At 40.1% G+C, this 115343-nt stretch carries 118 protein-coding genes and 1 tRNA gene (1 of these 119 running past the window's edge); 98 read left to right on the top strand and 21 right to left on the bottom strand.

Annotated elements, in window-relative coordinates:
- The 10 genes from rsgA to rlmN all read left to right on the top strand — a co-directional run.
- On the top strand, positions 1 to 52 hold the final stretch of the coding sequence (gene rsgA / locus LS48_RS10705) for a ribosome small subunit-dependent GTPase A (protein ID WP_062622522.1). The gene continues 899 nt to the left of window position 1, outside the view; 52 of the gene's 951 nt are visible here — the last part of the coding sequence; the start codon falls outside the window, past its left edge; its stop codon occupies positions 50 to 52.
- Positions 53 to 108: 56 nt separating this feature from the next.
- Positions 109 to 561 (top strand): D-aminoacyl-tRNA deacylase, encoded by a 453-nt coding sequence (dtd, locus tag LS48_RS10700; RefSeq protein ID WP_062622521.1) that lies wholly within the window; start codon positions 109 to 111, stop codon positions 559 to 561.
- Positions 562 to 709: 148 nt separating this feature from the next.
- The gene (locus LS48_RS10695; protein WP_062622520.1) at positions 710 to 2611 is read left to right on the top strand and encodes a DUF3858 domain-containing protein; all 1902 of its coding nucleotides are present in this window, start codon (positions 710 to 712) and stop codon (positions 2609 to 2611) included.
- Between the two features lie 13 nt (positions 2612 to 2624).
- Positions 2625 to 4646 (top strand): DUF3858 domain-containing protein, encoded by a 2022-nt coding sequence (locus LS48_RS10690; RefSeq protein WP_076692461.1) that lies wholly within the window; start codon positions 2625 to 2627, stop codon positions 4644 to 4646.
- Complete coding sequence (locus tag LS48_RS10685) at positions 4646 to 4972, top strand: nucleotide pyrophosphohydrolase (protein WP_062622518.1); 327 nt, start codon at positions 4646 to 4648, stop codon at positions 4970 to 4972. Before LS48_RS10690 ends, LS48_RS10685 begins: the two co-directional genes overlap by 1 nt.
- Entirely contained in the window at positions 4973 to 5215 is a 243-nt protein-coding gene (locus tag LS48_RS10680; RefSeq protein WP_062622517.1) for a hypothetical protein, read from the top strand.
- On the top strand, positions 5212 to 6456 hold the full coding sequence (locus LS48_RS10675; RefSeq protein WP_062622516.1) for a 3-phosphoshikimate 1-carboxyvinyltransferase: 1245 nt from the start codon (positions 5212 to 5214) through the stop codon (positions 6454 to 6456). The genes LS48_RS10680 and LS48_RS10675 overlap by 4 nt, the downstream gene beginning before the upstream one ends.
- A gap of 169 nt (positions 6457 to 6625) precedes the next feature.
- Complete coding sequence (gene queA / locus LS48_RS10670) at positions 6626 to 7675, top strand: tRNA preQ1(34) S-adenosylmethionine ribosyltransferase-isomerase QueA (protein WP_062622624.1); 1050 nt, start codon at positions 6626 to 6628, stop codon at positions 7673 to 7675.
- A 130-nt stretch (positions 7676 to 7805) separates the two neighbouring features.
- Positions 7806 to 9464, top strand: a complete 1659-nt coding sequence (locus LS48_RS10665) for a T9SS type A sorting domain-containing protein (RefSeq protein WP_062622515.1) — start codon at positions 7806 to 7808, stop codon at positions 9462 to 9464.
- Positions 9465 to 9547: 83 nt separating this feature from the next.
- The gene (gene rlmN / locus LS48_RS10660; RefSeq protein ID WP_062622514.1) at positions 9548 to 10588 is read left to right on the top strand and encodes a dual-specificity RNA methyltransferase RlmN; all 1041 of its coding nucleotides are present in this window, start codon (positions 9548 to 9550) and stop codon (positions 10586 to 10588) included.
- A 48-nt stretch (positions 10589 to 10636) separates the two neighbouring features.
- Here the strand turns inward: rlmN and LS48_RS10655 are convergent, their stop codons facing one another.
- Complete coding sequence (locus LS48_RS10655; protein WP_062622513.1) at positions 10637 to 11443, bottom strand: T9SS-dependent choice-of-anchor J family protein; 807 nt, start codon at positions 11441 to 11443, stop codon at positions 10637 to 10639.
- 321 nt (positions 11444 to 11764) lie between these two features.
- On the opposite strand from LS48_RS10655, the gene LS48_RS10645 reads away from it, so the two are divergent.
- The 5 genes from LS48_RS10645 (at position 11765) to dnaG (ending at position 17458) form a co-directional block, all read left to right on the top strand.
- Positions 11765 to 12742 carry a polyprenyl synthetase family protein gene (locus LS48_RS10645; protein WP_062622511.1) on the top strand — a complete coding sequence of 326 codons (978 nt, stop codon included), beginning with the start codon at positions 11765 to 11767 and terminating at the stop codon, positions 12740 to 12742.
- A 146-nt stretch (positions 12743 to 12888) separates the two neighbouring features.
- Positions 12889 to 13455, top strand: a complete 567-nt coding sequence (locus LS48_RS10640; protein WP_062622510.1) for an RNA polymerase sigma factor — start codon at positions 12889 to 12891, stop codon at positions 13453 to 13455.
- The gene (locus tag LS48_RS10635; protein ID WP_062622509.1) at positions 13442 to 14236 is read left to right on the top strand and encodes a hypothetical protein; all 795 of its coding nucleotides are present in this window, start codon (positions 13442 to 13444) and stop codon (positions 14234 to 14236) included. The genes LS48_RS10640 and LS48_RS10635 overlap by 14 nt, the downstream gene beginning before the upstream one ends.
- 84 nt (positions 14237 to 14320) lie before the next feature.
- Positions 14321 to 15391: a hypothetical protein gene (locus tag LS48_RS10630; RefSeq protein WP_062622623.1), complete on the top strand. Its 1071-nt coding sequence runs from the start codon at positions 14321 to 14323 to the stop codon at positions 15389 to 15391.
- 108 nt (positions 15392 to 15499) lie between these two features.
- Positions 15500 to 17458: a DNA primase gene (dnaG, locus tag LS48_RS10625; RefSeq protein ID WP_062622622.1), complete on the top strand. Its 1959-nt coding sequence runs from the start codon at positions 15500 to 15502 to the stop codon at positions 17456 to 17458.
- A 1-nt stretch (position 17459) separates the two neighbouring features.
- On the opposite strand, the gene LS48_RS10620 is transcribed toward dnaG, so the two are convergent.
- Together LS48_RS10620 and nadE are read right to left on the bottom strand one after the other, a co-directional pair.
- The gene (locus LS48_RS10620) at positions 17460 to 18092 is read right to left on the bottom strand and encodes a response regulator (protein ID WP_062622508.1); all 633 of its coding nucleotides are present in this window, start codon (positions 18090 to 18092) and stop codon (positions 17460 to 17462) included.
- A gap of 164 nt (positions 18093 to 18256) precedes the next feature.
- Positions 18257 to 19045, bottom strand: a complete 789-nt coding sequence (nadE, locus tag LS48_RS10615) for an NAD(+) synthase (protein ID WP_062622507.1) — start codon at positions 19043 to 19045, stop codon at positions 18257 to 18259.
- A gap of 107 nt (positions 19046 to 19152) precedes the next feature.
- Between nadE and gldB the strand changes: the two genes are divergently transcribed.
- Complete coding sequence (gldB, locus tag LS48_RS10610) at positions 19153 to 20109, top strand: gliding motility lipoprotein GldB (RefSeq protein ID WP_062622621.1); 957 nt, start codon at positions 19153 to 19155, stop codon at positions 20107 to 20109.
- Positions 20109 to 20447 (top strand): gliding motility protein GldC, encoded by a 339-nt coding sequence (gene gldC / locus LS48_RS10605; RefSeq protein ID WP_062622506.1) that lies wholly within the window; start codon positions 20109 to 20111, stop codon positions 20445 to 20447. The genes gldB and gldC overlap by 1 nt, the downstream gene beginning before the upstream one ends.
- Before the next feature lie 22 nt (positions 20448 to 20469).
- Here gldC and yihA read toward each other — a convergent pair whose 3' ends face one another.
- Both yihA and LS48_RS10595 read right to left on the bottom strand, forming a co-directional pair.
- On the bottom strand, positions 20470 to 21075 hold the full coding sequence (yihA, locus tag LS48_RS10600) for a ribosome biogenesis GTP-binding protein YihA/YsxC (protein ID WP_062622505.1): 606 nt from the start codon (positions 21073 to 21075) through the stop codon (positions 20470 to 20472).
- Positions 21076 to 21187: 112 nt separating this feature from the next.
- Positions 21188 to 21952: an alpha/beta fold hydrolase gene (locus tag LS48_RS10595; protein WP_062622504.1), complete on the bottom strand. Its 765-nt coding sequence runs from the start codon at positions 21950 to 21952 to the stop codon at positions 21188 to 21190.
- A gap of 205 nt (positions 21953 to 22157) precedes the next feature.
- On the opposite strand from LS48_RS10595, the gene mraZ reads away from it, so the two are divergent.
- The 16 genes from mraZ to LS48_RS10515 all read left to right on the top strand — a co-directional run bounded on the left by mraZ (position 22158) and on the right by LS48_RS10515 (position 39480).
- Positions 22158 to 22631, top strand: coding sequence for a division/cell wall cluster transcriptional repressor MraZ (gene mraZ, locus LS48_RS10590; RefSeq protein ID WP_045079354.1), 474 nt, complete (start codon positions 22158 to 22160; stop codon positions 22629 to 22631).
- Positions 22618 to 23514, top strand: coding sequence for a 16S rRNA (cytosine(1402)-N(4))-methyltransferase RsmH (gene rsmH, locus LS48_RS10585; RefSeq protein WP_062622620.1), 897 nt, complete (start codon positions 22618 to 22620; stop codon positions 23512 to 23514). Before mraZ ends, rsmH begins: the two co-directional genes overlap by 14 nt.
- Before the next feature lie 70 nt (positions 23515 to 23584).
- On the top strand, positions 23585 to 23911 hold the full coding sequence (locus LS48_RS10580) for an FtsL-like putative cell division protein (RefSeq protein WP_062622503.1): 327 nt from the start codon (positions 23585 to 23587) through the stop codon (positions 23909 to 23911).
- Between the two features lie 136 nt (positions 23912 to 24047).
- Positions 24048 to 26048: a PASTA domain-containing penicillin-binding protein gene (locus LS48_RS10575; RefSeq protein WP_062622502.1), complete on the top strand. Its 2001-nt coding sequence runs from the start codon at positions 24048 to 24050 to the stop codon at positions 26046 to 26048.
- The gene (locus tag LS48_RS10570) at positions 26045 to 27508 is read left to right on the top strand and encodes a UDP-N-acetylmuramoyl-L-alanyl-D-glutamate--2,6-diaminopimelate ligase (protein ID WP_062622501.1); all 1464 of its coding nucleotides are present in this window, start codon (positions 26045 to 26047) and stop codon (positions 27506 to 27508) included. Before LS48_RS10575 ends, LS48_RS10570 begins: the two co-directional genes overlap by 4 nt.
- 3 nt (positions 27509 to 27511) lie before the next feature.
- Positions 27512 to 28753, top strand: coding sequence for a phospho-N-acetylmuramoyl-pentapeptide-transferase (gene mraY, locus LS48_RS10565; protein ID WP_062622500.1), 1242 nt, complete (start codon positions 27512 to 27514; stop codon positions 28751 to 28753).
- A gap of 95 nt (positions 28754 to 28848) precedes the next feature.
- On the top strand, positions 28849 to 30186 hold the full coding sequence (murD, locus tag LS48_RS10560; RefSeq protein ID WP_062622499.1) for a UDP-N-acetylmuramoyl-L-alanine--D-glutamate ligase: 1338 nt from the start codon (positions 28849 to 28851) through the stop codon (positions 30184 to 30186).
- Between the two features lie 55 nt (positions 30187 to 30241).
- Positions 30242 to 31432, top strand: coding sequence for an FtsW/RodA/SpoVE family cell cycle protein (locus LS48_RS10555; RefSeq protein WP_062622498.1), 1191 nt, complete (start codon positions 30242 to 30244; stop codon positions 31430 to 31432).
- Positions 31429 to 32523, top strand: a complete 1095-nt coding sequence (gene murG, locus LS48_RS10550) for an undecaprenyldiphospho-muramoylpentapeptide beta-N-acetylglucosaminyltransferase (protein WP_062622497.1) — start codon at positions 31429 to 31431, stop codon at positions 32521 to 32523. The genes LS48_RS10555 and murG overlap by 4 nt, the downstream gene beginning before the upstream one ends.
- 80 nt (positions 32524 to 32603) lie before the next feature.
- Complete coding sequence (gene murC, locus LS48_RS10545; protein WP_076692456.1) at positions 32604 to 33959, top strand: UDP-N-acetylmuramate--L-alanine ligase; 1356 nt, start codon at positions 32604 to 32606, stop codon at positions 33957 to 33959.
- Entirely contained in the window at positions 33949 to 34665 is a 717-nt protein-coding gene (locus LS48_RS10540) for a cell division protein FtsQ/DivIB (RefSeq protein WP_062622495.1), read from the top strand. The genes murC and LS48_RS10540 overlap by 11 nt, the downstream gene beginning before the upstream one ends.
- A 4-nt stretch (positions 34666 to 34669) precedes the next feature.
- Entirely contained in the window at positions 34670 to 36022 is a 1353-nt protein-coding gene (ftsA, locus tag LS48_RS10535; RefSeq protein ID WP_062622494.1) for a cell division protein FtsA, read from the top strand.
- A 63-nt stretch (positions 36023 to 36085) separates the two neighbouring features.
- On the top strand, positions 36086 to 38059 hold the full coding sequence (gene ftsZ / locus LS48_RS10530) for a cell division protein FtsZ (RefSeq protein ID WP_062622493.1): 1974 nt from the start codon (positions 36086 to 36088) through the stop codon (positions 38057 to 38059).
- Positions 38060 to 38206: 147 nt separating this feature from the next.
- A complete protein-coding gene (locus LS48_RS10525) occupies positions 38207 to 38656 on the top strand; it encodes a GatB/YqeY domain-containing protein (RefSeq protein WP_062622492.1) in 450 nt (149 codons plus the stop codon).
- A gap of 79 nt (positions 38657 to 38735) precedes the next feature.
- Positions 38736 to 38809 (top strand) — tRNA-Arg (locus LS48_RS10520).
- A 311-nt stretch (positions 38810 to 39120) separates the two neighbouring features.
- Positions 39121 to 39480: a SpoIIAA family protein gene (locus LS48_RS10515; RefSeq protein ID WP_045079222.1), complete on the top strand. Its 360-nt coding sequence runs from the start codon at positions 39121 to 39123 to the stop codon at positions 39478 to 39480.
- A 23-nt stretch (positions 39481 to 39503) separates the two neighbouring features.
- Here LS48_RS10515 and LS48_RS10510 read toward each other — a convergent pair whose 3' ends face one another.
- Positions 39504 to 39944: a DUF1569 domain-containing protein gene (locus LS48_RS10510; RefSeq protein WP_062622491.1), complete on the bottom strand. Its 441-nt coding sequence runs from the start codon at positions 39942 to 39944 to the stop codon at positions 39504 to 39506.
- Positions 39945 to 40070: 126 nt separating this feature from the next.
- Here LS48_RS10510 and radC point away from each other — a divergent pair, with 126 nt between their 5' ends.
- The 6 genes from radC to LS48_RS10480 all read left to right on the top strand — a co-directional run bounded on the left by radC (position 40071) and on the right by LS48_RS10480 (position 45551).
- On the top strand, positions 40071 to 40766 hold the full coding sequence (radC, locus tag LS48_RS10505) for a RadC family protein (protein WP_062622490.1): 696 nt from the start codon (positions 40071 to 40073) through the stop codon (positions 40764 to 40766).
- Positions 40767 to 40772: 6 nt separating this feature from the next.
- On the top strand, positions 40773 to 42068 hold the full coding sequence (locus LS48_RS10500; RefSeq protein ID WP_062622489.1) for a DUF7033 domain-containing protein: 1296 nt from the start codon (positions 40773 to 40775) through the stop codon (positions 42066 to 42068).
- The gene (locus tag LS48_RS10495) at positions 42058 to 42747 is read left to right on the top strand and encodes a YjjG family noncanonical pyrimidine nucleotidase (protein ID WP_062622488.1); all 690 of its coding nucleotides are present in this window, start codon (positions 42058 to 42060) and stop codon (positions 42745 to 42747) included. The genes LS48_RS10500 and LS48_RS10495 overlap by 11 nt, the downstream gene beginning before the upstream one ends.
- Positions 42748 to 42797: 50 nt before the next feature.
- The gene (locus LS48_RS10490) at positions 42798 to 43343 is read left to right on the top strand and encodes a hypothetical protein (RefSeq protein ID WP_045079227.1); all 546 of its coding nucleotides are present in this window, start codon (positions 42798 to 42800) and stop codon (positions 43341 to 43343) included.
- 4 nt (positions 43344 to 43347) lie between these two features.
- Entirely contained in the window at positions 43348 to 44763 is a 1416-nt protein-coding gene (locus LS48_RS10485) for a DUF5723 family protein (RefSeq protein ID WP_062622487.1), read from the top strand.
- A gap of 143 nt (positions 44764 to 44906) precedes the next feature.
- A complete protein-coding gene (locus LS48_RS10480; protein WP_131807720.1) occupies positions 44907 to 45551 on the top strand; it encodes a hypothetical protein in 645 nt (214 codons plus the stop codon).
- On the opposite strand, the gene LS48_RS10475 is transcribed toward LS48_RS10480, so the two are convergent.
- On the bottom strand, positions 45548 to 46825 hold the full coding sequence (locus tag LS48_RS10475; RefSeq protein WP_062622485.1) for a replication-associated recombination protein A: 1278 nt from the start codon (positions 46823 to 46825) through the stop codon (positions 45548 to 45550). The two genes, LS48_RS10480 and LS48_RS10475, sit on opposite strands and share 4 nt — an antisense overlap.
- A 91-nt stretch (positions 46826 to 46916) precedes the next feature.
- Here LS48_RS10475 and LS48_RS10470 point away from each other — a divergent pair, with 91 nt between their 5' ends.
- Complete coding sequence (locus LS48_RS10470; protein ID WP_062622484.1) at positions 46917 to 47699, top strand: rhomboid family intramembrane serine protease; 783 nt, start codon at positions 46917 to 46919, stop codon at positions 47697 to 47699.
- Between the two features lie 3 nt (positions 47700 to 47702).
- Here LS48_RS10470 and rlmB read toward each other — a convergent pair whose 3' ends face one another.
- From rlmB to LS48_RS10445, 5 genes are all read right to left on the bottom strand, one after another.
- Positions 47703 to 48443, bottom strand: a complete 741-nt coding sequence (gene rlmB, locus LS48_RS10465; protein WP_062622483.1) for a 23S rRNA (guanosine(2251)-2'-O)-methyltransferase RlmB — start codon at positions 48441 to 48443, stop codon at positions 47703 to 47705.
- Between the two features lie 131 nt (positions 48444 to 48574).
- A complete protein-coding gene (locus LS48_RS10460; protein WP_062622482.1) occupies positions 48575 to 49003 on the bottom strand; it encodes a hypothetical protein in 429 nt (142 codons plus the stop codon).
- Between the two features lie 21 nt (positions 49004 to 49024).
- Positions 49025 to 50473: a RagB/SusD family nutrient uptake outer membrane protein gene (locus LS48_RS10455; protein WP_062622481.1), complete on the bottom strand. Its 1449-nt coding sequence runs from the start codon at positions 50471 to 50473 to the stop codon at positions 49025 to 49027.
- Positions 50474 to 50493: 20 nt separating this feature from the next.
- Positions 50494 to 53562, bottom strand: coding sequence for a SusC/RagA family TonB-linked outer membrane protein (locus tag LS48_RS10450; protein ID WP_062622480.1), 3069 nt, complete (start codon positions 53560 to 53562; stop codon positions 50494 to 50496).
- 120 nt (positions 53563 to 53682) lie between these two features.
- On the bottom strand, positions 53683 to 55380 hold the full coding sequence (locus tag LS48_RS10445; RefSeq protein WP_062622479.1) for a POTRA domain-containing protein: 1698 nt from the start codon (positions 55378 to 55380) through the stop codon (positions 53683 to 53685).
- A gap of 186 nt (positions 55381 to 55566) precedes the next feature.
- On the opposite strand from LS48_RS10445, the gene rpsL reads away from it, so the two are divergent.
- From rpsL to LS48_RS10250, 40 genes are all read left to right on the top strand, one after another.
- Positions 55567 to 55941, top strand: a complete 375-nt coding sequence (rpsL, locus tag LS48_RS10440; RefSeq protein ID WP_014782632.1) for a 30S ribosomal protein S12 — start codon at positions 55567 to 55569, stop codon at positions 55939 to 55941.
- 61 nt (positions 55942 to 56002) lie between these two features.
- Positions 56003 to 56479, top strand: a complete 477-nt coding sequence (gene rpsG / locus LS48_RS10435; RefSeq protein WP_062622478.1) for a 30S ribosomal protein S7 — start codon at positions 56003 to 56005, stop codon at positions 56477 to 56479.
- Positions 56480 to 56482: 3 nt separating this feature from the next.
- Positions 56483 to 58615, top strand: coding sequence for an elongation factor G (fusA, locus tag LS48_RS10430; protein ID WP_062622477.1), 2133 nt, complete (start codon positions 56483 to 56485; stop codon positions 58613 to 58615).
- An 11-nt stretch (positions 58616 to 58626) separates the two neighbouring features.
- On the top strand, positions 58627 to 58932 hold the full coding sequence (gene rpsJ / locus LS48_RS10425; RefSeq protein ID WP_010181931.1) for a 30S ribosomal protein S10: 306 nt from the start codon (positions 58627 to 58629) through the stop codon (positions 58930 to 58932).
- Positions 58933 to 59097: 165 nt separating this feature from the next.
- The gene (gene rplC, locus LS48_RS10420) at positions 59098 to 59709 is read left to right on the top strand and encodes a 50S ribosomal protein L3 (RefSeq protein WP_062622476.1); all 612 of its coding nucleotides are present in this window, start codon (positions 59098 to 59100) and stop codon (positions 59707 to 59709) included.
- Positions 59709 to 60338, top strand: coding sequence for a 50S ribosomal protein L4 (gene rplD / locus LS48_RS10415; RefSeq protein ID WP_062622475.1), 630 nt, complete (start codon positions 59709 to 59711; stop codon positions 60336 to 60338). Before rplC ends, rplD begins: the two co-directional genes overlap by 1 nt.
- 7 nt (positions 60339 to 60345) lie before the next feature.
- A complete protein-coding gene (rplW, locus tag LS48_RS10410) occupies positions 60346 to 60636 on the top strand; it encodes a 50S ribosomal protein L23 (protein ID WP_045079239.1) in 291 nt (96 codons plus the stop codon).
- Between the two features lie 26 nt (positions 60637 to 60662).
- Positions 60663 to 61487 carry a 50S ribosomal protein L2 gene (rplB, locus tag LS48_RS10405; RefSeq protein WP_062622474.1) on the top strand — a complete coding sequence of 275 codons (825 nt, stop codon included), beginning with the start codon at positions 60663 to 60665 and terminating at the stop codon, positions 61485 to 61487.
- Between the two features lie 3 nt (positions 61488 to 61490).
- Positions 61491 to 61769, top strand: a complete 279-nt coding sequence (gene rpsS, locus LS48_RS10400; RefSeq protein WP_062622473.1) for a 30S ribosomal protein S19 — start codon at positions 61491 to 61493, stop codon at positions 61767 to 61769.
- Between the two features lie 6 nt (positions 61770 to 61775).
- The gene (gene rplV, locus LS48_RS10395; RefSeq protein ID WP_062622472.1) at positions 61776 to 62186 is read left to right on the top strand and encodes a 50S ribosomal protein L22; all 411 of its coding nucleotides are present in this window, start codon (positions 61776 to 61778) and stop codon (positions 62184 to 62186) included.
- Between the two features lie 4 nt (positions 62187 to 62190).
- Positions 62191 to 62919, top strand: coding sequence for a 30S ribosomal protein S3 (gene rpsC / locus LS48_RS10390; protein WP_062622471.1), 729 nt, complete (start codon positions 62191 to 62193; stop codon positions 62917 to 62919).
- Between the two features lie 18 nt (positions 62920 to 62937).
- Positions 62938 to 63357 carry a 50S ribosomal protein L16 gene (rplP, locus tag LS48_RS10385; protein WP_062622470.1) on the top strand — a complete coding sequence of 140 codons (420 nt, stop codon included), beginning with the start codon at positions 62938 to 62940 and terminating at the stop codon, positions 63355 to 63357.
- 11 nt (positions 63358 to 63368) lie between these two features.
- The gene (gene rpmC, locus LS48_RS10380; protein ID WP_045079245.1) at positions 63369 to 63560 is read left to right on the top strand and encodes a 50S ribosomal protein L29; all 192 of its coding nucleotides are present in this window, start codon (positions 63369 to 63371) and stop codon (positions 63558 to 63560) included.
- 15 nt (positions 63561 to 63575) lie between these two features.
- Positions 63576 to 63839, top strand: a complete 264-nt coding sequence (rpsQ, locus tag LS48_RS10375) for a 30S ribosomal protein S17 (protein ID WP_045079246.1) — start codon at positions 63576 to 63578, stop codon at positions 63837 to 63839.
- 2 nt (positions 63840 to 63841) lie between these two features.
- Positions 63842 to 64210 (top strand): 50S ribosomal protein L14, encoded by a 369-nt coding sequence (gene rplN / locus LS48_RS10370; protein ID WP_045079247.1) that lies wholly within the window; start codon positions 63842 to 63844, stop codon positions 64208 to 64210.
- A 13-nt stretch (positions 64211 to 64223) separates the two neighbouring features.
- Entirely contained in the window at positions 64224 to 64538 is a 315-nt protein-coding gene (gene rplX / locus LS48_RS10365; protein ID WP_062622619.1) for a 50S ribosomal protein L24, read from the top strand.
- A gap of 2 nt (positions 64539 to 64540) precedes the next feature.
- On the top strand, positions 64541 to 65092 hold the full coding sequence (gene rplE, locus LS48_RS10360; protein ID WP_062622469.1) for a 50S ribosomal protein L5: 552 nt from the start codon (positions 64541 to 64543) through the stop codon (positions 65090 to 65092).
- A 3-nt stretch (positions 65093 to 65095) separates the two neighbouring features.
- Positions 65096 to 65365, top strand: coding sequence for a 30S ribosomal protein S14 (gene rpsN, locus LS48_RS10355; RefSeq protein WP_062622468.1), 270 nt, complete (start codon positions 65096 to 65098; stop codon positions 65363 to 65365).
- Between the two features lie 86 nt (positions 65366 to 65451).
- The gene (gene rpsH, locus LS48_RS10350) at positions 65452 to 65850 is read left to right on the top strand and encodes a 30S ribosomal protein S8 (protein ID WP_062622467.1); all 399 of its coding nucleotides are present in this window, start codon (positions 65452 to 65454) and stop codon (positions 65848 to 65850) included.
- A 15-nt stretch (positions 65851 to 65865) separates the two neighbouring features.
- Complete coding sequence (gene rplF / locus LS48_RS10345) at positions 65866 to 66411, top strand: 50S ribosomal protein L6 (protein WP_062622466.1); 546 nt, start codon at positions 65866 to 65868, stop codon at positions 66409 to 66411.
- Positions 66412 to 66422: 11 nt separating this feature from the next.
- Complete coding sequence (gene rplR / locus LS48_RS10340; RefSeq protein WP_045079252.1) at positions 66423 to 66779, top strand: 50S ribosomal protein L18; 357 nt, start codon at positions 66423 to 66425, stop codon at positions 66777 to 66779.
- A gap of 8 nt (positions 66780 to 66787) precedes the next feature.
- Positions 66788 to 67312 carry a 30S ribosomal protein S5 gene (rpsE, locus tag LS48_RS10335; protein WP_045079253.1) on the top strand — a complete coding sequence of 175 codons (525 nt, stop codon included), beginning with the start codon at positions 66788 to 66790 and terminating at the stop codon, positions 67310 to 67312.
- 11 nt (positions 67313 to 67323) lie between these two features.
- Positions 67324 to 67503: a 50S ribosomal protein L30 gene (gene rpmD / locus LS48_RS10330; protein WP_062622465.1), complete on the top strand. Its 180-nt coding sequence runs from the start codon at positions 67324 to 67326 to the stop codon at positions 67501 to 67503.
- 14 nt (positions 67504 to 67517) lie between these two features.
- On the top strand, positions 67518 to 67970 hold the full coding sequence (rplO, locus tag LS48_RS10325; protein ID WP_062622464.1) for a 50S ribosomal protein L15: 453 nt from the start codon (positions 67518 to 67520) through the stop codon (positions 67968 to 67970).
- Between the two features lie 12 nt (positions 67971 to 67982).
- Positions 67983 to 69326, top strand: coding sequence for a preprotein translocase subunit SecY (gene secY, locus LS48_RS10320; RefSeq protein ID WP_045079256.1), 1344 nt, complete (start codon positions 67983 to 67985; stop codon positions 69324 to 69326).
- A 2-nt stretch (positions 69327 to 69328) separates the two neighbouring features.
- A complete protein-coding gene (infA, locus tag LS48_RS10315) occupies positions 69329 to 69544 on the top strand; it encodes a translation initiation factor IF-1 (protein ID WP_026452613.1) in 216 nt (71 codons plus the stop codon).
- Between the two features lie 47 nt (positions 69545 to 69591).
- The gene (gene ykgO, locus LS48_RS14920; protein WP_009779203.1) at positions 69592 to 69708 is read left to right on the top strand and encodes a type B 50S ribosomal protein L36; all 117 of its coding nucleotides are present in this window, start codon (positions 69592 to 69594) and stop codon (positions 69706 to 69708) included.
- A 3-nt stretch (positions 69709 to 69711) separates the two neighbouring features.
- Entirely contained in the window at positions 69712 to 70086 is a 375-nt protein-coding gene (gene rpsM, locus LS48_RS10310; RefSeq protein ID WP_045079257.1) for a 30S ribosomal protein S13, read from the top strand.
- A gap of 11 nt (positions 70087 to 70097) precedes the next feature.
- Complete coding sequence (gene rpsK / locus LS48_RS10305; RefSeq protein ID WP_045079258.1) at positions 70098 to 70499, top strand: 30S ribosomal protein S11; 402 nt, start codon at positions 70098 to 70100, stop codon at positions 70497 to 70499.
- Between the two features lie 187 nt (positions 70500 to 70686).
- Positions 70687 to 71292, top strand: coding sequence for a 30S ribosomal protein S4 (rpsD, locus tag LS48_RS10300; protein ID WP_062622463.1), 606 nt, complete (start codon positions 70687 to 70689; stop codon positions 71290 to 71292).
- A 95-nt stretch (positions 71293 to 71387) separates the two neighbouring features.
- Positions 71388 to 72380 carry a DNA-directed RNA polymerase subunit alpha gene (locus LS48_RS10295; protein WP_045079359.1) on the top strand — a complete coding sequence of 331 codons (993 nt, stop codon included), beginning with the start codon at positions 71388 to 71390 and terminating at the stop codon, positions 72378 to 72380.
- 141 nt (positions 72381 to 72521) lie between these two features.
- A complete protein-coding gene (gene rplQ / locus LS48_RS10290) occupies positions 72522 to 73022 on the top strand; it encodes a 50S ribosomal protein L17 (protein WP_062622462.1) in 501 nt (166 codons plus the stop codon).
- Positions 73023 to 73188: 166 nt separating this feature from the next.
- Positions 73189 to 74310 (top strand): glutamine-hydrolyzing carbamoyl-phosphate synthase small subunit, encoded by a 1122-nt coding sequence (gene carA / locus LS48_RS10285; protein WP_062622461.1) that lies wholly within the window; start codon positions 73189 to 73191, stop codon positions 74308 to 74310.
- Positions 74311 to 74391: 81 nt separating this feature from the next.
- On the top strand, positions 74392 to 75678 hold the full coding sequence (gene eno, locus LS48_RS10280; RefSeq protein WP_062622460.1) for a phosphopyruvate hydratase: 1287 nt from the start codon (positions 74392 to 74394) through the stop codon (positions 75676 to 75678).
- 181 nt (positions 75679 to 75859) lie between these two features.
- Complete coding sequence (locus LS48_RS10275; protein ID WP_062622459.1) at positions 75860 to 77146, top strand: citrate synthase; 1287 nt, start codon at positions 75860 to 75862, stop codon at positions 77144 to 77146.
- Between the two features lie 63 nt (positions 77147 to 77209).
- Entirely contained in the window at positions 77210 to 78124 is a 915-nt protein-coding gene (locus LS48_RS10270) for a dimethylarginine dimethylaminohydrolase family protein (protein WP_062622458.1), read from the top strand.
- Positions 78125 to 78300: 176 nt separating this feature from the next.
- Positions 78301 to 80481: a S9 family peptidase gene (locus LS48_RS10265; RefSeq protein ID WP_062622457.1), complete on the top strand. Its 2181-nt coding sequence runs from the start codon at positions 78301 to 78303 to the stop codon at positions 80479 to 80481.
- Positions 80482 to 80509: 28 nt separating this feature from the next.
- Positions 80510 to 81913, top strand: coding sequence for a peptide MFS transporter (locus LS48_RS10260; protein WP_062622456.1), 1404 nt, complete (start codon positions 80510 to 80512; stop codon positions 81911 to 81913).
- 34 nt (positions 81914 to 81947) lie between these two features.
- Positions 81948 to 83738, top strand: a complete 1791-nt coding sequence (locus LS48_RS10255; RefSeq protein ID WP_062622455.1) for a peptide MFS transporter — start codon at positions 81948 to 81950, stop codon at positions 83736 to 83738.
- A gap of 84 nt (positions 83739 to 83822) precedes the next feature.
- Positions 83823 to 84356, top strand: a complete 534-nt coding sequence (locus LS48_RS10250; protein ID WP_062622618.1) for a thioredoxin family protein — start codon at positions 83823 to 83825, stop codon at positions 84354 to 84356.
- Positions 84357 to 84383: 27 nt separating this feature from the next.
- On the opposite strand, the gene LS48_RS10245 is transcribed toward LS48_RS10250, so the two are convergent.
- From LS48_RS10245 to LS48_RS10230, 4 genes are all read right to left on the bottom strand, one after another.
- A complete protein-coding gene (locus LS48_RS10245) occupies positions 84384 to 86408 on the bottom strand; it encodes a ComEC/Rec2 family competence protein (protein ID WP_062622454.1) in 2025 nt (674 codons plus the stop codon).
- 99 nt (positions 86409 to 86507) lie between these two features.
- Positions 86508 to 87098 carry a C40 family peptidase gene (locus LS48_RS10240; RefSeq protein ID WP_076692455.1) on the bottom strand — a complete coding sequence of 197 codons (591 nt, stop codon included), beginning with the start codon at positions 87096 to 87098 and terminating at the stop codon, positions 86508 to 86510.
- A 44-nt stretch (positions 87099 to 87142) separates the two neighbouring features.
- The gene (gene lpxB / locus LS48_RS10235) at positions 87143 to 88261 is read right to left on the bottom strand and encodes a lipid-A-disaccharide synthase (RefSeq protein ID WP_062622453.1); all 1119 of its coding nucleotides are present in this window, start codon (positions 88259 to 88261) and stop codon (positions 87143 to 87145) included.
- Between the two features lie 81 nt (positions 88262 to 88342).
- Positions 88343 to 89320 (bottom strand): D-alanine--D-alanine ligase, encoded by a 978-nt coding sequence (locus tag LS48_RS10230; protein ID WP_062622452.1) that lies wholly within the window; start codon positions 89318 to 89320, stop codon positions 88343 to 88345.
- 110 nt (positions 89321 to 89430) lie between these two features.
- On the opposite strand from LS48_RS10230, the gene LS48_RS10225 reads away from it, so the two are divergent.
- Entirely contained in the window at positions 89431 to 90063 is a 633-nt protein-coding gene (locus LS48_RS10225; RefSeq protein ID WP_062622451.1) for a PASTA domain-containing protein, read from the top strand.
- Positions 90050 to 91096 (top strand): RluA family pseudouridine synthase, encoded by a 1047-nt coding sequence (locus tag LS48_RS10220; protein WP_062622450.1) that lies wholly within the window; start codon positions 90050 to 90052, stop codon positions 91094 to 91096. The genes LS48_RS10225 and LS48_RS10220 overlap by 14 nt, the downstream gene beginning before the upstream one ends.
- Before the next feature lie 64 nt (positions 91097 to 91160).
- On the opposite strand, the gene LS48_RS10215 is transcribed toward LS48_RS10220, so the two are convergent.
- Positions 91161 to 92912, bottom strand: a complete 1752-nt coding sequence (locus LS48_RS10215) for a T9SS type A sorting domain-containing protein (protein WP_062622449.1) — start codon at positions 92910 to 92912, stop codon at positions 91161 to 91163.
- 794 nt (positions 92913 to 93706) lie between these two features.
- Between LS48_RS10215 and LS48_RS10210 the strand changes: the two genes are divergently transcribed.
- The 5 genes from LS48_RS10210 to LS48_RS10190 all read left to right on the top strand — a co-directional run bounded on the left by LS48_RS10210 (position 93707) and on the right by LS48_RS10190 (position 101530).
- Entirely contained in the window at positions 93707 to 95848 is a 2142-nt protein-coding gene (locus tag LS48_RS10210; protein ID WP_062622448.1) for a S46 family peptidase, read from the top strand.
- Positions 95849 to 95936: 88 nt separating this feature from the next.
- On the top strand, positions 95937 to 96827 hold the full coding sequence (locus LS48_RS10205) for a DUF808 domain-containing protein (protein WP_062622447.1): 891 nt from the start codon (positions 95937 to 95939) through the stop codon (positions 96825 to 96827).
- 111 nt (positions 96828 to 96938) lie between these two features.
- Entirely contained in the window at positions 96939 to 98336 is a 1398-nt protein-coding gene (locus LS48_RS10200; RefSeq protein WP_062622446.1) for a T9SS type A sorting domain-containing protein, read from the top strand.
- A gap of 155 nt (positions 98337 to 98491) precedes the next feature.
- A complete protein-coding gene (locus tag LS48_RS10195) occupies positions 98492 to 99031 on the top strand; it encodes a hypothetical protein (protein ID WP_062622445.1) in 540 nt (179 codons plus the stop codon).
- Positions 99032 to 99127: 96 nt separating this feature from the next.
- Entirely contained in the window at positions 99128 to 101530 is a 2403-nt protein-coding gene (locus LS48_RS10190) for a TonB-dependent receptor (RefSeq protein WP_062622616.1), read from the top strand.
- Positions 101531 to 102199: 669 nt separating this feature from the next.
- On the opposite strand, the gene LS48_RS10185 is transcribed toward LS48_RS10190, so the two are convergent.
- Positions 102200 to 102508 carry an STAS domain-containing protein gene (locus LS48_RS10185; protein WP_062622444.1) on the bottom strand — a complete coding sequence of 103 codons (309 nt, stop codon included), beginning with the start codon at positions 102506 to 102508 and terminating at the stop codon, positions 102200 to 102202.
- Between the two features lie 231 nt (positions 102509 to 102739).
- On the opposite strand from LS48_RS10185, the gene LS48_RS10180 reads away from it, so the two are divergent.
- The 5 genes from LS48_RS10180 to LS48_RS10160 all read left to right on the top strand — a co-directional run bounded on the left by LS48_RS10180 (position 102740) and on the right by LS48_RS10160 (position 106895).
- On the top strand, positions 102740 to 104377 hold the full coding sequence (locus tag LS48_RS10180) for an ABC-F family ATP-binding cassette domain-containing protein (protein WP_062622443.1): 1638 nt from the start codon (positions 102740 to 102742) through the stop codon (positions 104375 to 104377).
- Between the two features lie 72 nt (positions 104378 to 104449).
- Positions 104450 to 105160, top strand: coding sequence for a flavodoxin family protein (locus tag LS48_RS10175; RefSeq protein ID WP_062622442.1), 711 nt, complete (start codon positions 104450 to 104452; stop codon positions 105158 to 105160).
- A 15-nt stretch (positions 105161 to 105175) separates the two neighbouring features.
- Entirely contained in the window at positions 105176 to 105928 is a 753-nt protein-coding gene (locus tag LS48_RS10170) for a DJ-1/PfpI family protein (protein WP_062622441.1), read from the top strand.
- A gap of 80 nt (positions 105929 to 106008) precedes the next feature.
- Positions 106009 to 106488, top strand: a complete 480-nt coding sequence (locus tag LS48_RS10165) for a DUF4251 domain-containing protein (RefSeq protein ID WP_062622440.1) — start codon at positions 106009 to 106011, stop codon at positions 106486 to 106488.
- Positions 106489 to 106517: 29 nt separating this feature from the next.
- Positions 106518 to 106895: a PH domain-containing protein gene (locus LS48_RS10160; protein ID WP_062622439.1), complete on the top strand. Its 378-nt coding sequence runs from the start codon at positions 106518 to 106520 to the stop codon at positions 106893 to 106895.
- Here LS48_RS10160 and LS48_RS10155 read toward each other — a convergent pair.
- Both LS48_RS10155 and LS48_RS10150 read right to left on the bottom strand, forming a co-directional pair.
- Positions 106890 to 107273, bottom strand: coding sequence for a DUF3037 domain-containing protein (locus tag LS48_RS10155; protein ID WP_062622438.1), 384 nt, complete (start codon positions 107271 to 107273; stop codon positions 106890 to 106892). The two genes, LS48_RS10160 and LS48_RS10155, sit on opposite strands and share 6 nt — an antisense overlap.
- Positions 107251 to 108048: a HipA family kinase gene (locus tag LS48_RS10150; protein WP_062622615.1), complete on the bottom strand. Its 798-nt coding sequence runs from the start codon at positions 108046 to 108048 to the stop codon at positions 107251 to 107253. Before LS48_RS10150 ends, LS48_RS10155 begins: the two co-directional genes overlap by 23 nt.
- 144 nt (positions 108049 to 108192) lie before the next feature.
- Here LS48_RS10150 and LS48_RS10145 point away from each other — a divergent pair, with 144 nt between their 5' ends.
- Complete coding sequence (locus LS48_RS10145; RefSeq protein WP_062622437.1) at positions 108193 to 109671, top strand: potassium/proton antiporter; 1479 nt, start codon at positions 108193 to 108195, stop codon at positions 109669 to 109671.
- Here LS48_RS10145 and LS48_RS10140 read toward each other — a convergent pair.
- Positions 109660 to 110517, bottom strand: a complete 858-nt coding sequence (locus tag LS48_RS10140) for a hypothetical protein (protein WP_062622436.1) — start codon at positions 110515 to 110517, stop codon at positions 109660 to 109662. The two genes, LS48_RS10145 and LS48_RS10140, sit on opposite strands and share 12 nt — an antisense overlap.
- Positions 110518 to 110646: 129 nt before the next feature.
- On the opposite strand from LS48_RS10140, the gene LS48_RS10135 reads away from it, so the two are divergent.
- The 5 genes from LS48_RS10135 to LS48_RS10115 form a co-directional block, all read left to right on the top strand.
- Positions 110647 to 111888 (top strand): alpha/beta hydrolase, encoded by a 1242-nt coding sequence (locus LS48_RS10135; RefSeq protein WP_062622435.1) that lies wholly within the window; start codon positions 110647 to 110649, stop codon positions 111886 to 111888.
- A gap of 21 nt (positions 111889 to 111909) precedes the next feature.
- Positions 111910 to 112449 (top strand): DUF3124 domain-containing protein, encoded by a 540-nt coding sequence (locus LS48_RS10130; RefSeq protein ID WP_062622434.1) that lies wholly within the window; start codon positions 111910 to 111912, stop codon positions 112447 to 112449.
- 60 nt (positions 112450 to 112509) lie between these two features.
- Positions 112510 to 113271, top strand: coding sequence for a peroxide stress protein YaaA (gene yaaA, locus LS48_RS10125; protein WP_062622433.1), 762 nt, complete (start codon positions 112510 to 112512; stop codon positions 113269 to 113271).
- A gap of 48 nt (positions 113272 to 113319) precedes the next feature.
- A complete protein-coding gene (locus tag LS48_RS10120) occupies positions 113320 to 113979 on the top strand; it encodes a uracil-DNA glycosylase family protein (protein ID WP_062622432.1) in 660 nt (219 codons plus the stop codon).
- A 303-nt stretch (positions 113980 to 114282) separates the two neighbouring features.
- On the top strand, positions 114283 to 115343 hold a 1061-nt coding region (locus LS48_RS10115), incomplete at its 3' end, for an HYR domain-containing protein (protein ID WP_117590226.1).

Below are 115343 nucleotides of genomic sequence, written 5' to 3'. Positions count from 1 at the left end.
TTTGGAAGGGGAAGAGGATCACTTCAGAAAAGATATATATAACGAAAAATAAAAATTTCAAATCCCAAATTCCACTCAATAACCTTTAACTCCTAACAAATAACAGAGATGCGCGCACTGATCCAAAGAGTAAAAAAAGCATCCGTGACTATTGAAGGAAAAATTTTTTCTGAAATAGAGCAGGGACTTCTCATTCTATTGGGAATCGAAGCTGCGGACACCCAAGAGGACATTGACTGGTTAGCGGGAAAAATTGCCCGTTTGCGGATTTTTTCAGATGAAAACGAAGCGATGAATCTGTCGGTGCAGGATATAAATGGCGACTGTTTGGTGGTGAGCCAATTTACACTTCACGCAAATACAAAAAAGGGGAACCGGCCTTCATTCATAAATGCCGCCAAACCTGAAATTGCCATCCCGCTCTACGAAAAATTTGTGCTTCAGCTTGAAAATGAAACAAATAGGAATGTAAGGACGGGACGGTTCGGGGATATGATGGAGGTTGCCCTAATCAATGACGGGCCGGTAACAATCTGGATCGATTCAAAAAAAAGAGAATAATCTCTTTAACTTTTTTTTAACCTTTCAGATTTTTTATATATTGCCGAAAAAAATTTGAATTCCGGTAATATCCAGCAATTTCCTCTAAGTCATTGAAAATTAAAAAATTGGATGTTCCGTCTTCCTTTTTTCAAATTATTCTATTCAGATGAAAAAGATCTTATGCTTTGCATTTCTTATATGCACGGCCCATATTTATTCACAAAAGGATTATTCCATAGCATCTATTCCAAAAGAACTAACTGAATATTCCAATAGTGTATTGATTGATGAATTGGTTGAAATTGACGTGACCGACATCAATAAAATGAAGGAAAAAACGCACCGTGTTATTGCAATATTGAACAAACTTGGCGATGGCGATGCACGGCTTTATGAATATTATGATTCAAATTCACGTGTCAAGAATGTGGAGGTTAGAATTTACAATGCTTTTGGAAAAGAAATTGAACACTTTAAAAAGAAAGATTTCATGGATGTGAGTCGAACGGGCAGCAGTATGTATGCAGATTCACGTGTTCTTTATTTAAATTATACACCTACATCATATCCATACATTGTTGTTTTTGATAGTGAAACTGAAACGGGTGATACTGCATTTTTAAGTCCTTGGTTTCCTTTAAATGGACATGCTGAAAGCGCTCAAAAAAGCGTATTAAAGATTAAATATAATCCCGCAAATAAACCCAAGTATAAACCTCAAAATCTAAATGGTTTTGATATTACAATATCTGATACTCCGGAAGAACTTATCTTTTCGGCATCAAATTTAAAAGCCATAAGGTATGAAGAGCATGGTCCCTTAATGAGTAAGATATTTCCAAATGTTTATGTGGCTCTCAATAATTTTAAATTGAAAGAATCCCTGGGTTCGGGCAAGGATTGGCAACAGTTTGGAAGTTGGATGAACAAGAGTTTACTTTCAGATGTTAGTGATTTGCCTGAGGGTACTTTAGCACGTATAAAAAGTCTTGTTGCCAATGAAACGACAAATGAAGGTAAGGCTCGAAAAATATATCAGTTTGTGCAAGACAAAGTACGTTACATTAGTATTCAAATAGGGATCGGCGGGTGGAAACCTATGCTGGCTTCCGATGTGGACAAACTCAGTTATGGTGATTGTAAGGCATTGACGAATTACACAAAAACGCTTCTTGATGCTGTTGGCGTACCTTCTTACTATACCGTTGTATATGGTGATAAAATGAAGTGGGATATTATGGAAGATTTTTCTTCTTTGCAAGGTAACCATGTAATTTTAGGAATACCAGATAATGATGAGATAACTTGGTTGGAATGTACCAGCCAAGATACGCCTTATGGATACATTGGTAAATTTACCAACGATAGGGATGTATTGATAATAACACCCGAGGGAGGCAAAATAGCACATACCAAAGTTTATGAAACTGAAGAAAACACCCAAGAAAATATAGCCAAGGTTAAGGTAGATGCCAATGGAAATGTAACCGCAACTTTAAAAAGTATTTCTAAGGGTCTTCAATATGATGATAAATACCTGCTTCCAAAAGAAAAACAAGAAGACATAGATCAACATTACAAGAAGAAGTGGAATTATATAAATGGTTTTTCGTTAACAGATATAAAGCTTGATAATAACAAGGAAGAAGTAATATTTACTGAAGAACTGACCCTCAATATCCCAAACTACGCAAACCCAGTAAGTAACGATTATCTGTTTTGCGCAAATATTTTTAATCAGAACCAATACATTCCGCCGCGGATAGACACCCGCAAACAAAATCTTTATATAGGGAATGGGTATGTTGATATTGACACGGTTACTGTTGAAGTGCCTGAAAATTTTGAAATTGATGGACTTCCCGATGAAACAATTTTGGAAACCAAATTCGGAAAATATCAAATTAATTTCAATATAACCTCAGATGACACATTGGTCTATACTCGTAAAATGATCCTAAATAAAGGCGAATATCCACCTTCGGAGTATGAAAATTTCCGTGATTTTTTGCGATCCATTGCCCGATTGGACAAAACTAAAATTCTATTAAAACAAAATGTACAATAAATCCTTAACCCACATGAAATCGTTCTTACTACCCGTATTAGCTGTTATGTGTTTTTTTAACGCATCATTGGCCCAAGATTATAAATTTGGAAAAGTTTCCAAAGAAGAATTACTTCAAAAAGAACATCCTACTGACCCAACCGCAGAAGCTGCAATATTATACAGGGAAGTCCATACAAATTTTGAATACTCAACAAATTCAGGATTTTATATGGTTACTAATGTTTTTGAGCGCATCAAAATTTACACTAAAGAAGGTTTTGATTGGGCTTCAAAAGAAATTGACCTATATCAAAGCAACTCGGGTTCAAATGATGAAATTTCTGGCCTAAGAGCATATACCTACTATCTGGACGGCAGCGATAAAATTGAGGAGATAAAACTTAAAAATGAAGGTATTTTTGAAGAAAAAACAACCAAATATGTCCACAAATTAAAGTTTACTATGCCGGACATACGCGAGGGCTGCGTGATTGAATATAAATATAGTATTAAATCTCCCTTCATAAGCAATATTGACGAATTTCGTTTTCAGGAAACCATTCCTGTTGAGAATGTAGATGTTCATTTTGCTTCACCGGAATATTTCGTTTTTAAAACCCACCAAAAAGGATGGGTGCCCTATAAGGTTAAAACAGATGGTAGGGATAGAACTGTAGCACTGGCAAATGCCCGTACCGAGTATGATAGGTATGGTAATCTGACGAGCAAAGGTGGCGCAAGAGATTTCAAGTTTAAAGAAGATATATACATTATAAATTTAAGCAATGTTCCGGCTTTAAAAGAAGAAGCATTCGCAGGAAATATAGATAATTATTCCACTGGGCTCAAGTTTGAATTAAGTTATGTAGATTTTCCGGGTTCTCCCCAACAGATTTTTTCAACTACTTGGGAAGATGTTTCAAAAGGAATATATGAAGTAGATTCGTTCGGAAATGAATTGTCAAAAGATAATTATTTCGAAGATGATTTAAACAATCTATTAAGTGGGATCAGCAATCCCGAAGAAAAAGTAATTAGGATCTTTTCGTTTTTATTAAACAAAATGACTTGGAATAACTACCTAGGCTATTATACCAACGAAGGTGTAAGGGAGGCCTATAAAAAAGGTTCTGGTAATGTAGCCGATATCAATTTAATGCTCATTGCCATGTTGCGAAAAGCTAATCTTAATGCCAATCCAGTTTTAGTGAGTACCAAAAACCATGGTATGCCGCTGTTTCCTACACGTAACGGATTTAACTATGTAATTGCCGCCGTAGAGCTCCCACAAGGCATCGTGCTTCTTGACGCAACCAATAAAGATGCGGAAATTGGAGTTTTAAGAACGAGTATAATGAACTGGAAAGGTCGTTTAATTACCAAAGATGGATCTTCTAGTTGGATCTCATTAAATCCGCAAATTCCAGCTGTAAAAAGTGCAATGGTTAACGCAGAAATAAAGCCAGATCTTAAAGTTGTAGGTAAAGCTCAAAGCAGATTCACCGGTAATTATGCTTTTCAATATAGAAATGAGTATAAAAGTTTGAATGAAGATGCGCAGCGCAAAGCAGTAGAAAAAGAGACTAACCAAGCAGAACTTTCCAACTTGAGTTTTGAAAACCTCAATAGTTTAGGTAAACCTGTTTCTTTAAACTATGATTTTGAAGTGGTTGATGCAGTTGAAGACGTTGCTGGAAAGCTATATTTTTCACCGTTGGTATTCTTGGCGGCCAAAGAAAGCCCTTTCAAGCCTGATACCCGGTTATATCCTGTAGATTTTGGCTATCCTATGAAGGATCGTTACATAGTAAATATAGATTTGCCAGAAGGATATAAAGTAGAATCCCTGCCTGAAAATGCCGTGTTTAACCTAGGGGAAGATATGGGCAGTTTCCGTTACTTGATTTCGCAGATAGGTAACAAATTGCAACTTTCGGTTGAACTTTCTATCAATAAATCTTTCATTGCTGCCGAAGAATACGGAAATTTGAAAAAGTTCTATGAACTTTTAATTGCAAAAGAAAACGAAAAAGTTGTACTTTCAAAAGCATAATGGATATTAAAAACGCACAAGAGGTAGTTGATGAGTGGATAAAACAGCACGGTGTACGCTATTTTAATGAACTCACAAATATGGCGCAACTCACGGAAGAGGTGGGTGAGGTGGCACGTATCATTGCCCGCCGTTATGGCGAACAGAGCGAAAAGGAAAGTGATAAACATAAAGATTTGGGCGAAGAGCTAGCGGACGTTGTTTTTGTAGTGCTCTGCCTTGCAAACCAAACCGGCGTTGATCTTGAAAAGGCTTTTGAAAAAAAATTGAAACTAAAAATCAAACGCGATCACGATAGGCACCATAGCAATGAAAAACTCAAATAAATGTTCAAAAAAGTTATAAATACAAAGGGTTTTTGGAAATCAGTGTTTTCACTTGCGGTGGCTTTTGCACTATTGTTCACGTTGATTAAATGGGCAATTGATGGTTTTGAAATTGCGTATTTTACTGAAAGAGATCCTGTAATGTTTATACTCACACTTTTTTTGGCAGGTTTTGTTTATGGTTTTTTTGTCACTTTCGGAAAGTTTAGGGCAAAGCTCAAACAAAATGATTCTGGACAATGATCGCCAATTTAAAAAAAGGAGAGCTTCCTTCAGAAAATATAAAAATCAATATTTGCGGCTCTAAAAGTGAATCGAACCGATTGCTTATTCTGCAAGCAGGATTTCCAAATATTTCTATTGAAAACCTTTCAGACAGTGATGATACAGCTGTTCTGCAAAAAGGATTAAAGGTTTTAAAAGGTACTGTAGATATTCACCATGCCGGTACCGCAATGCGTTTTTTAACCGCTTATTTCGCCGCAAAAGAAGGAGCCGATGTGCTGCTCACGGGAAGCCAGCGAATGCAAGATCGTCCTATAGAAATTTTAGTCAACGCACTTAGAAATTTGGGCGCAGATATTGAATATGCCCAAAACGAAGGTTTCCCCCCTTTAAAGATAAGGGGTAAGAATCTTCAAAAGAATGAAGTGACTATCAAAGCTGACCTCAGTAGCCAATATATTTCAGCATTAATGCTGATTGCTCCAATGCTTCCCACGGGCCTAATAATATCTTTAGAAGGCAAAATCACTTCTATTCCCTATATAGAAATGACACTTCAACTTTTGAAAAATATTGGAGTTACTGGAAATTTTGATGGAAATTCGATTGTAATTTCTCCCATAAAAAGTATTGAAGATGTAAGGATTGTTGTGGAATCTGATTGGAGCTCGGCATCTTACTTTTACAGCTTGGTAGCTCTTTCTGAAAATCTTCAAATTACACTCGGCAATTTTTCGGAAGAAAGCTTACAGGGCGATGCCGCTTTGGTGCAGCTATATAATTCATTGGGTGTGGAAACGGTTTTTAATACTTCCGATGATACCATTTCTCTGTCAAAAAAATCCATTGAATTGCCTGATTCATTACTTCTCAATCTTGCAAACACCCCAGATTTGGCACAAACAATTGCAGTGAGTTGTTTCGGGTTGGGCGTAAGTTGCAGGTTGACGGGGCTACATACTTTAAAAATTAAGGAAACGGACAGGCTCATGGCGTTGAAAACTGAATTGGAGAAACTGGGTGCTTCGGTTCAAATTGATAGCAATTCCTTAAATCTTGAAAAAAGTTTAAAAATTAGTAAAGGTATTGCTGTGGAAACGTATCAGGACCACAGAATGGCGATGGCCTTTGCACCACTTGCCCTGAAAACAGAAATTACGATCAACAGCGCCGGAGTAGTTTCAAAATCCTATCCAAAATTTTGGGAGGATATAGAAAAAACGGGTGTTAATTGTGTTTTTGAACAATTCAAAAATTAGCTGTTTCTGCCTCATTTTTTAAGCTACGAACACCCAGTGTCAAACATTTAAAAATAATAAACCGTCATTTACTTGACAACGCCTGTTTTGAGGTTGTATATTTGCGCCCTTGTAAACCAAAGCCTTGAAAGGGGCATTTTAAATTTTAAAGAAACGACGCATTATGGGAATGAAACTTTCAAACTTCAACTTTAACCTTCCAGAAGAATTATTGGCGGAATATCCAGCGCCAAACCGTGACGAATCGCGCTTGATGGTATTGGATAGGAAAAATAAAACCATTGAACACAAAATGTTCAAAGATCTGATTGATTATTTTGAGGAAGATGATGTTTTGGTAACCAATAATACCAAGGTTTTTCCGGCACGTTTGTTCGGAAACAAGGAGAAAACTGGAGCCCGTATTGAAGTTTTTCTTTTAAGGGAATTAAATCCCGAAACCCGTCTATGGGATGTTTTGGTAGATCCAGCCCGAAAAATAAGAATTGGAAACAAGCTGTATTTTGGCGATGACGAGACCCTTGTGGCAGAAGTTATTGACAATACAACTTCGCGCGGAAGAACACTGCGTTTTCTTTTTGATGGGTCTTATGAAGAATTCAGAAATAAATTGACGGAATTGGGTGAAACACCACTTCCAAAGTATATAAAAAGAGAAGTAGAGCCAGAAGATGCGGAGCGCTACCAAACTATTTTTGCTAAAAATGAAGGAGCAGTTGCGGCGCCCACAGCTGGACTTCATTTTTCAAAACATCTTTTAAAGCGTCTTGAAATTAAAGGAGTAAATGTTGCCGAAGTTACGCTTCACGTAGGTCTGGGAACTTTTAGTTCTGTTGAGGTAGAAGATCTTTCAAAACACAAGATGGATTCTGAGGAGATGGAAATAGACCAGCAGGCAGTTAATATAATTAATGCTGGGATTCAAAAGAAAAAACGTGTTTGCGCCGTGGGCACTACCGCTATGCGTGCTTTGGAAAGTTCTGTTTCTTCAAATCACACACTAAATTCATACAAAGGATGGACAAATAAATTTATTTTTCCACCTTATGATTTCAGCATTGCCAATGCCATGGTTACAAATTTCCATACCCCAAAATCTACTTTGTTAATGATGGTTTCAGCATTCGCGGGTCATGATTTTATTAAGGAAGCCTATGCAGAAGCAATTAAGGAGAAATATAGATTTTATACCTATGGTGATGCTATGTTAATAATCTAAAACAGGTTTAATATAATTGTCAAGAATCCCGATGTATATCGGGATTTTTTATTTTATAAGCATTTGGTTTTCAAATGTCAAAATAATAATATACCTTAGTCTTCCTTTTGTAAACTAACCAGCAAGTTGAATGAAAAAAACATTACTTTTCTTCATTTTCACACTTTTCTTTTTTGTTGCCTTTTCACAAGGTGCTGGTGATGATTTGCCTGAAAGCTGGGATCTAAATTTACAACAACAGCCAGAAGTTATTCGCCTTCCCCCACTAGATTTGGAAATGATAGTGCAACAGGATAGCATTAATGATTTGGATAAAAGCATGCCCTGGCGGTATGGAATTGAGGTTCCCGTAAATATAAATATGGAGCACGACGGTTTGTGGACTACACTTCCCGACGGGGCTAAAATATGGCAGGCTACCATTCAATCAACTGGTGCGTTAAACCTGAGCATTAATTTTAGTGATTTTTATTTACCACATGGCTCAAAAGTTCAACTTTACAATCAAGAGAGGACCGATGTTACCCGTACTTATAATAATAACCAGAATAGAGATAATGGACAGTTAGGCACTTGGTTTGTTGATGGCAATATTATTTGGATTGAATATTACCAACCTGCAAATACCCAAAATGTAGCGCGTCTTCAGATAAATAGTGTAATTCACGGATATAGAATGGGCAGGGTAAATGCTCTCCTTGAAGGAAACCGTGGACTTAACGACTCAGGTGAATGTAATTACGATGTAAACTGTCCAGTAGGAAGTGATTTTGACACTAAAAAAGATTTGGTTAAAAAAGCAGTTTCACTTTTAAACTTAGGAAATGGTTATCTGTGTTCTGCTGCTTTGATTAATAATACAAGAAATGATAAAACTCCATACCTTTTAACAGCCAACCACTGTCTTCAAAGCAGCAATCCTTCGCTTTGGTCCATTCGGTTTAATTGGGTAAGTCCCACTCCAGTATGTGGAACTGGAGATGAAAGTGGTGATTTGCAAACAAATTTTACCATCAGCGGGGCAGCATTGAGGGCAAACAATGCAAAAAGTGATTTTGCGCTTGTTGAACTTTTTGACAAAATACCAGAATCGTGGGATGTTGCTTTTGCAGGCTGGGATAATTCAGATAATGATCCATTATTTGAGGTTGGTATTCATCACCCCAATGGTGATATTATGAAAATTTGCCGCGATGATTCCGGTGCCGAAAAAATAGATGCCAATGGCACGCAAGTTTGGTTAATTGGTGGCGGTAACCACGGAAGCGGAAATGGTTGGGAAATAGGAACTACAGAGAGCGGCTCATCGGGTTCGCCACTTTTTGACGAAAACGGAAGAATAATTGGGCAGCTTTACGCGGGGCAATCTGCCTGCAACGGGTTGGAAAACAATGGAGATTACGATATTTACGGGAGGTTCGGTATTTCCTGGAATTATGGGACAACACAACAAACCCGACTTAAGGAATGGCTAGACCCTACCAATTCTGGGCACACCACAGTGGAAACACTTCAAAATCTATTGAACATTCCAGATTTTGAAATTACGGGAGATCTTAAAATCTACCCGAATCCTGCAAGTTCAACCATTACAGTTATGAATAATAGATACCCGCACCTGTCATTTCAGTTTTTAAACGTTGTGGGTCAGCGTATCCATTCAGGGTCACTATCAAACACTATGAACACTATCAATGTTTCTAATCTAGCGGATGGTGTATATTTTCTTCGCTTAATTGATGAGGACAGCAAAGACTCTATAACCAAAAAAGTTATTATTAATAAATAAACCATAATTCTATTAAGTAGATTAAGCCTCTATTCTGAAAAGGAAAAGAGGCTTTTTTCTTTAAAATACAGTAATTTTGCACGATGGTTTCAGAAAAAAAAGATATACGGGCACTTTCAAAAGAAGAACTGCGAAGTTTTTTCGAGAGTATTGGCGACAAAGCTTTCCGAGGAACACAGGTATATGATTGGTTATGGAGTAAGGGAATTCACAGTTTTGATGATATGACCAATATTTCCAAAGAAACCCGTAAACACTTGGATGAAAACTTCGTTATCAACCATATAAAGGTGGACCATCTTCAAAAAAGCAATGACGGCACCATAAAAAATGCTGTAAAACTTCATGACGACTTGGTAGTTGAGTCGGTTTTAATTCCTACTAAAAAAAGAACCACGGCCTGCGTTTCCTCGCAAGTGGGCTGTAGTTTGGATTGTACGTTTTGCGCTACTGCCAAGTTGAAACGAATGCGCAATCTAAACCCCGACGAAATTTACGACCAAGTGGTGGCAATTGATAAAGAAAGCCGCTTATATCACGACAAACCGCTTTCAAATATTGTTTTTATGGGAATGGGCGAACCGCTCATGAATTATAAAAATGTTTTGGAGTCTATTGAAAAGATTACCTCAGATGACGGTTTGGGAATGTCCCCAAAACGCATCACCGTATCTACGTCTGGGGTGCCAAAAATGATTAAAAAGCTTGCCGACGATGAGGTGAAATTCAATCTTGCTGTATCATTGCACTCCGCCATTCAAGAAACGCGGGAGCAGATAATGCCTTTTGCGAAGAATTTTACACTGCCAGATCTGCGAGAATCATTAGAATACTGGTACAATAAAACCAAACGCAAAATTACTTACGAATACATCGTTTGGAAAGATATAAACGATAAGTGGGCCGATATTGAAGCTTTGGTAACCTTTTGTAAGTACGTTCCCTGCAAAGTAAATATCATTGAATACAACCCAATAGACGACGGCCATTTTCAACAAGCTTCTTCCATCGTGATTGATGATTACATTCAGGCTTTGGAACACGACAGGATTCCAGTTACCGTCCGCCGAAGTCGCGGTAAAGATATTGACGCTGCCTGTGGTCAGTTAGCAAACAAACAATAAAAAAGAGCGGCTTTTGGCCGCTCTTTTCAATTCAATATAAAATGTAAATTAGTTTTTTACAATTCTGAAAGTTTTGCTTGCTCCTTCAATAGAAACGGTAGCAATGTAAACACCAGACTGAAGTCCAGCAATGTTTACAGTTTCATTATTGCTAGCTAGTTTTTGTGAAACTACTTCTTGACCCAACATATTGTAAAGGGCAACACGCTCCATAGCAGTGTTTGCAGAAAGGTTTAATTGACCGTTAGCAACAAAGTGTTTGAAACCTTGGAATTCGTTTGTCCCAACTGCTAAAAGTCCAGAAACTGTTACGTCATCAATTGATAAGAAGTCTTGATCAGTAACATCGTGATGCCTGAACGCTACATATACAGTTTCACCAGCTAAACTAGAAAGATCTAAGGAACGCTCATATTGAGTTCCTTCATCATTTGGGTCATCATAAACTTCATTAAAAGTAACGGTAGCTGATTCTAGATTGGCAATATCGCTACTAGTTCCAACGTATACACTGTAGTTCTCCAAATCCCAAGTAGCCGCAGCAGCTTGAACCTTCCAAGTTAATTGAACATCACCACTTGCAGTTGTTAAATCAATTGCAGGAGAAACAATCCAATTGTCTGGAGTTAATGGAAAACTTTGCCAAGATCTTGAAATAATTGAAACTGGAGTTACAGGGTTTCCGTTTCCGTCTTCAACAACAAATAGATCAGCCCAAAAATTTCCATCTCCATCTTCGTCATAACGTGTCCAATCTGAAACATCTTCATCATTGAAATCGTCTGTAAAGAAAATAGTCTGTGCATTCATAGCAAAGCCAGCAAATAATGCGGCCAATAATGTAATTTTTTTCATTTTAATATTAATTAAGGAGTTAAAATTTATTGTTCCAAAGTTAACTTTTGACCTTCTGTTTTACTGTACATCCCAAGAGTTTAACGTATTTTTGAATATTCTGATAAGGTTTACAGGTTATATTGTATTCTCCACAATTATTAACAAGCTTTTTAAAGATTTCTGTGCAAAGCCTATAATTGATTGCGCTTTTTACTTTTTGGAAATTAATCCAGACTGCTAAAATTTTGTTAAGGAAAATTTTCAGCAACTAATTTTGGTAGATTTTATAAAATAGTACCTCCAAATCCATCATTCAAATTTGACTATCTTTGAACCTTTATGAAGATAGTTTCGCGCATCAAACTTCCCATTGAAACCGAAATGGAGCTTTTTGAAAAAAAGTTCTCCGCTTCTATGTCTTCCAAAGTTTCCCTGCTAAATAGAATTACCCATTACGTTGTAAACCGAAAAGGAAAACAGATGCGCCCCATGTTTGTATTCCTGATCGCAAAAATGACAGGCAATGGCGAAGTGAACGAACGTACCTACCGCGGGGCTTCCGTTATCGAGCTTATCCACACGGCAACGCTTGTACACGATGATGTGGTGGACGATAGCAACCGGAGGCGCGGGTTCTTTTCCATAAACGCACTTTGGAAAAACAAAATCGCAGTACTCGTTGGTGATTATTTGCTTTCAAAAGGTTTGCTGCTATCCATAGACAACGACGATTTTGACTTGTTAAAAATAATTTCCGTAGCCGTACGCGAAATGAGCGAGGGCGAACTCCTGCAAATTGAAAAAGCCAGAAGGCTTGACATTACCGAAGAAATCTATTTTGAAATCATCCGCCAAAAAACAGCAACTTTAATAGCCGCTTGCTGTGCCATGGGCGCCCGTTCCGTGATGGCACCAGATTCGGAAGTGGAAAAAATGCGCAAGTTTGGCGAGCTCATTGGTATTGCTTTCCAAATAAAGGATGATCTTTTTGATTATGGCAACGAGCGCATCGGCAAGCCCACGGGTATCGATATTAAGGAACAAAAGATGACACTACCTTTAATATATGCCCTAAATAATTCGTCTTCCGAAGAAAAAAAGTGGCTTATCAATTCGGTTAAAAACCACAATAAAGACAAGCAGCGCGTTAAGGAAGTCATCACTTTTGTCAAAAACAATGGCGGTCTTGATTATGCCGTTACAACAATGAAGGAGTACCAACAACAAGCGCTACAACTCCTTGAAACCTATCCTGCTTCGCCCTACAAAGAATCACTGGAATTGATGGTGAATTATGTTATCGACCGGAAAAAATAGCAGGTCTCAGTCTCAGTATTCAGTCGCAGTATTCTGTGGCTAACTGAATACTGCGACTGAAAACTGAAAGCTTTTCCCCCATCAGACAACCATTTTTCAAAAACCTGCGTCTATTAAAATAGAAGCCTTTAACAGCGAAGCTTATTTTGAAAATTATACCCTTACATAAAAACTACTCAAAATTGATAGCCAAGGCATCCAAAGGAGACCGCCGTGCGCAGCATCAATTGTTTGAAATGTTTTCGCCAAAAATGCTGGGCGTTTGCAGACAGTATTTAAAAAACAACGATTTGGCTGAAGAGGTAATGCTTTCGGGTTTTTTCAAAATGTTTACACATTTAAAGGACTTCAAAAACGAAGGCAGCTTTGAGGGGTGGATCAGAAGAATTATGGTGAACGAAAGTATTTCGCAACTTCGGAAAGATAAAAAATTGCATTTTATTTCAGAAACGGAAATTGAAAACAGCACCGCGCACGCCACCTTTATAGAGACCGAACTTGAAGAGGCCGAAATCCAAAAAATGATAGACAACCTGCCCGACGGCTATAAAACGGTTTTTGTGCTCTACGCGGTAGAAGGTTACAAGCACGGTGAAATTGCAGAACTGTTGCAGATTAGTGAAAACACTTCAAAAACGCAACTGTTCAAAGCACGTAAAATGCTCCAAAATATGGTAAAACAACAAAATAATCTAAGCTATGGCACCTTATAAATTAGAAGACAACATCCGCGAAAAACTGGAGGCAAGAGAACTTAAGCCATCAGCCGACGCATGGAAAAAACTGGAAGCAAAACTGGATGCCGAACAGCCCAGAAAGAAAAACTTTTTTTGGTATTATGCTGCCGCAAGTTTTGCGGGATTGCTAATCGTAGCATCAATTTTCTTTAGTAGAAATACTTCGGAAATAGCCACCCCAATAGTAAATGAGAACACAGAAAAAACCAAAGTTGAAGAAAATTCTGAAATCATTCCACAGATTATAAATAAGGAAGAAATCGCTTCGGAAGAAAAATCGAAAGCGGAAAATACTTCTGAAAAGCAATCCGAAAAGAAACAAACAACCCGTTCAAATAAACCGCAATTCCTTCCGCAGCCCAACGGTACAAAAAAATCTGCCGTTGACGAAAAAATTGAAAAGACCGACGCCATTGCCGTAAAAACTGAAACAAAACAACCCATTAAAGCAGAGAAACCTTTGCAGCCTGAAGAAGACAAAATTTTCAATACTAAGGTTGATGAAGTGGTTGCTTCGGTAAAAAAGCTTCAGGAAAATAACACCGAAGTTACCGTTGGCGAAATAGAAGCATTGCTAAACAGCGCCCGCCACGATATACAAACCCAGCGAATTCTTAGCAGTCCAAAGGTAGATGCCACCGCTTTGCTGGAGGACGTAGAGTGGGAGCTGGAAAAAAGTTTCCGCGACAAGGTTTTTGATGCCCTCGGCGAAGGTTTTAATAAAATCAGGACCGCGGTTTCAGAAAGAAACGATTAGCAATTTTCAATGCTCAATGCTCAATTTTCAATAAACAATAAACAAAAACATTCATCATCATCATTAATCAAAAATCGAACAGTTATGAAATTAATTACTTTTACCACCGCCCTTGCCCTTTGGCTACTTGCAGGGGTTTGCACCCAAGCTCAGGAAAACGACCACGATACAAAAACCGCTGTGGAGCGTCTTAATTCCTTAAAAGAAAAGATTGTCCAAGAAGAAAAAGACGCATTGAAGCTTGACGTTGAAAATATCAATAAACGCCTGGAAAGCGGTAATATCACTGAAGCTGAGGCAGAAAACTTAAAACAGGAGGCGGCTGAAAAACACGCCTTAAATATTGAGAACCGTTTGGCGATTATAGACAATAAAGTCGCACTAATACAACGAAACGGAAACATAGACGAAGACGAAGATGGCCAAATTATTCTACGCTTCGGTTCCTCTGGCAAAGACAGTGAAAATGACAATGTGCTCTACATTGGTCCCAAAAATAAAAAGCGCAAATACGATCGCCGAACCACCTCAGATCTGGTCTTTGCTTTTGGTCTCAATAATGCAATTACAGAAGGCGAATCCTTGCAGGACTCAGACTTCAAAGTTGCCGGAAGCCGCTTTGTCGAACTCGGCTGGGCGTGGAAAACCCGCGTGTTTAAAAATACAAATTGGGTGCGCGTTAAGTATGGCCTATCTTTTCAATTTAATGGCTTAAAACCTACTGACAACCGTTATTATGTAGATACAGGCGAGCAGACCGAACTTCAGGAATACCCATTGGATTTGGATAAATCAAAATTCCGCATGGACAATCTCGTAGTGCCTATCCACTTTGAATTTGGACCTTCAAAAAAAATAGAACACGATGATTATTTTCGTTATTCCACCGAAAACAAAATTAAAATTGGCCTTGGCGGGTATGCCGGTATCAATCTTAGCACACGCCAAAAACTAAAGTTTGAAGAAGAAGGTGAAGACAGAAAACTTAAACTTAAAGCGAATTATAACACAAACAATTTCATTTATGGCCTTAGTGGTTATATAGGTTGGCAGGGCGTGGCATTGTATGCCAAGTATGATCTTAATACCATTTTCAAGAATAACCCCATAGACCAACGCAACGTTTCCCTTGGGCTCCGTTTTGATATGGATTAGCCATAACCCCTTTCATTATTCGTTGTTTAAAACCTGTATGGATTTTTAAAATTCGTGCAGGTTTCTTTTCTTAATATCCCTATTTTTACAAATCAAAAATCTAATAATCTGATCTCCAAAACCACCATAGACAATGTTTTTGAAACCGCCCGGGTAGAGGAGGTAATCGGCGATTTTGTACAGTTGAAAAAATCAGGAAGCAATTTTAAGGGGCTAAGCCCTTTTACCGATGAGCGCTCCCCGAGTTTTATGGTTAGTCCCGTTAAACAAATTTGGAAAGATTTCAGTAGTGGAAAAGGCGGTAACGTGGTGGCTTTTTTAATGGAGCACGAACATTTCACCTATCCCGAAGCCATAAAGTACCTTGCCAAAAAGTATGGAATAGAAGTAGAGGAAACCGAACAGACTGCCGAAGAAAAGGAACATGCCAACGAGCGCGAAAGTCTTTACTTAGTAAGCGAATTCGCAAAAGAATATTTTCACAACACATTGCTCAAAACCGAGGAGGGCAAGGCTATTGGGCTTTCCTATTTTAAGGAACGCGGTTTTACCGATGAAACTATCAAAAAATTTGAACTGGGGTATTCCCCAGATTCTTGGGATGCCTTTACCAACCACGCTATTAAAAAAGGCTACAAGCTTGAGTTTTTGGAAAAAACCGGTTTAACAATTGTAAAAGAAGAAAAACAATTTGACCGTTTTAAAGGTAGGGTAATGTTCCCGATTCTCAGTATGAGCGGCCGTACATTGGGTTTTGGTGGGCGAATTTTAACTTCGGAAAAAAAAGCCGCGAAATACCTAAACTCCCCCGAAAGCGACATTTACCATAAAAGTAAAGTGCTCTACGGAATTTTTCACGCAAAACAGAGCATCGCAAAGGAAGACAATTGCTATTTGGTAGAAGGATATACCGATGTTATCCAGTTTTACCAAACAGGCATCCACAACGTAGTTTCTTCATCGGGAACGGCCTTGACCCCGGAACAGATCCGGCTTATAAATAGACTTACAAAAAACATAACCGTACTTTTTGACGGTGATGCGGCAGGCCTTCGCGCTTCGCTTCGCGGTATCGATTTGATATTGGAACAGGGGATGAACGTGAAGATTTGCACCTTTCCGGAAGGAGAGGACCCAGATAGTTTTTCGCGAAAAAACTCTTTGGAGGAACTTACCCTTTATTTGGAAGAAAACGCCAAGGATTTTATCACCTTTAAGGCTTCGCTACTAGCAAATGAAGCTAAGAATGATCCCATAAAAAAATCTGAGACCATTCACGATATGGTTAATAGCATCGCCAAAATCCCGGATGTTATAAAACGCGAAGTTTACATAAAGGAATGTTCGCGTATTATGGATATTTCGGAACAGGTGCTCTTTAACACCCTTGCGCAGATATTTCAGAAAGACAGAAAGGATGCTGCCAAAAAAAATGTTGTTCCGCAGGAAGCCTTTGAGGTTATTCCTTCAGAAAAAAAGATTGAAAAAGTAGATGTTCAGCTACAGTTGGAACAAAAATTAATTGAACTGCTGTTGCTCTATGGAAATGTAGAGGAAGATTTTGAGGAATTGATTTTGGAGGCAGATGAAAAAGGCGAAATCACCTTGCGCCCAGAAATCCACAAGTCGCGCGTTTTTGAAAAAATATATTTAGACTTGCAAGAGGATGAGATTGAATTTACAAATCCAGAGTTCAAGGATCTATACTTTGAAGTGGTCAATCGTTTTAACCTAAACCCTGAAGCGAAGGCTGAAACTTTTATTAATGAACTGGAGCCCGAAATGGCTTCTGCGGTCACACATATTTTGATGGAAGAGGAGCGCTATGTGCTCCACAATTGGGAACGAAAGGAAATCTACGTGAAAGAAAAAGACCAAACCATTGCCCAAATGGTGAGTGAGACCATTTTGAACCTGCGTCGTCATTTGGTTTCCCAAAAAATAAACGAGCTTTCCGAAACAATGAAACATGAGGACAGCCCTGAAAAAGAATCAGGTTTACAGGAAATTGTAGATTATTTAAGTTTAAAAAAAGTACTTTCCAATAAACTTAACCGGGTTTTGTAAATTAAGAAAATTGAAACATCCGCGCTTGGTTTATCAACTCTGCCAAACTTGTCACGTTTAATTTCTTTAAAAGTCTTGTTTTATAAGTGCTTACGGTCTTTTCGTTGATTTCCAAAAGTGAGGCTATGTCTTTATTGCGCTTGCCATTTGATAGTAGGTTGAGAACTTCAATTTCCCTTGCGGAAAGTTTCTTATATCTGCCTACCAGAGTATTGTCATTTACAGAACGGCTGTTGAAAGCGGCTGCAAATTCATCATTCAAAAATATACCGCCCATCGCGATACGTTTGATAGCATGTAGAAATAATTCGGAAGAAATTGTTTTTGGAATATAACCCGCAGCACCAGATTTTACTGAGCGCAAGGCATAAATCTCTTCAGGATGTGATGAAAATATAGCAATTCGAGTTTTTGGGAACTCTTCGCGAATGCTGCGAAGTGCGTGAAAACCATTAATTTCAGGAATGTTCAATTCTAAAATTAAAATATCGGGACGTTCTTTCTCGAGGCATTTCAATAGTTCCGATCCGCGGGAAACTTTCCCAACAATATTGTATTCATTGGTGCTATCTAGTAAAACGGAAGCGCCTTTTCTGGTTACAGGGTGGTGGTCTGCAATTACAACTTTTTTCATCTTAGTGTTTTTATAAATTCAAGAATGAATAAAACCTTCAGATTTGGGGAGCAAATGAGTTTTAGACACGTAATATTAATACTACATTTTGGATATATAAAATATACAAGGGAAGAAAAGTAAACCTTTCGTTTAATGGTTAAATTATTCGATAAATAACAGTATTATCTCAATTCTTTGGGGATTTCGCAAATAGGGATTGGGAGCATTTTATGCTGGTTGGCCCTGTTCAATTTTTTGTAAATATCAAAAACCACTTTTTCCCTTCCTGAAAAATCTGAGCTGTTTTTTCCTTCTTCCATCATTTTCATTGCCCATTCCAGTTCGTCATAACTTGCGCCCAATTGGTCTTCGTCAGATCGGCTATCGCCAAATAATCCGTCTGTGGGAGCGGCTTTCATAATTGATTCTGGAATGCCAAGGGCTTCACCAAGTTTGTAAACTTCACTTTTCATCAAATCTGCAATGGGGCTTAAGTCTACTCCGCCATCACCGTATTTTGTATAAAAACCTACTCCAAAATCCTCAACCTTATTGCCCGTTCCTGCAACTAAATAACGATGCAGGCCAGCAAAATAATAAAGTGTAGTCATCCGAAGGCGCGCTCGCGTATTTGCAAGTGAAAGATCGAGAAAGCTATCATCGGTTGTTTGTGGCACCTCGCTTTTAAACAATTCAAAAACAGAGGTCAAGTTCACTTCGGTATTGCTAACATTTGCAAATTTTTCTTTTAAAAACTGTATATGTTCACGCCCCCGACTTACCTGATTGGGTGCTTGGTGAATGGGCATTTCCACACAAAGGGTCCGTATTCCGGTTTTTGCGCACAGGGCAGAGGTTACCGCAGAATCTATTCCGCCGCTAATTCCTACTACAAAACCTTCCATTCTCGCATTTACAGCGTATGTTTTTAACCAATCTACAATGTAATCTATAACTTTTTCAGTGTGCATTTTCTGTGTTTTTAATCTTTTATAATAATACCTTTGCAGGCAAAATTTGCTAAAGATAAAATTAATAAAAAGGAATGGCGTTAACCAACTGTAACATTTTTTCTGCTATGAAGTATTTCGTATTGGCCCTTTTGGGTGCTTTCCTTTTTTCGTGCAATAGTAAAAGTGAAGTTGAAGGTGAAATTGAAAAAATTCCTATTAATGTTGAAATTATCCGTTTTGACAAAGAATTTGCAGCAGCAACCATTGACGAACTTCCAATGTTGAAAGCTGAATTCCCGGCATTTTTTCCAAAGCAATACAATGACAGTATTTGGATTGAAAAATTAACGGATACGCTCCAAAACCAGCTTGAAGCAGAAGTAGCAAAAACATTTCCGAATGACGAAATATTGCAAGATGAACTCGTCCCGTTGTTTCAACACATAAAATATTATTTTCCGAAATTCAGCACCCCATTGGTTGTAACCACCACCTCAGACGTGGATTATCGTAACAAGGTAATCCTTGCGGACAGTATGCTGGTGATAGGCCTGGACAATTATTTGGGGGCCAATCACCCTTTTTACGAAGGCATAGATAAATATATTTCGAAGGAAATGAAACCATCACAGATTGCTCCCGATGTCTCGGAAACCTATGCAAGGCAGTATATAAAACCGCCCAGCAAAGCTACTTTTTTGGGGCAGATTGTATATTTTGGCAAGCAACTTTATCTTAAAGATCTTTGGCTTCCAAATGCTTCAGATGCTGAAAAAATAGGCTATACCGAAGAAGAATTTCAATGGGCGGAAGAAAACGAGGAATATATGTGGCGCTATTTTATTGAGAAGGAATTGCTCTACAGCACCGACCCGAAACTGGGCGCACGGTTTATAAATCCCGCGCCTTTTTCAAAATTTTACTTGGAAATAGACAACGAATCTCCCGGAATGTTGGGGCGCTATTTGGGCTGGAAAATTGTCCGTGCCTATATGGAAAAAAACGATACTGATGTACAGCGGCTGATGATAACAGATGCTGAAGAAATATTTACAAATTCAAAATACAAACCAAAGAAATAATGGCAATTAAACATACTTCAGAAATAAGGCTAAAAGTGGGTCTTGACGAAAATAAAATACCTGAAAATATTCATTGGACAGCCGAGGACGGCGGCGTGTCAAACGAGGAAACCAAAGCGGTGATGCTATCGGTTTGGGACAGCAAAAGCCAGGAGTCGCTCCGGATAGACCTTTGGACAAAGGAAATGCCCGTGGACGAGATGAAAATTTTCTTCCACCAAACCTTAAGTGCGATGGCCGATACGTTTCAGCGTGCCACCAATGACGAAAAGATGAGCGCCACGATGCGCGATTTTTGTGATTATTTTGCTGAAAAGCTAGAACTGAAGCGGGGATAAGGCTGATTAAACCTAACAGGTCTCAAAGGCCGGTTAGGTTTTTATTTAATTCGTCAATATAATTCAATACTTCATCCCTTCCCGTGGAATCACTGGCTGAGGTAACAAAATACGGCGGCATTTCTTCCCAGGTTTCGAGCATTTTTTCGGTGTAAGCAGCAATATTTCTTTCCAAGGCTTTTGGCTTCAGCTTATCTGCTTTTGTAAAAATGATGTTGAAGGGGATTCCACTTTCGCCCATCCACTGCATAAATTCAAGATCGATGGGTTGCGGTTCGTGGCGGCAATCTACCAATACAAAGGCGAGTATCATTTGCTCCCGCTTTTCAAAATAATTGGTAATGAATTTCTGAAATGTCTTTTTACTGCTTTTTGAAACACGTGCATACCCATAGCCCGGTAAATCCACCAAATACCAATTCTTATTTACGAGAAAATGGTTTATAAGCTGAGTCTTTCCCGGCCTTCCTGAAGTCTTTGCCAAACTCTTGCGCTGCATCAACATATTGATAAGCGAAGATTTCCCAACGTTACTGCGCCCAATAAACGCGTATTCCGGCAAACGGTCCTTTGGGCATTTGGCAACATCGCTGTTGCTCATTACAAATTCTGCCGATTTTATGTGCATTGCTTTAGGGTTAGGAGTTAAGGGTTAAGGGTTAAGGGTTAAGGGTTATGAGGGAGAATACGTTTTTTTAGAAACTTGAAACTTGAAACTTGAAACCTGAAACCTGAAACTACTAAAACCCTCGTTTCTGCAACCAAGCGTAAAGAAGTTCATTAAACTCATCGGGATGCTCCATCATTGCGGCGTGGCCACATTTATCAATCCAAAATAATTCAGAATCTGGTAGGAGTTCATCAAACTCAACGGCAACTTCCGGAGGGGTTACGTTATCATTTTTCCCCCAGATAATACAAGTTGGGGTGTACATTTTGGGCAAATCCTTGGCCATATTGTGCCTGATGGCACTTTTTGCAATGGCCAGTGTCCGTATCAATTTGTTTCGGTCGTTTACGGTTTCATAAACATCGTCCACAATTTCTTTGGTAGCCACAGCAGGGTCGTAAAAAACGTTTTCGGCTTTTTTCTTTATGTAATCGTAATCGCCGCGTTTTGGGTAGCTTTCGCCCATGGCACTCTCGTAAAGTCCAGAACTTCCGGTGATTACCAAAGCTTTTACTTTTTCGGGATACATTTTTGTGCAGAGTAGGCCAATGTGCCCACCCAGCGAATTTCCCAAAAGAATCACTTCATCATAACCCAAATGGTCTATAAACTGCCCCACGTATTTCGCGAAATTTTTCACGTTGGTACGCAAGAGGGTCATTTTGTAAATGGGCAATTCGGGTATAAGGATTTTATATCCCTTTGGCGGAAAGAAATCTGCAACTCCGTCAAAATTGCTTAACCCGCCCATTAGTCCGTGAAGAATGATTATTGGCGTGCCTTCACCTATTTCTAAATATGAAAATTTCCCTTCTTTCTTTAAGTTTTCGGACATGCTGTGGTTGGTGCAATTTAGAAAGACAAAAGTAAACAAAAATATTTCATACGGTCTATTTAATGTTAGGCTTTGTTCATTGCCAGTTCCATTTTAGGTTATCTACAATGTGGTAAAACTTATCAACAATGTGGTAGAATGTGGTAAAAAGTGGGAAAAGTTATATATATTTGAAACTATAAATTACAAATCGGGAATTTCCACAATGCTCAATCTAATAGGCACATACGAATGTAAAGCAGACGTAAAGGGACGGGTCATGGTACCTGCGCCGCTGAAAAAGCAGTTGGCGACCGTGGCTCCCGAGGGCTTCGTTATCAAGCGCGCGGTCTTCCAGCCCTGCCTGGAAATTTACCCGATGAAGGAATGGGACGCCCTCATGCTGAAAATGGGCGAGCTGAACCGATTCAACAGAAAAAATAACGATTTCATAAGAAGGTTTACGGCTGGCGTAAAGACTGTGGAGCTTGATGCTACGGGCCGATTGCTCATTCCAAAGGACTTGCTCTCTTTTGCCGGCATCAACAAGGAAATTGTGTTCTCTTCCGCGATAAACATTGTGGAGGTTTGGGATAAGGATAAATACGAACAGGCTATTGACGATGCCGCAAGCGATTTTGCCGATTTGGCCGAAGAAGTAATGGGAAACAAAAGCAATGATGGTGATGGAATATCATAATCCGGTTTTGCTGAAAGAAACTGTTGAAGGGCTTAACATAAAGCCAGATGGGGTTTATGTTGATGTCACTTTCGGCGGTGGCGGCCACTCCCGCGAAATCCTGAAGCGTTTGGGTCCCACTGGAAAACTCATCGCCTTCGACCAGGACAAGGACGCTTTGCAAAACGCTATCGACGATACGCGTTTTTTGCTTATAAACCAAAATTTTCGGTTTCTGAAGCGATTTTTGAGATTCCACGGTTTTAGGACCGTTGATGGCATTTTGGGCGATTTTGGGGTTTCATCGCATCAGTTTGATGTGGCCGAGAGAGGTTTTTCAACCCGTTTTGAAGCCGATTTGGATATGCGTATGAATCGCGATACAAATTTTTCGGCATATACGGTGGTCAACAAATATGAAGAGGCCCAATTGCGAAATGTGCTTTCAAATTACGGTGAATTGCGAAGCGCTGCAGGAATGGCCCGCGTAATTGTGGAAGCGCGCCAGACCGAAAAGATAAAAACGAGCGAACAATTAAAAAAAGTGCTCAGCAGGTTTCTGCCAGCGCATAAAGAAAACAAGATTTTGGCCCAGATTTATCAGGCCATTCGCATCGAGGTGAATCAGGAACTGGAGGCGTTGAAAGAGTTTTTGCTTCAAACGAACGAAGTTTTAAAACCGGGTGGGCGCCTTAGTTTAATAAGCTATCACTCTTTGGAAGATAGGTTGGTGAAAAGATATATCCGCAACGGATTGTTTGAGGGGGAACCGGAGAAGGATGCTTTTGGGCATTTTGAAGTTCCATTTAAGGCGGTGGGGAAGTTTATAATCCCTTCCAAAGAAGAAATAAAACAAAACAACCGTGCCCGAAGCGCCAAGCTTCGCATAGCGGAAAAAATATAACGTAGGCGCGCGATTCATAGCGCGCTAAATTAACGAATCAACGAATCCCGAATTAACGAATTAACAAATTTTGAAAGAAGGTTTTTACAACATAATAAAAGGAAAATTTTTGGTGAGCGACGACGCGCTGAAAAACTGGCGCTTTATCATTTTCCTCTCCGTATTGGCTTTGATTATGATTGGCAGTTCGCACAGCGCAGACAAAAAAGTCCATAAAATTTCAAAATTGAATGCACAGGTAAAAGAACTGAAAAGCGAATATGTTGACGTGCGAATGTTGTTGATGCAGGCACGGATGGAGAGCAAAATTATTGCCGCAATGGAAAGTCATGGGTTGCAACCATCCACAACGCCCCCGAAGAGAATTAGGATTACAAAGGAGGAGAAAAAAGATTAAAGAATAAAGAAGAAAGAATAACAATACCCCGTCCCTAAGGGAAGCCGTCATCCTTCCATATAGGCATCGGGTGTAAAACCAAAAAACTGAGCGCTGAATACTGCGTACCGAACACTGACTACTGAATACTGAAAAAATGGCTTTTGAGGAAAAAAACATATTAAACCGTCTATACGTCGTTGCCGGATGCATGTTTCTTTTTGCGCTTGCCATTAGTGTGAAGTTGATGAACATCCAGTTTGTGGATGGTGAAAAATATCGCGAATTGGCAAAGGAAAACACCACGAAAAACTTCGTGATTCCTGCAAACCGCGGAAATGTTTACGCCGACGATGGTAGTCTTTTGGCTACTTCAGTCCCAAAATATGACATCCGCTTTGACGCCGTAACGGTTTCTTCGGAAGATTTCAAGGAAAATTTAAAGCCGCTTTCCGAAGGGTTGAGCAAAATGTTTGGGAAGCCCGTGTCGCATTATCAAAATATGTTCAGAAAAGCGCGAGCCGATAAAAACAGGTATTTGCTTATCGTAAAAAATCTGGGCTATTCAGATTATATAAAGGTAAAAAACCTGCCGCTTTTCCGCAAAGGCCCCTACAAGGGTGGAATAATTGTGGAGCAGCGCACCGTCCGCGAGCATCCCATTGGTAAGATAGCGCAACGCACCGTGGGCGATGAGGCTTATGACCGTCCGGGATACTACGCCGTTGGTTTGGAAGGGGCATTCAACGATTTGCTCACGGGCAAGGAAGGCCATAGGCTAAAGCAAAAAATAGCCAAGGGCCAGTGGAAGCCAATTTCCGACGACAATGAGATTGAGCCGCAGGATGGCTATGATATCGTTTCAACCATAAATGTAAATATTCAAGACATTGCCCACCACGCCTTGCTAAAACAATTGGAATATTATGAAGCCGAGCACGGAACCGTAATTGTGATGGAAGTAGCAACGGGCGAAATAAAAGCCGTCTCAAATTTGGGCCGCACCTCCAACGGAACCTATTATGAAAAATTGAACTACGCCATCGGCGAATCGCACGAGCCGGGCTCTACCTTTAAGGTAATGGCAATGATGGCCGCTTTGGAAGATAAGGTAATAGACACCAGTACCGTGGTTGATACAGGCAACGGCGTAAAGGTTTTCTACGGAAGAAAAATTTACGATTCGCACCGCGGCGGCTACGGAAAAATATCTGCGGCGAAAGCTTTGGAAGTTTCCTCAAACATTGGGTTGGCTACAATTATAAATGATAACTATTCCAAAAATCCCAACAAATTCATCAATCGTTTAAAAAGCTGGCATCTTACCGAAAAAACAGGCGTTGCCATTAAGGGTGAAGGCGTACCAATGATTCCACAGCCTGGGGATAAAAAGTGGAGCAAGAATGCACTACCTTCTATGGCCTATGGGTATAACTTACGTCTCACTCCACTCCAAACCTTAAATTTTTACAATGCCATTGCCAATAATGGCGTAATGGTAAAACCTCGTTTTATAAAAGAAGTCCGCGCTTGGAATGAAAAAGTAACGACCTACGACACCAAAGTTATAAACCCTAAAATCTGCTCTGATGAAACCTTGGCGAAAATCAAGGAAATTATGAAGAACACGGTAATACGTGGTACGGGTAAATCGCTTTATTCCCCAGATTTTTCAATGGCGGGGAAAACTGGGACTGCACAAACCGAATATTGGATGCCAGACTGGAAAAGCAATCGCCGGTATATTTCTTCTTTCGCAGGCTTTTTTCCCGCGGAAAACCCAAAGTATTCCTGTATCGTGATTATCCACAAACCGAGTACGAAAAAAGGGTTTTACGGTGCTGATGTTTCGGGACCTGTTTTTAAAAGAATTGCCCAGAAAATTTTTACCGAGTCCCGAAATATCGACAAAGTTGAAGCCATAGAACGGCCCGACCCAACTATTGAGAAGGATTTTGAAAGATATTATGCCAAGTTGCAACAACCCGCCAAAACAATTCCGAATGTAACCGGAATGGCAGGAATGGACGCCGTTTCCTTACTTGAAAATCTCGGGCTGCGAGTGCAGGTTGTGGGCAATGGCACCGTTGCCAGCCAATCCATAAAGTCTGGCGAAACTTTAAAAAAGGGACAAACCATAACCTTGAATTTATCGTGATATTGTTAAAGGACATATTGTACAAAGTTACCATCGAAAGCGTCGTGGGCAGTACTTCCGTGGCCATAAACAATCTGGAATTTGATTCCCGAAATGTTTCTTTGAACGATGTTTTTATCGCCATAAAAGGAACCGTTTCAGACGGGCACCAATTCATAAAAAAAGCTGCTGACCAAGGTGCCTTGGCAATTATTTGCGAAACCTTGCCGGAAAATATCATCAACGGAATTACCTACGTACAGGTTGCGGATTCGCATAAGGCGTTGGCGATAATGGCCGCCAATTACTACGGAAACCCTTCGGAAGAACTGAAGCTTGTCGGTATAACCGGAACCAACGGGAAAACAACGGTTTCTTCTCTTTTATATCAACTTTTTAAAAAAGCGGGCTTGGAAGCTGGCTTACTTTCCACGGTAAAAATAATGGTGGGCGATACAGAATTTAAAGCCACTCACACTACGCCGGATTCGTTGACCATCAACAAATATCTGCGCGAAATGGTGGCCGATGGCGTGGAATATTGCTTTATGGAAGTGAGTTCGCACGGAATTCACCAAAAACGTACCGAGGCGCTTCATTTCACCGGAGGCGTTTTTACCAATCTTTCGCACGATCATTTGGATTATCACAAAGATTTTGCGGAATACCGCGATGTGAAAAAATCCTTTTTTGATGCTTTGCCGAAATCTGCTTTTGCATTGGTAAATGTAGATGACAAAAACGGCTTGGTAATGCTTCAGAATACCAAAGCGAGAAAATATACCTACGCCCTAAAAACCTACGCCGACTATAAAGCCCAAATTTTGGAAAGCCAGTTCACAGGGCAACTTCTGAAAATAAACAATCAGGAATTGTGGGTGAAATTGATTGGCGGATTTAACGCTTATAATCTACTTGCAATTTTTGGTACCGCATATCTTTTGGGGTTGAAGGAACTTGAAATTCTTCAAATAATGAGCACATTGGACAGTGTGGGCGGCAGGTTTCAATATTTAATTTCAGAAAAGAAAATCACTGCCATTGTGGATTATGCACATACGCCCGATGCCCTGAAAAATGTTTTGGAAACCATAAATGAAATCCGCACGGGTAACGAAGAAGTTATAACCGTGGTAGGCTGCGGCGGCGACCGTGACGCGCAGAAGCGCCCGGTTATGGGAAACATTGCCGCTTCGTTGAGCACCAAAGTGGTTTTTACCAGCGACAATCCGCGCACCGAAAATCCCGAAAAAATTATTGAACAGATTGAAAAAGGCGTGCCTGCCGAGCATTATAAAAAGACGATTTCAATAATAAATAGAAAGGAAGCCATAAAAGCGGCTTGCCAAATGGCGCAGGAAAACGACATCATTTTGATTGCCGGAAAAGGCCACGAAAGCTATCAGGAAATAAACGGAGAGCGCTTCGATTTTGATGATTTTAAAATAGTAAACCAACTTTTAACCGCCCTAAACAAATAGCCAATGCTTTACTATTTTTTTGAATATTTGGATAAAACATACGACGTGCCAGGTGCGGGGCTGTTCAATTTTATTACGTTCCGGGCGATTTTGGCGGTTATCCTTTCGCTGTTTATCGCCACGGTTTACGGTAAAAAAATAATCAATTATCTGCAGAAAAAGCAAGTAGGCGAATCTATCCGTGATCTTGGTTTGGAAGGTCAAAACGAAAAAGCGGGAACGCCGACTATGGGCGGAATCATTATCATTCTCGCCACATTGGTTCCTGTTTTACTCTTTGCGAAACTTGAAAATATTTACGTAATCCTTTTGATTGTTACAACCGTTTGGATGGGGACCATCGGTTTTATTGACGATTACATTAAAAAATTTAAAAATGATAAGCAGGGATTACCGGGAAAATTTAAGGTAATAGGCCAAATAGGTTTGGGCCTTTTTGTGGGCGTAACTATGTATTTGCACCCAGACATCATTGTGCAGCGAACCATTGAAAATCCTGAAACTGAAACACAAATAACGGAAGTCATTGCCAAGGAATCCACCAATACTTTTTATGTGAAGGATAAGGCAATGCTTACCACCATTCCCTTTGTGAAGGAAAACGAATTCAACTATGCTGAACTTATAAGCTGGGCGGGCGAAAATTATAAGAGCTATGTCTGGCTCATTTTCATTCCCATCGTGATTTTTATAATCACGGCGGTTTCAAACGGAGCCAATCTCACCGATGGAATTGACGGCCTCGCCGCGGGTACTTCGGCCATCATTGGTCTTACGCTTGCGCTTTTTGCTTGGGTGTCGGGCAACGTAATTTTTGCGGATTATCTCAACATTATGTACATCCCAAACACCGGTGAGATGACGATTTTCATCACCGCGTTCGTAGGAGCGCTTATCGGGTTTTTATGGTACAATACCTATCCCGCCCAAGTATTTATGGGCGATACGGGCAGCTTGACCATTGGCGGAATCATCGCCGTAATTGCAATTGCAGTTCGGAAAGAACTGCTTATACCCATTCTCTGTGGAATATTTCTGATGGAAAATCTTTCGGTGGTTTTACAGGTAAGCTGGTTTAAATACACAAAGAAGAAATTTGGTGAAGGCAGGCGCATTTTCAGAATGTCGCCATTGCATCACCACTATCAAATAAAGGGTTTCCACGAAAGTAAAATTGTTACGCGGTTTTGGATTGTGGGAATTTTTTTGGCAATCATTACGATTGTTACGTTGAAAATTAGATAAAAAGTCGATGAGTCGATGAGTTTAGAAGTTTAGAATAATATGAAAACACTTTGCGCCTTTGCGGCTTTGCGAGGGAAAAATAATTTGACTGAACTATGAAGCAGAAAATCGTAATTCTCGGAGGAGGTGAAAGTGGAGTAGGCACAGCCATTTTAGGATTGAAAAAGGGGTTTGAAGTATTTGTTTCAGACTTCGGAAAAATAAAGGAAAAGTACAAACAAGTTCTTATAAATAATGGAATTGAATGGGAAGAGGAAGGCCATTCCGAAGCCAAAATCTTTTTGGCAGACATAGTGATGAAAAGTCCGGGAATTCCCGATAACGCACCAATCGTTAAAAAGTTGCGCGAAAAGGGAGTGAAGGTTATTTCTGAAATTGAATTTGCTTCAAAATATACAAAGGCAAAAATTGTAGGAATAACCGGAAGCAACGGAAAAACAACCACCGCAAGTTTGACCTATAAATTGCTGAAAGACGGCGGACTTAATGTGGCGTTGGGCGGAAACATCGGGAAGAGTTTCGCAGAGCAGGTTTCCGAAGAGAAGTACGAAAACTTCGTACTCGAACTCAGCAGTTTTCAGCTTGACGGCATTGAAACCTTTGCGCCGCAAATCGCAGTTTTGACCAATCTGAGTCCGGACCATTTGGACCGATATGATTATAAATATGAAAATTATATCGCTTCAAAATTTCGGATAACGATGAACCAAACCTCGCAGGATTACTTCATTTATGATGCAGATGATGTTGAAATAATAAAGTGGCTTTCGCAAAATTCCATAAAATCACAACCGCTGCCTTTTTCGGTAAAAAAGGAACTGAACCAGGGAGCTTTTAAAAGAAATAACGAAATAATAATAAAAATAAATAATACAGAATTTACTATGCCAATCGCAACAATCGGAATACAAGGGGAACACAATGTAAAGAACGCCATGGCTGCATCAACGGTAGCTACATTATTGAGAATCAGAAAACAGACAATCCGTGAAAGTCTGGAAGGATTTCAGGGCGTGGAGCACAGGTTGGAAAAGGTTTTAAAAATCAACAATGTGATGTACATAAACGATTCCAAAGCCACCAACGTAAATGCTACATTTTTTGCACTTGATAGTATGGAAAACCCAACCGTGTGGATTGTGGGCGGGGTGGATAAAGGCAACGATTACAGTGAACTGTTGCCGTTGGTAAACGAAAAAGTAAAGGCGATTATCTGCTTGGGAGTTGATAACGAAAAAATAATCAATGCCTTCGGAAACGTTGTGGATACAATAATTGAAACCGATTCCATGGCAATGGCGGTGCAGGTTGCCTACAAATTGGCTGAAAGAAATAACACGGTTTTGCTTTCCCCGGCCTGTGCAAGTTTTGATCTTTTTGAAAACTATGAAGACCGCGGAAGACAATTTAAAGATGCAGTTAGAAATTTGTAAAAAAACGAAATACGAAAACGGAAATACGAAATTTTAGAAACCAGAAACATTTCAAGTGAAAAACATTTTCCATTACATACAGGGTGATAAAGCAATCTGGGGAATTGTAGGTCTTTTGGCACTATTTTCCTTTTTGCCGGTATATAGCTCCAGTAGTAATCTGGCGTATTTGTACGGAGATGGAAGCACGCTGCCTTATTTGCTCCGTCATTTTTCACACCTTGTATTGGGCTTTGGAATTTTGTATGGCGTTCATAAAATACCTTATCACTATTTCCGGGGGCTTTCCATTATCGCCATGCCCGTTATTATCCTGCTGTTGATTATCACAATGGCGGAAGGCACCACGATTGACGGCGCAAACGCAAGTAGGTGGATACGCTTGCCGTTTGTGGGTATAACATTTCAGACTTCAACACTGGCTGGCGTGGTTTTGATGACTTATGTGGCGCGTTATCTTTCGCGCATAAAAGACAAAACCGTTACCTTCAAGGAAACCATTTTACCGCTCTGGGTACCTGTATTTATAGTGCTCGCATTAATACTTCCTGCTAACTTTTCTACCACTGCAATCTTTTTTTCAATGATTGTAATGCTCGTTTTCGTAGGTGGGTATCCATTGAAGTATTTAGGGATAATCCTAGGAGCCGGATTGATTTTCCTCACGCTCTTCGTGCTTACCGCAAAAGCATTTCCGGGCGTTTTCCCAAATCGTGTGGATACTTGGATAAGTCGTGTTGAAAATTTCAGTGATGATAAAGATACCGAAGCCGATTACCAAATCGAAAAAGCAAAAATAGCAATTGCTTCAGGCGGTGTGGCAGGTTTGGGACCAGGCAAAAGTGTTCAAAAGAACTTTTTGCCACAGTCCTCCTCCGATTTTATTTATGCAATTATTGTTGAGGAATTTGGCCTTTTGGGCGGCATGTTTTTGATGGTTTTGTATTTGTTTCTGCTTTTTAGGATCGTGGTGGTCGCGCATAAATCAACCTCCGTTTTTGGAAAGTTGTTGGTTATTGGCGTAGGCTTGCCCATTGTTTTTAGGGCGATGATAAATATGGCGGTGGCTGTGGAACTGTTTCCGGTAACCGGACAAAATTTACCATTGATAAGCAGTGGGGGTACTTCAATTTGGATGACGTGTCTGGCACTTGGAATGATTTTAAGCGTGAGCGCAAAACGGGAGGTGGTTGCCAAAGAAGAAAAGGAAGAAAATCCATTGGATATATTAAGCGAAGCAATTTGAAATATAAATTCATCATATCAGGCGGAGGCACCGGAGGTCATATTTACCCGGCGGTTGCCATTGCGAACGAGTTAAAAACCCGTTTTCCCGATGCTGAATTTTTGTTCGTTGGCGCAAAGGATAGAATGGAAATGGAAAAGGTGCCACAGGCAGGTTATAAAATAAAAGGCCTGTGGATTTCTGGGCTGCAACGGAGTTTATCATTGCAGAATTTGGCGTTTCCGTTGAAACTTGTTTCCAGTCTTGGAAAATCGCTTAAAATTCTTAAAAACTTCAAACCCGATGTTGCAATCGGTACGGGCGGTTATGCCAGTGCTCCCTTGTTGCGAATGGCGGCTTTAAAAGGGATTCCTTGCTTAATTCAAGAGCAGAACAGCCACGCAGGAATAACCAACAAATGGTTGAGCAGTAAAGTTCAGAAGATTTGTGTGGCTTATGAAGGAATGGAAAAATTCTTTCCTTCGGAAAAAGTAAGAATAACGGGCAATCCCGTGCGGCAGGATTTGCTGGATATTTCTTTAAAAAGGGAAGAAGCAGTAGCTTTCTTCAACTTGAAAAAAGAAAAGAAAACGTTGTTGGTTTTGGGCGGAAGTCTCGGTGCACGCCGTATCAACCAGTTGATTGAAAAATCATTGCCGTTTTTTGAAAAGAACAATTTGCAGGTTATTTGGCAATGCGGTAAATTTTACGAAGAAACCTATAAAAACAAAGGTTCCCAAACGGTCCAAATCCATCCCTTTTTAAACCGAATGGATTTGGCATACGCGGCGGCAGATTTCATCATTTCGCGTGCGGGAGCACTTTCGGTTTCTGAACTGTGTTTGGTGGGCAAGCCCGTGATTTTCATTCCCTCGCCAAACGTTGCCGAAGACCACCAAACCAAAAACGCACTGGCAATTTCAGAAAAAAATGCCGCGTTATTGATTAAGGAAAGTGAACTGGATGCCAATTTCGAAAACGAGTTTTCAGCATTGCTCGCTTCCGAAGAAAAGCAGAAAACACTTTCTGAAAACATAAAAAAACTGGCAAGACCAAATGCCACAAAAGATATAGTTGAAGAGATTGAGAAATTATTAGAAAAAAGTCGATGAGTTGAGAAGTCGATGAGTATAGTGGCTAAACTTCTAAACACATCAACCCATCGACTAAATTAAACCTGAAACATTAAATTTTGAATAACCTAAAAGACATACAAACCTTCTACTTCGTCGGCATAGGCGGCATTGGGATGAGTGCGCTTGCACGCTATTTCAAAATGCAGGGGAAGGCTGTTTTTGGGTACGATAGAACTTCAACCGATTTGACCGAGGAATTGATTTCGGAAGGCATCCCGGTTACTTTTATTGATGAAATTTCTGAAATTCAAAAAGAAGTTCTTTCAAAAGAGAATGTTTTGGTGGTTTACACGCCCGCCATTCCAAAGGGCAACAAGATTTTAAATTATTTCTTTTCAGAAGATTTTCAAATCGTAAAACGTGCCCAGCTTTTGGGCGAGGTTTCCAAAAACACACTTTGCCTCGCCGTTGCCGGAACGCACGGAAAAACTACGACTTCGGCCATTTTGGGGCATTTATTGGCGGAATGCAATATGCCGGTAACCGCGTTTTTGGGTGGGATTGCGGAAAACTATAATTCAAATTTTATTTATAAAGGCAACGAAATAACCGTTGTTGAGGCAGATGAATTTGACCGTTCCTTTCTGCAGCTTCGTCCAGATATTGCCTGCGTAACCTCAATGGACGCAGACCATTTGGACATTTATGGCGATGCCTCAGAAATAGAGAATGCCTTTAGGGCTTTCGCGCGATTGGTGGAAAAAGAAGAAAATGTTTTCATAAAAAAGAACCTTTCGTTGGACGGGATGACCGTTGGCGTTGAAGAAGCCGCGGATTATTCGGCCCAAAATGTTAAAATAAAGAACGGTGCATATCTTTTCGATTTAAGAACTCCGAACGGAACTTTGGAAAACTTGACCTTCCTTCTTCCCGGGCACCACAATCTTACAAATGCCATCATGGCTTTGGGTATGGCGATTTTAGCAGGCTCCCCAACCGATCGTCTGCCCAAAGCATTGGCATCATTTAAAGGGGTGAAGCGCCGCTTTTCCTATAAAATAAAAACCGATGAATTGGTTTTGATAGACGATTATGCGCACCATCCCACAGAGATTGATGCGCTATTTCAGGCCGTGGACGAAATGTACCCCAACGATCACAAACAGATTGTCTTTCAGCCGCATCTTTTCAGCAGAACGCGCGATTTTGCTGAAGGTTTCGCCAAAAGTCTGCCACAATTTGACGAGGTAGTGCTGCTGGATATTTATCCCGCAAGGGAAGAGCCCATTGAAGGAATTACTTCCAAATGGCTTTTGGACCAAGTGATTGCAAAAAACAAGCGGTTGGTTGTTAAATCTGCCCTGCCCGAGGTTCTGCTGAAGTCAAAATGCAGAATAAAATTGCTCGTAGGGGCAGGAGATATAGGCGTTGAAGTGAATAAGTTAACCAAAAAATTGAAAAATGAAACGTAGTATTGAAATCATCAAATTTATCATTTTGCTGGGTATTATGGCGTTTCTTTTCAGCTTTACAAAAAAGCGAAATGACGCCCGTAAAATCAAGAAGGTGGACGTAGAATTTGTGGATGAAAACAGTCCTTTTATCACCTACAACACAGTTAATAAATTGTTGATACAAAATCAAGACAAGGTTACGAGCATAGGCAAAGAAGCTTTAGTTTTGAAGAAGATGGAGCAGCGGCTTCAGGAAAACCCTATGGTTCGTGATGTTCAGGTGTATGTATCGGTGGACGGTACGTTGGGGGCAAAAATTGAGCAGCGCAAACCAATAGGCAGAGTATCCGCTTCGCCTGATTATTATCTGGATGCCGATGGTAAAAAGATGCCGCTCTCTGATGTGTACTCGGCAAGAGTGCCAATAATTACGGGAACTTCAAAAAATAATTTTAATGAAGTTACCCAATTGCTGCTAAAAATCAATGACGACGAATTTATGAAACAAAGCGTGGTGGGGTTAAACAGAAAAATGAACGGCGAGATAGAATTGGAGCTGCGAAAAATGAATTTTAAAGTGCTTTTTGGGAAGCCGGATAACATTGAGAAAAAGTTTCAAAACTTTAAAGCATTTTACAAGAAAACTAAACAGGACAGTACGCTGTATGGGTACAATATGGTGAATCTGAAATTTGAAAGTCAGGTAATAGCCACAAAAAAGTAAGGTCATGGAAAACGAGAACATTGCTGTAGGATTGGATATTGGAACTACCAAGATAGTTGCCATGATTGGGAGAAAGAACGATTATGGCAAAATGGAGGTATTGGGGATTGGCAAAGCCAAAAGCCTCGGGGTGCACCGTGGCGTGGTAAACAATATTACGCAGACCATTCAGTCCATTCAGCAGGCGGTGCAGGATGCCGAGACCTCTTCCGGAATGAAGATTAAGGAAGTTGTGGTGGGCATTGCCGGCCAGCATATAAGAAGCCTTCAGCATAGCGACTACATTACCCGTCCCAATGGCGAGGATGTAATAAAGGAAGAAGATATAGACCGTCTTTGCAACCAAGTACACAAACTGGTTATGCTTCCGGGAGAAGAAATCTTGCACGTACTGCCGCAGGATTTTAAGGTTGATGGGCAGGCCGAAATAAAAGAACCTATCGGCATGTACGGCGCACGATTGGAAGCCAACTTTCACGTGGTGGTAGGGCAGGTTTCCTCCATTAGAAATGTGGGCAGATGTATTAAAAGCGCCGGTCTGGAGCTTTCCGCAATCACTTTGGAGCCTTTGGCTTCGGCAAAAGCGGTACTGAGCCAAGAGGAAAAAGAAGCAGGTGTAGCCTTAATTGATATAGGTGGCGGCACTACAGATTTAGCGATTTTTAAGGATGGCATTATTCGCCATACTGCCGTAATTCCTTTTGGTGGAAATGTAATTACCGAAGACATAAAGGAAGGCTGTTCCATTATTGAAAAACAAGCCGAACTTCTGAAAATAAAATTTGGCTCCGCTTGGCCTGGGGAAAATAAAGACAACGAAATAGTCTCAATTCCTGGCCTGAGAGGGAGAGAGCCCAAGGAAATCAGCTTAAAAAACCTTTCAAAAATAATCCACGCCCGCGTTATCGAAATTATCGAGCAGGTGTATATGGAAATAAAAAACTACGGGCACGAGGACCAAAAAAAGAAACTTATCGCGGGAATCGTACTTACGGGCGGCGGCGCACAGCTGCAGCATATAAAGCAATTGGTGGAATACATCACGGGAATGGACACCCGCATAGGTTATCCCAACGAGCATTTGGCTGGTGACAGCGATGCCGAAACCACCAGCCCTATGTATGCGACCGCAGTGGGCTTGGTGCTTAACAGCTTGGAAAGTAAGGAGAAATCTTCGTTGATGAAGCGTTTTTCACATGAAATCACTTCCGAAGAAACAGTGGAAAAGGCTGAAGAGACCGAAGTTGAAGAAGAAAAAAAGAAAGAAAAGAATAAAGAAAAAGAGCAAAAAACCTCCAAGCGGTTTTTTGATAAATGGGCGGAAAAGTTCAAGGAATTTTTGGACAATGCCGAATAAAGTGTTTAGTAGCGGTAGAAAGTAAAAATAGGCAATAAAAAATTGTAATAAAAAATAAAAGACATGAGCAGCAAAACAGAATTTGACAACATTTCCTTCGATCTGCCAAAGAACCAATCCAATGTGATTAAGGTTATTGGCGTGGGTGGCGGAGGAAGTAACGCCATTAACCATATGTTCAGCCAGGGCATAAAGGGAGTTGACTTTGTAATATGCAACACAGATGCACAGGCTTTGGAGAACAGTCCGGTGCCAATCAAAATCCAATTGGGGGTTTCCCTCACCGAAGGCCTGGGAGCTGGTGCCAACCCTAAAGTAGGGGAGCAGTCTGCCGTGGAAAGTATGGAAGAAATCCGCAATATGCTTACCACCAATACAAAAATGATCTTTATCACGGCCGGAATGGGCGGTGGCACAGGTACCGGTGCTGCGCCAATTATTGCCAAAATGGCCAAGGATATGGATATTTTAACGGTTGGTATTGTAACCATTCCATTCCAATTTGAAGGAAAAACCCGAAACGACCAAGCACAGATTGGTGTTGAAAAACTGCGCCAAAATGTGGATTCGTTAGTGGTTATCAACAACAATAAATTGCGCGAAGTCTATGGAAACCTCGGTTTTAAGGCAGGCTTCTCAAAAGCTGATGAGGTTTTGGCCACCGCTGCTCGTGGTATTGCCGAAGTAATTACGCACCACTACACCCAAAACATTGACCTTCGCGATGCAAAGACCGTACTTGCCAATAGCGGGACCGCCATTATGGGAAGCGCTACCGCTTCTGGCGCCAACAGGGCCAAAGAAGCCATCGGTAAGGCATTGGATTCGCCTTTGCTAAACGACAATAAAATAAAAGGTGCCAAAAACGTATTGCTGCTTATCGTTTCTGGAACAGATGAAATTACCATAGATGAAATTGGCGAAATAAGTGACCATATTCAGAATGAAGCCGGTCATAGCGCAAACATCATTATGGGTGTGGGCGAAGAAGAAAGCCTTGAAGGTTCCATCGCTATTACCGTGATTGCCACAGGTTTTAACGTGGAGCAACAGAATGAAATAGTAAATACCGAAACCAAAAAGATAATCCACACCCTGGAAGACGAACAAAAGGCCGAGCACGACCTAACCCCAAAGGCTACTGCAAGTACGGTAAAATTGCCGGAAAAGCCCTTGGGCCAACAACCGAAAGCGCAGGCTCCGGTTGTAAAGCACACACTTTTTGACGATGCCGAAATAGAAGAAAAACTTCCTTTTGACGGTTATATCAAAACTTCGGAATTATTGAAAAACCTAAACGTTTCCTATGAAGAAGTCAAAGTTGGAAATATAGAGGAATTCAACCAAGTCGAGGTAAATAAAATGAACGTGAACGAATTCGTAATTGTTGAGGCGCCCAATAAGGAAGCCGAAAAAGATTCGAATATCGCTACCCCAACTTCCGAAGAGAACGATGACCAAATATTGATGTTTGATCTCCCTATCAATTCGGCCCCCAAAAAACCCGAAAAGAAAGACAAGGATGAAACGGTTTTCTTTGATCTGGGCGAAATCGAGGTACAGGATCACATAGAAGTTATTCCCATTACAGAAGTTTCGGGTGAAGGAATAAAGCGTTACAGTCTGGACGATTATCAAGAAGTTGAGAATCGGCTGAACAGCGCCAAACCCTCAAAATTGGTTGCGGAGGAAATAGAGGACGAAGAAATTGTTTTTGAAAAAAGAACAGTTGCAGAGCCCAATGCGAAGGAGGTAGAAACCCAAATTGAGGAGGACCCCATGAATTCGCCCATCTCCAAAATATTGAGCGAGCGTACCGAGGAGCGCAAACGGAAAATGAAAGAGTTCAATTATAAATTTAAAAACAGTCCTTCGCGAATCGATGAGATTGAAAAACAACCTGCCTACAAGCGTATGGGAATTGATCTTAACGAAACAAAAAACGAACCCAACATCTCCAGAACCTCGGTAAATACTGAAGATGATGAGATTGAATTGCGCAAGAACAATTCGTTTTTGCACGACAATGTTGACTAAGTGATATTTTTTTCACTTAAAGCAGAAGCCCGAATTTCTTAATTGAGTTTGGGCTTTTTTATGCGTATTTTCATCTTATAAAACTTGCAATAGTTTTTCGCATTTCGGCTGAATTAAGTATCTTCGTACGCTATTAAAAACAAAGGAATGAGCTTACAGGAAAAGATAATGGATGCAATGAAAACCGCGATGAAATCGAAGGACACCCAGTCTTTGGAGGCATTGCGTTCCGTGAAATCTGCCCTGCTTCTGGCACAGACCGAAACGGGTTCAAAGGCAGATTTGACCGAGGAGGAAGAGATAAAATTGCTGCAAAAGCAGGTAAAGCAACGTAAGGACAGTGCTGCAATTTATAAGGAACAGGGGCGCGAGGATCTTGCAGAACCGGAATTGGCCCAGGCAAAGGTAATAGAGCAGTTTTTGCCACAACAGTTAAGCGAGGATGAGGTGGGCAAGATTGTGGATGAAATCATCGCTGAAACGGGAGCTTCCTCTATGGCCGATATGGGAAAGGTAATGGGATTGGCCACCGCAAAAATAGCGGGCAAAGCCGATGGTAAAACCATTTCCACCGCAGTGAAGAAGAGACTTTCCTAATTTCTAGTTATTGGTTAATAAGTTATTGGGTTATTAGGTTAATATGATTCGAAATTAAATATTTTTGAACATTGAACACGGCCGCGTGGCGCAACTGAATAGCGCATCAGATTTCGGCTCTGAGGGTTGGGGGTTTGAATCCCTCCGCGGTCACGAATAAATAAAAGGAAGAAAAAAGTTTTGAGCTTGCTCAAGAAACTTTTTTCTTCCTTTTCATTTTCAATCCCCATAGCTATCGGGAGGAGCTTTTAGGGATGCACGTAGAGAATCCCATTCGTCAATTCGTGGTTAATTTCTAACCTCGTCCAAAAAAACTTTCTTTCCTCTTCCTATACCGTTTACGAAGAATCTCCAGCAAATTTTCCCACATTAAAAATGTGTTAATTAATACATCTTTAATATCGATAGCCCTCAATAATTTTTAACTTCAAATCTCAAGAAAAGTTAAACTTAAAATATACATTATGTTTACCATCGTGAACGGTCTTCCGGCAGATATTCTTGGAATCATAATCTCCGGAAAAACCACCGAAACGGATTACGACCAACTGAATCCATTAATGGAAAAACACAAAATGGAGCACGGCGAAATAAAGCTTTTTGCCGAAATTGACGAGTTAAATTATACCGTCAAGGCCATGTGGGAAGATTTAAAAACAGACCTACATTACTGGAAGGACATTAAAGCCGTAGCCATCGTGACAGATAAAGAATGGCTCGAAAAATCCATGGAAGCCTTTGGCGCTATTATCCCAGGGATGAAAGTCAAGGGTTTTGAGCTTTCCGAAAGACAGGAGGCAATAAATTGGCTAAAGGAACAATAAAGAGCCTATTGTTAGGCTTGATTCTATACGCCAAATTGCTGTAAATGGTGGTCCAAATGCTTGTACTGCATCTTGCCCCACTGCTCGGCAGAAAATTTCCCGAAAATAGGGTGTGGCTCCCAGAGCGTTTGGTTTTTCTTGGTATGAAATTCAGCAATCAATTTTTTGAGCACTACTTTTTCCGTTGCAAAATCCTTGTCTTCCAAAACTCTAAATGAGCTTGCCGTCGGTAGATTTCGCTTCCACGGTTTGTCATTATATAATGATTTCTTGAATAAAAAGGCAAGCGGAAAAAACTGCTTTTTTATCTTCCCCTTTCCCAAGGTAACCTTTAGCGGTTCCTGACAATGTCTTAACATTTGGCCCACGCTCATCTTGCCCCAAAGTTTCTCCGAGTTTGCGGAAAGGTTATCTATCCTGTCGTTAATTTCGGAAAATGCGGCTTCTTCAAAAAGTGATTTCATATAAAAATTTGCTTGGTTCCGAATATAAATTTATTCAATAAATATGAAATCTTCATTTAAGAATATTGTTTTCAATTTTTTATGCCGTTTGGGCATACATTATTATCTTTAGTGAAAAGCTAAAGTATGGAAGAAAACAACTCCTTTTCCATAAAAAACTGGAACGAAGACGACCGGCCGCGCGAAAAATTGCTGCTGAAAGGCCGAACGGCATTGAGCGATACCGAACTGATTGCCATCCTGATTGGTTCCGGTAGCCGGAACGAAAGTGCAGTATCGCTAAGCCAACGTATTTTAGCTTCAGTTAGCAACAATTTAAGTGAATTGGGAAGGCTTTCCATCCCAGAACTGATGGAGTTCAAGGGCATTGGCGAGGCCAAGGCAATTTGCATAGCCGCCGCAATGGAACTGGGCCGAAGAAGAAGAACGGGCGAAGCATTGGAGCGAAAAAAAATTACTTCCAGCAATTCCGTTTTTGAATATGTGCAGCCTATAATTGGCGAACTTCCGCACGAGGAGTTTTGGATACTTTATCTAAACAATTCAAATAAAATCATTAAAAGCGCACAGCTTAGCAAGGGTGGAATTACGGGGACGGTAGTAGATGTACGCCTCGCTTTTAAGGATGCGCTGCAGTTGGGCGCCGTGGGTATAATTTTGGCACACAACCATCCCTCGGGCACGTTGAAGCCCAGCCAGGCAGACATCCAGCTTACCAAAAAGCTAAAAACGGCGGGCGATAGTCTGGACATAAAGGTGCTGGATCACCTTATAATTACTGAAAAAGCGTACTTTAGCTTCGCCGATGAAAATATGCTGTAACCCGCTATGTTGTTAATTTACGCCCAAAAATCCACTCCCCGTATTTCCTATATTTTTAAGCATATTTGTCTGCGAATCTTGGGGATTGAGGTTGCGTTTACTTCTGAAATAGAAGAATTCATTGCGCACATTGGCCCCAAAATTTCATATGGCAAGAAACCGTTGGGCAACGAACTTTTCTTTCAAAGTTATGGGCTCTTGGAGCAGCAAGGGCTTGAGGCGATTGACGTGTCGGTGAAAAAATGGGGCGACACCTTTGGCTTCTTTTCAGTCTCCAACAATAGTGCGCTTCCTTTTGACATTTTTGCCTCCAGCTTTTTTATGATTACGCGTTATGAGGAGTATCTGCCCCACGTAAAGGATGAGGTTGGGCGTTTTATGGCTTCGGAGAGCTTGGCGTTCAAGCACGGGTTTTTGCAGCAGCCCATTGTTGATATTTGGGCGCATTTGTTTAAGGCAAAACTATTGGAAACCTTTCCCGAGATGGAATTTCCCGAAAAAAAAATTACAATCCATCCCGTTATTGTTGCCTCGCAACCGTATGCGTATAAGCAGAAGGGCGTATTCCGTTCCGTTATTGGGTATTTGGATAGTTTTTTCCACGGAAAATTTCGCAATATATTAAATAGGACACAAGTTATTTTGGGCTTGAAGCGCGACCCGCTGGATACTTTTAAATGGCTCATAAACAAGGCCACGAGGAGAAATTTTAATTTGACGGTATTCTTTCTATTGGGCAATGCCCTGTCCTTTAACGAGAGTATGAACACGCACCGCCAAAAGTTTAAGATGCTCATCAAATTTGTGGCGGATTATAAAGAAGTAGGGCTTATTTTTTCGTTTGGGGCGTTGAGCAATTATGAAATTTTAAAAACCGAAAAGCGCCGAATGGAGGAAATAACAAACCGTGCGCTAAGCAGCTCCATGAATTCGGAATTTTTGGTAAACTTGCCCGATATTTATCGGCATTTGGTAGAGTTGGAGGTAAAGCGGGATTTTACGATGGTATTCCGGGACACTGTGGGCTTTCGCGCCGGAACCTGCACCCCGTTTCTTTTTTATGATTTGGATTATGAGATAAAAACGCCCCTGGTTGTGCATCCCATAGCAATGACAACTTTGGCATTTCAGAAGAAATATGCATCGGATATCGAAAAAACGGTTAACAATACCCTCGCGGCAGTTGAAAAGGTGAATGGAACTTTTACGATGATTTTTTCAAACAGCGATTTTTCTTCCGAGGAAAACAACAAAGTTTGGCGCAAGATTTTAGCTGAAAAATTACAGGAATATGCAGAATAATGGAATAACGGATGTCTTTTTCGATTTGGACCACACCCTTTGGGATTTTGATAAAAACTCAGGTTTGGCGTTTGAAAGGGTTTTCAGAAAACATAAAATTGAATTGCCCTTAGCCGAATTTTTAAGGGTATATGAACCCATAAACCTCGATTATTGGAAAAAATATCGCGAGGACCGCGTAAGCAAGGAACAACTTCGTCGGGGCCGATTGACGGAAACCTTCGATTGTTTCAAATTGAAATTTCCATTGGAAACGATCGATTCGCTCGCCCATTGCTATATTGAAGAATTGCCCATCGACAACCATCTATTTACCGGGGCCGTTGACATTCTCGATTATCTTTCGGCCAATTATAGACTTCATATCATCACCAATGGGTTTGAGGAAGTACAGCATCTTAAACTTCACAACAGTGGTATAAAAAAATATTTCAGTACGGTAACCACTTCGGAAGAGGTAGGGTTAAAGAAGCCCCATCCTGTTATATTTGAAACTGCCCTAATGAAAGCTTCGGTTGCATCAACACAGAGTGTTATGATTGGCGACAGCTTGGAAGCAGATATTATTGGGGCCCAAAAAGCGGGAATGCATACTTTGTTTTTTAATTATCGCAATGAAATGGTTACGGCACCACATTTTGCCATTAGCGAACTTTCTGAAATTAAAAAGCATTTGTAGTAATAATCCTGCATAAAAGTGCGTTAACAACAGGTAAATTATCCCCACATATGAATAAAACCCTATCCCGTTCCATAATTATGGTCTGTGCTTGCCTATTTTTAACGGCCTGCATAAAGGATACTGATTTTGACCAAGCCGAAGATATTGCCCTTACCCCAGTGGTTGAATTGGACTTAATATATTTCAATTTAGACGCCAGACAGTTTTATGACACTATAAATTCAAACCCCGTACTTACCGTTACAGACACTACCGAAATTAAATTCCTGGATGATAGTACCCTTCAGGAAAGCTTAAAGCGTGCGGAGTTCTATTTTAAGTTCACGAACGGTATTCCCAGAAATTTCCAAGTAGATTTTCAGTTTTTAAATGAAGCAAACGATACAACCTATGTGGCGGGAACCTCTGTTTCTGAAGGCTTGCCCACGGCTCCCGTGATTACCGAATATATTGAAAACGTTGAGGGGGATGATATTCTTCGCCTTACTCAGGCCAATAAGGTTGTGGTTTCCGTAACCATAGCCTCTTCCGAAGAAAATTTGGAAGGCATTTTAAATTTAAAATCCAAAACAACCTACTTTTTGGAATACTAATACCATGCGAAATTTATTTACCTACATATTTTCCCTCGTGGGATTATTTGCTTTTTCCCAAAATAAGCAAATACTCTACGGTTTTGACGACATTCCCCAATCACTGATGTTGAATCCCGGTAGCGAGGTTACCCAAAAGAAACATTACGGAATTCCTTTTTTATCACAAATCCATTTCAATGGCGGTTCGTCGGGCGTTTCTGCTTATGATATTTTTAAGGATGGCAATGACAATATCAACGACCGTATTACGCGGCAGTTATTTAAAATGAAACATACCGATTTCTTTACCGCTACCCAGCAATTGGAACTTATCAATTTCGGTTGGCGAGCAAAAAATGATATCTATTTTTCTGGCGGAATTTACCAGGAATTTGACTTTATAGTCTATTTTCCGAAAGATTTGGCCGTACTCGCTTGGGAAGGAAACCGGGATTATCTGGATTATCCATTTGATTTGGGGGAAATAAGCACTACAGGCGATTTTATGACAGTATATCATTTTGGGTTGAATAAACAAATCAGTGATAAACTAACCGTGGGTGGGCGATTGAAGCTGTATTCGAGTATGTTCAGCTACCGAAGTGTAAACAATACCGGAAGTTTTGTGACCCGATTGGGAGATAACGATTCAGAAAATATTTACGAGCACATTGTTCAGGATGCTGATGTTAGTGTTCAAACTTCGGGCTACGCGTCCTTGAGGGATTTAGATGGTGCATCACAAGTAACCAGTGAAATCTTGGGCCGCGCCTTTTTTGGAGGAAATATTGGAGTAGGGGTGGACCTGGGTTTTACTTATGATATCAACGAAGCATTAACACTTTCTGCCAGTGCGCTTGATGTGGGAGCAATTTTTCACTCAAAGGATGTGGAAAGCTATCGGGCGCATGGAACTTATACTTTGGACGGGATTAACTTAATTTTTCCACCGCTTAATGAAGGAGATTCCACACTTCCGTATTATGATGACCTCGAAGATGAAATAGAACGTGAAATTCCTATTGATACGCTTCATAATTCATATACACAGTTTCGTCCTACAAAATTGAATGCTGGGCTAAGTTTCGGTTTTGGAAGATTCAATAGCGCGGGCGATTGTGATTGTTTAAATATGGGTGGAGGAAAGCTTCACAAGCAAAATGTAGGTTTGCAATTTTACGCTATGTTTAGACCCAAAGGAGCCCAAATGGCAGGAACCTTGTTCTATCACAGAAGAATTACTGACTATTTATCTGCAAAAGCAACATATACAGTAGATTCATATTCGTTTTCAAATGTTGGGTTAGGGGTTTCTACTGACATTGGTAAACTTAACTTTTATCTCGCTGCTGACAATCTTATAAGGTATGGCAATTTAGCAAAAGCAAAAAGTGTATCTTTGCAATTAGGGTTTAACATTATAATTGACGAAGAATGACACGATTTTTCCTGCTAGTAACCGCCTTATTTTTATCGATAAACTTACATGCACAACAAACAAACTTGAACGATTATAGTTACGTAATCATTCCTGATCAGTTTGATTTTCTTAAATCAAAGGATCAATTTCAATTAAATTCAATGACCAAGTTTTATTTTGAAAAAAGCGGTTTCAATGCTTATTTGGCAGATTCGGCCCCAAACGCAAACCGTTGTGATGGCCTTTATGCCAATGTGGAAGAATTGAAAACATTATTTGGCACAAAACTACAAGTGGTTCTGAAAGATTGTAAGGACAATGAAATTTATAGGAGCCAAGAAGGAAAAAGCAAGTATAAGGAATTTGACAAAAGCTATCAAGATGCACTCCGCAAGGCTTTCAGTAGTGTAGAGTTGCTGAATGTTAAACAGAGAGAGGTTGTGTTGTTGGGCACTTCGCAAGTAGCTTCTTCCGAAGAAAGACAGCCGAAGTCCCAAATATCTGCATCTTCAAAACCGAAAACATCCACGGTTTCGGGCAATTTGCTTCCCGATGCAAAATTTTCAAACTACAGCCGTGAAGGAAAGACATTTCTGCTCAGAAAAACTTCAGAAGGGTATTCTTTATACGAAGAAACTGCCAGCGCTGAGGACGGATTGCTGCTAAAGGGAAAAATAATAGTAATGGATAATGTGGTGAAATTTATGGATACTTCGGGAAATGTGGCAAATGCCTCCTTTGATGCTTCGGGAAATCTTACGATAAATGATGGCGCGTCAACCACTGTTTATACTTCCGTGAATTAAAAATCGTATTTGTCCTGCCAGAGCTGTTTCAAATAACTTTTTAAGGAATTTTCCTTGGGATTGTTTCCGGGTTTGTAAAATGTGGTGCCCTTAATTTCTTCGGGCAGGAACTCGTGGGGAACAAAATTGCCTTCGTAATTATGGGCATATTCATATTCCTTACCATAGCCCAATTGCTTCATAAGCTTTGTAGGCGCGTTTCTGATAGATAGCGGCACCGATAAGTCTCCCGTTTGCCGAACCAGCTGTTGTGCCTCGCCAATTGCTTTATACGAAGCATTGCTCTTCGGGGAAGTTGCCAAATAAATGGCACACTGGCTTAAAATGATGCGTGCTTCGGGATAGCCGATAGTATTAACCGCCTGAAAAGTACTGGTAGCAAGCAAAAGGGCGTTTGGGTTTGCCATCCCAATATCCTCGGAAGCCAATATCACCATTCTTCGCGCAATGAACTTGATATCTTCGCCACCCTCAATCATCCGGGCCAACCAATAGACGGCCGCATTTGGGTCGCTACCACGAATGGATTTTATAAATGCGGAAATAATATCGTAATGTTGCTCGCCGGTCTTATCGTACAGCACCGTATTTTTCTGTGCTTTCTGCATTGCCAAATCATTCGTAATGGTGAGTTTATCGGCTTTTTCCGATAGCACAACCAACTCCAAAATGTTTAATAACTTGCGCGCATCACCGCCCGATAGACGAATTAGAGCTTCGGTTTCCTTTAGGGTCACTTTTTTTTGGGAAAGAATTTTATCTTCCTTTAAAGCTCTTTTCAATAGAGCTTCCATATCTTCACGACTGAAAGATTGCAATACGTAAACCTGACAGCGTGATAATAGTGCGGGAATTACCTCAAAACTGGGATTTTCTGTAGTAGCACCAATAAGTGTTATCCAACCTTTTTCTACTGCGCCCAAAAGCGAATCCTGCTGCGATTTACTGAAACGGTGAATTTCATCTATAAAAAGAATGGGGTTTTTGGTGGAGAAGAGGTTGTCGCTTTTCTTTGCTTTTTCAATTACTTCCCGAACCGCGGCAACGCCACTATCCACCGCGCTCAGGGTATAAAAAGGCCTGCCGCTTTCATTGGCAATTATATTTGCGAGTGTTGTCTTGCCCGTGCCCGGAGGCCCCCAAAAAATCATGGAGGGAATCATCCCCGTTCCCAATTGTGAAGTGAGGGAACCTTTGGGTCCCACCAAATGCTGCTGGCTTAAATAACCTTCGAGGGTGGTGGGGCGGATACGTTCGGCGAGGGGTGCGTTCATAGTTTTTCAAAATTACAATTTTAATAAATCGCTTTCACTGACAATTTATCATAAATTTGGACTTGGGAGTGTTTTTTGTAAGCAGAGCAATATGTCACAGCAAAACCAATTAAAATTTAGCCCCGAGGTTTTTGGGTATCCATTACTCTTTGTATTGGTTCTTTGGATTGTATATTGGTTTGAGGCGCGTTTCAATATAAACTTTAATCCTTATGGAATTTATCCGCGAACCGTATCAGGCTTGCGGGGGATTATTTTCAGTCCTTTTATTCACGGCAGTTTGAAACATCTTTTTAACAATTCAGTTCCGCTATTCGTTTTGACGGCGGCGTTATTCTATTTTTATAGGGATATACGCTGGAAGGTCTTATTATTAGGGCTTTTATTTACTGGTATAGCTACTTGGGCCATTGGCAGGCCATCGCTTCACATTGGGGCGAGTGGCGTGGTATATCTACTTGCTTCTTTTTTGTTTTTCAAAGGAATTTTTTCAAAACAGTATCAGCTTACAGCATTGGCATTGGCGGTAGTGTTTCTTTACGGAGGAATGCTTTGGTATGTTTTTCCTGTAAACCCAGATATATCTTGGGAGGGCCATTTGTCTGGTTTCTTTGTTGGGCTTGTCTTTGCATTTTTGTTTAAAGGAAATCCTATTGAAAGAAAAAAATATGAGTGGGAGCGAGATGATTATGTTCCAGAGAATGATCCTTTTTTACAACAGTTTGACGAAAATGGAAATTTTATCGAATTGCCAAAAGAACCTGTAGAAAATCCTGTTCCATCATCCATAAAGGAAAAATTAGCGGAGGAAAATAGGAAAGTTGTAAAAATAGTATACAGCCTTAAGAAAAAAGATAAAGACAAATCTAAATAAACGCTATATGCGTCTTTGTCTTGTTACTTCATATAAAAAAGCACCACAAGCAACAGAAACATTCAAAGAGTTAATTTCACCCAGCAGGGGTAGCGAGGCTTTTTCATCTACTAAGCCAAGTACTGACTTTGATACACCTTTACCTTCAGAACCCATAATTATGGCTAAAGGCTTATTTAAATCTACGGAATATATTTCAGTTTTAGTTTTTTCGGTAGCTGCAATGGTAGTAATACCTGAGCCCTGTAGATAAAATATTGCATCTTTAATATGCTCTACTTTACAAATTGGAATTTTGAAAATAGCACCTGCAGAAGTTTTTACGGTATCGCCCGATACGGGAGCGCCTCCAGATTTTTGGATTATTACAGCGTCAACGCCAGTACATTCAGCGGTACGAAGGATGGCTCCAAAATTACGGACATCTGTAATTTGGTCCAACACTAAAAACAGAGGTTTTTTTTCTCTTTCCAATGCTCTTTCCACAACAGTTTCTAATGATTGAAAAGCCACTGGCGAAGTAAGTGCTACAATACCTTGGTGATTACCTTTTGTGAGCCTATTGAGTTTTTCAAAAGGAACAATGTTAACAGGGACATTGGCCTTTTCCAAATCTTTAATAAGCATCTCAATTTTATCGCTTTCTATTCCTTTTTGAATATATACTTTGTCAAAAACAACTTGAGAGGCTAAAGCCTCTTTTATTGGATAAATTCCAAATATAGTGTTTGTTTTATCTTGCATGGGTTTCTGTTAATTTCTTGTTGAATTTAAACAAAGGTAAATAGAATAATTCTTCTACTGTGATTAAAATTAGATATAAAAAAACACCCCTTTAATAAGGGGTGTTTTATAAGATAATGGCTATTTAAAAATTAATTTTTAACACCCATAAGAACAATACCACCAGAAACTATATCTGTGCTTCCTTCAACAGCAAGCTTAAAAAAAGCTCTCTCTTCTGTAATAGAATTATCTACTGCAATTACTTCGATACTTGCAGAGCGCTCGTTTGCTGGAAAAGTTACCGTACTGTCAAAAGTGTAGTTTTCAGGTGCTGTAGCAAGTGAGTCAGCAGGAATAGCTACAATAGTAAATGTTCTAGCTGCACTTGACAAGTCAGAAACAAATAAATCAACAGTAGTACTTTTAGTTCCGCCTTCTGGAATGTTGTTAATGTTCTTGGTAGCGGTAGTAAAACCTACCACAGTTTTACGATCTGTATTATAATCATCATATGTTTCGCAAGAAACAGCAACGATGGCTATAGTAAGAATAACAATTAATATATTAACTTTTTTCATTTTGATAGATTTTAAGATTTATTAATACCCAGGGTTTTGAACAAGATTAGGGTTTTGATCCAATGAACTTTGAGCAATTGGCAACTGGAACTTATTGTTGCCTGCTGTTAGAGATTGTTGGTCTGAAGGTGTACCTGTACCATCAGCAAGGTCTCCAAAACCATCACGATCAATACTCAAGCCCCAACGTTTTAGGTCGAAAAATCTTTGATATTCAAAAGCAAATTCAAATCTTCTTTCAAGTCTAATTGCATCACGAAGTGCACTCCCGGTTTCTCCACTTGGAGGAGTAGTGTATCTTTTTGTTCTAACCGCATCCAAGGCAGTTCTTGCAGCAGATTCGTTTCCTAAGTTGAAATAAGCCTCAGCTTTGTTCAAATAAGCTTCTGCAGCACGAAGAATTTTAATGTCTACCTGACCGTTAGATTGACCTTCTCTTCCGTATAGTTTCTTAATTGCATTAAAATTTAAAACGGGGCCATTTGGTGGTTGATTATTGGCTGCTTGCAAAGTATATGCTTCTTTACGGATATCATCTTCTGCAAATGAATTGTAGAATTCATAAGACACCACATATTCTGGAATCAAGTTAGTAAGTCCACCTTGGCTCCAAGTTACTCCTACACTGATACCTAATACAGGAATTTCATTCGGAATGTAGAACAAGAGTCCTGATCTACTTGAATCGGTCCAAACATCCACAACATCTGAACGTGGTGCAACTGGAGTGGTTACAAGGTTAGCAGCATCAACTGCTTTTTGCCATTGCCCCATGTATAAATAAACTCTTGATAAAAGAGTATTTACAGCATCTCTATTCATACGTCCTGCATCATTAGTTACATTAATTCCGGCAGCTGCATCTGTAAGATCTTGAACGATTAAATCGTAAGTAGTACCAACAGTTTCTCTTGCTGGTTCAATAGTAGGATCTGGTTCAGTTACGTAAGCAACTCCAAGACTTCCGTTGGCATCGCCAGATTGCGTAGGTATTTTCCCAAAGAAACTTACAACATTAAAATGAGCCAATGCTCTAAGTGCTTTTGCTTCAGCAACTATATTCTCTTTGTTTTCACCTTCGAATCCTTCGCTGTTGGCTAGCAATAAGTTCGCTCTATAGATGGTGCTGTATGCAGCTGTGTAAAGTCCTAACAATGTCCCATCAGCAGGGCCATATTGCCAGTTATGAAGTGTTCTTCTTGTTCCACGACCTTTCTGTGCGAAAGTTACGTTATCTGACAATACATCAGGAGCATCAAGCATCCCGCCAGCATCACTACCGCCGTAAAATCCTGCAGAAGTCAAGTTTGAATATACACCTCTGATGGCATTTTCAAAATCTGCCGCTGTAACATATGCATTTTCAGTACCGAAAGAATCGAATGGTACCTGATCTAGTTCCTTATCGCAGGAAGTAAGAGCTCCAACGATTAAGGTAAAAAATGCTATTTTATAAAATATTTTTTTCATTGTATCAATTTTTTTTAAAATTAGAAACTAAGGTCCAAACCTATTTGGTAAGATTTAGTGTTTGGATAGCTATATAGTGTGGCTTCACCTGGAGCAACTGCATTTGCATATGAAATGGTTTCTCCAGAAGAAAGTCCAACTTCAGGATCTCCCCAGAATTTGGTAAAGGTCAATAAATTTTGGCCTTGTAGATAAATTCTTAATGAACTGATAGGTGTTTTTTCCAAAGTTTTGCTTGGGAAAGTATAGGAAAGCGTTACGTTACGCATACGTATATAATCACCTCTTTCTAACCATCTGTCTGAATTGCCCATAACGGTTGCATCAGTAGCTGAGTATATAGGGCTTGGCAATACATCTGTATCTCCAGGTTGTTGCCAGTAGTTGAATGCACCTACAGCTTGGTTATCTGCTATCGCTAAACCATCTGATTCACGATCAGAACGCACAAAATTGTTAATCCAGTTTCCGTATTTGAAAACGAAGTCTGTACGAAGTCCAAAGCCTTTGTAAGTAATGTTAGAGAAGAATCCACCTTCCTTATCAGCAATTGTGGATTTCCCTTGGAATACACGGTGTTCTTCACCTTCTGGAAGTTCGTTAGCGAAATAGACGTTTCCGTCACCACCATAGAATTGAGCTCTACCAGTAGCTGGGTCAACACCTGCATAACGAATCAAGAAATGCTCATTGATCAAACGTCCTTCTTCCCAACGGATAAAGAATGTATTTGCTGTAGGATCAATTGGTTCTCCATCAGGTAATTTTACGATTTCGTGATCTAAGAAGATAATATTTCCTCCCAATGTCCATTTGAAGTCGTTGCTGCGGAATAAATCAGCTTGCAATGAAACTTCTAAACCTTTGTTGCGAATATCACCAACGTTACCATTGATACTTCCTACACCAGCTTCGTCTGCGGTAGGAATAGCAAACAATAGGTCGGTAGTATTTCTAATAAAGTAATCTGATACCAAACGAACTCTATCGTTGAACATATTCAATTCAAGACCTATGTTTGTTGTAGTAGTTGTCTCCCAGCTCAAATCAGGGTTTGCTACGTTATCAGGAATAGTACTTGACCCTCCAGGATATGATCCAAAACCAACTGTACCTTGTGAAGCATAATTAGTTAATCCTAATCTGTTACCTACCGATCCGTATGAACCTCTAAGTTTTAAGTCATCAATAAAGTCAACTTGGAAAAAGTTTTCCTTGGCCAGGTTCCAACCAACACTCGCACTATAGAAAGTACCATATTGTACATCTGAACCGAAGTTAGAAGAACCATCACGACGTACAGATGCTTGAAGCAAGTAACGCTGTTTGTAATCGTAATCTGCAAACACACCATAAGAAACCAATGTCAATCTACTTCTATTTGTGAATCCATCAGTAAGTTCAGCGGCATTCACTTGAGTTGTTAATAAAGCTGAAGGGAAACCAATACTTCTTACGAAAGCACGGTTAAACTCATTCATGTTATATTCATATAGACCTAATACGTTTAAAGTATGTGCTTCAGTAGTAAGGTTATAATTTAAACGGTTACTTATAGTTAGGTCTAATCTGTGTTGTTGGTCATCAAATTTGTTACCTGGTTTAGTTGGATCACCAATAAGAGCATCCAAAATACCTCCTGGTTTAGAATAGCTTTCTCTACGTCTGGCAAGCCAGTTAACAGCAACATTAAAGTTATAAGTCCAATGCTTATCAAACTTTACCAATGCATCAATACTTCCAAGAGTTGTATTATTTATATCTTCACTTGGCTCAGTTAAAAGTGCCCCTCTAACTGGGAATGTGGTGTGAGTTGGGTTGTAAATTGGATTTCCGTTTTCGTCCAATACAATATTACCGTCTTCATCAAGAACAAATTCAGTTTCGTAACCATTATAGTCTAGCATACCCCTAAATGGGTTCTGCGTGTTATTTCTATCTCTTGGCTCATCACTCATAGATCTTGAGTAACCAACGTTTACACCTAATGATAACCAATCTTTAGCATCAAAGTTAACGTTAAGACGAGCACCAGTTCTTTCGAAACCATCAATATCATCAATAATACCTGTGTTTCTATCATTAGTTACAGAGAAGTAATAGTCCATTTTTTCAGAACCACCAGAAATAGAGATACTGTTATTTTGAATAACTCCATCTTTTAAAATCAAGTCCTGCCAGTCCACTTCATTATCTAAAAGAAATTGACGCTCTGGAGATCCCGGTTGTGTAGTTACACCTGGCAAACCTGATGCACCAGTAACACCTAACGCATAAAGCTCAGCTTCATATTGCATTTTTTCGGCAGCTGTCATCATTGTGAAGTTAGGGTTTACTCTTGTAACTGTACCATAACGAGAACTAAAACGGATTTTAGCGTCTTTATTACGGTTACCACTCTTTGTAGTAATAACCACAACCCCGTTAGATCCTCTAGAACCATAACGAGCAGTCATTGCAGCATCTTTCAAGATAGTGATATTCTCGATATCCTCGTTTGGAATACTAGCAAGATCTACTTCTCTAATGGGCGCACCGTCAACAATGTATAATGGCGATGAAGCACCTGCAACAAGAGATCCTGTTCCACGAATACGAACAAAAGCTCCCTGCCCCGGTTTTCCGTTTGCAGCAGTTACCTGTACACCAGCGGCTTTACCTTGTAGCATATTATCTATACTAGTAGTTGGAGCCATTTGTGAAAGTTCTGCGGCAGAAATTGACACAACTGCCGAAGTTTGCACTGTTTGGTTTCGTGTAGAATACCCAGTTACAACTACCTCACTCAAGCTTTCACCTGGTTGTAAAGTAACATCAATTTTATTCTGGGCACCTACTTTTACTTCCTTGGTGTCAAAACCTACATAACTAAAGGTTAATGTCTGTCCCACATTTGCAGAAATGGTATAATTACCATCAAAATCTGATTGGGTACCAGTACTTGTCCCTTTAATTATAACGTTTGCACCAGGCAATGGCAGACCTGTATCGTCTGTCACCGTACCTGTAATAGTTTTTTGCTGTGCGAAGGTAAGCTGCACAACTAACGCTAGTAAAAGCGTTAAAATTCCACTAAACTTTGTTCTCATTTTTATAAATTATTTGAATTAGCCAACGGCAAAAATCATAATAAAAAGTTAATTACACAAGTATTTGCTCCCAATTTTTGTGTTTTATTTAATGAAACCAATCTGTTTACGGGTAGTTTGTTAAAATTTTGAGGAAATGCTGATATGTATCTTAGTATTTGAAAAGCTAAAATCTGAATCTTGGGCATTCCCGTTGGCTACATTAAATTTGAAAAGACCTGCTTTAGTGTTCAAGCCTAGTCCAAATCCAAAACTGTATAGATTTTGTTTTATGGAAATAGTTTCATTTTCAAAATATCCTAAATCTATTATGCTATGAACATAAATGCCATCATTAAATTGATAGCGGTATTCCGTATTTATTAATGAAAAAAGAGACGCGTCTATGCTATTTTCGTTAAAACCTCGTATACTGTTGATTCCTCCAAACCTAAACAATTCATTCACCAAATAACTTTCACTGAATAGAACACTCGTTTGGTTTTGAATAAAGATTGAGTTCCGGTAATTTAAATTGAAAATATTATTGAGGGTGGTCTCAACGCCCAATTGACCTTCTGACTTTCCATCTTTTTTCCTTGAGCCAATTCCAACGTCAAGCAATATGGCGTTCTTGACTGGAAACAGTTTTCGGTTTTGCGGTTTTATATAGCTGCCTCCAGCAATGAAGAATTGCGACTTGAAGTCATCAATGGGGGTGCCTGCAATCGCTTCATCTAACAAATTACTTGATTCGTACCCTTTGTAACCAACATATACCGTAGATCTGGGATCTATCTGATAAGTTGCGCGAATCTGTTGCTCTGTCGTGATAAACGTACTGTCTCTTTTAAATATTTTCAATTCTCCGCTCAGCCCAAAAGGTGTGCTGAAAAGATACGGCAGTGTTAACTTGGTCCTGAAGTTTACCTGTTCCTTGCCGTCAGCTTTATAATTTATTAAAAGTTGCTCTCCGTAATTTAGATTATTGTTCAGCTCTAGGTTCAAATAGCCATTAAAAGTTAACTTTTGAGTTTCTTCATCATTGGCAAAGCCCAAAATTCCATCAAACAGGTTGTTGTTTTGTTTTTCCAAATAAAAATAAACGGTGGTAGAATCTTTTCGAAACAATGCTTCGGGTGGTTTAACTGCTGAAACAAAACCTAGCCCGTTTAGATTTTCATTTTGAGCAACTAACTTTTTCTGATTGAAAATTTTCCCCTTGCGAACGCCGGCATAATATTTCAGAAAAGATCGGGGAAACTTTTCATAGCCCTTAACCACAATTGAATCTACAGTGCGGACATTGCCGTTGTCGATAAAAAGAGTGGCGGATAAATTTTCATTTTCATCTTTTTCAAAGTCCGTAAGCTTTACACGTGCAAAAGCATTTCCTTTTTGGTTTCTGATCGCGGTGAGTTTTTTAAGTGAAAGGGGTATACTTTCAAAAGAAAGAATAAAATAGGTTTCGTCAACTTCCGAAGAAATCTGCTGTAGTTCCTTTTTGGTGAAATCTTCACTGGAATAAAAAACCTTTAGGAAGCTGAACTTTTTCCCGAGAGAGAAATCTGCTAAATAGCTGCTGTCGTTTTCTTTTTTTAATTCAAGCAGTTCGCTTTCTATGAAACCCATGCGCTGAAACTTCAGATAAAGGGTGTCGGCTTCATTCTTCAGCGAATTAAAATCCTTGAAGCTTGTCTTCATTTGAAGCGAATCCATAATACCTTCGGAAATTGGTTTTTCTGTCTTTATGGATAGGGTGAGCTCCTGCGCTTTAATTCCGAAGAAAAAACAGGTATATATATTAAGGTATAGAAAAATGTATGGGAATCTTTTCAAAAAGGGTGACGTTTGCTGTGTAAAACTAACGCTTCAAGTTGGTGTTTCATATTCAAATGGAAAAAATAATGAAACTATGCTGAAAATTAATTCACTATGGTTTGATTAGTAAAAAAAATATTCTACATTTGCATCCCCTAAAAATAGGGGTGTTTTATTTTTAAACAGTAATAATACATATTTTATATGCCAACAATTTCACAATTAGTACGTAAAGGAAGAACCAAAATAACCAAGAAGAGTAAATCGGTTGCTTTGGATTCGTGCCCGCAACGTCGTGGTGTTTGTACGCGTGTATATACTACTACACCTAAGAAGCCTAACTCTGCAATGCGTAAAGTAGCAAGGGTAAGACTTACAAATGGTAAGGAAGTAAACGCATACATCCCGGGCGAAGGACACAATCTCCAAGAGCACTCGATAGTATTGGTTAGAGGTGGAAGGGTAAAGGATTTGCCAGGAGTTAGGTATCACATTGTTCGTGGCGCGCTGGACACCGCGGGTGTTGCAGGCCGCACGCAACGTAGATCTAAGTACGGAGCAAAACGCCCAAAGAAGTAAAAATGAAAACGGGCCGAGAATAAATTGAAAAAATATATTCTTAGCCATTAACAAACAACACATGAGAAAAAGACAGGCCAAAAAAAGACCACTTTTACCAGACCCGAGGTTTAACGACCAGTTGGTTACGCGTTTTGTAAACAACATGATGTGGGACGGAAAAAAGAGTGTGGCTTTCAAAGTTTTCTACGATGCAATTGACATTGTGGATGAAAAGAAACAAGACGAAGAAAAAACTGCGTTGGAGCTTTGGAAAGATGCACTTTCCAATATTATGCCTCACGTAGAGGTACGTAGCCGCAGAGTTGGTGGGGCAACCTTCCAGATTCCTATGCAAATACGTCCAGACCGTAAAATTGCAACCGCAATGAAATGGTTGATTACTTATTCAAGAAAAAGAAACGAGAAATCCATGGCCGCCAAATTGGCCGCTGAAATCCTTGCCGCTGCCAAAGAAGAGGGCGCCGCTGTAAAGAAACGTATGGATACTCACAAAATGGCAGAAGCTAACAAAGCATTCTCACATTTCAGATTCTAAAAAATGGCACAAAGAGATTTAAAATACACAAGAAATATCGGGATTGCCGCACATATTGATGCCGGTAAAACCACAACTACAGAGCGTATCCTTTTTTATACAGGGGTAAGCCATAAAATTGGTGAGGTTCACGATGGAGCCGCTACCATGGACTGGATGGAGCAAGAGCAGGAGCGTGGTATTACCATTACTTCGGCTGCTACTACTTGTACTTGGAGGTTTCCATTGGAAAACGCCCAACCATTACCTGAAACAAAAGATTATCATTTCAACATTATTGACACTCCCGGCCACGTGGATTTTACCGTAGAGGTAAACCGCTCGCTGCGCGTTCTTGATGGATTGGTATTCCTTTTCAGTGCTGTTGATGGCGTTGAACCGCAATCTGAGACAAACTGGAGACTTGCAGATAACTATAAAGTGCCTCGTATCGGTTTCGTTAACAAAATGGATCGTCAGGGAGCAAACTTTATGGCTGTATGCCAGCAAGTAAAAGATATGTTGAAGTCTAATGCCGTGCCAATTGTATTGAACATTGGTGACGAAGCAGACTTTAAAGGAATTGTGGATCTTGTGAAAAACCGTGCTGTAATATGGCATGACGATTCGTTTGGATCAACATTCGATGTTGTGGAAATTCCTGAAGAATTAAAAGCGGAAGCAAAAGTTTTACGCGGCAAGCTAATTGAAGAAGTTGCTGCTTATGACGAAAACTTGCTTGAAAAATACATGGAGGACGAAGAATCCATTACTGAAGATGAAATCCACGCTGCGCTTCGTGCTGCCGTAATGGATATGTCTATCATTCCAATGGTTTGTGGTTCTTCCTTTAAAAATAAAGGAGTACAGTTTCTTTTGGATGCTGTATGTCGTTACTTGCCAGCGCCTACCGATAAAGAAGGTATAATTGGTGTTAATCCAGAAACAGAAAAAGAAGAACTTCGTAAGCCAGATGTAAGTGCGCCTTTTTCTGCATTGGCATTTAAGATTGCTACAGATCCTTATGTGGGTCGTTTAGCATTCTTCCGTGCTTATTCAGGTCGTTTGGACGCAGGTTCTTACGTTCTTAACAACCGTAGCGGAAACAAAGAACGTATTTCGCGTATCTACCAAATGCACGCCAATAAACAGAACGCTATTGAATATATTGAGGCTGGAGATATTGGGGCTGCTGTAGGTTTTAAGGATATTAAAACTGGTGATACCCTTTCTGCGGAAAAACATCCAATTGTTTTGGAAAGCATGAATTTCCCAGATCCAGTAATTGGTATCGCTGTTGAGCCAAAAACGAAGGCGGATGTTGATAAATTGGGTATGGCACTGTCAAAACTTGCCGAAGAAGACCCAACATTCCAAGTGCGTACCGACGAAGCATCGGGACAGACAATCATTTCCGGAATGGGCGAGCTTCACTTAGATATTATCGTAGACCGCTTACGTCGCGAATTCAAAGTTGAGGTAAACCAAGGACAGCCACAAGTTGAGTATAAAGAAGCTGTAACAAGAGTTGCCGATCACAGAGAGGTTTACAAAAAGCAATCTGGTGGTCGTGGTAAATTTGCTGATATCGTATTTACACTTGAGCCAGCTGAAGAAGGCAAGATTGGTCTTGAATTCGTAAACGAAGTAAAAGGTGGTAACGTTCCTAAAGAATTTATCCCCGCTGTTGAAAAAGGTTTCAAACAGGCAATGGCTAATGGACCCCTTGCAGGTTTTGAAGTTGATAGTATGAAGGTTACTTTAAAAGACGGGTCTTTCCACCCTGTGGATTCCGATGCACTGTCTTTTGAACTTGCCGCAAAAATTGGTTTTAAAGAAGTTGCCAAAAAAGCAGGTGCAGTAATTTTAGAGCCTATAATGAAGCTTGAGGTGCTTACGCCAGAAGAGAATATGGGTGATATTGTAGGTGACCTTAACCGTCGTCGTGGTACAATCAATAATATGGCTGACCGCGCCGGAGCAAAAGTTATTAAGGCTGAAGTGCCACTTTCTGAAATGTTCGGTTATGTAACTACATTGAGAACATTGTCTTCAGGCCGTGCAACTTCAACTATGGAATTTTCACATTATGCTGAAACACCTTCTAACATTTCAGAAAGTGTTATTGCAGCAGCAAGAGGAACCGCTAACGTATAATAATTTCAGCAATGAGTCAAAAAATAAGAATAAAACTAAAATCTTACGATCACAATTTGGTGGACAAATCTGCTGAAAAAATCGTAAAGACCGTAAAGAGTACCGGAGCTGTAGTTACAGGGCCAATTCCTTTACCAACACACAAAAAAATCTTTACAGTATTACGTTCTCCACACGTGAACAAGAAAAGTAGAGAGCAATTCCAATTAAGTTCATACAAAAGACTTTTGGATATCTACAGTTCTTCTTCAAAAACCATTGACGCTCTAATGAAATTGGAGCTTCCAAGTGGTGTTGAGGTAGAGATTAAAGTATAGTTTTTTGTAGGCACGCGATTAATCGCGCGCCTACAAAACATAAAAATGTCCTCAACGATGGTTGGGGAAAAACGGAAACAAAATAACATTCAGGGTTGAATTTATTTTGACCCTGTTTTTTTGAATAGCAATTATAAATAAGTAATAATCAATAAATAATTAAATATGTCTGGGTTAATTGGAAGAAAGATAGGGATGACCAGCATCTTTGACGAGAACGGAAAGAACATTCCGTGTACCGTTATCGAGGCAGGACCCTGTGTTGTTACCCAAGTCAGAACCAAAGAGGTTGACGGGTACGAAGCTCTTCAACTTGGTTTCGATGACAAGAAGACTGTTACAAAAGCTGCCGAAGGGCACGCCAAAAAAGCAGGAACCGTTGCAAAACGCAAAGTCGCCGAATTCAAGGGATTTGAAGAAAATTACAAATTGGGCGACACCATTACTGTGGAGCATTTTATCGAGGGTGAATTCGTGGATATCGCGGGTACATCTAAAGGTAAAGGTTTCCAAGGGGTTGTTAAGCGTCACGGTTTTGGCGGTGTTGGGCAGTCCACACACGGTCAGCATAACCGTTTGCGCGCGCCAGGTTCCATTGGAGCTGCATCCTATCCTGCGAGAGTATTCAAGGGAATGCGTATGGCAGGCCAAATGGGCAACGAAAGAGTAAAAGTTGAAAATTTAAGGGTTTTGAAAGTAGTTCCTGAAAAGAATCTACTTGTGGTAAAAGGAGCTGTTCCTGGCCATAAAAATTCTTATGTAATGATCGAGAAATAATGAAGGTAGCTGTATTAGACATAAACGGAAAAGACACAGGCCGGAAAGTTGAACTTTCTGCAGATGTGTTCGGAATAGAGCCTAACAATCACGCGGTTTATCTTGATGTGAAACAATATCTTGCCAACCAACGTCAAGGTACTCACAAAGCAAAGGAACGTGCTGAGATTGCTGGTTCTACTAGAAAGATCAAGAAGCAAAAAGGTACTGGTACTGCCCGTGCGGGTAGCATCAAGTCTGGTGTATTTAAAGGTGGTGGTAGAATGTTCGGGCCTCGTCCGCGTAACTACTCCTTCAAATTGAACAAGAACCTCAAGCGTTTGGCACGTAAATCTGCCCTATCGATGAAGGCAAATGATAAAGCCATTTTTGTAATGGAAGACCTAAATTTTGATGCTCCAAAAACCAAGAATTTTACTGCGGTTTTGAACAGCTTAGGGCTTAATGACAAAAAATCTTTATTTGTGTTGGGAGACTTAAATAATAATGTATATTTGTCCTCTCGCAATTTGAAAGGTACTGAAGTTATAACTAACTCGCAATTAAGTACTTACAAAATTATGAATGCAAATAGTGTAGTGCTATTTGAAGGTTCTTTGGAAGGAATTGAAACAAACTTAAGTAAATAGAAACAAGATGAACATCTTAATTAAACCTATAATTACGGAAAAAGCTACCAAAGATGCCGAGGACAAAAATGTTTTTGGCTTTGTAGTGAACCCAAAGGCGAATAAGGTAGAAATCAAGAAGGCGGTTGAGGCTGCTTACGGAGTTTCTGTTGAAAAAGTTCGCACAATGAATGTCCGCCCTGATAGGAAGACCCGTTATACAAAAACAGGTGTCCAAACTGGTAAAACGAATGCTTATAAAAAAGCAATCGTACAGGTGGCGGAAGGTGATACAATAGATTTTTACAGTAACATCTAAGGAGATTTAGATTTAAAAAGACACAAATGTCAGTAAGAAAATTAAAACCAATCACCCCAGGTCAGCGTTTTAGGGTTGTTAATGGTTTTGACGCCATTACAACCGATAAGCCGGAGAAGTCGTTACTTGCTCCGAACAAAAGATCTGGTGGTAGAAACAGTCAAGGAAAAATGACCATGCGCTACATAGGTGGTGGTCATAAGAAGAAATATCGAATTATCGATTTTAAACGCGACAAGGCGGGAATTCCTGCTACCGTTGCAAGTATTCAATACGATCCAAACCGTACTGCGTTTATCGCACTTTTGAACTATCAAGATGGTGAAAAGCGATATGTAATTGCACAGAACGGACTACAAGTTGGGCAGAACATCCTTTCCGGTGAAGCAGTAGCTCCAGAGATTGGAAACGCAATGCCACTTTCAGCTATTCCATTAGGTACTATTATTTCCTGCATCGAGCTTCGTCCCGGTCAAGGAGCCATTATGGCGCGCAGTGCTGGTGCTTTCGCACAGCTTATGGCCCGTGATGGAAAATATGCTACCATAAAACTTCCTTCAGGTGAAACCCGATTGATTTTGGTTGAGTGTATGGCTACCATTGGTGCCGTTTCAAACAGCGACCACCAATTATTGGTATCTGGTAAAGCCGGTAGAAGCAGATGGTTGGGTAGAAGACCACGTACAAGACCAGTAGTGATGAACCCAGTAGATCACCCAATGGGTGGTGGTGAGGGCCGCGCTTCAGGAGGTCATCCACGTTCTAGAAAAGGTATCCCTGCTAAAGGTTACAGAACCCGTACTAAAACGAAAGCAAGTAATAAATATATCTTAGAACGAAGAAAGAAATAAGTTATGGCAAGATCGTTAAAAAAAGGACCGTTCGTTCATTATAAACTAGACAAGAAAGTTCAACAAAACGTTGAGGACAATAAGAAGACCGTTATCAAAACTTGGTCACGTGCTTCTATGATTACTCCAGATTTTGTTGGTCAAACCATCGCTGTGCACAACGGGCGCCAATTTGTTCCTGTGTATGTAACAGAAAACATGGTTGGGCATAAACTAGGAGAATTTTCACCTACAAGATCATTCCGTGGTCACGCAGGTGCTAAAAACAAAGGTAAAAAATAATAGGCCATGGGAGTTCGTAAAAGAGAAAGAGCAGAAGCAATCAAGGAAGCCAAGAAGACTATCTACATGGCTAAATTGAACAATTGCCCCACTTCACCAAGAAAAATGCGTTTAATGGCAGACTTGGTTCGTGGTGAGAAAATAGACAAAGCACTTAACATTTTGAAGTTCAGTTCAAAAGAATCTTCACGCAAACTGGAGAAACTACTTTTGTCTGCCATCAATAACTGGCAACAGAAGAACGAAGATGCTTCAATTGAAGATGCAGATCTTTTTGTTAAGGAAATCCGAGTGGACGGTGGAACGATGCTGAAGAGACTTCGTCCAGCACCACAAGGCCGCGCACATAGAATTAGAAAACGTTCCAACCATGTAACACTGGTTTTAGGGGCAAACGATAACACACAAAGCAAGTAATTAAATGGGACAGAAGACAAATCCAATCGGGAATCGCTTAGGTATCATTAGAGGTTGGGAATCCAACTGGTACGGAGGCAACGACTACGGCGATAAACTTGCCGAAGACGACAAGATTAGAAAATATGTTCACGCACGTTTAAGTAAAGCTAGTGTGAGTAGAGTAATTATTGAGCGTACGCTTAAGCTTGTAACCGTTACTATAACCACTGCCCGTCCCGGTATTATTATCGGTAAAGGTGGCCAGGAAGTAGACAAGCTAAAAGAAGAGCTTAAAAAAATTACAGATAAAGAGGTACAGATCAACATTCACGAGATCAAAAGACCTGAGCTTGATGCTTATTTGGTTGCTGCTAGTATCGCGCGCCAAATTGAAAGTCGTATTTCATACCGTCGTGCCATAAAAATGGCAATTGCGGCAACAATGCGAATGAATGCTGAAGGTATCAAGGTGCAGATCTCAGGACGTTTGAACGGAGCTGAAATGGCGCGTTCAGAGTCTTACAAAGAAGGTCGTATCCCCTTATCAACTTTTAGAGCCGATATTGACTACGCTTTAGTTGAGGCACACACTACCTACGGTAGATTGGGTGTTAAAGTATGGATTATGAAAGGCGAAGTATATGGAAAGAGAGAACTTTCCCCACTTGTTGGTTTATCAACTGGCAAAAAGAGTGGTGGTAAAGGAGCTCCAGCAGGACGCGGTGGCAACAAAGCACGCCGTAGAAAGTAATTTTTTAAATAGAAGAAAATGTTACAACCTAAAAGAACAAAATACCGTAAACACCAAAAAGGTCGTATGAAAGGCGATGCCGGTCGCGGCAACCAGCTAGCATACGGAACCTTCGGTATAAAATCGTTGGAATCAGAATTTCTTACAGCAAGACAAATAGAAGCTGCTCGTATTGCCGCTACTCGTTTTATGAAAAGAGAAGGTTCTATCTGGATTATGATTTTTCCAGATAAGCCAATTACCAAAAAACCTCTTGAAGTACGTATGGGTAAAGGTAAAGGTGCTGTAGAATATTACGCTGCTGTGGTTAAACCGGGAAGAATACTTTTTGAAGTATCTGGTGTTCCAGTTGAAACAGCAAAAGAAGCATTGCGCCTTGCAGCACAAAAGCTTCCGGTTAAAACTAAATTTGTAATGTCTCGGGATTTCCAAGCATAATTTTTTGAAAGATGAAACAATCAGAAATTAAGAAAGCATCAACGGCAGAACTTCAGGAAGCATACGCTGAATCTAGAAAGGCTTATACAGACCTTAAAATGGCTCATACCATTTCACCGTTGGAAAATCCAATTCAACTAAGATCCCAGAGAAGGGTGATAGCAAGAATAGCGACGGAACTAACTAATAGAGAAGTGCAATAATTGTACAGCTGAAAGATGGAAGAAATTAAAAGAAACTTAAGAAAAGAACGTATAGGTGTAGTAACCAGCAACAAAATGGACAAATCCATTGTAGTTGCAGAGGTGAAAAAAGTAAAACACCCTATGTACGGAAAGTTCGTGTTGAAAACGAAGAAATACGTGGCCCACGACGAGACAAACAACTGCAACGAAGGTGATACAGTAAGGATTATGGAAACACGTCCTTTAAGCAAAACCAAATGTTGGAGATTAGTAGAAATAATTGAAAGAGCGAAGTAATTATGTTACAACAAGAATCAAGACTTAAAGTCGCAGATAATACCGGTGCCAAGGAAGTACTTTGCATCCGCGTATTGGGCGGAACAAAAAGAAGGTATGCTTCTATCGGTGATAAAATTGTAGTTTCCGTTAAGGAAGCAACTCCGAATGGAAACATTAAGAAAGGAGCAGTTTCTACAGCCGTAGTAGTACGTACTGTTAAGGAAATTAGAAGACCTGACGGTTCTTACATCCGTTTCGATGACAACGCTTGTGTGCTTTTAAACCCACAGGGTGAAATGAGAGGAACACGTGTTTTCGGTCCGGTAGCAAGAGAACTTCGCGACAAGCAATTTATGAAAATAGTATCATTGGCACCCGAGGTGCTTTAATATGAAAACTAAAATGACAAAGCTTAAAATAAAATCAGGCGATACAGTAGTAGTTACTGCCGGGGACCACAAGGGTTCTGAAGGTAAAGTAATGAAAATATTCCTTGACAAAAACAAAGCAATCGTAGAAGGAGTGAACATGGTTTCAAAACACGAGAAGCCAAGTGCAAAAAACCCACAAGGTGGAATTGCAAAAAAAGAAGCTCCCATCCATATTTCAAACCTTTCCTTGGTAGATCCAAAATCTGGAAAAGCCACACGCGTAGGTTACAAAATGGAGAATGATAAAAAAGTACGATTTTCAAAACAATCGAATCAAGCAATATAGTTATGGCATATTCACCAAGACTTAAAGAAGAGTACAAAAGCAGAGTGATCAATGCACTTACTGACGAATTTGGTTACAAAAACGTCATGCAGGTACCAAAATTGGAGCGTATTGTTGTTTCCCGCGGCGTGGGTGCAGCAGTAGCTGACAAGAAACTTATTGACTATTCGGTTGATGAGTTTACAAAGATAACCGGGCAAAAAGCAGTAGCTACCATGTCCAAAAAAGACGTTGCAAACTTCAAACTTCGTAAAGGCATGCCAATTGGTGTGAAAGTTACGTTGCGCGGGGAGCGTATGTACGAGTTTTTGGATAGATTGGTTACCTCGGCTTTGCCTAGGGTACGTGACTTTAACGGAATTAAGGCAACTGGTTTTGACGGAAGAGGAAACTACTCTTTGGGAATCACCGAGCAAATTATCTTCCCGGAAATCGATATCGATAAAGTGAAGAAAATTGAAGGGATGAACATTACGTTCATCACATCTGCAAATACCGATAAAGAAGCGAAATCATTATTACAAGAATTGGGATTACCCTTTAAAAAGAACTAAGAGATGGCTAAAGAATCAATGAAGGCCCGCGAGGTTAAGAGACAAAAGATGGTAAAAAAGTATGCCGCCAAGCGCAAAGCTTTGAAAGAAGCTGGTGATTGGGAAGGTCTACAGAAACTGCCTAAAAATGCCTCACCAGTTCGTTTGCACAATCGCTGCAAGCTTACAGGAAGACCAAGAGGGTATATGAGAACTTTTGGAATTTCACGTGTATTGTTCCGTGAAATGGCTAATCAAGGTCTTATTCCAGGAGTGCGAAAAGCTTCTTGGTAAGAACAGGCTTTCTGTTCAAAAGAAAAAGTATAAACTGGTTGAAGGTTCGATAAAAAATCGAAAACCACATCCGCAAATTCAAATAAATGAATACAGATCCAATTTCAGATTATCTAACAAGGATTAGAAATGCTGTAAAAGCTGGACATCGCGTAGTAGAGATTCCAGCATCAAATCTTAAAAAGGAGATTACAAAAATCCTTTTTGACCAAGGTTACATTCTAAGCTACAAGTTTGATGACAGTACCGCACAGGGGACCATCAAAATTGCGTTGAAATACGACAAGCTTACCAAAGAATCGGTAATCAAGAAAATTCAAAGAATCAGTAAACCAGGTTTACGTAAATACGCAGGTTCATCAGAGCTTCCTCGCGTGCTTAATGGTCTTGGTATTGCCATTGTTTCAACTTCTTCAGGAGTTATGACTGGCAAACAAGCAAAAGCACAGAATGTAGGTGGTGAAGTATTGTGTTACGTTTACTAAAAAATAGACAAAGAAATGTCAAGAATAGGTAAAAACCCGGTAGAAATCCCACAAGGAGTTACAGTTGATGTAAAAGACAACGTAATTACCGTAAAAGGAAAATTAGGCGAGTTAACTCAGGAGTTTGATTCTGATCTAACCGTGAAAGTAGAAGACGGAAACGTATTGGTAGAGCGCCCTTCAGATTCTAAAGACCACACTGCAAAGCACGGTCTTTACAGATCATTGATCAATAATATGATTGAAGGTGTTAGCAAAGGATGGACCAAGGAACTGGAATTGGTAGGTGTAGGTTACCGCGCCAGCAACCAAGGACAAAAATTGGATTTGGCCTTAGGATTTTCACACAACATTATTATGGACATTGCTCCAGAGGTAAAAGTGGAAACTGTATCTGACAAAGGTAAAAACCCAATCGTAAAACTAACATCGCATGACAAACAATTGGTAGGCGCCGTTGCTGCAAAAATTCGCAGTTTCCGTAAGCCAGAACCTTATAAAGGAAAAGGTATCAAGTTTGTAGGTGAACAATTAAGAAGAAAAGCAGGTAAATCTGCATAACAAATAGAGTTATGGCATTATCAAAGTACGAAAGAAGAGAGCGCTTGCGCATGCGAATCAGAAAAACGGTTGAGGGGACCGAAAGTCGCCCACGTTTGGCTGTTTTCCGTAGCAACAAAGAAATATACGCTCAAATTATTGACGATGTAAATGGAAAGACCATTACCGCTGCATCTTCAAGAGATAAAGATATTGACGCTTCAAACGTAAACAAGGTTGAAGCTGCAAAATTGGTAGGAAAAGCAATCGCAGAAAAAGCTGTTAAAGCTGGTGTTGAAACCATCGCTTTTGACAGAGGCGGTTACCTTTACCACGGAAGAGTAAAATCATTAGCTGAAGGTGCACGCGAAGGTGGCCTTAAATTCTAAGTCAAATTATGTATCAAGATTATAAAAACGTAGAATTAGTAAAACCAGGAGGTCTTGAATTGAAAGACCGTTTGGTAGGTGTACAACGTGTAACCAAGGTGACCAAAGGTGGTCGTGCCTTCGGATTTTCAGCTATTGTAGTTGTTGGTGACGAAAAAGGAGTGGTGGGCCACGGTCTTGGAAAATCCAAGGATGTAGCTAGCGCGATAGCAAAAGCTATTGAGGATGCCAAGAAAAACTTGGTTCGCATTCCACTTAACAAAGTGACACTTCCGCACGAACAAAAAGGAAAATACGGCGGAGCCCGCGTTAACCTTCTTCCAGCTGCGCCTGGTACCGGAGTAATTGCCGGTGGTGCCGTACGTGCCGTATTGGAAGCAGTAGGGGTTCACGATGTATTGTCAAAATCACAAGGATCTTCTAACCCACACAACGTGGTAAAGGCAACTTTTGACGCTCTTTTGCAAATGCGAAGTGCGCAAACTGTAGCTGACCAAAGAGGAATTTCACTTGAAAAAGTATTCAAAGGATAAATATCAGAGCGATGGCAAAAATTAAAGTAACAAAGGTAAAGAGCGTTATAAAGCGCCCAAAAAACCAAAAGAGAATCATGGAATCGTTAGGGCTTCACAGGATGAACCAAACGGTTGAGCATGAAGATACGCCAAACATTCTTGGTATGATCAATAAAGTTAATCACTTGGTTTCTGTTGAAACCAAATAAGGAAACACGAAAAAATGGATTTAAGTAACTTACAACCCGCCGCAGGATCGGCGAAAAACAAAGGCAAGCGAGTAGGTCGCGGACAAGGTTCCGGTAAAGGTGGTACTGCCACCCGCGGACACAAAGGAGCAAAATCACGTTCAGGTTATTCCAAGAAAATTGGATTTGAAGGTGGACAGATGCCCCTACAACGTCGTGTTCCTAAGTTTGGTTTTACAAACATCAACCGTAAAGAATATAAGGGAATCAATATAGATACTCTTCAGCAGCTGGTTGACGACAAGAAAATAAATGAAGCCGTTGACTTTGAAACCTTAGTTGGTTTGGGTCTTGCCGGAAAGAACGAAATGGTTAAGATTTTAGGAAGAGGAGAGATAAAGGCAAAACTGAAAGTATCTGCGCACAAGTTTACTGCCTCGGCAAAAGAAGCTATCGAAGCGGCCGGAGGCGAAGTAGTAACATTGTAACAACAGCTAAGGATGAAATTTATCGACACCTTAAAAAATGTTTGGAAAATAGAAGAGTTGCGTAACCGCATCATTCTAACCCTGGGAATGCTATTAGTGTACCGTTTTGGGGCACAGGTAGTACTGCCGGGTATTGATGCAGATATGCTTGCGCAGTTTGCAGGTAAGTTTGATTCAGGCGGTATTGGCGGATTGCTGAACGCATTTACAGGAGGGGCTTTTGCCAACGCTTCTGTTTTTGCATTGGGAATTATGCCATACATTTCTGCTTCTATTGTTGTACAATTAATGCAGATTGCCGTGCCTTATCTTCAAAAGTTACAGAAGGAAGGAGAGAGTGGCCGTAAAAAGATTAATCAGATTACACGGTGGTTAACCATCGGTATCTGTTTGGTGCAGGCTCCAAGTTATTTGGCAGGTCTTCCAGCAATGGGGGTTCCGGCTGAAGCTTTTGTAATGGGCCAGAGCGTAATGTTCTATGTTTCCTCGGTAATCATTTTGGTTACTGGAACAATCTTTGCAATGTGGCTTGGTGAAAAAATTACCGATAAAGGTATAGGTAACGGTATCTCTATATTAATTATGGTAGGTATTATTGCTAATCTTCCACAGGCATTCGCTCAGGAATTTGTTTCCAGAGTAATGGAGTCAAACGGAGGGTTGATTATGATCCTAATTGAATTGGTTATCTGGTTTGTTATCATCTTGCTATCTGTAATGTTAGTGATGGCAGTGCGAAAGATTCCGGTACAATACGCCAGAAGAACTGCAACGGGCGGTTTCGAAAAGAACATTTTTGGAGCACGACAATTTATTCCATTGAAGTTGAACGCTTCTGGGGTAATGCCAATCATTTTTGCCCAGGCAATTATGTTTGTGCCCTCTGCGGTAGCTAGTCTTTCTGAAAGTGATTTTTCACAAAGCATCCAAGCAACGTTCAGTGATATCTTTGGATTTTGGTACAACTTGGTATTCGCAGTGTTGATTATTATATTCACATATTTCTATACTGCTATTACGGTTCCAACCAATAAAATGGCTGACGACCTTAAACGTAGTGGAGGTTTCATTCCTGGAATTAAACCAGGTTCACAAACCGCTGAATATTTAGATCGAATTATGTCTCAAATAACCTTACCAGGTTCTATCTTTTTAGCGCTGATCGCGATTTTCCCCGCCTTCGTAGTTAAGTTGATGGGCATACAGCAAGGTTGGGCATTATTCTACGGTGGTACATCACTCCTAATTATGGTAGGTGTAGCTATCGATACCATGCAACAAGTAAACTCGTACTTATTGAACCGCCATTACGATGGTTTGATGAAAAGCGGCAAAAATAGAAAAGCAGTAGCATAATTATGGCAAAACAAAGCGCAATAGAACAAGATGGAAGTATAGTGGAAGCACTATCAAACGCAATGTTCCGTGTGGAACTGGAAAACGGTCACATTGTAACCGCACACATTTCTGGTAAAATGCGAATGCACTACATAAAATTATTGCCAGGTGATAAAGTGAAACTGGAAATGAGCCCGTACGATTTAACGAAAGCAAGAATAACATACAGATATTAATACAACGGACCTCACGGTTCATTGAACAATAAATAAACAAAGAAGAGATGAAAGTAAGAGCATCCGTAAAGAAGAGAAGTGCCGACTGCAAGATTGTTCGCAGAAAAGGCAGATTATATGTAATTAACAAAAAGAACCCAAAGTTCAAACAAAGACAAGGATAAGTTATGGCAAGAATCGCAGGTGTAGATATCCCGAAGCACAAAAGGGGTGTAATCGCGTTAACGTATATCTTCGGAATCGGTAAGAGCCGTGCCCAAGATATTCTGAACAAAGCCGGAGTTGACGAAGACAAAAAAGTAAGCGAATGGAACGATGATGAAATCGGGGCTATTCGTGACGCTGTGTCGTCTTTCAAAATCGAAGGTGAATTACGTAGTGAAGTTCAATTGAGCATTAAACGCTTAATGGATATTGGTTGTTACAGAGGTATTCGTCACAGATCGGGTCTTCCACTAAGAGGACAACGTACTAAGAATAACTCGCGTACAAGAAAAGGAAAACGTAAAACTGTTGCTAACAAGAAAAAGGCAACTAAATAAAACCTAGAGTTATGGCAAAGACAAGTCAAAAAACTACAAAAGCAGTTAAGAAACGTAAAGTTAATGTGGAATCGGTGGGCGAAGCGCACATCAATGCTTCCTTCAACAACATTATCGTTTCCTTGACAAATAAGAATGGAGATGTTATCTCTTGGTCCTCGGCCGGTAAAATGGGCTTCCGTGGGTCTAAGAAAAACACTCCTTATGCAGCTCAATTAGCATCAGAAGATTGCGCAAAAGTTGCACACGACGCCGGTTTGCGTAAAGTAAAAGTTTACGTAAAAGGGCCAGGAAACGGTAGAGAATCTGCAATACGTTCCATCCACAACGCAGGAATTGAAGTAACTGAAATAATTGACGTTACCCCAATGCCACACAACGGATGCCGTCCTCCAAAAAGAAGAAGAGTATAACGAAGTGCGATTTTAGATTTACGATTTTAGATTTTTTTTAATCGTAAATCGTACATCGTAAATCAAAATTATTTAAATAAATATCAATCTGAAGGGACCAAAAGCTAAAGGATAGTAAAGGCAGGATGTATTCTGCCTCCACAATAAAGACCTTAATTTAGTTTTCCTTCATAACCTTAAATTAGAAATGGCAAGATATACTGGTCCAAAAACTAAAATAGCCCGTAAGTTCGGGGAAGCAATTTTCGGCGACGATAAGTCTTTCGAAAAAAGAAACTACCCTCCTGGGCAGCACGGTAACGCACGTCGCCGTGGGAAAAAATCTGAATACGCAATCCAACTTGCTGAAAAGCAAAAGGCAAAATACACCTATGGTATTTTGGAGCGTCAATTCAGAAATATGTTTAAAAAAGCAACTGCTGCTCCTGGCATTACAGGTCAAGTGTTGCTACAATTGGCAGAATCACGTTTAGACAATGTGGTTTACCGTATGGGTATTTCCCCAAGCCGTGCCGGTGCAAGACAATTGGTTACGCACCGCCATATCACCGTTAACGGTGAAAAAGTAAACATTCCATCATACCAATTAAAGCCGGGTGATGTAGTGGCCGTTAGAGAGAAATCAAAATCTCTTAGCGCAATCAACGATTCGTTGGCAAATGCAAGTCATGTTTACGAATGGATTACTTGGAATAACGACAAGAAGGAAGGAACTTTCGTTTCCGTTCCGGAGCGTATCCAAATTCCAGAAAACATCAACGAGCAGTTTATCGTCGAATTATATTCTAAATAATAAAATAATCATATTGGTATTTGGCCAAAGGGTTTATAGTATTCTTCAAACTTTTAAACCGCGCAACCAAATAACAATTAAAACGAAGAAAAAAAATGGCAGTATTTAGTTTTCAGAAGCCTGATAAAGTTATAATGGTAAACTCTACCGATTTCGAAGGGAAATTTGAATTTCGTCCTTTGGAACCAGGGTACGGACTTACCGTTGGTAACGCATTAAGACGTGTATTACTTTCCTCATTGGAAGGATTCGCCATCACTTCGGTTCGCATCGAAGGTGTGGATCATGAATTTTCAACCATCGCAGGAGTAGTGGAAGACGTTACCGAAATTATTTTGAACCTGAAACAAGTTCGTTTCAAAAGACAGATAGACGAGATAGACAACGAAACCGTTACCATCTCTGTTTCCGGAAGCGAGCAGTTAAAGGCAGGAGATTTCCAAAAGTTCATTTCAGGTTTCCAAGTATTGAACCCAGATTTGGTTCTTTGCAATATGGACAAGAAAGTAAACCTTAACTTCGAGATTACCATCGAGAAAGGTCGTGGTTATGTTCCAGCTGAAGAAAACAAAAAAGCGAATGCACCATTGGGCACCATCTTTACTGATTCTATCTACACTCCTATAAAAAATGTGAAGTACAGTATTGAAAACTTCCGTGTAGAGCAAAAGACCGATTATGAAAAATTGGTTTTCGAAATCATTACAGATGGATCAATTCACCCAAAAGATGCTTTAACTGAAGCTGCAAAAACCCTGATCCACCACTTTATGCTGTTCAGCGATGAGCGTATAACCTTGGAGGCAGATGAGATTGCACAAACTGAAACTTATGATGAAGAATCTCTTCACATGCGTCAGTTGCTTAAAACAAAATTGGTAGATATGGACCTTTCGGTTCGTGCGCTAAACTGTTTGAAAGCTGCAGAAGTTGATACCTTGGGCGACCTAGTATCTTACAACAAAAATGACTTGATGAAATTCAGAAACTTCGGTAAAAAATCGCTTACAGAGCTAGAAGAGCTTGTAAACGTGAAAGGCCTAAACTTCGGGATGGATCTTGCAAAATATAAATTAGATAAAGACTAGAGGATTTTAGATTTACGATTTACGATTTTAGAATTAAGAAATCGTGAATCGTAAATCGACAATCGTAAATCAATTTAACCCATCATAATTTGCTCCCCGTCGCGGCGGGTCTTGTAGCAAGATGATGATAACAAAAACGTCATGAGACACGGAAAAAAAATAAATCACTTAGGTAGAAAAACCGCCCACAGACACTCCATGTTGGCCAATATGGCTTGCTCACTTGTGGAGCACAAACGCATCAACACTACTGTTGCAAAAGCAAAAGCGTTGAAGCAGTTCGTTGAACCATTGGTAACAAAGTCTAAAGAAGACACCACACACAACCGTCGTTTGGTATTTGCAAAATTGCGTCAAAAAGATGCGGTTGCAGAACTTTTCAGAACTGTTGCGCCAAAAGTTGGTGACCGTCCGGGAGGATACACCCGAATCATTAAATTGGGTAACCGTCTAGGTGATAACGCTGATATGGCAATGATAGAGCTTGTTGATTTCAACGAACTTTACAATGCCGGCAAAGCTACCAAGAAGAAATCTACACGTAGAAGTCGTCGTGGAAGCGGATCTTCAGCCGCTGCTGCTCCTGCTGCGAAAGCCGCACCAGCAAAAGCCGAGAAAGAACCTAAAAAGGAAGAGGAATAGAATGAATTCCAATTCAATAAATAACAAAGGGATAAGCGTTTTCGTTTATCCCTTTTTTTTATACTATTTTTGCAAAGATTTTGCGAATTGGAAATTTAGAAGTTTGAAACATAACATTTAAAACAAAAGAAACCACAGATTCAATAGTATCCACAGAAACAAAAACATGAAATACCAAACACGAAAAAAAGCACTTATTTTATTGGCAGACGGAACCATTTTCTACGGAAAAGCAGTTGGTGGTAAAGAAGGCTCGGCCTTTGGCGAAGTTTGTTTCAACACCGGAATGACGGGTTACCAAGAAATTTTTACTGATCCATCATACTTCGGGCAAATTATGGTTGCCACAAATGCCCACATCGGGAACTACGGCACCAATAAAGACGAAGTAGAATCTGAAGGCATAAAAATAGCAGGCCTTGTGGTGCGCAATTTCAGCTATCATTATTCGCGTCCCGCGGCTGATGACTCCTTGGAAGAATTTTTAAATAGAAACAACCTGCTTGCCATAAGCGATGTGGACACCCGTGCCCTGGTAAGCTACATACGCGACAATGGCGCGATGAACGCCGTTATTTCCACGGAAGTTGACAATATTGAAGGTTTGAAAAAACAGTTGGCGGCCGTACCCGATATGAACGGTTTGGAACTAGCTTCAAAAGTTTCCACAAAGGAGCCCTATTTCTACGGAAACGAGAACGCCAAATACAAAATCTCCGCTTTGGATTTGGGAATTAAAAAGAACATCCTGCGCAGGCTCGCCGAACGCGATTGCTACATAAAAGTCTTCCCGTACAATGCAACTTTTTCTGAAATGGAAGCCTTCAATCCCGATGGATATTTTATCTCAAACGGGCCCGGCGACCCAGAGCCGCTGCACAGCGCAATAGAAGTGGTAAAAACTATTTTGGACAAGGAACAGCCTATGTTCGGCATCTGTTTGGGCCACCAAATGCTGGCGCTGGCAAACGGGGTTTCAACCTATAAAATGCACAACGGCCACCGCGGAATCAATCATCCCGTGATGAATTTGATTACCGGCAAGGGCGAAATTACCTCGCAAAACCACGGTTTCGCCATCAATAGGGAAGAGGCCGAAGCCAATCCAAATATTGAAATAACCCACCTACACTTGAACGACCACACCGCGGCTGGAATTAAATTGAAAAACAAACCCGCTTTCTCAGTTCAATATCACCCTGAGGCAAGTCCTGGGCCGCACGATGCTTCTTATCTTTTTGATGAATTCATCGAAAGTATTGAAAAACATAAACTACAAACCGCTTAAAATTTTCCAGTCCCCAAAGGTTTCAAGAATCTTTGGGGTCTTTACAATTAACAATTAACCAATAACTATTAACTTTTACCAATGAGCATCATCATCGATATCACAGCCAGACAAATTTTTGATTCCCGAGGAAATCCTACTATTGAAGTAGACGTAATCACCGAAAACGGCTATATTGGCCGTGCAGCTGTTCCATCGGGAGCATCAACGGGCGAGCATGAGGCTGTAGAGCTTCGTGATGGCGGAAAAGCGTATATGGGCAAAGGAGTTATGAAAGCCGTTGAAAACGTTCACGGCAAAATTGCCGGAACTCTTTTGGGCATTTCTGTTTTTGAACAGGAGTTGATCGATAAAACTATGATTGATTTGGACGGCACGAAGAATAAATCAAAACTCGGTGCCAATGCCATTCTCGGTGTTTCCTTGGCTGCTGCAAAGGCCGCCGCTGCCGAATTGGGAATGCCGTTGTACCGCTACGTGGGCGGGGTGAGTGCCAAAACGCTTCCCGTGCCTATGATGAACATTATAAACGGTGGTTCACACAGCGATGCGCCCATCGCATTTCAGGAGTTTATGGTGATGCCCGTAAAGGCGAAAAATTTTACCCATGCCATGCAAATGGGTTCCGAAATTTTCCACAACCTTAAAAAGGTATTGCACGACCGCGGATTAAGTACGGCGGTTGGCGACGAAGGCGGTTTTGCCCCAACTTTGGATGGAACGGAGGATGCTTTGGATACTATTGCGAAAGCAACCAAAAAAGCTGGTTACAAATTGGGCGACGATGTAATGATTGCCCTGGATTGCGCTGCCGCGGAATTTTATGTGAAGAAGAAATACGATTACACAAAATTTGAGGGCGAAAAGGGAAAAGTACGTACTTCAAAGGAACAGGCAGATTATTTGGCTGAATTGTGCGAAAAATATCCTATCATTTCAATCGAGGACGGCATGGACGAAAACGATTGGGAAGGCTGGAAATACCTGACAGAAAAAATTGGCGATAAAGTGCAATTGGTGGGTGACGATTTGTTTGTAACAAATGTGGAAAGGCTATCAAAAGGTATTTCAGAAAAAATAGCCAATTCCATTCTTATAAAAGTGAACCAAATAGGAACACTCACCGAAACCATCGCTGCCGTAAATATGGCGCACAACGCTGGTTATACGTCCGTAATGAGCCACCGAAGCGGCGAAACCGAGGACAACACCATTGCCGATTTAGCGGTCGCCTTGAACTGTGGCCAGATAAAAACGGGTTCCGCTTCGCGAAGTGATAGAATGGCAAAGTACAATCAATTGCTGCGAATTGAAGAGCAATTGGGCGAAGTTGCCTATTTTCCGCAACAAAATGCGTTCAAAATTTAAACGTAGTACAAGCTTAGAAAAACCTCGCAACTAGCGGGGCTTTTTTATTTTTGGAAAATAGGCCGTACTGCCGATGATTTAAGGATATTTTAACCTAAGATTAGTTGGAAATGTTAAAAAATTAAACATAGATTTTGTACTTTAGCGTTTCTGAATAAATTAAAAAAACACACGATATTTTATGGCAAAGATGGCGACCCTAGAGATAGATGGTAAAAAATACGAGTTTCCCATTGTAGAGGGAACTGAAAACGAATTAGGAATAGATATAAAGAGCCTTCGCGCAGATACCGACGGCGTGGTTACACTGGATCCCGGGTATAAGAATACCGGTTCCTGCGAAAGTGCAATTACTTTTTTGGATGGCGAAAAGGGAATTCTTCGTTATAGAGGATATTCCATTGAGGAGTTGGCGGAAAAGGCGCGCTTTCTAGAGGTTTGTTATTTATTGATTTTTGGTGAATTGCCCACCGAAGAACAGCTAGAGAAATTTCACAATGATATAAAATCACAATCGCACGTAGATGAGGATGTGAAGCGCATCTTGGACGGTTTTCCGAAATCTGCTCACCCAATGGGCGTACTTTCATCGTTAACCTCTGCTTTGGTTGCTTTCAATCCTTCCTCGGTAAATGTGGATAGTGAGGAGGATATGTATAAGGCCATCGTAAAGATTTTGGCGAAATTTCCCGTCCTTACAGCCTGGACATATAGAAAACGCTTGGGTCTTCCACTCGATTATGGGGACGACAATTTAAGATATGTGGAAAATTTCGTAAAAATGATGTTCAAAAAACCAAGTGGTGAATACACATCAAACCCACTGGTTGTTGAGGCCTTGAACAAGCTTTTGATATTGCACGCAGATCACGAGCAAAACTGTTCCACATCTACCGTACGTATTGTGGGCTCCTCGCACGCAGGTCTGTTTGTTTCTATTTCTGCCGGTATTGCTGCCCTTTGGGGGCCACTCCACGGCGGAGCAAACCAAGCGGTTATTGAAATGTTGGAGGCCATTAAGGCAGATGGTGGCGACACCAAAAAATTTATGGCAAAGGCAAAGGATAAAAATGATCCATTCCGTTTGATGGGCTTTGGCCATAGGGTGTACAAGAACTTCGACCCCCGTGCCAAGATCATTAAAAAAGCTGCCGATGATGTTTTGGACAGTCTAGGGATAGAAGATGACGTGCTGAGCATTGCCAAGGCTTTGGAAAAAGAAGCCCTTGAAGACCCATACTTTGTTGAAAGAAAATTATATCCGAACGTAGATTTCTATTCGGGCATTATTTACCGTGCCTTGGGCATTCCGGTAGAAATGTTCACCCCTATGTTTGCGCTAGGGCGCTTGCCGGGCTGGATAGCGCAGTGGAGAGAAATGAGGTTACAAAAAGAGCCTATTGGTCGCCCAAGACAGATTTATGTGGGAGAGAACCTGCGCTCCTTTGTACCGATCGAGAAACGATAAAGACTTATTTTTAATACCTTTAAAAGCACTTCCATTATGAGGTGCTTTTTCTATATTTGCTATATGATCAACCTACACATCAATGACGAAATATCAAGACTGCGCGCCGTAGTGCTGGGCCGCGCAGATAGCAATGGCCCCGTGCCAAAGCTGGAAGATGCCTACGATCCCAAATCTGCGGAGCATATAAAGGCCGGGACGTACCCCAAAGATGAAGACATGGTAAAGGAAATGGAGGCCGTAGCCGAAGTTTTCAAAAAGTACGATGTAAAGGTGTATCGCCCCCATTCCATTAAGGACTATAACCAGATATTTTCGCGCGACATTGCCTTTGTGATTGAAGATAAATTCATTATCGCAAACATTCTGGAGGACCGTTCTATGGAAATTGAGGCCATTGAGCACGTAATCAACCAGATTGATCCTTCAAAGATTATTGAATTTCCCGAAAATGCCCATATAGAGGGCGGCGATGTTATGCCCTGGGGCGACTATATTTTTGTAGGCGCCTATTATGGCGAAGATTACCCGAATTACATTACTGCCCGCACAAATCTGAACGCCGTAAAACACCTGCAGAAACTGTTTCCGCATAAAAAGGTGAAATCCTTTAACCTAAGAAAGAGCAACACCGTGGCCGATGAAAACGCACTGCACCTGGATTGCTGTTTTCAGCCCTTGGGACGCGGGAAGGCGATTATCCATAAGGAAGGTTTTTTGATTGAGGAGGAATATAATTGGCTTGTTAATTTCTTCGGAAAGGAAAATTGCTTCCATATTACCAAGCGCGAGATGTATGATATGAACAGCAACATCTTCAGTATCTCGCCCGATGTGGTCATTTCAGAAAAAAACTTTACCCGATTGAATTCGTGGCTGCGCGAACAAGGTTTTACTGTGGAAGAGGTGCCGTATGCTGAAATATCAAAACAGGAAGGATTGCTTCGATGTACAACCATGCCTTTGGTTCGCGATTAATAGAAAATTTCTTGTTCTTTATTAGTTGTTTTTATTTATCAAAAGTATACAATTTGTAAGTTGTTGTAACTAATTGTTATTGCTATTAATATTTGTTACAACGCCTTATTTAACAAAAAAACCGCCCCCTCTTTCGCAAAAAATTAGTAAACTTGGCGTTACAAAATTTTAACACTTTGAAAAGATTACACTCCCTACCTTTTTTATTGCTGTTTTTAACAGCTATTACTGCACTTACCGCACAGCAAAAAAACATAAGCCTCGAAGAAATTTGGGGTGGTGCCTACAGAACCCAAGGTCTGGATGCCCTTCACTCCATGAACAACGGAAAGGAATATGCGGTGCTCAATTATGACCGACAAAACAAAGCTTCTACTGTTGATGTTTATGACTACAAAAGCGGCGAAAAAGTACGAACCCTGTTGAACAGTGCAGATTTAAAAGGCATAAACTACGTGATATCCTACGAGTTTAGCAAAGACGAGTCAAAAATTCTTTTTACTACAGAGTTGCAGCAAATTTACCGACGTTCATCACTTGGTACTTATTATGTTTATGATATTGCTTCTAAAGAGTTCAGTTTGGTTTCTACCAATAAAATTCAGGAGCCCACCTTCAGCAATGACGGCAGTAAAGTAGCTTACGGATATCAAAACAATCTTTACGTAAAAGATTTGAAAACTGGAGAAACCAAACAGATTACCGATGACGGTAAAAAAAACAGTATCATAAACGGGATTACCGATTGGGTTTATGAGGAAGAATTCGCCTTTGTGCGGGCTTTTGAGTGGAGTAAGGATGGTGACAGGCTAGCCTATATAAAATTTGACGAAACCGAGGTGCCGCAATTCAATATGGATCTTTACGGTAACGAACTCTATCCTTCAGCAGATACTTTTAAATATCCAAAGGCGGGAGAGGCAAATTCCAAGGTTTCACTACATATATATGATCTTGGGAACGGCAATACTTCTGAAGTAAACCTTTCGCAATATAATAGCTACTACATTCCGCGTTTATTGTGGACACAAGATAATAAACTGCTGAGTGTGCAGCTTACCAACCGCCACCAGAATGTGATTGATTTGGTTTTTGTAGATGTTTCCAACAACACTTCAAAACTAATTTTGGCCGAAAAAGATGATGCCTACGTAGATGTTACAGACAATCTAACCTTTTTGAACAACAATAGTTTTTTCTGGACCAGTGAAAGGGACGGTTGGAACCACATTTACCAATACGATAAAGATGGTAAACTACTAAACCAAGTAACAAAGGGCGCTTGGGAAGTAACTGCCTATTACGGTTTTGATCAGAACACGGGCCGCGTGTATTACCAAAGTACCGAAAACGGAAGCATCAATCGCGATGTGTACTCCATACTTCCTTCTGGCAAAAACAAAGTCCGCCTAACACAGCAAACAGGAACCAACGATGCCGACTTCAGCGCAGATTATACCTATTTTATAAATACATTTTCAGACGCAACAACACCCTATGTGTTCACGCTTCGCGAGGCTAAGACTGGCAAACTGCTTCGTGAAATAAAAAATAATAATGATTTGAAGGAGCGTTTGTCTTCCTATAAAATTTCACCTAAAGAGTTTTCAACCATAAACATCAATGGTGAAAATTTGAATATGTATATGATAAAACCTCTGAATTTTGATGAAAACAAGCAGTATCCTTTGTTTTTATATCAATATTCCGGTCCCGGCTCCCAGAATGTATCAAACAGTTGGATGGGAACAAATGATTATTGGCACGAAATGCTAGCCAATGAGCAAGATATTATCATTGCCTGCGTGGACGGTCGCGGCACAGGATTTAAGGGAAGGGATTTCAAAAAAATGACCCAAAAGGAATTGGGGAAATACGAAGTGGAAGACCAAATAGCGGTCGCTAAAAAGTTGGGTGAACTTCCATATATCGATGCCTCGCGTACGGGAATTTGGGGTTGGAGCTATGGTGGCTTTATGTCATCAAACGCGTTGTTTCAGGCGCCGGACACTTTTGAGATGGCCATTGCAGTAGCCCCGGTAACCAGCTGGCGATTTTATGATAGTATCTATACAGAGCGCTATATGCAAACCCCGCAGGAAAACGCTTCGGGTTATGATGAAAATTCTCCATTGTCGCATGTTGAGGGTTTGAAAGGAAAATTCCTGTTGGTACATGGTAGTGCTGATGACAACGTCCACGTTCAAAACAGTATGCGTTTGATAGAAGCCTTAGTGCAGGCCAATAAGCAATTCGATTGGCGTATATATCCCGATAAAAACCACGGTATTTACGGTGGCAATACACGATTGCATCTTTATACTTTAATGACCAATTACATCAAAAACAACTTATAAAAATCAACACTAACTAATAATTAATCTTATGTCAGAAGCTCTTCAATATCAAAAGCAAAAGGAATTATTTGGCCATCCAGTAGGTCTTTATATCTTGTTCTTTACCGAAATGTGGGAACGTTTCTCCTATTACGGAATGCGCGCCATTTTGGTACTTTATTTGGTTGCAGAGGCAACCAGCGATAATCCAGGATTAGGGTGGACAAACGCCGAAGCACTTTCATTATACGGAACTTATACCATGCTTGTTTACGTTGCTTCCATTCCAGGAGGATGGATTGCCGATAAATTTATGGGGCAGAAGCAATCCGTACTTGTAGGTGGTATTCTTTTGGTAGCAGGACATGGCGTTCTTTCCATAGAAGAAATGTGGGCATTCTACAGCGGTCTTGGCTTGATTATAGCGGGTGTGGGGATGTTAAAGCCAAATATATCAACTATGGTTGGTGGTTTGTATAAAACTGGTGACATTAGAAGAGATAAGGGGTTCACTATTTTTTATATTGGTATTAATATAGGCGCTTTTCTATCCAGCTTAATTGTGGGGTATGTAGGTGAAGTTTATGGCTGGCACTACGGTTTCGGACTTGCTGCTATAGGTATGGCTTTGGGATTACTTCAATATTTAGTGGGTCAGAAACATTTAAAATATGTTGGAAATAATACCAACAAATCTATTGATCCTGAAGAAAAAGCGGCAATGAAAAGACCGCTTTCTAAAGTTGAAAAGGACAGAATGGTTGTGCTGTTCATCTCTTTTATACTGGTTATAGTTTTTTGGGGAGCCTTTGAACAAGCTGGGGGTTTAATGAATATTTACGCTTCTGAAAAAACCGATAGAATGTTGATGGGCTGGGAAGTGCCAGCTTCATGGTTTCAATCGCTTAATGCTATGTTTATTATTATTTTGGGTACAACAGTTGCTGCATATTGGGCAAAGAGAAAACTAAAAGGAAAAGTTTCCACTTCACTTTTCAAAATGTGTCTGGGCTTGATAATTATGGGAATGGGTTTCTTCTTTATGACCGCAGCCGCTGCACAGTTTAACAGTGATGGTGCATCAGCTATGTACTGGTTGGTACTGGCTTATTTGTTTCATACCGTAGGAGAATTATGTTTGTCGCCAGTTGCGCTTTCATATATTACGAAATTGGCACCACTAAAATATGCTTCTTTAATGATGGGGGTATACTTTGCGATGACTGGTTTTGGAAATAAAGTAGCCGGACTTTTAGGAGAATCAGCCTCTAATTTAGGTGAATATACTGTATTTACGGGAATTGCAGTGTTCTGTGTTGCCTTTGGATTATTGGTTTTATTGATAAGAAAGAAACTGGAAAAACTTACGCATGGTGCTGAGGATAATGAGCGTGAACTTCACGACAACGAGCCTTTTGAACTTGCAGATCCAGATATCAACAAGCCTCACTAATTTTTCAGAAATAATTTAACCAAAACAAATACCGATGAACACTGATATAGAAAATCTGTTTAAAGACAAAGTTTTAGGGCATCCCGCGGGATTATTTATACTCTTTTTTACTGAAATGTGGGAGCGTTTTTCCTTTTACGGAATGCGTATCCTTTTGGTGTTGTTTTTAACCGCTCCAATTTTGAGTGACAATCCCGGTTGGGAATGGCCACGCGAGCACGCGTTGGCACTTATTGGAACCTATGCTTCGCTTTTATATTTAACCCCTATCATTGGAGGTTGGATAGCAGATAAAATTACGGGGTACCGTATGGCAGTGGTGTTGGGTTGCGTTATTATGACGCTTGGCCACGCCTCCATGGCGCTGGAAACCACTGCTTCATTTTACATGGGTCTTGCTCTTTTGGTAATTGGTACAGGTTTTTTTAAGCCGAATATTACCTCCATTATTTCTGAAATGTACAAAGGCAAGGAATCTAAAAAAGACGGTGCTTATACAATCTTTTATATGGGAGTGAATGCCGGAGCTTTCTTCGGAATGATGCTATGTGGGTATTTGGCTGAAAATTATGGATGGTCTTGGGGCTTTGGGCTTGCAGGAATCTTTATGTTTTTTGGAATGCTTCAGTTTTTATTGGCGAATAAAATATTTGGAGGTATTGGTGCAAAACCTTCCAAAGTACGTGAAGTAGAAATACCTCAAAATATAAATGAGGAAAGACCTGAACTGAGAAGTGATGAAGTAGAGGAAGCACCTATTAAATTGAACCCGTTCACAATGTTTGATTATGTTTTGATCGTATTGTCATCCATTGGTGGTTTGCTATATCTTTTCAATGATCCTTTAGAAAAAATATACGATACTTCTCTGGTGCCTTTTGAGATTGGTGGAATGAGCGGAACAAACATAGTTGTTCTTGCAGCATTGGCAATGTTCCTGATTTTATTGGTGACGCGTATTGCTCGTTATTTGCCAATCGTTCGAGATAGATTGATTGCCGTTTCCATTTTCGGGCTGTTCACGGTTTTCTTTTTTGCATTTTTTGAACAGTCATTGGGTTCTATGACGCTTTTTGCACAGGATTATACCGATAGGGACCTAACTGGGAATTCTGCTATGATTTTCAAAATAATAGATGCGTTATTAACGACCGTTCCTTTAATTATTATTTCTTGGGTTATTTATTTGTTGGTCAAGAAAACGCATAATAGAATTGCAATGTCCAATATAGCATTGGTTATTGCTTTTATTGGTATTTGGGGCTTGGTAATTTATAGACTGTACGATAAGTTTAATCAAACAGAATTACAGGTGGATGCCACATGGTTCGGGATTTTAAATTCATTCTTTATAATTACGCTTGCACCTATATTTTCAAAATGGTGGGAGAGCAAATATAACCCTAGCGCAGCCGTAAAGTATGGTATTGGTCTTATTATGCTGGGCTTGGGCTTTGCAATACTTTCATATGGTGCTTCAGATATTCCCCCGGGGGCAATGACCGCAAAAGTGAGTATGGTATTCCTTATTTTGGCGTATTTGATGCACACAATGGGCGAGTTGTGTCTGTCGCCTTTGGGCTTGTCCTATTTAAGTAAATTGGTGCCCGCGCGCATGATTGGATTTATGTTTGGAGTATGGTACCTTGCCATTGCTGTGGGCCAAAAAGCCGCCAATACTATGGGAGGGATGATTGATAAGATTTCTGCAGAATATTCTATGGGAACGTTCTTCTTGATATTCACCTTAATACCTATTAGTGTTGGCGTTATTTCGATGTTGCTGAACCCTGTTCTAAAAAAATTAATGCACGGCATTCGTTAATACACAATACTTTATAATATAAAAGCGTTCCTTTTTATGGAACGCTTTTTGTTTCAAATATTTAAAATTACTAAAGCATTTATAATGAAATATTTATTACTCTTTTTTCTTATTATTTCCGCAGGTACAGTCCATTCACAAAAAATTAATTGGATGACTATGAATGAAGCGCTTGCCGCCCAAAAGAAAGAACCAAAAAAGATTTTTATGGACGTTTATACCACTTGGTGCGGCCCCTGCAAAATGCTCGATAAAAATACTTTCAGCGATGCGGATGTAATTGAATATTTAAACAAAAACTATTATGCGGTTAAGTTTAATGCTGAAGGGACCGAAGAGGTAACCTTTAATGATTTCACCTACACAAACCCCAATTATGATCCAGCGAGAAAAGGTAGAAACTCACAGCATTTATTTGCACATGCCCTAAAAGTTAACGCCTATCCCAGTGTTGTTTTTTTTACGGAAGAAGGCAAGCTAATCCAAGCGGTACCAGGTTACAGAACACCTCCCCAACTTGAGATTTTCCTAAAAATGATACATACGGACGATTATTTAAAAATAACAACTACCGAAGCCTGGGAAGAATATCAAAAGAATTTTAAATCTACATTTTAGTATAGCCATTTCGGTTTCATATTCGGGCTATTCTATTGGGAAAGCTCCTTGTTTTGCGGTATGACAGAACGGGAGCTTTTTTAATTTACAAGTTTTTTCCCAGCGTTTTACATAGGAATAATAATTACTGCCATCGGCAATAATTTGGTTGGGCTGTAAGCTGTCGATTAGTCGATTGAGGTTAATTTTTGGACTGTTCGTGAGCAGAATTGTATGCACCTTCGTTATTTTGGGAAAGACCCCCAAACTATCTAAAACGAGAATGCTTCTATTATTATAGCTAAAGAACCCTGGAATTTTTTTTTCTGAATAGGAATTAATGTTTGCGGCAGTTTTGAATGATTTAAGAGGAAATATTTCAGAAGTATTTAAAATACTATCATTTTTAAAAATCGTCAAATGTTTTCCGTTTTTATAACCAATCAACGTTTGTTTGCTTTTTTGAAATATTATCATTTGATTACCAGAATACCTGAATTCATCATAGGTATAAATTGAAATTATTGTTGCAATTGCCACAAGTGAAAGTACCAACCTATGATAGTTTATCTTTTTCAGAAGTAATGCTAGGGCAATAATGAAAAAATAGGTTCCCAAGACTTTTAATGTAGAGAAATGGATTTCCTTAAAAAGAAATTCGTCCTGCACTGCAACCCAGTGGATAAACCCATTAAGGTTTTCAATCAAAAAATTATAGCTCTCTGCCAACCAATTGGGCAAGCTGTCAAAACTCGCCAAAAACACAATCAATATTCCGCCGCACATTAAGATGGTTAAAAATGGAAGCACTACAATATTGGTGAGTAAAAACAATCCCGGGAATTGGTGGAAATAGTATAAACTCAAAGGTAAAACCCCAATTTGCGCACAAATAGTAACGGACACGATTCCCCAAGTTTTCCGGACAATCCAATATTTTGAATAACCTATTTTATAGAAAAGGGGCTGTAACCAAACAATAAAGAAAACTGCCAAATAGCTAAGTTGAAAACCAACCTGAAACAACCACAGCGGATTGATGGCCAAAAGCGTGAAAAACGAAAGGAATAATGTGTTTATGGAATTTGTCTCTCGGTCAAAAAGTTTGGCTATTGCAAAGAAACTGAACATCGTTACCGCCCGTGTAACTGATGGCGATAGTCCAGAAAGTAATGCAAAACACCATAAAAGTATAACAATTAATATAGCTTGAAAGAAGACGCCATATTTCCATCGTAAAAAGGGTTTAAAAACAAATGCCAGAATAATATATAATATACCCACGTGGAGCCCCGAAACCGCCAAAATATGCACAGCTCCCGCAGCGGCATATTCATTGTACAGGCTTTTGTCAATGTCTTTCTTTTCACCTAAAATTAGCGCTTGCAGAATTGCGCGTTCATCAGTTTCCAGGTTTGTATTTTGAAGTTTAGCAACTATATATGCGCGTAAGTTTTGCGCAATGCCCATTAAGGTTTTGGAACCTGTTTGTGTTTTTAGAATTGCTGTTGATGAAAAGCGTAACTGTCCATAAACACCTAATGATTTTATATATTTTGAATAATCAAATTGGTGCGGGTTCAGCGGTTTCGGAATGTCGGTAATTGAGGCGTATACAAGCACACTCTCATCGGGTGAAAAAGATTTTGTTATAGAATCTTTAGAAAGATTCAGCAAGATTTTCCCCGTTGCAGATTCGTTGTTTATTGCACTTACCGTTGCAAAATACTTGAGATAGTATTTATCGGGCTTTAAGATCTGGGATATTTTCAGCTGTACTAAATCTGTTTTGTTTTCCGAAATAAAGTGCGAATAATGTTTGGGTTGAAATTGTGGAAGCCGAATTTGATGCGTAAAATAACCAATGGCAAAAAAACAGAGATATGTAGCTATTCCGAAGTAAACGTGCTGAATCAATTGCTTCCGGGACCAAAGCCATAGGCCCGTAACTATCGCTAGGATTATTAAAAGATAATGAAGTGAAAAAAAATTAAAAGGAAAGTATTGTGCTGCGAGAATACCCAGCACAAGGAAAGCCGAAAACTTTACTATTGCAAAGTTGATGAATTTCATGCCCCAATCTTTTAAGCGTACTACTTAAAATTTATTGGGGAGAATTGAATTAAAATTAAAAAATATATTTTGGAAATACAAAATTGCTGAAACCGAAAATTAAATAACCCGGCGTACTTCCACAAAAGCTTTTTTCCAGTAATCCTCGTCTAGCGATGAAATGATAACCCCGGCACGGGTTGTGGAGTGTATAAATTTTACTTCGCCGCGTTTGGCCTCCACTACCAAACCTACGTGGTTTATAGTGTTTCTGCTGCTGGTTTTGAAAAATACCAAATCGCCTTCTTCAATGTCCTTAAACGAAATAAGAATTCCTTTTGTAGCCATATCACGCGAAATTCTGGGAAGTGTAATGTTTTCCTTTTGAAATGCGGTATAGACTAAGCCAGAACAATCCATTCCAGCATCTGTAGTTCCACCAAATTTATAACGGGTGCCCTGAAAGGTTTTGGCGTAATCAATAATTCCCTTCTTAATTTCTTTAGGGCTTTCTTCAGAGTCTTCCGAAGTGTTTTCATCATCTCTTTTTGCTGTAATTTTATTGTTTTTGTGCGGACTTACCTTACGAGTAGTTTTCGTCTTTACCTCATTTTTTCCTATTATGGATTCGGGAATTTTACCGGTGTTTTTGGTACTTCCGCAGGAAATTAGGAATAAAGCAAAAAAGGAAAGGAAGAGTAGTTTTCGCATCGATAGGGTATAGGGGATGAATAGTTAAAAATATAAAATATTCTTTAATTTTCTTTTAGGGCAGCATAAATTAGTTTGGCCGTGTTTTCACTTGCGCCCCTTCCGCCGAGCGCTTTTTCAAGATCGTAATAATCCAAAAACATTGCTGCACGGTTGTACGGATCCAGAATTTTGGTCAATTCTTCTTTCAATCTTTTTTTGTTGAAATCGGCTTGAATAAGTTCGGTTACAACTGTTTTGTTCAAAATTAAATTCACCAAGGAAATATAATCCAGTTTTATAACGCGTTTTGCTATTTCATAACTAATCCTGCCGCCTTTATAACAAACCACCTGTGGTACTTTGAAAAGAGCGGTTTCCAGGGTGGCGGTGCCTGAGGTAACCAACGCCGCTTCTGAAATACTTAAAAGGTCATAAGTTTTATTTGCTACAAAATGTACGTTTTTCGTACTGAGAAAACTTTCATAAAATGACTTTTCCTGGCTCGGTGCTCCGGCAATTACGAATTGGTATTCCTTAAAATCCTTGGCCACGGAAATCATTATTTCCAGCATTTTTTTAATTTCCTGCTTTCGGCTGCCGGGAAGCAATGCTATTACTGGTCTATCGTCCAAACCATTTTCTTTTCTGAAGATTTTGGGGTCAACTTGTTTTCGGTTGTAAATGGCATCGATTAACGGATGCCCCACAAAATGCACGGGATAATTGTGTTTCTCTTCGTAAAACTCCTTTTCAAAGGGAAGAATAACATACATCTCATCCACATCTCGCTTTATATCTTTTATACGCCCTTCCTTCCACGCCCATATTTGCGGTGAAATGTAATAATGCGTTCGGTACCCTTTTTGCCGCGCCCATTTCATAATCCGAAAGTTGAAGCCGGGATAGTCAATAAAAATAATTACATCAGGGTTGAAACTTTCAATATCCTTTTTGCAGAATTTGATGTTTTTAAAAATAGTCCGCAAATTCAGTACTACTTCTGCAAAGCCCATAAAGGCAAGTTCCCGATAATGTTTTACCTCGGTGCCGCCAACCTCACGCATCAAATCGCCACCCCAAAAGCGAAAATCTGCTTCAGAATCTTCCTTTTGTAGGGCTTTCATTAAATTGGCTCCGTGCAAATCGCCGGACGCTTCGCCTGCTATGAGGTAATATTTCATTTTAAAAAGTTATGAGTTATGGGTTATGAGTTATGGGTTGTTAAGTTTTTAAACCTGAAACCTGTAACTTGAAACCTGAAACTACTTCAGTACATTCTGTATTAAAATATCAAAAAACTCCGTAAGCGTCATTCCCGCCTCGCGGGCTTGTTTGGGCACGATGCTTTCGGTTGAAAGGCCCGGATTGGTGTTTATCTCCAAAAAATAAGGCTTTCCCTTTTCAAGAATGAATTCACTGCGGGTAATACCTTTCATATTTAATAATTTATAAATACGGACGGCTTCTTTTTGAACCATTTCGGTTTCTTCTTCTGAAATTCTTGCAGGAGTGATTTCCTGTGATTTTCCAAGGTACTTGGCCTCATAATCAAAGAATTCATTTTCCGATACAATTTCGGTTATTGGAAGTGCGATTATCTCTTCGCCTTTGTTATAAACCCCTACGGAAACTTCGGTGCCTACCAGGGCGGTCTCAATAATTATTTCGGTGTCTTCAGTAAATGCTTTTTCTATTGCGGGCATCATTCCGTCCATTTCGTTCACTTTGCTGATGCCAAAACTGGAACCGGAGCGGTTGGGCTTTACAAAACAGGGCAGGCCGGTTTTCTTTACTATTTCTTCAACATTAATCTCACCGCCCTTATTTATGTAATACGAATTTGCTGCGCGAATGCCAAAATTCTTCAATACCGAAAGGCAGTCCCGTTTATTAAAACTAAGTGCGGCGGAATAATAATCTGTGCTCGTGTGTGGAATTTTCAACAATTCCCAATAGGCCTGCAGATAGCCATCTTCGCCAGGCGTGCCGTGGATTGTGTTGAAAATAGCATCGGGCCTGATGGTTTCCGTGCCATTGTCAAAACTGAAATCGGCTCTATTTACAGGGTGTTTTGTGCCGTTATTGGCTACAAAGTACCATCCTTCTTCCAAAATATGTACCGGATATACTTCATATTTGTTTTTATCGAGGGCGTTGCAAACCACATCGCCACTGTTTATCGAAATCTCGAACTCGCTGGAATAGCCGCCCATAGCAACGGCAATACGTTTTTTGCCCATAACAAATAATTAAAACCTGCGTTAAATAACTGGTAAAACAAAAATATCACTTATCCATAGAAAGATACTAACTTTGGGTTTTATATTTTTGTGCATTAACAAAGAAACGTATGACTTTTATCCAGTTTGTATTTTCCAAGGCATTTTTAAAGCAGTTGCTCTTGGCTATCGTGGTCTTGCTTGTTTTGGCTTTTTTGATATTATGGTGGTTGCGCTTTAGTACAAACCATAATGAAACGATAGAAGTACCTAACCTTGCCAAAATGTCCTTGGATAAAGTAGAGGAGAAATTGGACGAGATGGATCTTCGGTATGAAATTTTGGATTCTGCAAATTACAACCCTGATTTTCCAAAATATTCCGTGATTGACCAAATACCAAAACCGGGAAAATTTGTAAAGGAAGACCGAAAATTATATTTAACGCTGAATCCTTCGGGCTACCGTAAAATTGAAGTGCCCGATGTGTTGGGGCGTACGCGCCGACAGGCAGAGCCTACACTACTGGCCATGGGTTTCAAAATAGGAAAGATAAGTTACCGTCCGCATATTAGCGACAACGTTTTGGAAATGCGCTACAAAGGTGAAAAACTTGAGGTGGGCACACCGCTGCAGAAAACTTCGGTAATAGATTTGATTGTTGGGGATGAATCGCTCAATAGAATTCAAACAGAAGACGATTCTTCCGAAGAAAATCTAGAGGCTCCAACTGAAAATGAAGAAGAGAACAATGACGAATTTTAGCGAAGAAGAAATTGATGATACTGATGGCAGTGATGATCTTTACGAGCATTACCGCTTTAAGGCAGATAAAGGGCAAAGGGCGCTTAGAGTAGATAAATACCTGATGAACCTGATTGAAAAAGCGACCCGCAATAAAATACAAAAAGCAGCAACCGCTGGAAATATATACGTTAATGGGCTTCCCGTTAAGAGTAATTACAAAGTGAAGGGCAATGATGTGGTTACGGTACTTTTTGAGCATCCGCCCTATGAGTTTCTTTTGGTGCCCGAAAATATTCCCTTGGATATTGTATATGAAGACAATGCTGTACTTGTGGTAAACAAACCCGCCGGAATGGTTGTGCATCCCGGTCACGGCAATTACAGTGGTACGCTTATAAACGCGTTAACCTATCACTTTGAAAACCTTCCCAATAATTCAAGTAACAGACCCGGTTTAGTCCATAGAATAGATAAAGACACCAGTGGCTTGTTGGTTATTGCCAAAACTGAGGAAGCGATGACGCACCTCGCAAAACAGTTTTTCGACAAAAGCACAGAGCGCGAATACGTGGCTTTGGTGTGGGGTAATGTGGAAGAGGCCGAGGGTACTATTGAAGGCAATATCGGCCGCCATCCCAAAAACCGCTTACAAAACACCGTTTACGAAAACGATGAAGAGGAAAAGGGCAAACCCGCGGTTACCCATTATAAAGTATTGGAGCGTTTGGGTTATGTGACCCTTGTTTCGTGTAAGTTGGAAACTGGACGAACGCATCAAATAAGGGTGCATATGAAATACATAGGCCATACCCTTTTTAACGATGAGCGTTACGGTGGTGAAAAGATTTTAAAAGGAACTACTTTTAGCAAATACAAACAGTTCGTTGAAAACTGTTTTAAAGTACTGCCGCGTCAGGCATTGCACGCCCGCACTTTAGGGTTTGTACACCCAACTACGGGAGCGTTTATGCGCTTTGAAAGCCCCATTCCCGAAGATATGGAGGCGTGTTTGAATAAGTGGCGAAACTATTCGCAGCATGTGATTGAATAAATGATTGTCGGGTCGAACGGAGTCGAGATCTCTGTTCGACCAAACAATCAAGCTTTCTAAGTTTTTAATTCTTCACCCATTTAGCTGTAAACGTTTTCTTTCCGTCAGAGATGGAAACAAAATACAATCCGTTATTTAAATGCTTTAAATTATAACTATTTGTAGTTTGCAGATTGCCTTCTTCAGAAAAGACCACTTTTCCGTCCACACTATAAACTTTAAAGTTACCATTTACAATATCCTGTGGAAGCTTAAATGTTAAGATGCCTTCCGAGGGGTTTGGGAAAATACTTATTACGGAGCTGGCACTAAAATCTGTAACACCTACAATTTCTTCTATTTCAACAAAACCTTCTCGGGTATTATTGCCTTTGTAGCCGTTCCGCTTTATACGGTCTGGATTGTAGGGTACGTTGAGGTTGTACACACTTACAAAAGTAGAGTCAACACCGGCGCCAAACGTTAGGGTGTAGCTATTGGCTGTAAGGTCCAGCATACCGTCGTTATCCACATCGCCCAATACCGCTCCGTTTAAAAAGGTAAAACCGCGAGGACGTAGTGGGAAACCGTCTATCTCACCGCTGCCATCCATATGGTAAGCATGGATATAACCATAACCGGCAGCATCTGTAATGACACTTGGAAATACAACATCTAAAGCTCCATCATTATTCACATCAGCTAGGGAGATAACCCCTTCGGTGCCGCCGTATTTTTCTATTGGGAAGTTGGGCAGGTTTGATCCATTTGGATCGAGGCCATAAACGACGGGAAGTTCCACGCCCTGGGTGCCGCTTGTATTACGGTCTGACATAAAGATTTCAAAGATGCCATCATTATCTACATCCCAAACGGTGGAGGGGGAATAGGTCCACTCGCTGGTAGCAATAGGCCAGCCTGCTTTGTATGAGCCATCGTGTTCCATCACGTAGAAGCCTGGGGCATCGCCGTGGTTGCTTCCTATAATTTCAAGGTCGTCATCATTATCGAGGTCTGCGAGCATGGGTGATTGGTAGGAATATTTCACATTGGGGTCAACAACAGGGAAGTTGGGGAATAGCTGTCCTTGGTTGTCAAAGATATACATGCCTGCGGAAGAAGCCGCGATTACCACGTCATTGCTGCCGTCATTATCCACATCAGCAATGGAAGGGGTAAAGGCAGGGGTGGCGGCTACTTCCACAGGCCAGTTGGCGTTGATTGGAGTGCCGTCCATTTTAATGGCGTGTACAAAACCTTGTGAACTACCCACACGTTCGCCGGTAATAATATCCAGCATTCCATCGCCATCCAAATCTGCGAGGGCTGGGGCATTGATCATCCAATGGTCGTCAAAGTTTAAGGGCCAGCCGGGGAGGTCTGCTCCTGTGGGATCGAGAAGGTAAACGCGTCCCGCATTGGGAACGCCACCTGTGTTTAGGACAATCTCTAGGGTGCCATCGTTGTTTAAATCTGCAACCGATGGAGGAAGTAGGATGGTGCCGCTAACGGTTTTTTGGAAAAGTATTGTACCGTTACCTTCAAGGGCATAAAGGGTATTCCAGATACCGTAGAGTATTTCGTCTATACCATCATTATCAATATCTGCCAAGGTGGTGCCACGACTGTTTTTAAAATTGGGATGTGCTGGCTCCCCAAAGCGCCAGAGTTGGTCAAATACTTGGGTTTGTTCTGTATTGTTATAATCTTGGGGTAGTGTAACCATTTCTACGGAAATGGTGCCGTCTTGATTTAAAGATGCTTTTTTGCCTTCTTGCTGGGCTGTGGAGCCTATGGCTAAAGCAAGTGCAGATAGGAGGGTAATGGTTTTTTTCATAAGTTTTCAGTTTATTTTTATAAAGCTATCGATAAATGTTGGGTTATCAAAAAGATGGGGCAAGAAAGCTTACTTGGAAATTTTCAGCAGTAAAGGATGAAGGGTTTAATATTGAAGTAATGGATTTAATATTTATAAAATACGCTTTAAACACGCTATAAATACATTATATATATACTATGAATATGCTATACATATACTTTAAACTATTGGTTTATTATGATATAATGCATTATTCTATTTTTAATTTTTTTTGTTTTCAGGTTTGGAAGTAATAAGTAATTATTACAATAATTGAATTATTAGTTGGTCTGTATTTTTTTGGAGTTGCGTTCTCTTCTAAGGAGTTGCCATTCCATTCAAGCTAGTGAGCAATCACCTCGTCTGTTTTGCAGCCACCCCTGCCATACAGGGCAGGGAGAGCGATTACTTTTTTTTTGATTTTTGCATATTACTAGTTCCTTCCCCCTGTGATAATTTCAAATAGAAGATTCTAAATTTTTAAAGAGGAAGGTGGCTTTTGGCTTTTTCTGCCAAAAGACCGAAGGGGTTTTGTCTTTTATTTTTATAACAAGTACCCACCCCTTCTGCTTCGCAGGCACCCCTCCCTTTTAGGGCGGGGAATATTTTTATAACATTGTCCATCTTCTCTTAACAAAAAGTTAAAATTATTCTTTTCGGTAACGTTCGCGCAGTATAGTAGACGAATGCGTTTATATTTACAAGCCGATAAATTTCAGCGTATTTTACGTCTATTTATTGAGCATTTTATTAATAAATAACTCCCTTTACGAATGAAAAAATTACTTATTTGCTTTCTCCTCGCTACTTTTGTTTTGCCTGTTCAGGCCAATGAGGGTATGTGGTTTTTGATGCATATTGAGCGATTGAACTACCGCGATATGCAGAAAATGGGGCTACAGCTTACGCCCGAAGAAATTTACAGTATCAATAATTCCAGTCTTAAAGACGCCATAGTGCAGTTTAACCGTGGATGTACAGCTGAAATTATATCGGATAGCGGTTTGGTGCTTACCAACCACCATTGTGGCTACAGCCAAATTGCAGAACTTTCCACTGCGGAAAACGATTATTTGACCAATGGGTTTTGGGCGGGAAATCACGCTGAGGAATTAAAGCCAAAGAAACTTTCCGTTCGCTTTTTTGTACGTATGGATGATGTTTCAAAACGCATTTTGGGGCAGGTGAATGATAAAATGACTGAAGCCGAACGCGAAGCTGCCATAAACCGTGAAATCGCAAAGATTGAGCAGGAAAACAACGAGGGTGGAAAATATACCGTTTCGGTAAAATCCTTTTACCAAGGCAATGAATTTTACTACTTTGTTTACCAAGATTATAACGATGTGCGCCTTGTAGGTACGCCGCCGGCCAATATCGGAAAATTTGGAGGCGATACCGACAACTGGGAATGGCCAAGACATACGGGAGATTTTTCACTTTTCAGAGTGTATGCCGATAAGGACGGCAACCCTGCGGAGTATTCACCCAACAATGTGCCGCTTAAGCCGAAATACCACTTAACCACAAGCTTGAAAGGCTTTGAGGAAAACGATTTTGCCATGATCCTGGGATATCCGGGAAGGACAAACCGATGGATGCCAGCAGGCGGTATTCAACAGAATGTGGAATATGCTTATCCCGCTTGGGTAGAGGCTTCCAAAACGTCTATGGACGTAATGAAGAAATATATGGACAAGGATCAGCAAGTAAAACTTGATTATGCTTCCAGTTATGCCTCTATTGCTAATTATTGGAAAAACCGCCAAGGAATGATAGATGCGCTTACGCAGCATAAAACTGCAGAAAGCAAGCGGAATGAGGAGAAGGCATTTCAGAAATGGGCTTCCAAAAAGGGCAATGATAGGTTTGAGGAGGTGATACCCGTTATAAACAATTATTATAAAAACACCAATAAAGCCAGTGCCCACGATAACTATTTGGGCTTGTTGTTGCGTACCCGAATGGCGACCATTCCGTACCGTTTGGGCAATGCAATGGATTATTATTTACAACAGAATGAAGCGAAACAGGCTGAGGTTAAGCCACAATTGGAAGCTGAAATAAACGATCTGTATGAGGGTATTTATATGCCTTTGGAAAAGGATGTGCTGGCTGCCCAGTTGAAGCTTTATTCAACCAAAGCTGAAAATATTGCGCCTATGGTAGCGCGCATTGCCACTGCCAATAATAAAAGCGAGGCAGGATGGAATGATTATTTGAACACTGCATTTGAGAACAGTATTTTTCAATCAAAGGAAAAAGTGGAGGCCTTTATGGCAAATCCAGATGCTGAGGTTTTAAAAAATGACCCATTGTTTCAGCTATCTACAGATTTGCTGAAGCGCTACCGTTATGAATCTGAAGAAGAAAAGCAATTGAACAACGATTTTGAGCGTGCATACCGTTTGATGGTACAAGGTATGCGAGAGATGAATCCAGATGCCAAATACTATCCCGATGCAAACAGCACTCTTCGCTTAACGTATGGAAAGGTAATTGCATTGCCGGAAGATAAGCGCAATGATGCTGTGAAAAATTACTACACAACACTGAAGGGGACTATTGCAAAATACCAACCTGGAGATGATGAGTTTGATATGCCGCAGAAATTGATAGACCTTTATGAGAATAAGGATTTTGGTCAATATGCGGATAATGACGGTTATTTGCCCGTAAACTTTTTGACTGATAACGATATTACAGGAGGAAATTCCGGGTCGCCAGTATTGAATGGCAAAGGTGAATTGATCGGCTTGGCTTTTGATGGAAACATCGAGGCAATGGCAGGTGATGTTATTTTTGACGATCAACTGCAGCGCACCATTAATGTGGACATTCGCTATGTACTGTTTTTAATAGACAAGTTTGCGGGAGCAAGCCATATTATTGATGAATTGACGATAGTGAAGTAAGCACTTTTTCTTCCAATACCTTTTTATAAAACCCTGTATATTTATTTATATTTACGGGGTTTTAATTTTATATATAATTGTAGGATATATGGCATCAGGGATTTTCGCAATACTGGATGATATAGCAGCATTGCTGGACGATGTGGCGATGATGAGTAAAGTGGCGGCCAAAAAAACAGCGGGTATATTGGGGGATGACTTGGCGGTGAATGCCGAAAAGGCATCCGGTTTTGCTTCTTCCCGTGAAATTCCTGTACTCTGGGCGATTACCAAGGGGTCGTTTCTCAATAAATTGATTATTCTGCCCATTGCATTTTTACTGAGTGCTTTTTTACCATGGGCGGTGACCATCATCTTAATTTTAGGGGGTTTGTATTTGGCATATGAAGGGGCTGAGAAAATATATGAGTTCTTTTTCCCCCACGCCCATGCTAAAGAATCATTTGTAGAGGAAGGCCTTGCCGAAAGTGAAATTTTGGCGATTGAGAAAGAACGTGTAAAATCAGCAATTGTGACCGATTTTATCCTGTCATTAGAAATTGTGATTATAGCTTTGGGTACCGTGGTAGAAGAACCCATAGGCACCCAGATTATGGTGGTGAGCATTATTGCTATACTGGCCACCGTAGGTGTATACGGCATTGTAGCACTTATAGTACGTATGGATGAAGCAGGTTTTAAATTGATAAAACGCAGTAAGACAGAAACTAGTTTTTCACGTAGGCTTGGAATTTTTTTAGTACAAGCACTTCCAAAAGTTATTAAAAGCCTAAGTGTTATTGGTACTATTGCCTTGATCTTGGTTTCGGGCGGCATCTTTGTACACAATGTAGATTTCTTCCATCATTTTTTACCCTCATGGCCATCCTTTCTTTTGGAATTTGCCGTGGGGCTGGCTGTAGGTTTTATCTGTTTAGGGGTTGTAGTTATCTTCCAAAAACTCTGGCGAATGGCAAAAAGAAGAAAAGCATCTGCTTAACAATTAATTTCTTAACTATTCGGTAGCGATAAATTGATTAATATCATTTTATTTCCTACAAATACAATACTATATTTGCCGCCGAAAAAGTATTAACCCTTAAAAATTATTATGAATAAATTTTACACATTATTTTTTGCTTTACTTATTGCCACTGCTTCATCTGCGCAGGTTTTAAACGAAACCTTTGACGATAATAGTGGCTTTGTTACCTCAACACCTTTCTTTTCTGATGGCGCTGGAGATTTCTTCGGACTTGCCGTGGTTGAGGATTTTAACGGGGAGCCAGTTCCAACACAGCTTAAGGCATACACTGGTTTTACAGATGGTTTTTTAACAGGAATGGATTTAGATGGGGAAGGTGCTGCCTTACCTATAATAATTGATTGGACAGGACTTGATATAGATGGACTAACGGATTTGATGTTTAGCGGTGAATTTGCTGAATTTTTCGATACTCCTGGAGACATTGATGATTTAGACTTCATCCGTATAGATTATCAAATTGACGGCGGGGGCTACCAAAACCTTATCTGGTTTGAAGGAGCTGATTTTACAGGTGGTGGTGGAACTGCCAACGGAAATTTTAGAGAAGATACCGATTTTGATGGCGAGGGAGACGGAGCGTTGTTGACAGACGCCGCACAAGTATTTACAAAGACTATAACAGGAACTGGTGCTGTGCTTGACTTACGTTTGACAGTTTCTGTGGATTCCGGTGATGAGGATTTTGCTGTTGACACATTTGTGATTACCGGAACTGGAACTGATACAACTGCTCCAGTAATTACTTGTCCTGCGGATATTGAACAAGACAACGATGCTGGTGTTTGTGGTGCTATTGTAACTTTTGATCCTGCAACTGCCACTGATGATACAGACCCTAACCCTGTAGTGGTTCAAACTGCAGGCCTTGCTAGTGGTTCGGAGTTTCCTGTGGGAGTTACTACTATAGAATTTACAGCTACAGATGCTGCAGGTAACTCTAGTACTTGTACGTTTACAGTTACTGTTGTTGATGCAGAAACTCCAGAAGTTGTTTGTCCTCCAACACAAACCGTAATGGCAGATTCCAATAATATGTATGAAATTCCAGATTACGTTGCCAATGGTTTGGTTACAATTACCGACAACTGTGCTACTACTTTTACAACACTACAGATTCCAGCTGCGGGAACGATGGTGGGAGTAGGTACTACCAATATAATCATTGAAGCTTCAGACGATGCCGGAAACACTGCGGGCTGCAATTTTGACGTTGTGGTGGAACCATTTTTAAGTGTGAATGATATTGCTCTTTCGCAAATTACATTGTATCCCAATCCAACAAAATCAACTGTTACCATCAATACAACTGTTGAGAATATTGTGATTTACAGTGTAACCGGTCAAAAGCTAATGGAAACTAGCAGCAATAACTTTGATGCTTCTTCACTGGCTAATGGTATATATTTAGTGAAAATTACTACTGCCGAAGGTACTGCGGTTAAGCAGTTGAGCGTTCAGTAAGCTATTATATTGAATAATACAGAAAAACCATCCGTTATTTACGGGTGGTTTTTTTTATTGTATTTATGTAGACTTAATTGAACAATAAAATGTAAGAAATGATTGCGCAAATACTTTCAATTTTGCGACATTTGAATACGAAATAATTCCTTAGGTTGAAACAAAGACTTTTTGCCATAGCATTTCTGTTTATATTGTTCGCTCCAGTGGCAACCATGTTTCTTTATCTTCATTTTGAGAAAGCTGCGTTGAAACGGGAAATTAAATGGAAAATGGTTGCAGGAATAGACCAAAATGAATTAGTACTGCTGAAATTTTCAAAAGAAGAGGCAAAGAAACAACTGCGGTGGGAACATTCCAAGGAATTTGAATACGAGGGGCAAATGTATGATGTAGTTTCAAATGAAATAAAAGGAGATACAATTTACTACAGATGCTGGTGGGACCACGAGGAAACTGCCCTTAATAAAAAGTTGGAACAACTGGTTGCCCAGACTTTTGATAAAGACAAGGACAAGCAAAGAACCCAAAACCAACTAACCATTTATTTACAATCTTTTTTCTGTTCAACGCTTTTTGAGTGGCAGGCCACTGTCCCGGAATACTTAGTTGAAATTTATCAGACCATAGTATATGAGGACAATTTTAGTACCATACGTTTAAGTCCTCCCACACCACCCCCACAGTATAGTTAGTGTCCTAGATTTTAATCAGTAGCTTTCAATATATTGAAAGTGTATCTTATTGTGTTATTTATTGACACCTTAACAATTAAACAAATCAATTATAAAATGAAAAGACTATACATGCTATGGTTATTGTTGGCTATTGTGGGAACTTCCTACGGCCAAACCATTACCATAACTGATGCGCAGAACAACGAACCAGTGGAGTTGGTTACCCTTAGCGCAAATTCAAAATTATATGTCACCACAAATGCCAAAGGCAAGGCTGATATTTCAGCATTTAAGAATGTCGAAAAGATTGAAATACGCAGTCTTGGCTATAAAACGGTTGTAAAGAGTTATAGCGAGCTGGAGGCAGAGGGGTTTTCGCTTTCGCTTGAAATTTCAAACTTAAATCTTGACGAGGTAGTTATCTCCGGGTCTCGATGGAGACAGAGCAGTGATGATGTTCCCTCAAAGATTATTTCCATTTCCGCAAAAGATGTGGCCCTTCAAAACCCACAAACCGCAGCCGATCTATTGAGTATTTCTGGAAAAGTATTTGTACAGAAGAGTCAGCAGGGTGGGGGAAGCCCCATGATTCGCGGCTTTGCAACAAGCCGTTTGTTGTATTCGGTTGATGGGGTTAGGATGAACACGGCTATTTTCCGTTCCGGAAATCTTCAAAATGTAATCAACCTAGATCCTTTTGCCATTGAGGGCACGGAAGTACTTTTTGGTCCGGGATCAGTAATTTACGGCAGCGACGCCATTGGTGGGGTAATGAGTTTTCAAACCTTGACACCACGGTTTTCATTAACCGATTCGCCTTTGGTTACGGGGAAAGCCAATGTGCGCTATTCTTCTGCCAACAATGAAAAAACAGGACATTTTGATGTGAATCTGGGGTTCAAGAATTGGGCATTTGTAACCAGCATCACTTCGTGGGATTATGACCATTTACGCCAAGGAAGCCACGGGCCCAAAGATTACATAAAGGATTATTATGTGCAAAGACAGGACAGCACCGATGTGGTAATTGCGCAGGATGATAAGCTATTGCAGATTCCCTCGGCCTATTCGCAGATAAATATGATGCAGAAAATTCGCTTTCAGCCAAATGACCGATGGGATTTTCAATATGGGTTCCATTTTTCGGAAACTTCACCTTACGGAAGATATGACAGGCATATGCGCGTTCGCAATGGTACGGCCCGTTATGCCGAATGGGATTATGGCCCGCAGATTTGGATGATGAACAATTTAAGTGTAAACCATTCCGCAAACAATTCGGTTTTTGACCAATTGAGCCTTCGCTTGGCGCACCAGTGGTTTGAGGAGAGCAGGATAGACCGATCGTTTAACAGCAATGAACGCAATTCACAAAGTGAAGAAGTGGGAGCTTACTCTGCAAACCTGGATTTTATAAAGGGTACGGGAGAAAAGAATACCCTTTTTTATGGAGTGGAATATGTGCTGAACGATGTTACTTCCAATGGAGAAATAACAGATATTTCAACAGAAGTTTCCGTGATGGGGCCGGCTCGGTATCCAAAATCCACCTGGCAGTCAATGGCTGTGTATGTAACCGATGAATTTAAAGTAGCCGATAATTTCACATTAAGTGCTGGCGCGCGTTACAACTACGTGTTGCTGGACTCTGAATTTGATACTGCCTTTTATCCATTTCCCTTCACGGAAGCCAAGTTGAAGAACGGCGCGCTTACCGGAAGCATTGGCGGGGTATATCGTCCGGACGATTCGTGGGTGATAAGTACCAACTTGGGAAGCGCGTTTAGAGCACCAAATGTAGATGATGTGGGAAAAGTTTTTGATTCGGAACCTGGCAGTGTTGTTGTTCCCAATCCAGATTTGAAGCCTGAATATGCCTACAATGCAGACTTAGGAATTGCAAAGGTTTTTGATGACATTATTAAAGTAGATGTTACTGGATATTACACATCCCTGAAAGATGCTTTGGTGCGCAGGGATTTTAAACTAAATGGGCAGGACAGCATACTCTATCAAGGTGAATTGAGCCAAGTGCAAGCAATTCAAAATGCAGCCGTGGCACATGTATATGGTGTGCAGGCAGGCGTGGAGGTGAAATTGCCCAAGGGTTTTGGCTTTTCAACAGATGTAAACTTTCAGAAGGGTGAAGAGGAATTGGACAATGGAGAAACAAGTACTTCGCGCCACGCTTCACCATTTTTCGGTGTTTCGCGCTTAAATTATAAAGCGAATAAGTTGCGTATGGAGCTGAACGTGAACTATCAAGGGAAATATGATTTTGACGAGCTGCCTGAAGGAGAAAAGGAGAAGACGGAAATTTATGCGCTTGATGAAAATGGAGATCCGTATGCACCCGCTTGGTACACCCTTAACTTTAAGGCCCTTTATAAGTTAACGGATACCTTTGATGTAAGCGGCGGAATTGAAAATCTTACCGATCAGCGTTATCGACCCTATAGCTCCGGAATTTCAGGAGCTGGAAGAAATTTTATTCTTTCAATTACGGCACATTTTTAGTTTAATTTCCCAAGGTTCGGAACAAAAAAATATGTGGGTTTGTATTCACATTTTTTTTATATTTGGATTGAGCCTTATGGCTTATTTCTCCCCACTTAATTTGAGAAAACCCGCACCATAACAGTGCGGGTTTTTGACTTTTTAGGATTCACCTAAAATAAAAGGCCGGGTATATTTTGACACTGATCCCGGCCTTTCTCAATCATCAAACCAACTATTAAAAAAAACCTAAACGCGCGATTTGCGTTTCTTCATCTTTTTTTCTTCCAGTTTTTTCAATATTTTCTCCTGTTTCAATGCCTTAGCATCTTTAGTGGAGGCTCTAAGGTTTCTTCCCTTTGCCATGATATAAATTTTTAAAGTTTTGAAATTATAACATCCCGGCTTCCTTTTTTAAAAAAAATATATAGCGAGTCGGTTTTACCAGCAGTGCTGATACTTTAAATGGATGGGTTATTTTGCGTAAAAAAGGAAACCGTAACGGCACACTCGCGGGTGCGCCTTAATTCGGGAAGATGATTTTCGGTTTAAGAAGTGCAACCAAAGATTTCCGCAACTTGTTCAGGTTACAATTGCTCTTACTAAATGAATAAAAACCAAGCATAACGAAAGTTTTTGATTACTGGGTAAACATATCCAATTATAGTATGAAAAGCAAATAAAAATGCCCTAAAAACTAGGTATTGGTAAATTGCTGGAATACTGGATGCCTACAAAATTAAAAACACGTTTTACAATTTGGTTTTTCTTGCAGAACAGAATAATTTTCTTATTGTTCTCCCGTGCCTTTTCCGAGGTAATATACAGCATGTAGGCCCCTGCTTCGTCAAATCTTTCCAGAGAATCCAAATCAATGATCAACGATTGGGTTTTGTCCAATGCGGCTTCAATTTTAAATTGTACTTCAGAGAGGTTGCCGCTGTATAATCTGCCTTCCAAGCTTAGAAAACGGTTGGTTAAAAAACTATGCAATATCATGCCAAGTGATTAAAATTAATGATCACATAGGTTTGCGTAGGAATTTAAGGGCGATTGCGATTTAGGACAGAAATTTTGATGTGTGAATTTACAAAATGATTTTTAATTGGGAGGGGTGAATGATGTGCGAAGATAGCTACCAAATGCATTTTTTTCTTCAATACAACCAAATGATTATAAGTAATCGTAATCCACTTCTTTTTAATAGTTTTGCAACCTCAAAATTTTGATATGATTTCAATAGATGGTTTAGCAGTTGAGTTTAGTGGAGAAACACTTTTCAGCGATGTTTCTTTTGTAGTAAACGAAAACGATAAGATAGCACTAATGGGAAAAAACGGTGCGGGAAAAAGTACAATGATGAAGATTATTGCCGGGGTGCAAAAACCCACCCGTGGAAACGTCCGCGCCCCAAAAGATGCCGTAATTGCATATTTGCCGCAACATTTATTGACCGATGACAGTTGTACCGTTTTTGAGGAAGCTTCTAAAGCTTTCAAACAGATTTTTGAAATGCGGGACGAAATGGACAGCTTGAACAAAGAGCTGGAAACCCGTACCGATTACGAGAGCGATGCGTATATGAGCATTATTACCAAAGTGGCTGAATTGGGTGAAAAATATTATGCTTTGGAAGAAATAAATTACGAAGCCGAAGTAGAAAAAGCGCTTCGGGGCTTAGGTTTTAAGCGCAGCGATCTGCACCGTCCCACTTCAGAATTTAGTGGCGGATGGCGTATGCGGATTGAACTGGCCAAACTGCTGCTTCAAAAGCCCGATCTTATTTTGCTTGATGAGCCTACCAACCACGTAGATATAGAATCGGTAATCTGGCTTGAGGATTTTTTACTGAACAAAGCAAAAGCGGTTATTGTTATTTCTCACGACAGAAAATTTATAGATAACATTACCAACCGGACCATTGAAGTTACCATGGGCCGTATTTACGATTACAAAGCCAACTACAGCCACTATTTGCAGCTGCGTGCCGATAGAAGGGCGCACCAAATAAAGGCGTACGAGGAGCAACAAAAATTTATAGCAGAAACGCAACAGTTTATAGAGCGTTTTAAAGGTACTTACTCCAAAACCAATCAAGTGAATAGCCGCGAGCGGATGCTTGAAAAACTTCAGATTATCGAGATTGACGAGATAGATACTTCGGCCTTGGCATTACGCTTTCCGCCTGCACAGCGCAGTGGTGATTATCCTGTACTTGTAGAGGGAATGACTAAAAAATATGGAGAACATGTAGTTTTTAAGGATGCAAGTATGAGTATTGCCCGTGGTCAAAAAGTGAGTTTTGTGGGTAGAAATGGCGAAGGGAAATCCACAATGATCAAAGCTATTATGGGCGAAATTGATTTTGAGGGTACCTGCGCCTTGGGCCACAATGCCAAGGTGGGCTATTTTGCACAAAACCAAGCCGCGCTTTTGGATAAGGAACTCACCATTTTTCAAACGGTGGATGAGGTGGCCAAAGGCGAAATCCGAACCCAAATAAAAAATATTCTCGGTCGCTTTATGTTCAGCGGTGATGATATCGATAAAAAGGTGGGGCTGCTTTCCGGAGGTGAAAAAACGCGTTTGGCGATGGTAAAATTATTGCTAGAACCCGTAAATGTTTTAATTCTCGATGAGCCTACGAACCATTTGGATTTAAAATCGAAAGATGTTTTAAAAGAAGCGTTGCTTCAGTTTGACGGCACGTTGATTTTGGTTTCCCACGACCGCGATTTTTTACAGGGACTTTCAGAAAAAGTTTTCGAATTTAAGGATAAACGCGTAATTGAGCATTTTGAAACCATCGACGATTTCCTTCAGAGAAATAGAATAGAGAATTTGAAGGAGATTGATTTGAAGGTTTAGTTCAAAAGTTTATGGGATTAGGTTTTTAGCGGTTCTGGTGAATATTATTTACCTTTAAAACTAAAATCAATTATGCAAAAACCAGATTTCTCAAAACTCAAAGCACTCTACATCAATTGTACCCTAAAGCAGTCCCCGCGGATGAGCCATACACAGGGCCTGATGGATGTTTCACAAAATATAATGGAGGCCGAAGGGGTTTCCTTTGAAAATATTCGTCTTGTGGATCATCCAGTGGCTTACGGCGTATATCCAGATATGACCGAGCACGGCGCAAGTGAAGATGCCTGGCCGGAAATTTGGAAGAAGGTAGATACTGCCGATATTCTGATTATTGGAACTCCTATATGGCTGGGCGAAAAATCCTCTGTGGCCAGTAAATTGATTGAAAGGCTGTATGCAATGAGCAGTCTTCAGAATGAAAAGGGACAGTATTATTTTTACGGAAAGGTTGGCGGTTGCATCATTACCGGAAATGAAGATGGAATAAAGCATTGTGCTATGGGCATTTTCTATGCCTTACAGCACGTAGGCTACAGCATTCCGCCACAGGCAGATTGTGGTTGGATAGGGGAAGCCGGCCCTGGGCCAAGTTATCGGGATGAGGAAAGTGGCGCAAAAAATAATGATTTTACGAATAGGAATACTACTTTTATGACGTATAATTTGCTTCATTTGGCAAAGATGCTGAAAGAGCAGGGAGGGTATCCAAAATACGGCAATTCCCGAAAAGATTGGGACGATGGCACCCGTTGGAATTTTGAAAATCCAGAATATCGCTAAATCCATTTTTATAATATGAAGAGATTAATTGTTTTATTTGTTGCACTTTCCACTTCGTTTGTAAGCTGCAATCTTACCACAGATAAATCTACAGGTCCTGAGCCAAGTCCAGCAGACCCAGAAGTTGTGGCGTACGCTGAAAAGGAACTGTTAAAACCAATAAGCGACAGCCTGCCAATCATCGGACTGTTGATGTACAACGGTGTTTTGACTACCGAAGTTACTGCCACCGCTGACGTTTTCACAAAACCAACCCCAGACGGCAAAAAACTTTTCAATGTAATTACAATTGCGGAAACTTCTGACCCGATTGTTAGTGAAGAAGGTTTAAAGATAGTCCCAGATTACACTTTTGAAAATTGTCCAAAACTGGATGTGCTTTTCGTTCCAAGTGCATATGATATGTATGCACAAATACACAATCCAAAAATTGTAAACTTCATAAAGGAACAAAACAATAGCACCAAATACACCGTAAGCAATTGTGCCGGGGCACATTTAATTGGGGAATCGGGAATTGCTGATGGTAAAAAAATTGTGACTTGGATTGGTGGGGGAGAAGAGCTTCAAAAAGCCTATCCGAACTTAAAAGTGCAGAATGACAGCGTTGTGAGATATGTGGAAGATGGAAAGTTTTTATCCTCAAACGGAAATCTAATCAGTTATGTATCCGCATTGAACTTATTGAAAAAAATGGCTGGGCAGGAGCAGGTTGATTTTGTGGAATCGTATCTGTATGTGAAGGAATTGCAGGACTGGAAACAATAAAGTATTCAGTTGCAGTGGACGGTAATTGATTGAAATTTTGGGCACAAAACTTGCACTTGGTTTGATTAAAAAGAGTAAACATGAAAGCACTTAGAATTTTATATACATTAGTTGTTCTATTTATTTTCGGAAGCACCACTGCGCAGAATAAAACTGAAAAACCTCATACTTCCATTGAAACATTACTGAATTCCAAAAACTTTGAGTTTATAGCAAACACAGCTTTACCGCTCGGGCAGCCCCCAAAAAACTTGGTTGGTAGTAATTATTCAATAACATTTTCACCAGAGATGGTTATAAGCAATATGCCTTTTTACGGCAGAGCATATAGCGGAATGATTATGGGCCGAGATAAAGGCATGCGTTTTAAGGGAAAACCTGAAGATTTTATTATAACGAGTGCAAAAAATGGTTATAATGTAACTACTACTGTAAAAGGGGAAACTGACATTTATGTTATTTCAATTTCAGTGGGATACTCCAGTTTTGCCACACTTTCCATTAGCAGCAACGATCGTGGCACCATAAGTTTTCAAGGAGAAATTGTTAATAATGAATAATATTGATTTCAACAATCTAAAAATCTAAAATGAGTCTATTCAATAAAATATTGGGAAATGCAAGCGAAGTTTCCTCAGAAAAACTAAACGAAAAATACGGACGTCTTTTAATTGATGGTGAAGTTGTAGAACTTGGTTTCAAACTTTTTCGCGATGTGTTTATGTTTACCAATAAACGGTTAATTTTGATAGATGTCCAAGGCTTAACGGGGAGCAAAGCTGAATACAAATGCCTTCCCTACAAACATATTTCGAGATTTTCTTTGGAAACTGCCGGTACTTTTGATCTGGACGCCGAACTGAAGATTTGGATAAGCAGCGAAGACTTGCCAACGGTGAGTAAAAAGTTCAACAAGAGCATAGATATTTACGAAGTGCAGAAATATTTGGCTGCAAAGGTTTTATAGCACCAATTCTCCAAAAAGACGTTCCAAAGTAGCATCCAAATCATCACTAAAACCGTTGTGCGGACGTGAAGTTTGTAGTGAAGAACTGCGCTGCGCGGTAAGCCAACGGAATCTGTCGGGTTTTTCCCATTGCGCTACTGGGCCTCCGTCTTTGGAGCCGGAACATATTTTTTCAAAAGCTTTTAAATTGTTTTCAATCTCTTCAACCTCCAATTCGCAGGAAAAGAGTTTTAGCTTTTCGGTGTCAATTTGGTGTTTACAATTCAAATAGTTGGCTCCTTTGCAGAAAAGAATTATCCCAACATTTAGGAACTCCTCGCGTTCCACACGGGGCACCAAACGTATTACCGCATATTCATACAAGTGTTTCCCGGGCATCCTGAATTTGTTTTACAAAGTTGTTTGCATTGTTTCTTCTAGTTACCAAAAACTGGTAATATACTTCCCTGATTTCTTCCGAAGACAAATCAAAACCTTCCCAATCCAGCCAATCTGCAGGAATAAGATCAGTTATTTCCCGCATTTTTTTATCTGGCAAAAGCCCAATCATTTCTTCATTAATTTCTTCAATCAAAGCAGCTTGTGGCAAAAGCACGTGATCTTTAATATAAGGAAATGGCGTAACAGCCGCTTTTTGCCAATCGCCCCATGAATGGTGAAAATAAAAAGTGGCGCCGTGATCTATCAGCCAAAGTTCCTTATGCCAAATGAGCATATTGGTATTTTTAACTGTGCGATCTATGTTTGTTATAAAAGCATCCAACCATACAATTTTGGAAGCCAAAGTTTCATCAACCTGTGTTACTACGGGGTCAAATGTTAAAGCTCCCGAAAGAAAATGCAAGGCCAAGTTTAGTCCGCGGCTGCCTTTTAATAGATCCTGTATTTCCTCGTCGCCTTCACTTCTGCCAAAAGCTTCGTCTAAGTTTGCGAAAACAATTTCGGGAATTTTTAAGCCTAAAGTTCGCGCAATTTCACCACCCAAAAGTTCTGCTATCAGCGCTTTCACGCCGTGTCCCGCGCCGCGAAACTTCAAAACATATTTAAAATCGTCATCCGCTTCGGCCAAGGCAGGTAGCGAACCGCCTTCACGCAAAGGAGTTATGTAACGTGTAACGTTTACGGTGCGGAGCTCTATTTTGTCGGTTGCCATTGCCTGCAAAATTAAGTTTATTTGTGAATATGTCGGTACCATTCCGGAGAGATGTTTTTTTATGCCTTAAAAATAGAATCCAATAATTTTTTGAAAGTTTAAATTCGTATTTTGCTGAAATATGAAACCTTAAACTAAAAGTTATTGGATTTAACCATTGAAAACATTTTGCTTGTTGGGTCGTTACTGCTCTTTATAAGTATAATAGCGGGTAAAACTTCTTATAAATTTGGCGTACCCACCTTAGTACTTTTCTTGGGAATAGGGATGCTTGCCGGTGAAGATGGCATAGGTGGCATCAGTTTTGACAATCCGCAAATCGCGCAGCTAGTTGGTATAATTTCATTGAACTTTATTCTTTTTTCAGGGGGACTGGACACCGATTGGAAAGCTGTAAAACCAATAATGAAAGAAGGTTTTGCACTTTCAACTTTGGGGGTTTTGCTTACCGCTGTTGGCTTGGGAACCTTTGTGTATTACGTTACCGATTTTACCATTTATGAAAGTTTGCTTTTGGGAAGTATAGTGTCGTCAACAGATGCTGCTGCGGTGTTTTCAATTTTACGTTCCAAAAATCTTGCGCTTCGAACCAATTTGCGTCCCACCCTGGAAATGGAAAGCGGAAGTAACGACCCTATGGCCTATGTGCTTACAATCGCTTTTTTAGGTTTGGTAATCAATCAGGATAAAGGATTGGTGTCTATGATTCCACTGTTTTTTCAACAAATGATTATAGGAACCATAGCTGGGTTTGGCTTTGGAAAGTTGAGCAAGATTATTATCAATAAAATCAACTTGGATTTTGAGGGTTTATACCCTGTGCTCGTCATTGCCTTAATGTTTATAACCTTTTCCGTAACCGATTTTGTGGGCGGTAACGGCTTTTTAGCCATTTATATTTGTGCGGTCTTTTTGGGGAATCAGTACTTAATTCACAAAAAGACCATCCTTAAAATGTATGATGGTTTGGCGTGGTTGATGCAGATTGTACTTTTCTTGACGTTGGGCCTTTTGGTATTTCCATCGCAGATTGTTCCCGTGATTGGGATTGGACTTTTAATATCCTTGTTTTTGATTTTTGTGGCTCGTCCCGTAGCGGTTTTTATGAGTTTGATTCCCTTTAAAATGAAATTACGAAGGCGTTTCTATATTTCATGGGTGGGTTTACGCGGGGCAGTGCCGATTGTGTTTGCAACCTACCCATTATTGGCTGGAATCGATAAAGCGAATATGATTTTTAATATTGTATTTTTTATTTCGCTAACCTCCATTTTAATTCAGGGAACTACGCTTTCGGTAGTCGCGAAATGGTTAAGGGTGAGTATTCCAAGTGAAGAGAAAAAAATATCTCCCTCTGAAAAATTTCTGGAGGAACATCCAAAAACTGAAATGCGGGAAATTGGTATTGCAAAGGGGAACAAGATAGTCGGCAAAAAAATTGTGGATATTGAATTCCCCAAAACCGCAATTATCGCAATGATAAAAAGGGATGACAAATATATTACGCCCAACGGAAACACCGTCATTAATGCAGATGATGTGCTCATCGTACTTTCCGAAACAAAAAAGGGAATCAAAAAAGTGTTTAAGGCATTGAATATCCAAGAGTTTTCAGCTGCCTAAATTTGAATAAGGGGTTTTGTAAATACTTTTTGCATCGTATTTTCTAGCTTCCTCAGCGTTCTCCAATTCTTTTTCAGAATAATTTAAATTGAAATGTGGCAGAATTTCGCTTTCGAATTTATTTGGAAACGAAGGGTATTCCAAAAATAAATTATTTCCGAGCCGAAATTTTTTTGCAGTGTTTTTATGTGCTTCAACCATTGCGAATAGATAATTTTCCAATAATTCAAACTGCTTTTCTTCGCCCAAACAATAATTTTGGAGCAAATTGGTGGGATGAAAAAACCATTCCACAAACCCACGGCCCGATTTTAAAAGGCTTGCAACCACTTCCTCCGTTTTTCTATCTATAAAAATCCAAGGAACTTCGGGATATGCTTTTTGGAAAAGCTCGATAAAGAATACATTCCACGATGTAAGTTTGAAAACAACTTGTTCGGCTTCGCCCAGCGGCTGTAAATAGCTTTCAACTATAGTTTTTAAACTTTTTAAAAGTATTTTTTCTTCCAAATTGTAAAATACTGCGGATAGCAACAATCCGTTTATGGCCTCCGTTTCGGAAACAACTCTTGTCTTTTTTGCTGCCCTAAACATATTTGCAAGCAGCGTTGAGCCGCAATGGGAAGTATGAAAAACAAACCCTTTTAGCGGTAATAACCCTCTATTTTGTGAAATGGTTTCCGCAGTCAAATCGAGTTCTTTCCGAAGGGAATCTTTTGCGCGAAACATAGAAACCGCATCATTAAAAAAAGGCGGGTCAAAAACTTCCGGGTGCAGTTTTTCAAAGATTGTAACCGGCGTTTCGCTTACTTTCGTGTAGCTTGGGAAATATACTGTTTTTGACACTTTATTATTTCGAATTATAAAAAGTGAAGCTACAAAATCTAAAGCAAAAGCAATTAAAATATTTTAAGCAAAGAATTTTTTTCAGTTAACTTTGAGAATGTTTAAAAACAATCAGTTAAAAATTTAAGTATGGGTAAACGGCTACTAATTTATTTTCTTCTATTTTTTGTTTTACAGAACGGTTTTTCGCAGGAAATTTCAATCGGCAAACGCGATAAGGTTTATTCTGAAATACTTCAGCAAGACAGAGAGTTTTCTGTATATTTTCCTCCTTCCTATAATATTGCGGTTAACCAAAAATATCCCGTGCTCTATATTTTGGACGGCGATTACAATTTTCAATATGTAGCCGGTTTTTTGGAATTGCAGGGCGGAATAAGTGAAGTTATCCCAGAAATGATATTAGTGGCAATTTCAGGAAAAGGAACCGCCGAATACCGCAAAAACTGCAAGCCGAAAATAGAGGGTATGGGAGATAGCGGCAATGCTGAGGAAATGGCACGTTTTATTGAAAAGGAATTGATTCCGTATGTAAACAAAAACTATAAAGCAGCCGATTATAAAATTCTTGGCGGCCATTCCGTGGGCGGGATTTTTGTTATCAATACGGCTATAAACCATCCCGATCTTTTCAATGATTATATCGCCATTAGTCCCGCGCTTTGGTGGGGCAAAAATACCATGGAGAATGTAATGGAAAACACTTGGGGAAAAACCGGAAGCACTTCGGCTAGTGTGTACATTTCACTCGCCAATGAACAAGGGATGGGCGTGAATGAATTCATCAAAAAGATTCCTAAAAATATGATGGACAAAAACATACATTTTCAAGAGTTTCCCAATGAAATCCATAATTCCGTTGGGCTTCCCACCTATAAATGGGCACTGGGCGATATTTTTAAAAATTGGTATGTAAAGGAAGAATATTTTGGTTCTGCGGAAGCTTTAAAAAACCATTATTCCGAAGTGAAGAAACAATACGGCAGCATTTTCAACATTCCATATACCATTGTGGGAAATACACATTATATGCTTCAAAAGAATGAAAAGGAACGTGCAAAAGTGCAAGCTGTGTTGAAGGAATTGAATCCAAATGCCCTCGTTCTCTTTAATACGTATAGGGCTGGAAAAATCCTTGCCGATAAAAAATATGAAGAGGCGGAAAATTTACTGAACGAAGCCTTGACTATAAACCCAAACAATTTTGACAGCTATAATGTTTTGGCAAAGATTAAAATGGCAAATGGCAATGCCGCCGAAGCAAACGAGACCATTAACAAGGCTATAAATTTGGCAAACCAACAGCAAGCAAGGCAATGGCAGATCAACGAATTGCTTGAAACGAAAGCCGAAATCGATAAAAAACCGTAGCTTTATTGAGAATAAAGAACAATGAAAAAACTATTTAAAATAACTCAAATAATAATCGTGCTTTTCTTTTTTGGAATATTTTTCTCTTGTGAAGAAGAGAAGGAGATAAGCTCTTACCATCCCAACCACTGGGAAGATCATTACATTGACGGTGAAATTGCGGGCCAAAAAAGTGATTCACTGCAAAAAGGAACTACATATTTGAGCATCTATTCACACATTTATAGTTTTTCATTGGAAAAATCACACAACCTTACGGCAATGGTAAGTTTGCGCAATGTGAGCCAAACCGATACAATCTATATTTCAAAAGCTGATTATTACGGTACCCAAGGGCAATTGATTCGTAATTATTTCAAAAAACCAATTTATCTAAAACCTTTGGAAACCGTTGAAATAGTTATAGACGAAACCGATGAGCACGGAGGTAGTGGCGCGAATTTTATTTTTAAATGGACTACAAAAGCAACAACTCCCGAGCCGCTCTTTGAGGCAATCATGACTTCGCTTCGCGGCTCGCAGGGATTGAGTTTTACAACACAGGGCAGGCGAATTGAGTAAATCTTTTTTAATTCAGAATTCAAAATTGTTTTCTTTATTTTTGAAGCAAAGAAGAATTTAATGAAAATAGTTATCTCCCCAGCAAAAACGCTGGATTTTGAATCAAAACTTCCCACTGCCCGCGCCACCCAGCCCAAGTTTTTGGAAGAAGCTGAAATGATAAATAACAAGTTGGAGCGCAAAAGCAAAAAGGCCATCGGCAAATTGATGGACATTAGCGATAAATTGGCCGAACTCAATTACCAACGCTACAAAGAATTCCAAACGCCTTTCACAAAACAAAACGCCCGCCCCGCGGTCTATGCTTTTGCCGGTGATGTTTACGCAGGTTTGGACGCCTATACCATTCCTTCGGAAAAGATTGATCTGTTGCAGGATTCCCTGCGGATCCTTTCGGGAATGTACGGAATGTTGCGTCCGCTGGATTTAATTCAGCCTTACCGTTTGGAGATGGGCACCAAACTGCCTGTAAACCGAAAAAAGGACCTGCACTCCTTTTGGAAAAAAACACTTACCGAAACGTTGAATGATGAATTGGAAGACGGTGAACTTTTCCTCAACCTCGCCAGCGTGGAATATTTCAATGCTATTGACGAAAAGAAATTGAAAGTGCCCGTTATTTCGCCAGTTTTTAAGGATTTCAAAAATGGCGAGCTAAAAATAATTTCGTTCTTCGCCAAAAAAGCGCGCGGCAGTATGGCCCGTTTCGCCATTGATAAAAGCGTACAAACCTTGGATGACTTGAAGGCGTTTGATTATGATGGTTATGGTTTCAGTGAAGAATATACTGAAAAGGAGAATGAGCCTGTTTTTATTCGATAAATCCAAAATCTAATTGACCAGAAATCTAATAATCTAGATATCTAAAATTTGTTCCACCACATCCACCCATACCCGCCATTTATTCCCGAGAATGCCACCAAACTGATAGTAGGCACATTACCGCCACCTCGTTTCACGACGGGGGAATTGAAGGAGGGTGATGTGGATTTTTGTTACGGCAGCCGCGATGGACAGCTGTGGCCAATTTTGGACAAGATTTTCGGCTTGGATCTAAAATTTGAAACCACGGCCGAAGCAATTGAGCAACGCGAACATTTTTTAATCAAAAGAGGTATCGGAATCTGCGATATGGTGGCTTCTGCCAGAAGAGAAAAAATTGATGCTTCAGATATTGGAATGTTGGAAGTGGAACTGCGCAATTTGGTTGCTGTACTTCAGCAAAATCCTAAAATTGATACGTTGCTCTTCACGGGCGGAAATAGCAAAAACGGTCCGGAATATTTTTTCCGAAGAAAAATAAAGGAATATAATCTTTCATTGAAATTGGTTTCAAATAAAGTCCCTAAGATCCATACATTCCAACTGCCAGAAAGCGGGAGAAATGTAAAAACTGTTTCCTTAATTGCTCCGTCGGGAGCGGCAAACAGAGCTGTGGGAAGTCTAGCTGCCTATAAAAAGATGAAGGAAAAATTTCCGGAGAAAACTACCATAGATTTTCGAGTGGAGCAATATCGCCCATTTTTCTAACCTAGAAGTTCGCATTAAATAGATTTTTTATTTATTAAAAGATATATTCTTAAAAAAGCCCAACAATCTAAGAACAAAATTATCCAAGTAGTTGAGTATTTCTTCTTATATAACACATAACTGTGATTTTTTCTGGAAGCAGGGTTAATATATTAAACTTGCTTCCAGGCACTTATAAATGGGATAAACGCTTTTTAAAGTTTATTGCAAATTTGAAAATTTCGGTCTTAATATTATTTGGCGCTTATTACAAATTTGAGTACTTTTAACGACATTTTAACTTTTAATTTAAATTATCAATTTATGAGAAAAATTACATTTTTAATTTTATCGGCATTGATCCTTTCCACGTTTAGTTGGCAGGTTAATGCGCAGACGTATCCAGGTTCGGGAACACCTACTCCCATACCTGCTACAGGAACTGGAGGCTTTCCTTGTACTGGTGGCCCTACAGTATCTACGGCCAATGTGCCGTTAACGGGAGTTATAGGCACTGCACCGGGTGAATATCAAATTACTTCATTAGCATTCAATATCCTTCATACTTGGGCGAGTGATATTGATCTTACCCTTTTAACTCCTGGTGGTTCCACACTAGATATAACCTCAGATAATGGAGGTAGCAATGGTTTTGATACTGCCGCCACCTTGATTATTCGCGACGATGCTCCCACTGCTGTGAATACTTGGTCAAGTGGCGCACCTTCTGCAAATGGTTATAGAGCTGAAGCTGGTTTATTGAACACATTGCTTGCAGGTCAGACCGTAAACGGAAACTGGACTATTAATATTTGTGATGATGCTGGTGGTGATCCAGGAACTTTGAACAGTTATGACATTACATTTGTTATGAATCCGATAACAGTGGGCGACCCGCCAGTAATTGTGTGTCCATCGGACATTACTGCGAACAACGTTCCCGGCACCTGTGGCGCCGTGGCCAACTATTCGGCCCTTGCCATTGATACCGAGGACGGCAACATTACCGGCGACATCGTGTCCACGCACCCAAGCGGAAGTACCTTCCCTGTTGGCGTGACCACCGTAACCCTTTCGGTTACCGATAGCGACGGAAACACCTCTACTTGCGACTTTACCGTAACCGTAATAGACAACGAGCTGCCAGTGGCGGTTTGCCAGGATATTACCGTAGATCTTGACCCTGTTACCGGCATGGCTACCATTACCGCTGCAGATGTTGACAACGGTTCTACCGACAACTGCGGCATTGCCTCAATGAGCCTTGATGTTTCATCATTTGATTGCTCAATGACCGGTGCAAACACCGTGGTTATGACAGTTACCGATAACTCAGGAAACATTTCTACCTGTACTTCTACCGTTACCGTTCAGGACGTTACAGC

Source organism: Aequorivita aquimaris (assembly GCF_001573155.1).
Taxonomy (GTDB): domain Bacteria; phylum Bacteroidota; class Bacteroidia; order Flavobacteriales; family Flavobacteriaceae; genus Aequorivita; species Aequorivita aquimaris.
The sequence above is the reverse complement of the archived record's forward strand: the minus strand, read 5'-3'. Positions and strand labels throughout refer to the sequence as shown.

Coding starts and splice junctions, on each gene's coding strand:
- LS48_RS10215 (WP_062622449.1), bottom strand. CDS start 92,912: ATGAAAAAAACCATTACCCTCCTATCTGCACTTGCTTTAGCCATAGGC.
- murD (WP_062622499.1), top strand. CDS start 28,849: ATGAAGCAGAAAATCGTAATTCTCGGAGGAGGTGAAAGTGGAGTAGGC.
- LS48_RS10685 (WP_062622518.1), top strand. CDS start 4,646: ATGGATATTAAAAACGCACAAGAGGTAGTTGATGAGTGGATAAAACAG.
- rpsN (WP_062622468.1), top strand. CDS start 65,096: ATGGCTAAAGAATCAATGAAGGCCCGCGAGGTTAAGAGACAAAAGATG.
- LS48_RS10655 (WP_062622513.1), bottom strand. CDS start 11,443: ATGAAAAAAATTACATTATTGGCCGCATTATTTGCTGGCTTTGCTATG.
- rplB (WP_062622474.1), top strand. CDS start 60,663: ATGTCAGTAAGAAAATTAAAACCAATCACCCCAGGTCAGCGTTTTAGG.
- rplW (WP_045079239.1), top strand. CDS start 60,346: ATGAACATCTTAATTAAACCTATAATTACGGAAAAAGCTACCAAAGAT.
- rplC (WP_062622476.1), top strand. CDS start 59,098: ATGTCTGGGTTAATTGGAAGAAAGATAGGGATGACCAGCATCTTTGAC.
- LS48_RS10515 (WP_045079222.1), top strand. CDS start 39,121: ATGTTTACCATCGTGAACGGTCTTCCGGCAGATATTCTTGGAATCATA.
- LS48_RS10245 (WP_062622454.1), bottom strand. CDS start 86,408: ATGAAATTCATCAACTTTGCAATAGTAAAGTTTTCGGCTTTCCTTGTG.
- rplR (WP_045079252.1), top strand. CDS start 66,423: ATGGCATTATCAAAGTACGAAAGAAGAGAGCGCTTGCGCATGCGAATC.
- LS48_RS10185 (WP_062622444.1), bottom strand. CDS start 102,508: ATGATATTGCATAGTTTTTTAACCAACCGTTTTCTAAGCTTGGAAGGC.
- LS48_RS10230 (WP_062622452.1), bottom strand. CDS start 89,320: ATGGGCAAAAAACGTATTGCCGTTGCTATGGGCGGCTATTCCAGCGAG.
- rpsJ (WP_010181931.1), top strand. CDS start 58,627: ATGAGTCAAAAAATAAGAATAAAACTAAAATCTTACGATCACAATTTG.
- gldC (WP_062622506.1), top strand. CDS start 20,109: ATGGCAATTAAACATACTTCAGAAATAAGGCTAAAAGTGGGTCTTGAC.
- LS48_RS10480 (WP_131807720.1), top strand. CDS start 44,907: ATGACCAAGTTTTATTTTGAAAAAAGCGGTTTCAATGCTTATTTGGCA.
- LS48_RS10260 (WP_062622456.1), top strand. CDS start 80,510: ATGTCAGAAGCTCTTCAATATCAAAAGCAAAAGGAATTATTTGGCCAT.
- LS48_RS10500 (WP_062622489.1), top strand. CDS start 40,773: ATGTTGTTAATTTACGCCCAAAAATCCACTCCCCGTATTTCCTATATT.
- LS48_RS10470 (WP_062622484.1), top strand. CDS start 46,917: ATGTCACAGCAAAACCAATTAAAATTTAGCCCCGAGGTTTTTGGGTAT.
- LS48_RS10200 (WP_062622446.1), top strand. CDS start 96,939: ATGAATAAATTTTACACATTATTTTTTGCTTTACTTATTGCCACTGCT.
- eno (WP_062622460.1), top strand. CDS start 74,392: ATGAGCATCATCATCGATATCACAGCCAGACAAATTTTTGATTCCCGA.
- LS48_RS10165 (WP_062622440.1), top strand. CDS start 106,009: ATGAAAGCACTTAGAATTTTATATACATTAGTTGTTCTATTTATTTTC.
- rpsD (WP_062622463.1), top strand. CDS start 70,687: ATGGCAAGATATACTGGTCCAAAAACTAAAATAGCCCGTAAGTTCGGG.
- LS48_RS10490 (WP_045079227.1), top strand. CDS start 42,798: ATGAATAAAACCCTATCCCGTTCCATAATTATGGTCTGTGCTTGCCTA.
- LS48_RS10485 (WP_062622487.1), top strand. CDS start 43,348: ATGCGAAATTTATTTACCTACATATTTTCCCTCGTGGGATTATTTGCT.
- LS48_RS10680 (WP_062622517.1), top strand. CDS start 4,973: ATGTTCAAAAAAGTTATAAATACAAAGGGTTTTTGGAAATCAGTGTTT.
- LS48_RS10645 (WP_062622511.1), top strand. CDS start 11,765: ATGAAGATAGTTTCGCGCATCAAACTTCCCATTGAAACCGAAATGGAG.
- mraY (WP_062622500.1), top strand. CDS start 27,512: ATGCTTTACTATTTTTTTGAATATTTGGATAAAACATACGACGTGCCA.
- dtd (WP_062622521.1), top strand. CDS start 109: ATGCGCGCACTGATCCAAAGAGTAAAAAAAGCATCCGTGACTATTGAA.
- LS48_RS10175 (WP_062622442.1), top strand. CDS start 104,450: ATGCAAAAACCAGATTTCTCAAAACTCAAAGCACTCTACATCAATTGT.
- rpsC (WP_062622471.1), top strand. CDS start 62,191: ATGGGACAGAAGACAAATCCAATCGGGAATCGCTTAGGTATCATTAGA.
- rplV (WP_062622472.1), top strand. CDS start 61,776: ATGGGAGTTCGTAAAAGAGAAAGAGCAGAAGCAATCAAGGAAGCCAAG.
- LS48_RS10270 (WP_062622458.1), top strand. CDS start 77,210: ATGATCAACCTACACATCAATGACGAAATATCAAGACTGCGCGCCGTA.
- LS48_RS10220 (WP_062622450.1), top strand. CDS start 90,050: ATGACGAATTTTAGCGAAGAAGAAATTGATGATACTGATGGCAGTGAT.
- LS48_RS10635 (WP_062622509.1), top strand. CDS start 13,442: ATGGCACCTTATAAATTAGAAGACAACATCCGCGAAAAACTGGAGGCA.
- mraZ (WP_045079354.1), top strand. CDS start 22,158: ATGCTCAATCTAATAGGCACATACGAATGTAAAGCAGACGTAAAGGGA.
- rplE (WP_062622469.1), top strand. CDS start 64,541: ATGGCATATTCACCAAGACTTAAAGAAGAGTACAAAAGCAGAGTGATC.
- LS48_RS10180 (WP_062622443.1), top strand. CDS start 102,740: ATGATTTCAATAGATGGTTTAGCAGTTGAGTTTAGTGGAGAAACACTT.
- rplQ (WP_062622462.1), top strand. CDS start 72,522: ATGAGACACGGAAAAAAAATAAATCACTTAGGTAGAAAAACCGCCCAC.
- rlmB (WP_062622483.1), bottom strand. CDS start 48,443: ATGCAAGATAAAACAAACACTATATTTGGAATTTATCCAATAAAAGAG.
- rpsL (WP_014782632.1), top strand. CDS start 55,567: ATGCCAACAATTTCACAATTAGTACGTAAAGGAAGAACCAAAATAACC.
- LS48_RS10275 (WP_062622459.1), top strand. CDS start 75,860: ATGGCAAAGATGGCGACCCTAGAGATAGATGGTAAAAAATACGAGTTT.
- LS48_RS10525 (WP_062622492.1), top strand. CDS start 38,207: ATGAGCTTACAGGAAAAGATAATGGATGCAATGAAAACCGCGATGAAA.
- nadE (WP_062622507.1), bottom strand. CDS start 19,045: ATGCACACTGAAAAAGTTATAGATTACATTGTAGATTGGTTAAAAACA.
- LS48_RS10240 (WP_076692455.1), bottom strand. CDS start 87,098: ATGCGAAAACTACTCTTCCTTTCCTTTTTTGCTTTATTCCTAATTTCC.
- LS48_RS10630 (WP_062622623.1), top strand. CDS start 14,321: ATGAAATTAATTACTTTTACCACCGCCCTTGCCCTTTGGCTACTTGCA.
- LS48_RS10450 (WP_062622480.1), bottom strand. CDS start 53,562: ATGAGAACAAAGTTTAGTGGAATTTTAACGCTTTTACTAGCGTTAGTT.
- LS48_RS10540 (WP_062622495.1), top strand. CDS start 33,949: ATGAAACGTAGTATTGAAATCATCAAATTTATCATTTTGCTGGGTATT.
- queA (WP_062622624.1), top strand. CDS start 6,626: ATGAAACTTTCAAACTTCAACTTTAACCTTCCAGAAGAATTATTGGCG.
- rplF (WP_062622466.1), top strand. CDS start 65,866: ATGTCAAGAATAGGTAAAAACCCGGTAGAAATCCCACAAGGAGTTACA.
- LS48_RS10155 (WP_062622438.1), bottom strand. CDS start 107,273: ATGCCCGGGAAACACTTGTATGAATATGCGGTAATACGTTTGGTGCCC.
- radC (WP_062622490.1), top strand. CDS start 40,071: ATGGAAGAAAACAACTCCTTTTCCATAAAAAACTGGAACGAAGACGAC.
- LS48_RS10210 (WP_062622448.1), top strand. CDS start 93,707: ATGAAAAAATTACTTATTTGCTTTCTCCTCGCTACTTTTGTTTTGCCT.
- carA (WP_062622461.1), top strand. CDS start 73,189: ATGAAATACCAAACACGAAAAAAAGCACTTATTTTATTGGCAGACGGA.
- LS48_RS10620 (WP_062622508.1), bottom strand. CDS start 18,092: ATGAAAAAAGTTGTAATTGCAGACCACCACCCTGTAACCAGAAAAGGC.
- rpsK (WP_045079258.1), top strand. CDS start 70,098: ATGGCAAAGACAAGTCAAAAAACTACAAAAGCAGTTAAGAAACGTAAA.
- LS48_RS10170 (WP_062622441.1), top strand. CDS start 105,176: ATGAAGAGATTAATTGTTTTATTTGTTGCACTTTCCACTTCGTTTGTA.
- LS48_RS10690 (WP_076692461.1), top strand. CDS start 2,625: ATGAAATCGTTCTTACTACCCGTATTAGCTGTTATGTGTTTTTTTAAC.
- LS48_RS10455 (WP_062622481.1), bottom strand. CDS start 50,473: ATGAAAAAAATATTTTATAAAATAGCATTTTTTACCTTAATCGTTGGA.
- rpmD (WP_062622465.1), top strand. CDS start 67,324: ATGGCAAAAATTAAAGTAACAAAGGTAAAGAGCGTTATAAAGCGCCCA.
- LS48_RS10475 (WP_062622485.1), bottom strand. CDS start 46,825: ATGAACGCACCCCTCGCCGAACGTATCCGCCCCACCACCCTCGAAGGT.
- LS48_RS10460 (WP_062622482.1), bottom strand. CDS start 49,003: ATGAAAAAAGTTAATATATTAATTGTTATTCTTACTATAGCCATCGTT.
- gldB (WP_062622621.1), top strand. CDS start 19,153: ATGAAGTATTTCGTATTGGCCCTTTTGGGTGCTTTCCTTTTTTCGTGC.
- yihA (WP_062622505.1), bottom strand. CDS start 21,075: ATGCACATAAAATCGGCAGAATTTGTAATGAGCAACAGCGATGTTGCC.
- LS48_RS10190 (WP_062622616.1), top strand. CDS start 99,128: ATGAAAAGACTATACATGCTATGGTTATTGTTGGCTATTGTGGGAACT.
- rplO (WP_062622464.1), top strand. CDS start 67,518: ATGGATTTAAGTAACTTACAACCCGCCGCAGGATCGGCGAAAAACAAA.
- rpsS (WP_062622473.1), top strand. CDS start 61,491: ATGGCAAGATCGTTAAAAAAAGGACCGTTCGTTCATTATAAACTAGAC.
- LS48_RS10495 (WP_062622488.1), top strand. CDS start 42,058: ATGCAGAATAATGGAATAACGGATGTCTTTTTCGATTTGGACCACACC.
- LS48_RS10510 (WP_062622491.1), bottom strand. CDS start 39,944: ATGAAATCACTTTTTGAAGAAGCCGCATTTTCCGAAATTAACGACAGG.
- LS48_RS10150 (WP_062622615.1), bottom strand. CDS start 108,048: ATGGCAACCGACAAAATAGAGCTCCGCACCGTAAACGTTACACGTTAC.
- LS48_RS10295 (WP_045079359.1), top strand. CDS start 71,388: ATGGCAGTATTTAGTTTTCAGAAGCCTGATAAAGTTATAATGGTAAAC.
- yaaA (WP_062622433.1), top strand. CDS start 112,510: ATGAAAATAGTTATCTCCCCAGCAAAAACGCTGGATTTTGAATCAAAA.
- LS48_RS10135 (WP_062622435.1), top strand. CDS start 110,647: ATGGGTAAACGGCTACTAATTTATTTTCTTCTATTTTTTGTTTTACAG.
- rplX (WP_062622619.1), top strand. CDS start 64,224: ATGACAAAGCTTAAAATAAAATCAGGCGATACAGTAGTAGTTACTGCC.
- LS48_RS10675 (WP_062622516.1), top strand. CDS start 5,212: ATGATCGCCAATTTAAAAAAAGGAGAGCTTCCTTCAGAAAATATAAAA.
- LS48_RS10205 (WP_062622447.1), top strand. CDS start 95,937: ATGGCATCAGGGATTTTCGCAATACTGGATGATATAGCAGCATTGCTG.
- LS48_RS10250 (WP_062622618.1), top strand. CDS start 83,823: ATGAAATATTTATTACTCTTTTTTCTTATTATTTCCGCAGGTACAGTC.
- ftsA (WP_062622494.1), top strand. CDS start 34,670: ATGGAAAACGAGAACATTGCTGTAGGATTGGATATTGGAACTACCAAG.
- rplD (WP_062622475.1), top strand. CDS start 59,709: ATGAAGGTAGCTGTATTAGACATAAACGGAAAAGACACAGGCCGGAAA.
- LS48_RS10695 (WP_062622520.1), top strand. CDS start 710: ATGAAAAAGATCTTATGCTTTGCATTTCTTATATGCACGGCCCATATT.
- lpxB (WP_062622453.1), bottom strand. CDS start 88,261: ATGAAATATTACCTCATAGCAGGCGAAGCGTCCGGCGATTTGCACGGA.
- rplN (WP_045079247.1), top strand. CDS start 63,842: ATGTTACAACAAGAATCAAGACTTAAAGTCGCAGATAATACCGGTGCC.
- infA (WP_026452613.1), top strand. CDS start 69,329: ATGGCAAAACAAAGCGCAATAGAACAAGATGGAAGTATAGTGGAAGCA.
- rpsH (WP_062622467.1), top strand. CDS start 65,452: ATGAATACAGATCCAATTTCAGATTATCTAACAAGGATTAGAAATGCT.
- rpsG (WP_062622478.1), top strand. CDS start 56,003: ATGAGAAAAAGACAGGCCAAAAAAAGACCACTTTTACCAGACCCGAGG.
- rsmH (WP_062622620.1), top strand. CDS start 22,618: ATGGAATATCATAATCCGGTTTTGCTGAAAGAAACTGTTGAAGGGCTT.
- rplP (WP_062622470.1), top strand. CDS start 62,938: ATGTTACAACCTAAAAGAACAAAATACCGTAAACACCAAAAAGGTCGT.
- rlmN (WP_062622514.1), top strand. CDS start 9,548: ATGGTTTCAGAAAAAAAAGATATACGGGCACTTTCAAAAGAAGAACTG.
- rpmC (WP_045079245.1), top strand. CDS start 63,369: ATGAAACAATCAGAAATTAAGAAAGCATCAACGGCAGAACTTCAGGAA.
- rpsM (WP_045079257.1), top strand. CDS start 69,712: ATGGCAAGAATCGCAGGTGTAGATATCCCGAAGCACAAAAGGGGTGTA.
- rpsE (WP_045079253.1), top strand. CDS start 66,788: ATGTATCAAGATTATAAAAACGTAGAATTAGTAAAACCAGGAGGTCTT.
- secY (WP_045079256.1), top strand. CDS start 67,983: ATGAAATTTATCGACACCTTAAAAAATGTTTGGAAAATAGAAGAGTTG.
- LS48_RS10575 (WP_062622502.1), top strand. CDS start 24,048: ATGGCTTTTGAGGAAAAAAACATATTAAACCGTCTATACGTCGTTGCC.
- LS48_RS10160 (WP_062622439.1), top strand. CDS start 106,518: ATGAGTCTATTCAATAAAATATTGGGAAATGCAAGCGAAGTTTCCTCA.
- ykgO (WP_009779203.1), top strand. CDS start 69,592: ATGAAAGTAAGAGCATCCGTAAAGAAGAGAAGTGCCGACTGCAAGATT.
- LS48_RS10595 (WP_062622504.1), bottom strand. CDS start 21,952: ATGTCCGAAAACTTAAAGAAAGAAGGGAAATTTTCATATTTAGAAATA.
- rpsQ (WP_045079246.1), top strand. CDS start 63,576: ATGGAAGAAATTAAAAGAAACTTAAGAAAAGAACGTATAGGTGTAGTA.
- LS48_RS10225 (WP_062622451.1), top strand. CDS start 89,431: ATGACTTTTATCCAGTTTGTATTTTCCAAGGCATTTTTAAAGCAGTTG.
- LS48_RS10255 (WP_062622455.1), top strand. CDS start 81,948: ATGAACACTGATATAGAAAATCTGTTTAAAGACAAAGTTTTAGGGCAT.
- fusA (WP_062622477.1), top strand. CDS start 56,483: ATGGCACAAAGAGATTTAAAATACACAAGAAATATCGGGATTGCCGCA.
- LS48_RS10130 (WP_062622434.1), top strand. CDS start 111,910: ATGAAAAAACTATTTAAAATAACTCAAATAATAATCGTGCTTTTCTTT.
- LS48_RS10665 (WP_062622515.1), top strand. CDS start 7,806: ATGAAAAAAACATTACTTTTCTTCATTTTCACACTTTTCTTTTTTGTT.
- ftsZ (WP_062622493.1), top strand. CDS start 36,086: ATGAGCAGCAAAACAGAATTTGACAACATTTCCTTCGATCTGCCAAAG.